Origin of the sequence: Bifidobacterium bohemicum DSM 22767 (assembly GCF_000741525.1) — a bacterium.
Lineage (GTDB): Bacteria > Actinomycetota > Actinomycetes > Actinomycetales > Bifidobacteriaceae > Bifidobacterium > Bifidobacterium bohemicum.
On the sequence record NZ_JGYP01000002.1, the window covers coordinates 57,672 to 173,014 of the forward strand.

At 57.9% G+C, this 115,343-nt stretch carries 76 protein-coding genes, 3 tRNA genes, 1 other RNA gene and 7 pseudogenes (2 of these 87 cut by a window edge); 28 read left to right on the forward strand and 59 right to left on the reverse strand.

Annotation, left to right across the window (positions count from 1 at the left end):
- Positions 1–614, reverse strand: the beginning of a protein-coding gene (locus BBOH_RS02580) for a multicopper oxidase domain-containing protein (protein WP_161786409.1). It extends 2,260 nt beyond the left edge of the window; the window shows 614 of its 2,874 coding nt (coding positions 1–614); the start codon lies at positions 612–614; its stop codon lies off the left edge, out of view.
- A gap of 252 nt (positions 615–866) precedes the next feature.
- On the opposite strand from BBOH_RS02580, the gene BBOH_RS02585 reads away from it, so the two are divergent.
- Both BBOH_RS02585 and BBOH_RS02590 read left to right on the forward strand, forming a co-directional pair.
- Positions 867–1,772 (forward strand): formate/nitrite transporter family protein, encoded by a 906-nt coding sequence (locus tag BBOH_RS02585; protein ID WP_081930292.1) that lies wholly within the window; start codon positions 867–869, stop codon positions 1,770–1,772.
- Positions 1,773–1,899: 127 nt separating this feature from the next.
- Positions 1,900–2,925, forward strand: coding sequence for a threonine aldolase family protein (locus BBOH_RS02590; RefSeq protein ID WP_033521139.1), 1,026 nt, complete (start codon positions 1,900–1,902; stop codon positions 2,923–2,925).
- A gap of 19 nt (positions 2,926–2,944) precedes the next feature.
- Here the strand turns inward: BBOH_RS02590 and BBOH_RS02595 are convergent.
- Positions 2,945–4,197 (reverse strand): annotated as a pseudogene (locus tag BBOH_RS02595) (glycosyltransferase).
- A 96-nt stretch (positions 4,198–4,293) separates the two neighbouring features.
- Here BBOH_RS02595 and purT point away from each other — a divergent pair.
- The 8 genes and pseudogenes from purT to BBOH_RS09630 form a co-directional block, all read left to right on the forward strand.
- On the forward strand, positions 4,294–5,592 hold the full coding sequence (purT, locus tag BBOH_RS02600) for a formate-dependent phosphoribosylglycinamide formyltransferase (protein ID WP_033521137.1): 1,299 nt from the start codon (positions 4,294–4,296) through the stop codon (positions 5,590–5,592).
- Positions 5,593–5,748: 156 nt separating this feature from the next.
- Positions 5,749–6,498 (forward strand): phosphoribosylaminoimidazolesuccinocarboxamide synthase, encoded by a 750-nt coding sequence (purC, locus tag BBOH_RS02605; RefSeq protein WP_033521135.1) that lies wholly within the window; start codon positions 5,749–5,751, stop codon positions 6,496–6,498.
- A 222-nt stretch (positions 6,499–6,720) separates the two neighbouring features.
- A complete protein-coding gene (locus tag BBOH_RS02610; RefSeq protein WP_033521133.1) occupies positions 6,721–10,548 on the forward strand; it encodes a phosphoribosylformylglycinamidine synthase in 3,828 nt (1,275 codons plus the stop codon).
- 114 nt (positions 10,549–10,662) lie between these two features.
- Positions 10,663–12,132: pseudogene (gene purF / locus BBOH_RS02615) on the forward strand (amidophosphoribosyltransferase); the annotation flags it as partial.
- A gap of 317 nt (positions 12,133–12,449) precedes the next feature.
- Complete coding sequence (gene purM, locus BBOH_RS02620) at positions 12,450–13,556, forward strand: phosphoribosylformylglycinamidine cyclo-ligase (protein ID WP_033521131.1); 1,107 nt, start codon at positions 12,450–12,452, stop codon at positions 13,554–13,556.
- Between the two features lie 156 nt (positions 13,557–13,712).
- Complete coding sequence (gene purD / locus BBOH_RS02625) at positions 13,713–15,032, forward strand: phosphoribosylamine--glycine ligase (RefSeq protein ID WP_143242334.1); 1,320 nt, start codon at positions 13,713–13,715, stop codon at positions 15,030–15,032.
- A gap of 298 nt (positions 15,033–15,330) precedes the next feature.
- Positions 15,331–15,618: a hypothetical protein gene (locus BBOH_RS08215; protein WP_052118156.1), complete on the forward strand. Its 288-nt coding sequence runs from the start codon at positions 15,331–15,333 to the stop codon at positions 15,616–15,618.
- Between the two features lie 164 nt (positions 15,619–15,782).
- Positions 15,783–16,263 (forward strand): annotated as a pseudogene (locus BBOH_RS09630) (ABC transporter permease); the annotation flags it as partial.
- Positions 16,264–16,481: 218 nt separating this feature from the next.
- Here the strand turns inward: BBOH_RS09630 and BBOH_RS02635 are convergent.
- Positions 16,482–18,608 carry an LTA synthase family protein gene (locus BBOH_RS02635; protein WP_237743114.1) on the reverse strand — a complete coding sequence of 709 codons (2,127 nt, stop codon included), beginning with the start codon at positions 18,606–18,608 and terminating at the stop codon, positions 16,482–16,484.
- A gap of 365 nt (positions 18,609–18,973) precedes the next feature.
- On the opposite strand from BBOH_RS02635, the gene BBOH_RS02640 reads away from it, so the two are divergent.
- A complete protein-coding gene (locus BBOH_RS02640) occupies positions 18,974–20,353 on the forward strand; it encodes an alpha/beta hydrolase (protein ID WP_033521130.1) in 1,380 nt (459 codons plus the stop codon).
- Positions 20,354–20,394: 41 nt separating this feature from the next.
- Positions 20,395–23,238: a bifunctional lysylphosphatidylglycerol flippase/synthetase MprF gene (locus BBOH_RS02645; RefSeq protein WP_052118154.1), complete on the forward strand. Its 2,844-nt coding sequence runs from the start codon at positions 20,395–20,397 to the stop codon at positions 23,236–23,238.
- A gap of 276 nt (positions 23,239–23,514) precedes the next feature.
- Here BBOH_RS02645 and BBOH_RS02650 read toward each other — a convergent pair whose 3' ends face one another.
- The 4 genes from BBOH_RS02650 to BBOH_RS02665 form a co-directional block, all read right to left on the reverse strand.
- Positions 23,515–23,973 carry a Fur family transcriptional regulator gene (locus tag BBOH_RS02650; protein WP_033521128.1) on the reverse strand — a complete coding sequence of 153 codons (459 nt, stop codon included), beginning with the start codon at positions 23,971–23,973 and terminating at the stop codon, positions 23,515–23,517.
- 146 nt (positions 23,974–24,119) lie between these two features.
- Complete coding sequence (purK, locus tag BBOH_RS02655) at positions 24,120–25,301, reverse strand: 5-(carboxyamino)imidazole ribonucleotide synthase (protein WP_033521126.1); 1,182 nt, start codon at positions 25,299–25,301, stop codon at positions 24,120–24,122.
- Positions 25,285–25,788, reverse strand: a complete 504-nt coding sequence (gene purE, locus BBOH_RS02660) for a 5-(carboxyamino)imidazole ribonucleotide mutase (protein WP_033521124.1) — start codon at positions 25,786–25,788, stop codon at positions 25,285–25,287. The genes purK and purE overlap by 17 nt, the downstream gene beginning before the upstream one ends.
- A gap of 326 nt (positions 25,789–26,114) precedes the next feature.
- Positions 26,115–26,423 (reverse strand): YhbY family RNA-binding protein, encoded by a 309-nt coding sequence (locus BBOH_RS02665; RefSeq protein ID WP_033521122.1) that lies wholly within the window; start codon positions 26,421–26,423, stop codon positions 26,115–26,117.
- A gap of 150 nt (positions 26,424–26,573) precedes the next feature.
- Here BBOH_RS02665 and BBOH_RS02670 point away from each other — a divergent pair.
- Positions 26,574–26,647: transfer RNA gene (locus BBOH_RS02670), tRNA-Arg, on the forward strand.
- 257 nt (positions 26,648–26,904) lie between these two features.
- On the forward strand, positions 26,905–28,284 hold the full coding sequence (locus tag BBOH_RS02675; RefSeq protein WP_052118153.1) for an ATP-binding protein: 1,380 nt from the start codon (positions 26,905–26,907) through the stop codon (positions 28,282–28,284).
- Between the two features lie 31 nt (positions 28,285–28,315).
- Here the strand turns inward: BBOH_RS02675 and BBOH_RS02680 are convergent, their stop codons facing one another.
- The 9 genes from BBOH_RS02680 to BBOH_RS02720 all read right to left on the reverse strand — a co-directional run bounded on the left by BBOH_RS02680 (position 28,316) and on the right by BBOH_RS02720 (position 37,828).
- Positions 28,316–29,518 (reverse strand): SLC13 family permease, encoded by a 1,203-nt coding sequence (locus BBOH_RS02680; RefSeq protein ID WP_033521231.1) that lies wholly within the window; start codon positions 29,516–29,518, stop codon positions 28,316–28,318.
- Between the two features lie 11 nt (positions 29,519–29,529).
- Positions 29,530–29,694: a hypothetical protein gene (locus BBOH_RS08740; protein WP_156097521.1), complete on the reverse strand. Its 165-nt coding sequence runs from the start codon at positions 29,692–29,694 to the stop codon at positions 29,530–29,532.
- A 219-nt stretch (positions 29,695–29,913) separates the two neighbouring features.
- Complete coding sequence (gene dnaG, locus BBOH_RS02690; protein WP_033521120.1) at positions 29,914–32,007, reverse strand: DNA primase; 2,094 nt, start codon at positions 32,005–32,007, stop codon at positions 29,914–29,916.
- A 131-nt stretch (positions 32,008–32,138) separates the two neighbouring features.
- Complete coding sequence (locus BBOH_RS02695; protein ID WP_033521119.1) at positions 32,139–33,416, reverse strand: deoxyguanosinetriphosphate triphosphohydrolase; 1,278 nt, start codon at positions 33,414–33,416, stop codon at positions 32,139–32,141.
- 47 nt (positions 33,417–33,463) lie between these two features.
- Positions 33,464–34,822 carry an alanine racemase gene (alr, locus tag BBOH_RS02700; RefSeq protein WP_033521118.1) on the reverse strand — a complete coding sequence of 453 codons (1,359 nt, stop codon included), beginning with the start codon at positions 34,820–34,822 and terminating at the stop codon, positions 33,464–33,466.
- Positions 34,823–34,921: 99 nt separating this feature from the next.
- Positions 34,922–35,455, reverse strand: coding sequence for a GNAT family N-acetyltransferase (locus BBOH_RS02705; RefSeq protein ID WP_033521117.1), 534 nt, complete (start codon positions 35,453–35,455; stop codon positions 34,922–34,924).
- A gap of 117 nt (positions 35,456–35,572) precedes the next feature.
- Positions 35,573–36,061 carry an S-ribosylhomocysteine lyase gene (locus BBOH_RS02710; protein WP_033521115.1) on the reverse strand — a complete coding sequence of 163 codons (489 nt, stop codon included), beginning with the start codon at positions 36,059–36,061 and terminating at the stop codon, positions 35,573–35,575.
- A 117-nt stretch (positions 36,062–36,178) separates the two neighbouring features.
- Positions 36,179–36,898, reverse strand: coding sequence for a ComF family protein (locus tag BBOH_RS02715; RefSeq protein ID WP_143242333.1), 720 nt, complete (start codon positions 36,896–36,898; stop codon positions 36,179–36,181).
- Between the two features lie 93 nt (positions 36,899–36,991).
- Positions 36,992–37,828 (reverse strand): HAD-IIB family hydrolase, encoded by an 837-nt coding sequence (locus tag BBOH_RS02720; RefSeq protein WP_044098090.1) that lies wholly within the window; start codon positions 37,826–37,828, stop codon positions 36,992–36,994.
- A gap of 60 nt (positions 37,829–37,888) precedes the next feature.
- Between BBOH_RS02720 and BBOH_RS02725 the strand changes: the two genes are divergently transcribed.
- Positions 37,889–38,326, forward strand: coding sequence for a metallopeptidase family protein (locus tag BBOH_RS02725; RefSeq protein ID WP_074428471.1), 438 nt, complete (start codon positions 37,889–37,891; stop codon positions 38,324–38,326).
- Positions 38,327–38,390: 64 nt separating this feature from the next.
- On the opposite strand, the gene BBOH_RS02730 is transcribed toward BBOH_RS02725, so the two are convergent.
- Positions 38,391–39,944 (reverse strand): DUF5719 family protein, encoded by a 1,554-nt coding sequence (locus BBOH_RS02730; RefSeq protein WP_033521114.1) that lies wholly within the window; start codon positions 39,942–39,944, stop codon positions 38,391–38,393.
- Positions 39,941–43,072: a glycosyltransferase family 2 protein gene (locus tag BBOH_RS02735; RefSeq protein WP_033521112.1), complete on the reverse strand. Its 3,132-nt coding sequence runs from the start codon at positions 43,070–43,072 to the stop codon at positions 39,941–39,943. Before BBOH_RS02735 ends, BBOH_RS02730 begins: the two co-directional genes overlap by 4 nt.
- Positions 43,073–43,365: 293 nt before the next feature.
- On the opposite strand from BBOH_RS02735, the gene BBOH_RS02740 reads away from it, so the two are divergent.
- The 3 genes from BBOH_RS02740 to BBOH_RS02750 all read left to right on the forward strand — a co-directional run bounded on the left by BBOH_RS02740 (position 43,366) and on the right by BBOH_RS02750 (position 46,603).
- Positions 43,366–44,790, forward strand: coding sequence for an LCP family protein (locus BBOH_RS02740; protein WP_033521111.1), 1,425 nt, complete (start codon positions 43,366–43,368; stop codon positions 44,788–44,790).
- Positions 44,791–44,857: 67 nt separating this feature from the next.
- A complete protein-coding gene (locus BBOH_RS02745) occupies positions 44,858–46,222 on the forward strand; it encodes an LCP family protein (RefSeq protein ID WP_033521224.1) in 1,365 nt (454 codons plus the stop codon).
- A 102-nt stretch (positions 46,223–46,324) separates the two neighbouring features.
- A complete protein-coding gene (locus BBOH_RS02750) occupies positions 46,325–46,603 on the forward strand; it encodes a WhiB family transcriptional regulator (RefSeq protein ID WP_033521109.1) in 279 nt (92 codons plus the stop codon).
- A 238-nt stretch (positions 46,604–46,841) separates the two neighbouring features.
- On the opposite strand, the gene BBOH_RS02755 is transcribed toward BBOH_RS02750, so the two are convergent.
- Positions 46,842–48,332: a sensor histidine kinase gene (locus BBOH_RS02755; RefSeq protein WP_033521108.1), complete on the reverse strand. Its 1,491-nt coding sequence runs from the start codon at positions 48,330–48,332 to the stop codon at positions 46,842–46,844.
- A gap of 140 nt (positions 48,333–48,472) precedes the next feature.
- Here BBOH_RS02755 and trhA point away from each other — a divergent pair, with 140 nt between their 5' ends.
- On the forward strand, positions 48,473–49,354 hold the full coding sequence (trhA, locus tag BBOH_RS02760) for a PAQR family membrane homeostasis protein TrhA (protein WP_044098092.1): 882 nt from the start codon (positions 48,473–48,475) through the stop codon (positions 49,352–49,354).
- 174 nt (positions 49,355–49,528) lie between these two features.
- Here trhA and BBOH_RS02765 read toward each other — a convergent pair whose 3' ends face one another.
- Together BBOH_RS02765 and BBOH_RS02770 are read right to left on the reverse strand one after the other, a co-directional pair.
- A complete protein-coding gene (locus tag BBOH_RS02765; RefSeq protein ID WP_033521107.1) occupies positions 49,529–50,011 on the reverse strand; it encodes a GreA/GreB family elongation factor in 483 nt (160 codons plus the stop codon).
- Between the two features lie 56 nt (positions 50,012–50,067).
- Entirely contained in the window at positions 50,068–50,475 is a 408-nt protein-coding gene (locus tag BBOH_RS02770; RefSeq protein WP_033521106.1) for an FKBP-type peptidyl-prolyl cis-trans isomerase, read from the reverse strand.
- 550 nt (positions 50,476–51,025) lie between these two features.
- On the opposite strand from BBOH_RS02770, the gene BBOH_RS02780 reads away from it, so the two are divergent.
- Positions 51,026–51,106: transfer RNA gene (locus tag BBOH_RS02780), tRNA-Leu, on the forward strand.
- A 446-nt stretch (positions 51,107–51,552) separates the two neighbouring features.
- Here the strand turns inward: BBOH_RS02780 and BBOH_RS02785 are convergent.
- From BBOH_RS02785 to pth, 6 genes are all read right to left on the reverse strand, one after another.
- On the reverse strand, positions 51,553–52,569 hold the full coding sequence (locus BBOH_RS02785) for a Ppx/GppA phosphatase family protein (RefSeq protein WP_033521103.1): 1,017 nt from the start codon (positions 52,567–52,569) through the stop codon (positions 51,553–51,555).
- 73 nt (positions 52,570–52,642) lie between these two features.
- Entirely contained in the window at positions 52,643–53,224 is a 582-nt protein-coding gene (locus BBOH_RS02790; protein ID WP_420305071.1) for a DUF501 domain-containing protein, read from the reverse strand.
- A 240-nt stretch (positions 53,225–53,464) separates the two neighbouring features.
- A complete protein-coding gene (locus tag BBOH_RS02795; protein ID WP_081930295.1) occupies positions 53,465–54,079 on the reverse strand; it encodes an FtsB family cell division protein in 615 nt (204 codons plus the stop codon).
- 183 nt (positions 54,080–54,262) lie between these two features.
- Entirely contained in the window at positions 54,263–55,558 is a 1,296-nt protein-coding gene (gene eno / locus BBOH_RS02800; RefSeq protein ID WP_033521099.1) for a phosphopyruvate hydratase, read from the reverse strand.
- A gap of 199 nt (positions 55,559–55,757) precedes the next feature.
- A complete protein-coding gene (mfd, locus tag BBOH_RS02805) occupies positions 55,758–59,369 on the reverse strand; it encodes a transcription-repair coupling factor (protein WP_044098093.1) in 3,612 nt (1,203 codons plus the stop codon).
- Positions 59,359–59,958, reverse strand: coding sequence for an aminoacyl-tRNA hydrolase (gene pth / locus BBOH_RS02810; protein WP_033521097.1), 600 nt, complete (start codon positions 59,956–59,958; stop codon positions 59,359–59,361). Before pth ends, mfd begins: the two co-directional genes overlap by 11 nt.
- Positions 59,959–60,430: 472 nt before the next feature.
- Between pth and BBOH_RS02815 the strand changes: the two genes are divergently transcribed.
- The gene (locus BBOH_RS02815; RefSeq protein ID WP_081930296.1) at positions 60,431–61,531 is read left to right on the forward strand and encodes a DsbA family protein; all 1,101 of its coding nucleotides are present in this window, start codon (positions 60,431–60,433) and stop codon (positions 61,529–61,531) included.
- Between the two features lie 21 nt (positions 61,532–61,552).
- Here BBOH_RS02815 and BBOH_RS02820 read toward each other — a convergent pair.
- From BBOH_RS02820 to BBOH_RS02875, 13 genes and pseudogenes are all read right to left on the reverse strand, one after another.
- Positions 61,553–61,626: transfer RNA gene (locus BBOH_RS02820), tRNA-Arg, on the reverse strand.
- Between the two features lie 94 nt (positions 61,627–61,720).
- The gene (clpX, locus tag BBOH_RS02825; RefSeq protein WP_033521093.1) at positions 61,721–63,088 is read right to left on the reverse strand and encodes an ATP-dependent Clp protease ATP-binding subunit ClpX; all 1,368 of its coding nucleotides are present in this window, start codon (positions 63,086–63,088) and stop codon (positions 61,721–61,723) included.
- A gap of 234 nt (positions 63,089–63,322) precedes the next feature.
- The gene (locus tag BBOH_RS02830; protein WP_033521091.1) at positions 63,323–63,994 is read right to left on the reverse strand and encodes an ATP-dependent Clp protease proteolytic subunit; all 672 of its coding nucleotides are present in this window, start codon (positions 63,992–63,994) and stop codon (positions 63,323–63,325) included.
- A gap of 2 nt (positions 63,995–63,996) precedes the next feature.
- Complete coding sequence (locus BBOH_RS02835; RefSeq protein WP_033521218.1) at positions 63,997–64,587, reverse strand: ATP-dependent Clp protease proteolytic subunit; 591 nt, start codon at positions 64,585–64,587, stop codon at positions 63,997–63,999.
- Between the two features lie 83 nt (positions 64,588–64,670).
- Positions 64,671–65,975 carry a chloride channel protein gene (locus BBOH_RS02840; protein ID WP_143242331.1) on the reverse strand — a complete coding sequence of 435 codons (1,305 nt, stop codon included), beginning with the start codon at positions 65,973–65,975 and terminating at the stop codon, positions 64,671–64,673.
- Positions 65,976–66,139: 164 nt separating this feature from the next.
- A complete protein-coding gene (tig, locus tag BBOH_RS02845; RefSeq protein ID WP_033521090.1) occupies positions 66,140–67,513 on the reverse strand; it encodes a trigger factor in 1,374 nt (457 codons plus the stop codon).
- Between the two features lie 47 nt (positions 67,514–67,560).
- On the reverse strand, positions 67,561–68,847 hold the full coding sequence (locus BBOH_RS02850; protein WP_033521215.1) for an HRDC domain-containing protein: 1,287 nt from the start codon (positions 68,845–68,847) through the stop codon (positions 67,561–67,563).
- 437 nt (positions 68,848–69,284) lie between these two features.
- Positions 69,285–70,166: a pyruvate formate-lyase-activating protein gene (pflA, locus tag BBOH_RS02855; RefSeq protein ID WP_033521088.1), complete on the reverse strand. Its 882-nt coding sequence runs from the start codon at positions 70,164–70,166 to the stop codon at positions 69,285–69,287.
- Positions 70,167–70,436: 270 nt separating this feature from the next.
- The gene (pflB, locus tag BBOH_RS02860) at positions 70,437–72,812 is read right to left on the reverse strand and encodes a formate C-acetyltransferase (protein ID WP_033521086.1); all 2,376 of its coding nucleotides are present in this window, start codon (positions 72,810–72,812) and stop codon (positions 70,437–70,439) included.
- A 354-nt stretch (positions 72,813–73,166) separates the two neighbouring features.
- A complete protein-coding gene (locus BBOH_RS02865; RefSeq protein WP_033521084.1) occupies positions 73,167–73,562 on the reverse strand; it encodes an ASCH domain-containing protein in 396 nt (131 codons plus the stop codon).
- Positions 73,505–73,912, reverse strand: coding sequence for a GrpB family protein (locus BBOH_RS09515; protein ID WP_420304851.1), 408 nt, complete (start codon positions 73,910–73,912; stop codon positions 73,505–73,507). Before BBOH_RS09515 ends, BBOH_RS02865 begins: the two co-directional genes overlap by 58 nt.
- Positions 73,860–74,069 (reverse strand): annotated as a pseudogene (locus tag BBOH_RS09520) (GrpB family protein); the annotation flags it as partial. The pseudogene BBOH_RS09520 and the gene BBOH_RS09515, both read right to left, overlap by 53 nt.
- 282 nt (positions 74,070–74,351) lie before the next feature.
- Complete coding sequence (locus BBOH_RS02875) at positions 74,352–76,115, reverse strand: NAD+ synthase (protein ID WP_033521082.1); 1,764 nt, start codon at positions 76,113–76,115, stop codon at positions 74,352–74,354.
- Between the two features lie 450 nt (positions 76,116–76,565).
- On the opposite strand from BBOH_RS02875, the gene BBOH_RS02880 reads away from it, so the two are divergent.
- Positions 76,566–77,102 (forward strand): peptidylprolyl isomerase, encoded by a 537-nt coding sequence (locus BBOH_RS02880; RefSeq protein WP_033521081.1) that lies wholly within the window; start codon positions 76,566–76,568, stop codon positions 77,100–77,102.
- 242 nt (positions 77,103–77,344) lie between these two features.
- On the opposite strand, the gene BBOH_RS02885 is transcribed toward BBOH_RS02880, so the two are convergent.
- From BBOH_RS02885 to BBOH_RS02895, 3 genes are all read right to left on the reverse strand, one after another.
- Positions 77,345–79,681, reverse strand: coding sequence for a RelA/SpoT family protein (locus tag BBOH_RS02885; protein WP_033521079.1), 2,337 nt, complete (start codon positions 79,679–79,681; stop codon positions 77,345–77,347).
- 95 nt (positions 79,682–79,776) lie between these two features.
- Entirely contained in the window at positions 79,777–80,259 is a 483-nt protein-coding gene (dut, locus tag BBOH_RS02890) for a dUTP diphosphatase (protein ID WP_033521078.1), read from the reverse strand.
- Positions 80,259–80,552, reverse strand: coding sequence for a DUF4193 domain-containing protein (locus tag BBOH_RS02895; protein WP_033521077.1), 294 nt, complete (start codon positions 80,550–80,552; stop codon positions 80,259–80,261). Before BBOH_RS02895 ends, dut begins: the two co-directional genes overlap by 1 nt.
- Before the next feature lie 180 nt (positions 80,553–80,732).
- Here BBOH_RS02895 and sepH point away from each other — a divergent pair, with 180 nt between their 5' ends.
- Positions 80,733–81,869, forward strand: coding sequence for a septation protein SepH (gene sepH, locus BBOH_RS02900; RefSeq protein ID WP_033521076.1), 1,137 nt, complete (start codon positions 80,733–80,735; stop codon positions 81,867–81,869).
- 135 nt (positions 81,870–82,004) lie between these two features.
- Here sepH and BBOH_RS02905 read toward each other — a convergent pair whose 3' ends face one another.
- Entirely contained in the window at positions 82,005–83,201 is a 1,197-nt protein-coding gene (locus tag BBOH_RS02905; protein WP_033521075.1) for an alkaline phosphatase family protein, read from the reverse strand.
- A gap of 177 nt (positions 83,202–83,378) precedes the next feature.
- On the opposite strand from BBOH_RS02905, the gene BBOH_RS02910 reads away from it, so the two are divergent.
- Positions 83,379–86,123 carry a DNA gyrase/topoisomerase IV subunit A gene (locus BBOH_RS02910; RefSeq protein ID WP_033521073.1) on the forward strand — a complete coding sequence of 915 codons (2,745 nt, stop codon included), beginning with the start codon at positions 83,379–83,381 and terminating at the stop codon, positions 86,121–86,123.
- A gap of 1,275 nt (positions 86,124–87,398) precedes the next feature.
- Here the strand turns inward: BBOH_RS02910 and BBOH_RS02915 are convergent.
- The 5 genes and pseudogenes from BBOH_RS02915 to BBOH_RS08965 all read right to left on the reverse strand — a co-directional run.
- Positions 87,399–92,084: pseudogene (locus tag BBOH_RS02915) on the reverse strand (DEAD/DEAH box helicase); the annotation flags it as partial.
- A 60-nt stretch (positions 92,085–92,144) separates the two neighbouring features.
- On the reverse strand, positions 92,145–93,383 hold the full coding sequence (locus BBOH_RS02920) for an MFS transporter (protein WP_033521071.1): 1,239 nt from the start codon (positions 93,381–93,383) through the stop codon (positions 92,145–92,147).
- A gap of 216 nt (positions 93,384–93,599) precedes the next feature.
- Positions 93,600–96,038, reverse strand: coding sequence for a DNA gyrase/topoisomerase IV subunit B (locus BBOH_RS02925; protein WP_033521070.1), 2,439 nt, complete (start codon positions 96,036–96,038; stop codon positions 93,600–93,602).
- Between the two features lie 56 nt (positions 96,039–96,094).
- A complete protein-coding gene (locus BBOH_RS02930) occupies positions 96,095–97,537 on the reverse strand; it encodes an RNA polymerase sigma factor (RefSeq protein WP_074428468.1) in 1,443 nt (480 codons plus the stop codon).
- Positions 97,538–97,669: 132 nt separating this feature from the next.
- Positions 97,670–98,632: a hypothetical protein gene (locus BBOH_RS08965; RefSeq protein WP_161786400.1), complete on the reverse strand. Its 963-nt coding sequence runs from the start codon at positions 98,630–98,632 to the stop codon at positions 97,670–97,672.
- Between the two features lie 120 nt (positions 98,633–98,752).
- Here BBOH_RS08965 and BBOH_RS02940 point away from each other — a divergent pair, with 120 nt between their 5' ends.
- On the forward strand, positions 98,753–99,904 hold the full coding sequence (locus BBOH_RS02940) for a polyprenyl synthetase family protein (RefSeq protein ID WP_033521069.1): 1,152 nt from the start codon (positions 98,753–98,755) through the stop codon (positions 99,902–99,904).
- Between the two features lie 105 nt (positions 99,905–100,009).
- Positions 100,010–102,331, forward strand: coding sequence for a protein kinase domain-containing protein (locus BBOH_RS02945; protein WP_033521067.1), 2,322 nt, complete (start codon positions 100,010–100,012; stop codon positions 102,329–102,331).
- A 46-nt stretch (positions 102,332–102,377) separates the two neighbouring features.
- On the opposite strand, the gene BBOH_RS02950 is transcribed toward BBOH_RS02945, so the two are convergent.
- A complete protein-coding gene (locus BBOH_RS02950; protein ID WP_033521065.1) occupies positions 102,378–103,070 on the reverse strand; it encodes a lysophospholipid acyltransferase family protein in 693 nt (230 codons plus the stop codon).
- Positions 103,071–103,165: 95 nt separating this feature from the next.
- Here BBOH_RS02950 and BBOH_RS02955 point away from each other — a divergent pair, with 95 nt between their 5' ends.
- Positions 103,166–103,738 carry a hypothetical protein gene (locus BBOH_RS02955; protein ID WP_033521063.1) on the forward strand — a complete coding sequence of 191 codons (573 nt, stop codon included), beginning with the start codon at positions 103,166–103,168 and terminating at the stop codon, positions 103,736–103,738.
- A 124-nt stretch (positions 103,739–103,862) separates the two neighbouring features.
- On the opposite strand, the gene secA is transcribed toward BBOH_RS02955, so the two are convergent.
- Positions 103,863–106,775 (reverse strand): preprotein translocase subunit SecA, encoded by a 2,913-nt coding sequence (gene secA, locus BBOH_RS02960; RefSeq protein WP_033521061.1) that lies wholly within the window; start codon positions 106,773–106,775, stop codon positions 103,863–103,865.
- A 509-nt stretch (positions 106,776–107,284) separates the two neighbouring features.
- A complete protein-coding gene (hpf, locus tag BBOH_RS02965) occupies positions 107,285–107,983 on the reverse strand; it encodes a ribosome hibernation-promoting factor, HPF/YfiA family (RefSeq protein ID WP_033521059.1) in 699 nt (232 codons plus the stop codon).
- A 178-nt stretch (positions 107,984–108,161) separates the two neighbouring features.
- Between hpf and rnpB the strand changes: the two genes are divergently transcribed.
- Positions 108,162–108,552, forward strand: an RNA gene (gene rnpB / locus BBOH_RS08315) — RNase P RNA component class A.
- A 361-nt stretch (positions 108,553–108,913) separates the two neighbouring features.
- Here rnpB and BBOH_RS09525 read toward each other — a convergent pair.
- The 7 genes and pseudogenes from BBOH_RS09525 to BBOH_RS03000 form a co-directional block, all read right to left on the reverse strand.
- Entirely contained in the window at positions 108,914–109,795 is an 882-nt protein-coding gene (locus BBOH_RS09525; RefSeq protein WP_081930301.1) for a regulatory protein RecX, read from the reverse strand.
- 9 nt (positions 109,796–109,804) lie between these two features.
- Positions 109,805–110,986, reverse strand: a complete 1,182-nt coding sequence (gene recA / locus BBOH_RS02975) for a recombinase RecA (RefSeq protein WP_033521057.1) — start codon at positions 110,984–110,986, stop codon at positions 109,805–109,807.
- A 268-nt stretch (positions 110,987–111,254) separates the two neighbouring features.
- The gene (locus BBOH_RS02980) at positions 111,255–111,488 is read right to left on the reverse strand and encodes a DUF3046 domain-containing protein (protein WP_033521055.1); all 234 of its coding nucleotides are present in this window, start codon (positions 111,486–111,488) and stop codon (positions 111,255–111,257) included.
- A 70-nt stretch (positions 111,489–111,558) separates the two neighbouring features.
- The gene (locus BBOH_RS09210; RefSeq protein ID WP_237743152.1) at positions 111,559–112,053 is read right to left on the reverse strand and encodes a helix-turn-helix domain-containing protein; all 495 of its coding nucleotides are present in this window, start codon (positions 112,051–112,053) and stop codon (positions 111,559–111,561) included.
- Between the two features lie 406 nt (positions 112,054–112,459).
- Positions 112,460–112,867 (reverse strand): annotated as a pseudogene (locus BBOH_RS08745) (CinA family protein); the annotation flags it as partial.
- A gap of 257 nt (positions 112,868–113,124) precedes the next feature.
- Entirely contained in the window at positions 113,125–113,814 is a 690-nt protein-coding gene (gene pgsA / locus BBOH_RS02995) for a CDP-diacylglycerol--glycerol-3-phosphate 3-phosphatidyltransferase (protein WP_033521207.1), read from the reverse strand.
- A gap of 414 nt (positions 113,815–114,228) precedes the next feature.
- A pseudogene (locus tag BBOH_RS03000) lies at positions 114,229–115,343 on the reverse strand (FtsK/SpoIIIE family DNA translocase) (it continues 1,751 nt past the right edge of the window).

Below are 115,343 nucleotides of genomic sequence, written 5' to 3' on the forward strand. Positions count from 1 at the left end.
ATCGGAGCCAAAACAACCGCATCGACATGCCCCGTCCACAACGCCACGCCCACCAGGCCGACGGATGCGGCGAGCATCTGCATCAGCACCTCCTCGGAGGACTGCCGCAGACAGAGCGCGACGTATATGGCGAGCAACACGGCCATGGAAGCGATCCAGAGCGAGCCCGCCAATAGATGTCCCAAGTCGGCAACCTGTTTTGATCCGACCATTGAGGAGACCAGACCGGTGGCAGGCAGCAACACCGTCGCCAAACCACCAAACAACGGGGCGCAGAAACACCAATGGGGACCCTTGTTGCCTCCGCTGCGATAGGCAACGGCACGCTCCAGGCTGATCGCGGTGCCCAAGAAACCGAACACCATCAGCACACCGTGGTCGTCGGGCCCAACGACATTCGGAAGAATGGAGACGACGCCGGCCCGTGCCAAGGCACCGGCAAGGCCGAGCAGCACCGCCAGCCCCGTGAAGAGCAGCATTGAGATTCTGACTTTGGGCAGTGCGGCCAGCCGCCTCACCGAACGCATGGGATGGTCGGAATCGTCCGATGGATGCCTTCCCGCTTTCTTCCGTTCCCCTTCTGGCTCACCCCGCCGGCACCTTATCTCAGACATACCGCACACACACCCATCATTCCTTGTCATCCCACCTGAAGCAGTGCGACGATAAGTCGTTTTTTGCGACAAGTCAATAGTTTTATGTCACGAAGATTCGCCTCATCGAACCATTACGGCCGACGTCGCAACATTGACAACATCGCAATATGACATAGGTCACAAAACGGCCCGTATAGGACAAACGGCAATCACCGCGGGCCGATAATGGTAATCATATGTCATTAAATGTCGACGAAGGGAAAACCAAAGATGCATGATCCAACCCCGCCAAACCCGATCGCCCACCGCCAACCGCAAGACAACGCCGAGCAGACCAACCCCCTGTTCCCCGGACGGGCATTCATCTCGACCGTGCTCGACGCTTTGGAAAGCAAGGAGACCATGACCGGCACGATGACGGGACGCTACATCCAGCGGGCCGTCATGGCGGGTCTGTTCGTCGGCATATTCTTCGCCGCGTTCTGGGTGATCATCGGGCAGGCAAGCATGGGCGGACCAGGACTCAGGCTGGCCGGAAAAGTGATTGCGGGCATCACTTTCGGATGGGCGCTGGTGCTTATCTACTACACGAACTCCGAACTGTTGACCTCGAACATGATGGTGGTGAGCGTGGGCGCCTATCACAAGCGCATCGGATGGGCGCATTCGTTGAAGCTGCTCGGCCTGTGCCTGGTGGGCAATCTGCTCGGGGCGCTGGTCGTGGCCATCATCCTGAGGTTCTCGTCAATCGTGTCGGGCCCCGCTCTGGCGCAGATGCTTGCGGCCTGCAATACCAAGATCGCCTACCTAAACTCTTGGTTCGGCATCGCGGACCTGTTCGTGCGGGCGATTCTGTGCAATTTCTGCATCAACATCGCCATGCTCATGGTCTATAACGGCAAACTTACCAATGATTTCACCAAATGCACGATTATGGTGGTGGCCGTATTCGTCTTCACGTTCTGCGGCTTCGAACATTCGGTGGCCGACTCGGCGATGTTCCTCATTCTTGGAACGCACGGACTGGTCAACGCCTGGAAGGCCGTGCTGGTCATCATCGTCGCGATCCTCGGCAACCTCGTAGGCGGCGGCATCCTGATCGGTCTGAACTTCGCCACGATGAACGACGAACGCGGCATAGGCATTGACAAAACGGGGATCGGTGCCGAAGCATAGGAGTTAGGCATACGGGCTGTTTTAGCGGAGCGAGCGACACACGAGGTTCGTGTAAGCCCCCGGGTACGATCGCATACCATCAACGGATAAGACAGCTTGATGTTCCGATCTCTGCAAGGAGCCTACTATGCTGAATTTCGTCAATGATTACTCGGAAGGCGCCGATCCTTCGATCCTCAAGCGGCTGGCCGAAACCAATATGGACCAGCTTCCCGGCTATGGCGGCGACGAATACACGGCGCACGCCAAGAAGCGCATACGTCAGGCGTGCGGTTGCCCCGAAGCCGACGTATGGTTTCTGGTGGGCGGCACTCAGACCAACCAGACCGTCATCGACACCATCACACCGCGCTGGGCCGGCGTGGTTGCGGCCACCAACGGGCACGTCAATGTGCACGAGGCGGGCGCCATTGAGTCCACCGGACACAAGGTACTGACGGTGCCCGGCCATGAAGGCAAACTCGACCCCGACCGACTGGATCGCTTCTGCGCCGATTTTTATGCGGACGGCAACTACGAACACATGGTCTTCCCAGGGGCGGTCTACATCTCGCACCCCACTGAATACGGCACACTCTATTCAAAGGCCGAACTCGAGGCAATCGCCAAGGTCGCGCACAGATACGACATGCCGCTGTTCTTGGATGGAGCGCGGCTCGGATACGGCCTTGCCGCCGAAGGCACGGACGTGACGCTTGAGGACATCGCACGCATTACCGACGTGTTCTATATCGGCGGCACCAAGGTCGGAGCGTTGTTCGGAGAGGCCGTGGTCTTCACCAAAGGCAATACACCGAAGCACTTCCTCACGCTGATCAAACAGCACGGGGCGCTTCTGGCGAAAGGCTGGCTGCTCGGACTCCAGTTCGACACCCTGTTCACCGACGACCTGTACATCCGGATCGCACGGAATGCCAACAACATGGCGGCGCAGATCCGCACGGCTCTCGACGCGAGGGGCTACCGGCGTGTATACCACTCGACGACCAACCAGACGTTCATCGTCATGAGTCAGCCGACCATCGACCGACTTTCCGAAGGCGTCGGCATGGGCTTTCTCGAAAAGTACGACGATACGCGTTCCGTGATGCGCATCTGCACCAGCTGGGCCACGACACAGGGACACGTCGATCAGCTCATCTCGCTGCTGTGAAGTCGTTCCCCGATACGAATCAGCCGGCAGCATCGCGTATCGCCTCACGTTCCATTGCCACGAAACGACTTACGCATGCGGCAATGGAATAGTTCTCGCGGGCTTCTTCGGCATATTTCGAGGACCAACGGCGACTCTCGGCGGGATGCTCAATCCACCAGTCGATACGTGCTGCGAGCGCCGTTGCATCATGTGCCGGGAATAGCGATTGACCAACCAACGCGAACTGGTCGGCCGCGGACAACGACGAACGAGCAAGCACCGGAACCAGCCCCGAGGTGATGGCCTCCAGAACGCTCAATGATTCGATATCCACAATCGAAGGGTGAACCAGCAAGTCCGCCTGGCGCAAAAGGTTCGGCATTTCATCGTTCGAATGGAAGCCTATATGGACCAGCGAGGAATCCGGCAGCAGGCGGCCGCTCAAACGGTTCAGATACCGTTTGAGCGGTCCGGTTCCGCAGATCGTCAAATCGATCCGTGAGACGTATCTGCTTTGCGCAACGGCACGGATCAAGGTTTCGTAATCTTTTTCGCGGCTGAGACGACCTGATGCAACGATGCGGAACGGGCGGTTCAGACGGAAGGTCCTGCGCGTTTGCAGGTTGGGCGTCTTTGCATGCATCAAGTTCGAGTCATTCGATGGCGCCGAAGGGAACGATTCGTCGCTTTCATGCGATACATCAGACCCCTTGGGCATATCAGGGTTTGGATGGAAACGGTCCGAATAACCGTTCGATATGACGCGCAACTGGGTTGCGATCATACGGCTTGGAGCGTGGATATGGCCGACGTCGCGATACAGCCAGTGATCGAACAGATGGTACAGAGCCGTCGGCAGGCCGGGCACGTAACGCAATGGCCCGGACGAATAGGTGATGTTCTCCGGTTGAAGGTGAAAGCCCGCGGTGACCGGCAACCCCATCGATTTCGCCACGGACAATGCCCGGCGACCGAACCTGAACGGCATATAGACATGAACGACATCCGCCCCCATGAAGGCCCTGCAGAACAAGGCGTCGTTCGGAGCGGCGAACTGCATTTGTTGTTTGGCCGCCAGCCACGACACCAGCGGGATGTCGTGCACCTTGGCCGAATACCGCGGCGTGCCGATGCCGACCAGTCGCACCTTGTGACCCTGTCGCTCAAGCCCTTCGCATACTGCAACGCGGAATTGGAAATGCCATTCCCCTTGTTGCCGATCGTATCGATGACGAACACAATGGTCAACGGCACGTCATCACCGCCTCTGAAGTCCTGCGAATCAGTCATATCAATCATCGTAGCCATGTCGCTTGTCATCATGGGCCGGTTGTTCGCACTGCCCGCCGTTATGATATCGACCGCTCTCCATGCCATAATGTGCATATGACAAGCAAGGCGCACACCTCCGTTCCCCACTCCCCATCGACCGACCGTCCGCTCGGCGCCCCATCAGGTCGCCACCAAACCCGTGTGTTGCTGTTGGGTTCAGGTGAACTGGGGCGCGAAATCGCCATCGAACTGGCACGGTTCGGAGCGAGGGTCATCGCGGCCGACAGTTACGACGACGCGCCGGCGATGCAGGTGGTGCAGGAGCGTCACGTCATCGACATGACCGACCCGATTGCCCTGAATGCACTGATCGCCGAGACGCGGCCTTCTATCATCGTTCCCGAAATCGAGGCCATCGCGACTTCCGCACTCAACGGAGCCGCTTCCGCCGGCATTCAGGTTGTCCCCAGCTCGCGTATAACCTCCATCTGCATGGATCGCGAGGCGTTGAGGAGACTGGCGCACGAGACGCTTGACCTTCCCACCACCCCTTATCGTTTCGCCGGTTCGCTTGAAGAGCTGCGACGCGGTGCCGAAGGCATAGGGTTCCCCTGCGTGGTCAAGCCGGTCATGAGCTCGTCCGGTCACGGGCAAAGCGTCTTGCATTCGGCCGACGACGTTGACGCCGCTTGGTCCGAAGCGCAATTCGGCCGACGTGACGTCGCGGATGGCGGTGTCTCACGAGTCATCGTCGAAGCGTTCGTGCCCTTGGATTACGAACTGACGATGCTTACCGTCAGCTCCAGCGCAGGCATCGTCACCTGCGCCCCCATCGGGCAAAGACAGGAAAACGGCGATTATCGCGAATCCTGGCAACCGGCGGGCGTCGAAGCCTCGACGCTTAAGCGGGCGCAGGATATCGCGACCGCGGTCGTTGAAGGGCTTGCCGACATCGCTCATCACGACGGAGAACGAGGATGGGGCGTCTTCGGCGTCGAACTTTTCGTGCTCAGAGACGGAAGCGTGCTTTTTAACGAGGTCTCCCCCCGTCCCCACGACACCGGCATGGTCACCATGATTTCGCAACGGTTGAACGAATTCGCACTGCATGCTCGCGCCATTCTAGGCATTCCCGTCACCCAAGACGATGTCGCGCTGTCAATGCGCGCAGGCCAAGTCGCGGCAAGCCATGCCATTGTGTCCACCGGCGAAGGCGAGGTCGTCTTCCACAACGTTCCACAGGCGCTTGCCCACGACGACACCGACCTCCGGGTGTTCGGCAAGCCGGCCGTTCATGGTCATCGCCGCATGGCAGTGGCCCTGGCCGTTGGCGAGAACAACCAAAATGCGCGAGATGCTGCCACCGAAATCGTTGATTCATTGTCGATTCAGGTTTGCGACGGTGAAGTCTGACCAAATGGCTTTGCAGCATCCGTCAAATCTTCTGCACTGATTGTTGGCGGGCAGATCCTGACCACTCTGAAATCTATTTGTAATCCGAAATTGTTATGATGTTTCAGTAAGTTCACCTCATTCAAGCAGTCTCGTTTTCTACGGGAAGGGCGAATCATGGAGAAACTGGACATGCTCTATAGGGGCAAGGCCAAAGAGCTCTATTCAACCGACGACCCTGATGTGCTGTGGGTCAAATATATGGATCAGGCGACCGCCGGAGACGGCGCGAAAAAAGCACAGATCCAAGGAAAGGGAATCCTCAACAACCGAATCACCACGGTACTGTTTCGACTGTTGGAAGCCGAAGGCGTCAAAACCCACTTCATCAGGCGCATTTCCGACACTGAGCAGCTCAACGAAAAAATCAGCATGTTTCCGCTGGAAATCATCATGCGCAACACAGCGGCTGGTTCATTCGCCAAACGTTACGGCATAGAGGAAGGAACGGCACTCAAACGCCCGATTCTCGAATTCTGCTATAAATCCGACGAGTTGCATGACCCGTTCATCAACATCGACGGCATAGTGGCGCTCGGACTGGCCACGGAGGAACAGATGGCCGAAGTCTCACGGCAAGCGCGGGACATCAACGACAAACTCACCTCGATTTTCGACCGGATTGGCGTGAAGCTTGTGGACTTCAAGATCGAAGAGGGGGTCAACCCGCAAGGGCAAATCGTTCTGGCCGACGAAATCACACCCGATACGTGCAGACTTTGGGATGCAAACGCGAAGACCGGCACGGTGGGTCATCTCGACAAGGACCTTTTCCGACGAGACCTCGGAGACATCATCCCCGCCTATGAGGAGATCTACGATAGACTGGCCGCTCTGGCCGATCGTGAAGGCATAGCGGTCGAATGACAAGCCGCCCGCATGTCGCGTCTGCGACATGCGGGCGGTTTGACTTGACGTCACCTCACGATCATGTGATACGCGACCCAGGATCAAGAACAATCCTTCAATTTCGGCTCATCCTGTCAAGTACATCAACCGTCCGACGGTCCGCAAGGCAATACCACGGTTCCCGAATTTCCACATCCCATACCGCAGTAACCCACCCAGCAACAACGCAAAGGAACGAAAGTGACACCTTCAGCGGTTTTTCGTGTATACGTAGAGAAAAGACCGGGCTTTGACATCGAAGCCCAAGGACTTGCCGTAGAGCTGCGGGAGGTTCTGGGGTTGACGAATCTAAGCCGGGTGCGTGTAGTCAACCGATACGATGCCGAAGGACTGAACGACGCGCTGTTCGGCCGTGCCGTCCCCACGGTATTCAGCGAGCCATCGGTCGATACGGCCACATCAGAACCGCCCGACTTCGGGGATTCAGCGGTGTTCGCGACCGAATATCTACCGGGCCAGTTCGATCAACGGGCCGAATCGGCAAGCGAGTGCATCCAACTATTGAGCGGCGGCGAACGACCTCAAGTACGTACGGCCAAGGTATACGCACTCTATGGGGATCTCACGGAACAACAAGTCGAAGCGGCCAAACGCTACATCATCAACCCCGTGGACGCGCATGAAACAGGATTCGAACAGCGTGACACTCTTGCGATTCCCACCAAGCAGCCGGTTTCAGTAGAGACACTTGCCGGATTCAACGCACTGAGCGACGCGGGACTGCAACGCCTGATCGACAGCCGCGGATTGGCGATGGACCTTGCAGACGCTCGCCGTTGCCGGGATTATTTCCGTGCCGAACATCGCGAACCCACCATCACGGAGATCAAAGTGATCGACACATATTGGTCCGACCACTGCCGTCATACCACGTTCGGAACCGAGCTGACCGACGTCACCATCGATGACGAGGTGGTTCGGACCGCATTCGACCGTTATCTGGGGATGCGTAAGGAGCTGGGACGCGAGAACCGGCCGACCACTCTGATGGACATGGCCACCATAGGCGCGAAATATCTGCAGCACAACGGCGTTTTGACCGGACTTGACCAATCAGAGGAAATGAACGCCTGCACGGTCAGCATCGTGGTAGACGTGAACGGCGAACCGCAGGATTGGCTCTTCCTGTTCAAGAACGAGACGCACAACCACCCCACCGAAATCGAACCCTTCGGCGGGGCGGCCACCTGCATCGGAGGCTGCATTCGCGACCCGCTTTCCGGTCGAGGATACGTTTATCAGGCGATGCGGGTCACCGGAGCCGCAGACCCGCGTGTGCCGGTGAATCAGACGATGGCCGGCAAGCTTCCCCAGCGCAAGCTCGTCACCACTGCAGCCGAGGGGTATTCCTCCTACGGCAACCAGATCGGGCTGGCCACCGGACAGGTCTGCGAAATATACCACCCCGGATATGCCGCCAAACGGATGGAGGTCGGCGCGGTCGTCGGCGCCGCACCAGCCATGAACGTGCGACGCGAGAGACCTCTGCCCGGAGACAGGATCATTTTGCTCGGCGGACGTACCGGACGCGATGGCATCGGAGGTGCCACGGGAGCCTCAAAGGTGCAGGACACGGACAGCCTTGTTCAGTCCGGCGCCGAAGTCCAGAAAGGCAATGCGCCGGTCGAACGCAAGCTGCAGCGAGTGTTCCGCCGTCGCGAGGCCAGCGTGCTCATCAAACGCTGTAACGATTTTGGTGCGGGCGGCGTGTCGGTGGCGACCGGCGAGATCGCCGACGGACTGACGATCGACCTCGACAAGGTGCCCAGGAAATACGATGGGCTCGACGGCACGGAACTGGCGACATCCGAATCCCAGGAACGCATGGCGGTGGATGTGGCGGCAGACGACGTCGATGAGTTTCTGCGGTACGCCAACGAGGAGAATCTTGAGGCCACCGTCATCGCTACGGTGACCAAGGAACCTCGTATGCGCATGGCGTGGCGCGGCACCACAATCGTAAACCTCTCCCGTGCGTTCCTGGCCTCGAACGGGGCCGCGAAACACCAACAGGTGCAGGTCGAGCGTGGCAGCGGATACTTGACCCCGGAAACCTGGCGAACCGGTTCCTTCAAAGAGCGCATGATCGCCTTGGTAAACGACATCAATGTCGCCAGCAACAAAGGACTGGCGGAACGATTCGATTCGACCATCGGCGCAGGCAGCGTGCTGATGCCTTTCGGCGGACGTAGACAACTGACACCCAGCCAGGCGATGGTGGCCAAACTACCGGTGCCCGGCGGCAAGACCAAGACGGCGAGCGCCATGGCATGGGGGTTCAACCCGTTCATCACCGAACGCAACCAGTTCGTGGGCTCGTACCTTGCCGTGCTTGAATCGCTCGCAAAGCTGGTGGCCACCGGTTTCACCCGCGAACGCGCGTATCTGAGCCTTCAGGAGTATTTCGGCAAACCGCACACTGATCCGAAACGCTGGGGCGAACCGGTTGCGGCGGTTCTCGGAGCCTTAAGCGCGCAGGCCGACCTTCAAGTCGGCGCCATCGGCGGAAAAGACTCGATGAGCGGCAGCTACGAGTACGAAGGGCACGAGCTGGACGTACCGCCGACGTTGATTGCTTTTGCCGTCTCGACAGGGAACCTCAACCGCACGATCAGCCCGGAATTCAAAGGAGGCGGCCATCGCATCGTGCGTATCGCGCCATTGCATTATGGATACGACGCTCAAACCGACAAAACGATTGATCCGCATGATGACTCCAACGCCTATCTTCTGATTCCTCGGCCCGCGGACGCCCTGGCGGCAATCGACGCGGTTGAACGGCTCACTCAGGCAGGAACCGTTCTCGCAGCGTCGACACCCGGTTATGGGGCGAGCGCCGAAGTTCTGTTCAAAATGACACTTGGCAACCGTGTCGGCATCAGGCTCAACGAAGCGATGGGCACGGAGGAGTTGTTCCGGCCCGCCTACGGTTCATTCATTTTGGAACTGGCGGACGTAACGGAACTGCCTGAATCGACAGACCATGTGCGCATTGAACTGATCGGCACGACAACCGACTCCTACACCTTTGCCGTCGGCAACGAAAACGTGGATCTTAACGACTTGCAGAGGCGTTGGGAATCACCGATGCAGGACGTGTTCCCCTACCTGAGCAACGAAGACGAGACGACGATTCCACGGATTGACACGCTCGACTGCCACGCCGGGCATCGTGTGACCCGCTCAGGCCCCAAGCTGAGCCAAGCCCGTCCCCATGTGCTCATTCCCGTGTTTCCGGGCAGCAATTGCGAATACGATGCCGCGGCGGCCTTCGAACAGGCCGGGGCCGAGGTCCACACCCTGATTATCAACAACCTGACCCCCAATGACGTATCGCGATCCTCACGACGTCTGGCAGACGAAATCAACGCCAGCCAGATCGTCATGATTCCCGGCGGCTTTTCCGGAGGTGATGAACCCGACGGCTCGGCCAAGTTCATCACTGCGTTCTTCCGGGCTCCCGCCGTGGCCGATGCGGTCAGAGACCTCCTGAACAACCGGGACGGACTCATGCTCGGAATATGCAATGGATTCCAAGCGTTAATCAAGCTCGGGCTCGTGCCGTACGGCGATATCGTCGAACCGAACGAAAACCGGCCGACCCTGACGTTCAACACCATCGGACGTCACCAAAGCCGCTTGGTCCGCACGCGTGTGACGAGCGATCTGTCACCCTGGATGGCTCAATGCGAAGTGGGCGACGTATACACTATTCCGATCTCACACGGCGAGGGCCGGTTCATCGCAAGTGCCGAGGAGCTCGAACGGCTCGCAGGCAACGGTCAGATCGCAGCGCAATATGTCGACGAACAAGGGCACGCGGTCATGAACCTGGCCAGCAACCCCAACGGGTCACTTTGCGCGGTGGAAGCACTGACAAGCCCGGACGGAAGAGTGATGGGCAAGATGGGGCACTCCGAACGTCGAGGCGACGGCCTGTACCTCAACGTGCCGGGACGCCGGTTCCAGCCGATCTTCGAAGCGGGGGTACGGTACTTTGCAAACTGACGCAGCCAGATCGATCACCGTGGTCGCTTCGCCGGCTTCGGACGCGCTAGATGTCATCCCAGGCACGGCGCGAACCATTCAACCACCAATGAAACCAACAGCAAGGAGCATGACATGTCCGCTGAATTGGAAGGCATCCATGAGGAGTGCGGCATCTTCGGCGTCTGGGGCCACCCCGACGCCTCAAGGCTGACTTATTTCGGACTGCACGCGTTGCAGCACCGTGGCCAGGAGGGCGCGGGCATCGTCTCGAACGACCACGGACGCCTGATCGGACACAGAGGGCTCGGCTTGTTGACGGAGGTGTTTCACGATGAGCACGAGATTGATCTGCTCAAAGGCGACAGGGCCATTGGCCATGTGCGTTATGCGACCAGCGGTTCGGGTGGAGCCAACAACATCCAGCCATTCATCTTTCGTTTCCACGACGGCGACATGGCCTTATGCCATAACGGTAACCTGACCAACTGCGAGACGCTGAAGACCAGCTTGGAAAAGGAGGGCGCCATCTTCCATTCCAACTCGGATACGGAAGTGCTGATGCACCTGATCCGACGGTCCTCCAAGCCAACCTTCATCGACAGACTCAAACAGGCGCTTAACGAAGTGCATGGCGGGTTCGCGTATCTGATGATGACCGAGAATGAGATGATAGGCGCGCTTGATCCCAACGGATTCAGGCCGCTATCCTTGGGAAGGATGGGCAACGGCGCGTATGTGCTGGCCAGCGAGACCTGCGCCCTTGATGTGGTGGGCGCGGAACTGGTACACGATGTGAAACCGGGCGAAATCGTGATCGTCGACGACGGGGGCTATCGCATCGAGACATACACCGACCGCACCCAGCTCGCCGTATGCGCGATGGAGTTCATCTACTTCGCCCGCCCCGACTCGACCATCCATGGGGTCAACGTGCACTCGGCCCGTAAACGCATGGGCGCCAGACTCGCGAAGGAGTCGCCGGTGGACGCGGACATGGTGATCGCCGTCCCGAACTCATCCTTGTCCGCCGCCTCCGGATATGCCGAAGCCGGCAACCTGCCCAACGAAATGGGGCTGATCAAGAACCAGTACGTGGCCCGCACGTTCATCCAACCAACGCAGAAGCTCCGCGAAGACGGGGTGAGGATGAAGCTTTCCGCCGTGCGTGGGGTCGTGAAAGGCAAGAGGGTGGCGGTAATCGATGACTCGATCGTGCGTGGCACCACCTCGCGACGCATCGTACGGCTACTCAAGGAGGCGGGCGCGACCGAAGTGCACATGCGCATCAGTTCGCCACCGTTGAAATATCCCTGTTTCTACGGCATCGACATCGCCAAGACCCGGGAGCTGATCGCCGCCAGGATGAGCGTTGAGGGCATTCGCGAGTATATCGGCGCCGATTCCCTTGGGTTCCTTAGCCTGGATGGCCTGATCGAGTCCATCGGCATGCAGGCGGACGCCCCATACGGTGGTTTATGCGTCGCTTATTTCAACGGCGACTATCCCACCGCGCTCGATGACTACGAACAGGAGTTTCTGGCCTCGATGAGTGCCGACGACCGCGAGCGACTGTCCCGGTTTGTGCAGGACGAAAGCAAATACCGGCACAAGGGACATCAATGTCTCGGCGGATCGAAGGTAAGCGGTCAAACCGGCGAACTGGCATTATGCGATTCGGTCGGCGAGGAAGCGGGAGCTGCCGGACGCGACGCAAATGACGAAGGGAGCGCACAACACGACTTCCGAATGGTGCTGCCATAGGCCATCGCCATGATCGAAGCAATCACGAGTCGATGAAAACGTTCCTGCGGAAAGCATTCGAACTGGGCCTGGCAACAGACCGTTTTCCAACAGCAGATTCACAACAGACACACCGGCGCCCGTTCAGCGAACGGACATAACACACAGAAAGGCATGACATGCCAGAAGCGTACGAACAAGCAGGGGTCAGCGTCGAGGCAGGCTACGAGGTGGTCCACCGGATCAAGTCGGATGTCGAACGTACCAAACGCCCCGGAGTCGTCAGCGGCATTGGCGGGTTCGGCGGCCTGTTTGCTTTGAATGAGCTCAACTACCGCGAACCGGTGCTGGTATCCGGCACGGACGGCGTGGGCACCAAGCTGATGGTCGCCAAGGCCGCGCATCGACACCGCACCATCGGGGTCGATTGCGTGGCGATGTGCGTCAACGACATCATCGCCCAAGGAGCGCAGCCGCTTTTCTTCCTCGATTACGTCGCATGCGGCAAGAACGATCCAGCCCTGCTTGAGCAGGTCGTGGCCGGAGTGGCTGACGGTTGCATTCAGGCCCAATCCGCGCTCATCGGCGGCGAAACGGCGGAGATGCCGGGCATGTATGCGCCGGACGAATACGATCTGGCCGGGTTCGCGGTAGGGGTGGTGGAAAAAGCCGCAATTGTGGACGGCTCTACCGTCCAAGAAGGCGATACCCTGATCGGACTCGAATCCACAGGCGTGCATTCGAACGGTTTTTCGCTCGTACGCCGCGCATTGTTCGACCAAGCCGGTTATACCGTTGACACACCACTGAGCGACCTGGCGGAATTCGATGCCACCGATGCATCGAAGCGCCATGCATCCGTGACCGGAGTCGACGGAAAGGACGGCGGCCCGGCTCTCAAAGACGTGCTCCTGACCCCGACGAAAATCTACGTCAAGGCGCTGCAACCTCTGTTGGCCGAAGGAATCGTCAAGGGGATGGCGCATATCACCGGCGGCGGGTTCATCGAAAACATTCCGCGTATGCTTCCTCATGGCCTTTCCGCGCACATCACATGTGACGCATGGACGATACCTCCCATTTTCAATTTGATCGAGAGGGCCGGCGCAGTCGACCACGCCCAGATGTACAACGTGTTCAACATGGGAATCGGCATGGTCCTGGCCGTTGCACCGGAAAGTACCGAACGCGCGCTCGCCCTGCTTGTCAACCAGCATGAAGCCGCGCATGTCATCGGTTCCGTGGTGAGTCAACCATCGTCGGGTCCGCGAGTCGTTCTCGCATGAGTCTTCCGCGCTGCAGCCGAAGCGCACGGCAACCGGCATCCACGCAGGCATCGGACCTTGATGCGAGGATTCCGGAGTCATAAGGCGGACGTCATGTCGCCACACGATAAGCAGCCTAATTCGTCAACGACGAGTGGGCGGGAAAGGTAGGGGAAAATGGGTATGAAAGTGTTGGTGATCGGTTCGGGGGCGCGCGAACATGCGATCGCGGCGACGTTGCTCAAGGGAGCCAGCGTCACGGAGGTCGCCGTGGCGCCCGGCAATCCCGGCATGGAGCTCGACGGCATTCGCACCGTTGCGATCGATGCTTCGAATCATGCCGGACTCATACGATTCATGCAGGTCAACGACTATGACTGGGCATTGGTCGGCCCCGAAGTGCCGCTGATCGAGGGCGTTGTGGACGATTTCACCGCCGCAGGCGTAAAGGCGTTCGGTCCCACCCGAGCCGCCGCGCGTATCGAAGGCTCCAAGGACTTCGCCAAGCAGCTGATGCAGCGGCACGACATCCCCACTGCTGCGTATCGGACCTTTGATGAATACGACGCCGCCGCGCAATACGTCAGTGAACACGGTGCACCGATCGTAGTAAAGGCCGACGGGCTGGCAGCCGGCAAAGGCGTGACCGTCGCGATGGATGTGCCCACCGCGCTCGACGCTTTGAACGACGTTTTCATAGACCGTCGTTTCGGCCGGGCGGGCGCCCGCGTGGTCATCGAGGACTACTTGCAAGGTCAGGAGTTTTCGCTGATGAGCTTCGTGAACGGCACGAATTTCTGGCCGATGCCCATTGCCCAGGATCACAAGCGCGCTTACGATGGCGACGAAGGCCCGAATACAGGCGGGATGGGTGCCTACAGCCCCGTACCGCAGATCGACAACGACGTGGTCGACACGGCCATCGAGACCATCGTCCGCCCTGCCGTGGAGGGCATGGCCGCCGAAGGATGCCCTTTCACCGGGATTCTGTACGCGGGACTGATCGCCACGGACGACGGTCCCAGGGTCATCGAATTCAACGCGCGTTTCGGGGATCCCGAAACGGAGGCCGTACTCCCCCTGTTGACCAGTGATTTGGGTGCCGCCATTGCCGCGATTCTCGATGGACAACAGCCGGTATTCGCATGGAGTCATGACACCGCATGCCTGAGCGTGGTGTTGGCCGCCGAAGGATACCCCGCAGAACCTGGAACCGGTTCGCCAATACCTGCCATTCCCACCGATCAGGACTGTCACGTGTACTTTGCCGGGGTGAAGGCCGGTTCCGTCGCCGCAACCGATGAACGGCTGATCACACCCACCGGTCTAGTCTCCTCCGCTGGCCGCGTCCTGGCCTATTCCGCAGTAGCTTCGACGCTAGGATCCGCACAACACAAGGCATATGCCACTCTTGACGAACTGGACGTCACCGGGCTGTTCTATCGTCACGACATCGGAGCCAAGGCTTTGCAGGAGCAACCACACACTCAACCATGAGCAAATCCGGGGTAGACAGGGCATCCACATCGTTCACATTCGAATTCGCATGCCCTATACGCCTGCCGATGTAGCCGCGCCCACCGCTATATCGGCAGGAGTTCCTCAGGGACGATTGCCTCCGAGCATGTTTTCCTGTATCCTACCGTATTATCACCGTCACCAAAGGCCGGGAACCCAGCCGTCCCGGCGAAGTGTTGGTCGGGCAGGAAACGGCTTACATGTTCAAAGACAAGTTCCGAAGTCAGAAGGACTGCTTCCGCACGCCTCCCGATCCTACCGGTGTTGAATGGACGATATGGGAGGCAACTGCAAGCCAGTCGAACCGCAGAAGCCGTTCTTCGACCCACTCAAGACTCCGTTCGAAGTCACCAAATCCCTGGAAGGCGAGCCCGATAGCAACCCCGGCCACATGACGATGGGCGGTCAGACCTACTTAATGTCCGATCTGTCCATGAACCCGTCGAAGCGGCCGACGACCGAGGATGCAACGTATCGGTTCGATGGCACTGTCCGTCAAGCCTCAGACGCCTCCGATGCCGGCAAAGGGCAACACTGGTCGAACGGTTCGACGGCATCATGGTGAGCATGGACGATCTGCAGAAAATCAAAAAGACCATGGATCCGGCCACCAATGCTTCTTCCATTCAGAGATACGGCACCGCATTGGTGAAGGTATCGGACATCTCGCAGGTCGAGCAGGTGCAGAGCACCATCAACTCAATGGGATTCCACACCGAGTCAAGCGACGACATGCGCAAGGAAATGGAACAGGCGTCTCGCCTCGTGCAGCTGATTCTCGGAGGCATCGGAGCGGTCGCATTCCTCGTGGCAGCCATCGGCATCGCCAATACGATGATCATGTCCGTCACCGAGCGAACCCGCGAAATCGGAATCCATGAAGGCTCTTGGTTGCACCGTTGCCGACATCCGCGTCATGTTTCTGACGGAGGCGGCGACGATCGGCTTGGTCGGAGGAATTATCGGCGGGCTGATCAGTGCCGCTGCTTCACTTGGCATGAACCTACTAGCCCTCGGCGGTCCGAGCTGGAACAATGTCGGCAAGGCGATTTTCGGCGGCACGGACGTGACCCGAATGTCCATTATTCCATGGTGGCTGTTCATCTGTGCCGTGCTTTTCTCAGTGGTCATCGGTCTGATCTTTGGCTTCGCGCCGGCGAATAAGGCGGTCAGAGTACCCGCTCTCGACGCCATCAAGAATGAGCAGTAAACACGGCCAACGAGCCATAAACAGTGGCCGTGAATCAGGCGCACCATCATTGTTCATGGGGAGAATTCATGGCCATTGGCCTTGGGCCAATGGCCGACCACCCAATGGTGCAAGACCGCTAACCGCCGGCAAATCAGTGCACGAACACGTCAACGCACCGACCGTCCAACAGACAACCTGCGGAGGATCAGTATGAATCCAGGTTTTCCGAATGCCTCTCAGCGCGTCGCAACATCCACATGCAAACCTGCCGGCGCACAGCCACGAGTGCGTCCGACAACGACGGAGCGCGCCATCGAAACGGCGGATCCGGTGGCGCTGGTCGGAGACTTGCGGGAGATGTCCAAGTTGATGGGCGATCCACCCGGAACTGTCATAAACCCTGTGTTCTCGAGGTAATGGCGACCTGCGGTGATGTCGTACTGGATGAGTCGGTAGTCGTGCATCAGCTCTTTGGTCTTTGCGTCGAAGTCGTCTGCGCTCATGGGCTCACCCTTGGCGTTCAGGTAAATGGGCTGGCCCTCCGGAATGCGGTTCCACCCCTGAATCTTGTTGACCACGGGAGGCTCGATTGCGGCGATCCTTTCATGCAGAAGCGTGAGGAACGCCAGATAGGGCGAGACTTTCGCGTCCATATGCTCGGCGGCCTGCGCCATGAAGAAATTGGGTGAGGTATAGGTCGCGTTGGACAATTTCGTACCATGCGAGGCGGCCCTTTTGTTCGACCAGATGAAATAGTCACTCTCATGCAACGCCAAGGAGTTGGCGCTGTCGGAGCCGGCCGTCGAATAGATGCCCGGCAGATGGTCGCCATACCACACCACCGTCACCGGACGATCGAGCTTGTCAAGCTTTTCCAGGAAGGTGGCGGTGGCCTCGTCGGTGATATTGACCCCCTTCGAATACGTGTTGATCGAAACGGTCTCGTCATCGCCCAACCGCTCGGCCCCGGGCGCGGCGGTCGCACTGAAGGCATTGTCGGCATACCAGTTGTGGTATGGCATGTGGTTCTGCATGGTGGCCAATTGCACGAACCTACTGTCTTTGTGCCGTTTCATCCAATCAAGGACACTGGTGTAGGCCGATTCGTCATCGATGTAGGGGCTGTTGTCCTTTTTGACCTGCGGCGATATGACGTCGGGCTCATTGAGGGTGTAGAAATGAGGAAAACCGAATTTTTTATAGTCTGCAGCACGCGAGTACATGGAGGACTGGTAAGGGTGGAACGCCACGGACCGCTCACCTCCGTCCCACGATTGATTGACCGTAGGCGCCCAGGTCAACCCCGGAACCAGCTGTTGGTATGGACTGGTGAGTGACGGATCGAAATTGGCCATCGAAAGACCAGTCAAAGCTTGGTATTCAAGGTTCGCGGTGCCTCCGCCGTAGCCGCTGGAAAGCATCAGGCCGCTGGTCGTACTCTCCTTGACGGCCCGGATCTTGGGCATCGGATCATGGTTGAGTTTGACCCCCGGCACGCGCGTGGGGTCGGAGAATGATTCCGAAAGCACAAAAATGACACTGCTGTCCGTCAGTCTTGCATCTCGCTTCGCGTTGATGGTCTTGGCCTCGCTTTGATAGCGCTTGACCAAGGCATCCATCCCGGCCTCACTGTAGCCTTGCGGCTCGGTCATAACTCGTGGATCGAGCTGACGCGCGAAAGCGAGCAGGGCCCCGTTACGCTGCGAATCGTAGACGGAGTCCCACATCGAAGGCATGTCTCCCATCGTATGGGCCACGGTGTTGGCCCAGGTGTCCACGGTGCCGACCGAAACCGAGAAAGCGACGACCAGCGCCATGGACACCAGGCAGCCACCCAGCCTGCCGGCCACCTTGCCGATGTTCATGTTTCCCCTGATGACCCTGCCGCCCGTGGCATCGAAATGGCTGGCGAGCGCACACAACGCTATGATGACGACCGCCACGACAACGGCGCCGCAGATAAGCCACTGCGATCCGTTGGGCAGGAATGTCGTCAACTCGCCGGCATTGGAACCCGCCAACCTGACATCCGATGGAAGGATGGCCTCATAGCGGGCCATGACTTTGAAACGCTCGACCACGCCGATCACCGTGCAGACAACCAACACGGTGCCGGAGGACAGCCAGAAACGATTGGTGGCCAAAAGCACGAAAGCATAGATCAGCCCCAGAATCAACAGGTTCAGTACGAACACAAAACGACCCAAGGTCCACATCTGTTCCACGAATCCCCAAAAACCAATCAGGGGGCTCGACAGCGAAGCTCGTGAACTGCTGAGCGCCACACCCCATTGCAACATCGCAATGCCCAGCACGTCAACGAGTACAAACAGCAGGACATAACCCCACCAGGGCAATCTCAATCGGTTTTTGCCAAGTTGAAGAACGGATGGATGACCATTATTCTCATCCTTGTTATCCAGAACCGGACGGCCGGCGACTGACCCTTCCGCAATCGTCCCATCCTCAGTCTCATCGTTTATTGCTGTAAATCTCCACACACGGGCATTATCCCATAGCCTTTACGACAAGATCGCAGCAAGCGTATCTCACAGCGCGTAATCTCGAGCGACGCGCCCGGCCGGCCTAATGGCACTATGTTCAACGAACCGCCTCCTTACGCCGAAACTCATTCGCTAGGCCGATTGTCATTCTGGCGCAAATGAGAATAGAATCGTATGAGCAACATTCAGGAAGGCAAACGTCTTCGCACGGCACAAAGGAAACGATGGACTGGCTTTTCAATATTCACTTAATCACCGGTTGGCTGCCCAAAACCATGATTGCGCTCACCGTGGCCGGGATTGTGATGGTAGTGGTACTCAAATCATCGACGGGATGGTTCAAACCGTTGCTTACGCAACTGGCATGGGGCGTGGCAGGACTCGCTGTAGGCGGACTGGTGATCTGGCTGCTTTCAGATGTTTTCAAGGTGTTTGGAGTCAGCCTGGGCTGGAAGGTGATGCTGACCATCGCCGTCGGCATCGCCGTCATCACGGCGCTTGCTGCGGCGGCGGTGCAATCAAGAGGGGCCCGGCGCGTGATGGCCGTCATCACTGTGGTTCTCGCCTTGCTGACCTGTTTGCTTCGCGTTGATTCGATCTACGGCGAATATACGACACTGGGATCGGTGTTCGGACATACGCAGTTCTCGCCTCTCGACCTGAGCAAGGTGCACAAAAACACCACAACCGTCGAAGCATGGAAAGCGGAAGCCGAGAAAGGCGCCCTGCCGATCGTTCCCAAGAAGGGAGAGGTTCATTCAATCACGATTCCCTCTTCCGACAACCGTTTCCGACCGCGCACCGCGAACGTCTACTTGCCGCCGGCCGCATTAAGCGACAACCCTCCCGCTCTTCCGGTAATGATCGTACTGGCCGGGCAACCGGGCAGTCCAGACCGCTATTTCACTGCTGGACAGCTTGGGGTGATGCTCAACAACTATGCCGCCAAGCACCAGGGTCTGGCCCCCATCGCCGTATCCCCCGATCAGAACGGCTCATTGACGCGCAACACATTGTGTGCCGATACGCCTGAATACGGCAATGCGGAAACCTATCTGGTCTCCGATGTGACGCGATGGGTCAAACAACATCTGCCGGTTCAGCACACAGCCGATGCATGGCTGATCGGCGGGTTTTCACAGGGTGGCACCTGTGCCACCCAGCTCGGCCCCGCGTATCCGCATATCTATGGCCATATTTTCTCGGCGGGCGGCGAGATCGAGCCGACGGTCGGATCCCATGAGAAAACCGTCGACGAATACTTCGACAAAGACGAAGCGAAATTCGACAGGCATGTGCCGATTAAGATCATCAAGCGGCACGCACCCTCCACCCAGACATGGTTCTCCATAGCCGGCCAATGGGACCAGAAATCGCAAAAGAACCAGACCGCCATTAGTACGGCTGCAATGGACGCCGGGATGAGGACCACCACGGTCATATCGCAAGGCACCGGTCACGACTGGCACACAGTGCAAAATGGGATGCTGGCCCAAATCGACCTGTTCGGCACTCAGACCGGTTTAGGCAAAACGCATCGTAATATCAAGGGTTATTCTAAAATCAAGGTGGTAACTGCCAACACGAACCAATACACCGACTGATTTTAAAGCCACAGCACACAGAGATGGATGAAAGCATACATATGCAAGACAGTGACAACAACCCGCAGAGCACAGGTGCTCAGAGCCCGGACACAACCCCTGAAGTCAACGCGCCTAAACCGCGGGTCACATCTCCGAGTGAACCGGCAGGCAAGCAGAAAAACGCCACACGGCAGCGCCCAAAGCAGAGTTCACCCAGCAGCTGGTCGATTCTGGGCACCGATCTGACCAGCTGGATGCGCAATCACGCCTTTGCGATCATGGTGACGGCCGTTTTCCTTGTGGCGAATATCGTTCATATGGCATTCCGTGTTGTCAAAAGGCTCAAAGCCCCCGGTTACGGGCGCGACATGAGCCTTACACAGATCCTTCTGGACCAGCATTCACAGAGGCCGCCGTCAGGACGGTCGTTAAGGCCCGAAGAGATCATGCCTTGGCTAGGGCATATCGTACGCTCGGCCTTTGTCGTCCGTTCGCCGTTGATGCTTCTGGTTTATACCTTGCTGATTCTGGTGATTCTGTCGCTGGCGCAGTCCCGGCTCAAGGTGGCAAGGACGATTCTGACCGCCTGCGTCAGTGCGGTGATCGGCTCAGCCCTGGGACTTGCCGTGTGCGTTGGGGTGGATATGGCCATGCGCGACTGGCGATACATGGAAAGTCTGCCCGTGATCCTGTCTCCACTGACACTCGTCATTGGTGCGCTGATGGCTGAAAGCGCTTACGAATCCTTCATGTGGCGCCGTCGCATTGTCCTACTGGTCTACACCATCATAGGAACGATGCTGCTGTTCAGCGGGAACCCCGGTGATTATTGCACGCTCGGGGTCGCTCTGACCGGGCATGTCATGGGACTGGCAATGCATGGACCGGCCAGGGACCATACCAGCTGGCTGCGTGGAACCGATTATGAAACCCGTCGTCTTTTCGCATTCGCGCAATTGGTGTTCGCCTTCGGTCCGATTCTGGCTCTGACATCCACCTCGCACCAGGGCCCATTGACGAATCTGGGACTGTTTATCTCATCAGTCTGGAGCGACCCCGATCTGCTCAGAGCCTGTGGGAAAAGCCATAGGATGGCCAGCTGCGTGTTGCTCTCAGGACAACATAGCACCGCTCTGATCGGTTTGTGGCTCCACATTCTACTGCCGATGGCCGCTCTGATTATCGTGGCGTGGGGGCTGTACCATGGCAGAAGACTGGCCGCTTGGGTCGGTGTGATATTGAACGCGGCTTCGGCGGTGTTCGCGATTCTCTATTATGTGATTTTCCCGTTCATCATCACCCCCCAAAGTCCCATCATGACCCGCAACTACAGCTTTATGCCGGCTTTTGTTGCCACGGCACTGCCTCCGTTGCTGATGGCGATTTTCCTATTGCGCAACATGGAGCATTTCACCGTGACAACGGACGGAAAGCGCGTATTGGCGGGATTGCTTGCAATCGCGGGTACACTGGTCATCACGGTAACCGGATATGTGGCCTTCGCCCTCAGTTTCCCCAACGACTTCCGTCCACGCCCGACATTCAAGCTTCTGCTGCTTGACCTCCTGCGTCGTCTGCTTCCAGCCGGATTCGGTGGCCGCAGGTCGTTGTTGATCACTGCGGGAACACTACCGGCCACCATCGTGAGCGAAGGATTCGCGACCGTTTTCTGGGTGGTTGTGGTCATCGTTTTCATCCTTTGGTTCCGGGATCGTGTGGACGTGGACGAACGCGACCGCAAACGGGCCGAAGAGCTTGTGATGCTTGGCGGGCAGTCCATGAGCTTCATGACCACTTGGGAAGGTAATCATTACTGGTTCAGCCAGTCAGGACGCTGCGGTGTGGCCTACCGTGTCCTGCACGGCATAGCTCTCACAGTCACGGGTCCTTTTGGAGACCCTGCCGAATACCAGCAGGCCCTGAGCGACTTCACAGCCTTCTGCGAAGTGAATGGTTGGACGCCGAGTTTCTATGCCGTGCATGATGAGCAGCGGGCGGAGCTTGAATCCACGGGTTGGTCCTCCGTTCAAGTAGGCACCGAGATGATCATCGATCCGAACCAGTGGCAGACACGCGGCAAAAAGTGGCAGGATATTCGCACGGCCATCAACAAGGCCAAACGCGACGGCATCACTGACGTCATGACCACATACGAGCAGGCCGGTTTCGAGATCCAACAGCAGATCGTCGAGATTTCCGAACAGTGGGCGCAGATGAAGGCACTGCCGGAAATGAAGTTCACATTAGGAGGCATCGAGGAGTTGCAAGATCCGCGCGTGGCGCTCTTGTATGCCGTGGACGCGGAGGGCACCGTACTCGGAGTGACCAGTTGGCTGCCTACTTACCGACAGGGGCGGGTGATCGGCTGGACTCTTGACTTCATGCGTCATCGCACCGACAGCCCGAACGGCATCATGGAATTCCTCATTGCCCGCATGGCCGAACGTCTGCGAGATCAGGGGCAGACCAATCCAGCGAACGCCATCGAGTTCATGAGTCTTTCGGCGGCTCCCCTGGCAGGCATGGGCGAGGGGCGCGAAACGTCCCGGTCCCACGATCCCAAAACCTCCGAAAGCGCGGAAGACACCCATTCTTCTGATGCAGCAGGATCACCGACGACGCAGACAAGTGGAACGGCAATGATTGAGCATGCCTTACAGATCGCCGCAGATGTGTTGGAACCGGCATACGCCTTCAAATCCCTGTTCTTCTTCAAGAAGAAGTTCCAACCGTCCCCCGCACCGATTTACATCTGCTATCCAGACGCAGCCAAACTCGCTCAAATCGGTTTCGCGGTCGTCAACGCATATGTTCCGGGCCTTAAGCCGGCCCAGGTCGTCGACATCCTCAAGACGATGACACCCAGCACCAGGAACGACGACGGAAAAGCCGATAGGGCGTAGACAATACGGGAAGGAACGTAACTGCGTGAATCACGGTTGCCGGCCGACGTCAATTGATGCGGTCGGCAATCGTTTTGTCGGTCGCCAGTGCAGCGTCAATGAACTGGCGGCCGACAAGACGGAACCACTAGTGGTGTAACCTCTCAACCCAGCACCATAACCACATACGTCCACAGTGACAACGGCTGCCTGGTCGCGAACGTCTCGAGGCATGCCAGACAATCTCGCCATCTCACTGACGTGGATGGTGATGTTTCTGAATGCACCTGCTTGGGTTCAATGCCGGGGATTGCAATATGCGGCCTGATCCTCATCGCTCATCGTGGATCGGCATTCAGGACACAGGCCGAAAATCTCGATGGTATGGGTAATGGCGGAATAACCATGCTGTTCGGCGATCTGCCTCAGCCATTGCTCCGGTGGCTCGATTTCGACTGTGTTGCCGCATGCCTCACAGACCAGATGGTGATGATGGCGGCCATCCATGCAGATACGGAAAACCTGCTGCCCACTGAGTTGAATGGCGTCGATGCGCCCGGCGTCCGCCAAGGCGTTGAGCTGCCGGTAAACGGTGGAGAGTCCGATCCCGCTGCCACCTTCGCTCAGCCTTCGATGCAGATCCTGCGCGGATACGAAGTCCTCACATTCGGAAAGTTCCTGCATGATGGTGTCTTGTTGCCAGGTGTTGTGTTGTCTTGTACGACGTACCTTGGTCGGCGCGAATCGCACTGTCATAGGCGCTTTCCTTGTACTTTCAGCCGCCGCGGCCTTACTCTCAGTGCCGTCAGCCCCAGTCATCGACCCTCCCCTCTTCCCCACCGGGAATGCTCAATGTCAAAAACAACATCACATTATATCGACGTAAACCTTTTGTCACAAGCCTATTGCAAATCGTTCCAACAGCCCGTGGCTTCAAGTGAGGCCACCGTTCGGGTCGTGTCATCGGTGAGCACGGTGATATGGCCCATCTTACGGTCCCGTCGCACCTCGGCCTTGCCGTAATCATGCAAGTACCACTCGGGGTGCTCTCCGATAAGGGCACGCGTGGGAGCCACATGCTGACCCAATACATTCACCATCACCGCAGGACTCAGCAGTCGCGGCTGCGGCAGGGGCCAACCGGCGATGCCACGAATATGTGCATCGAACTGGTCGATCGAGCATGCCTCGATCGTATAGTGCCCTGAGTTATGCGGCCGCGGAGCCAGCTCATTGACCACGACGGCGCCCTGTCTGGTGATGAACAGCTCGATTGCCAGAGTGCCCGCCAGCTTAAAACCTTCGGCCAGGCGTAAGGCGAGGGATCGGGCCCGACTGATGATCGTTTCATCGACCTCGGCAGGTGCGACGGTCAGATGCAGGATGTTGTGCCGATGGTCATTACGCACTATGGGAAAGGTCACAAAGTCGCTGCCATTACCGGCAACCAGGATCGATGCCTCGAATGCGAACTCGACAAAACCCTCGATAATCAAGGGAGGAAACATCCCCTCCTGCTCAACCCGAGAGTGCACATCCATCAGATCGGCCGGCCCGCGCAGAACCTTCTGTCCGTGGCCGTCGTAACCCCCGCGACGAGTCTTCAGAACCGCAGGATAGCCGATCTGCACAATTGCCCTGTCGAGATCGGCAAGGTCGTCCACCTGTTGCCACGGAGCCGTTGCGGTGTCGTGATCGTTGACGAAGCGCTTTTCGAAAACCCTGTCCTGGGTCACGCGCAGCAGATCGGTGCCCTGTGGCACCGCAGCACGATCCGCTCCTTGGCCACGCACGGCATCAATGGCTTCCGCATCGACGTTTTCGAACTCATAGGTCAGAACATCGCACTGCCTGGCCAGGCGGGCAATGGCATCTTTGTCCTCATATTGAGCCGTCACTTGGAAATCGGCCACCTGAGCTGCGGGGCAGTCCGGAGTCGGGTCAAGGACGCCCACACGAAAACCGTGATATCGCGCCGAAATCGCCATCATTCGCCCGAGCTGCCCTCCGCCGATGATGCCGATGACCTGATCGGGGTTCAACCGTTGCAAACGTCCGCCGGTTTCTTCAGATAAGCATGGCATTCGAATCCTCAACTTTCGTTTTGAGACTCTCACGGTAGTCATCGAGCGCCTCAGCCAGCGTCCTGTCGGTGATGCTCAAAATGCTGACTGCCAACAGACCGGCGTTTGTGGCACCCGACGCGCCGATGGCCGTCGTTGCCACCGGGATGCCCCCTGGCATCTGAACGATGGACAACAACGAATCGACACCGTGAAGAGCGTGGGACTGAATCGGGACACCAATCACCGGCAACGTGGTCTGCGCAGCCACCATTCCAGGCAAATGCGCCGCTCCCCCGGCTCCGGCGATGATGACCTTGATGCCTTCCGTGCGGGCAGAACGCGCAAAATGAGCCATTTTCTCCGGGGTTCGATGCGCCGATATGACCTCTTTGCCGTACGGTACGCCGAATTGGTCGAGAGCTTCGCACGCATGGCGCATCGTCTCCCAATCACTCGCCGAACCCATGATTACCGCTACCTGTGGTGTGCTTGTGCTCGTTACCATGAATCCTCCGGACTTTTCGATGATAACCAAATGCAAATACCACTATACGCATATTGAGTGATAGAACCCGTACTCCGACCGCCAATCGGGCACGCATGCCGACAAGACCACCGTTCTGTCGTCATTCGTTCGTCCCATCAGGGTTCACTTGCATAACCGGACACCTGTGCGAGCAAACGTGGATGAACCGATTCCGACTCATTTCACTTGCAGACGACCAATTGATACATACGGAACGCAATGACCAGTCCTCAAAACATCGTCTGCTCGCACAACCGAACGGCGGTCAGTACGAGCAGACGATGCAACGGGGTACACCGGTCAAGTCAACGCACCAGCCGAATACGCTCGACCCCCTCCTTGTCCGTCGGGCGGTAAAGAACCAGTCGATGACCAATCACCTGCACGAGTGTGGCTCCGACATTGCCGGCGAGCGTTTCCCCGACTTCACGCTCGTCAACCGGGCAACCATCCTGTACCACGACTTTGAGCAACTCATGCGATTCAAGCGTCTCGGAGGCCTGTTTAATCGCGGCTTCGGTGACACCGTTCCTGCCGATCCACAGCATCGGGTTGATTTTACTCGCCAAAGCCTTCAGCTGTTTGACCTGGCGCTTGTTCAGTTCGACCGTCATACATTCTCCTGTCATTCCGTTTCCTGTCCAGAGCCAGCACTTCGCTCACCGGACCAACTGGACGTTCACCCACAAACATACCCAATCCCATCCTCAAGACGACGCCACGCACGTCGCGGCAGTCAAAGGTGCTGGTATTATAGCAACCGCGGTCCCGTAGCTCAGCTGGATAGAGCAACTGACTTCTAATCTGTAGGTCGCCGGTTCGAATCCGGCCGGGATCACTCAACAAATCCCTTTAGCCACAACAGCTACAAGGGATTTTTTCTAATCCACGCTGGCTCGCCACAAAAAAACTGTGTGCCAACTGTGTGCCATTTTTGTCTTTCGCCGTTGATCCGTGCATGCAGGCCTTTTTATGGATTTCAGTCGGACAAAACGACAATTTTGGCAGCCTACGCGCAGTCCATTGTCCCGATAGATCGCATCAACATCTCTCTGCATTACTGATTCTGTCTGCTCAATTGGCTAAGCTCAAGACATGGCCAACGATATGGGATCGTCTGAACAGGAAGCACCCACCGGTGCCGTGGCATGGGCCGGCATCGAACCAACCGGTCAACCGGATTCATTCGATCATCAACCTTGCAGCGTCGAAAATCTGACCTTTGAATATGCTCAGGCGGCATTTGCCTCGGCTGGTCTGCCTTGGAACAGCGCAACCATGACACGCCTGCATCTGACAACCGCGCACTGCAACCACGGCACGCGCGGAAGCACCAACGATGCGATGAACGATCGGGGCGGCGACAGCGCCGAAACCGCAACCAATCCGGTAGACAAGCATACAGGTTCGAGTTCGGTGCCCAACGCCAAGCTACCCACATACACCAACACCGCCCTGCTGATTTCGGATCAATGCCCGTACCAGATCAAATGCGCAATGTTCCAAGGCACGACCAAAACCGATCTAAAAGAACGTCATGACATCTCGGGGTCGGTCTTGGCGCAAATCGACCGAACGATGGTCTTTCTCAACCAGCACAATTGCGGACACGACGCATTACCCGCCGAAGCCCTGCGTGAAGCGTTGGTCAACGCGATTCTGCACCGCGATTATTCGTTGGACGGCCCGACGCTCGTCAGTCTATTCGCATCACGCGTTGAAATCGTCTCCTTAGGCGGACTGTACGGCGGACTACAGGTCAATGACCTATTGAACGGAGTGAGCCAGACACGCAATACCTGGCTTGCCCAGGTGTTCGAAGCGCTCAAGCTCAGCGTAAATCTCGGCACCGGCATACAGCGTATTCTGGATTTGTACGCCGCAAGTACGGTCAGTCCGCAAGTGCGGGTCGGACCGACCTCAGTGGCGATGGTACTACCCAAACCAGTGTCGCAAGAGGATTGGCTGCAACCGACGATAGCTGAAAACGCCTTCGGCGGGCGACCCGGCGAACTCATGGACGACGACCATACGACCGGCGAGTCGGATGACGATCGGACTCATACCGCAAAACGCTATATCTTCCCTCCCGCCCGTCGTGACCTGACCCATGACCCCTCAGCCGCCCTTGCCGGAGCACGGGTCATCAGCGCCTCACCGTTATCCGAGGCAATCGAGCCGCTCTCCACCCTTATCCTCGCCGGAACGAACCTCGTCGGCAGAATCGGTGGCGACAACAATCGAGCACAGGCGGCAGATCGGATTCACGGCACCAATGGGGACGCGCTTCGCGAAGTGGAGGCATTGGAAGAAGCGACACTGCATCTTCTGGCAGAGCGCGGCACGGTACTGAGCCGAGCCCAGATCGAACAGACGTTGAGCCTCGACCGCGAACAAACGACCGTTGTGCTCAAAGCCCTGGTCGACAAGGGTGCACTCGATGAACACGTTGAATACTCGATTGCACATTCGTAGGACTCGGCCCTGCCCAGATCCAAACGCACAATCAGCCGATAATGAGCGACAGACCAAACAACACCGCCACGAATGCAACATTCACCAAGCTGTAGACAAGCAGGTAATGACCCTTGCGGTCAGGATAGCGCCGCGCAACCTGCTGGTAGGAGACCAATGACGCCATCGAAGCGATGATTGTACCCAACCCGCCGATGTTGGTGCCGATGATCAAAGGCTTCCACAGCCGGCAGAAGCCGGAGAGCAAAATCGAAGTGGGTACGTTGCTGATCAGTTGGCTGGAGACAATGGAAACGGCAAGAGGGTGGGCACCGACCACCGAGGCGGCCAAGGAGGAAAACGCAGGCACACGACGCATGTTGCCGATGAAAACGAAGAACATGATGAACGTCAGCGGCAAGGCCCAGTCAACTTTAAGAAACACGCGCCTATCGCACAGCACAAATCCGACGAAGACCAACGCCACCATCACCCACAGGGGCACGAAACCACTGACGGTCAGCGCACATACCAGGAACAGCACCGCATAAACGACCGCACGCCACACGTTGTTGCCGCCAATGCCGTAACCTCCTATGCGAATCTCGTTAGGCCGCTCCTTTTCCGTGAATGGGGCCAGCGTGGATTGTTCAATGCTGCGTGCATCGAGGGATTCAAAGTCAGCTTGCGTACGCTGCCCGCGGAAGGCCACAATAATGATGGCAAACAACAGAATGGCGGAAAGCAGGGAATACGGGCCCATGATTGACAAAAAACGCAAAGTGCCGAATCCTGAAATGGCCTTGAAATAAAGATTATGGGCGTTGCCGATAGGGGTGAGCATGCTGCCGGTGTTCGCGCCGATGGTCATGAGCGTGACCACAAGAACGACCGTCCTCTCCATCTTCGCCATAACCAGAACCGCCAAGGCGAAAGGCACGAACGTTACCAGCGCCACATCATTGGTGATGAACATCGCGGAAAAGAAGGTCAGGCACACCAAGGTGACCACGAGCCCACTTTCGGTATGAACATAATGCAATAGTCTCGAGCCGATTATCTGAAAGGCGCCGATCCGCTGGAAGCCGCACACCACGATCATCAGACAGACAAGCTGCATGATAGTGTTGACATGGATATAGGAAGCGTACTGGCCATCGGGCGGAACGATGAAGCATGAGACGAAAGCAAGTATGGAGGCGACAACCAGAACAATGTTGTCCTTGACGAATCCCAGTATTTTGTTGCCTACCATCGAAGTACCGATCACTTGCCCTGCCGGCAGGCGTCATGGCCCGTGCCATCCGCGTGAGCCATCGCCATATCAACCGCACCGTCCAACACGCACTCCTTCTCGAACCCCTCATGCCGGCCGCTCATCCCTTCGGACGGGCACATGCCATGTTTGGATAACCGCAGAGACCCAAACATGCCTCCACCCCACACCAATACACCCATAATATGGACTAGATTGGAAAAAGAATAACACGTGAGCAGGTGATTCGGCGACCTTTTGACTGTTCCGGAGGCCTCATGCATCATACCGGCCTTGTAGAACCAAGCCGTTTACAATATTACAAAACGACCGTTTTCGCGACACGAGCCTTGTCGTCCTTTGCCCCACCAGATCAGCTTATTGCCAACCGCCGATTAGCGATCGCCATGGACTTGAGCCTGAATATCCTTACGAGCGGACTCCATGGCGGTTATCTTGCCCAAAAGCGCAATCTTCTCCTCCCCATCCGGCAGCTGGGTCATCCTGCGTCTGGCGGCCCCGATGCGACGCATATAGCCCACATCGACAAGTTTTGCGGTCAATTCCGCCGCATAGCGACGCTCAGCCGCGGTGGCGGGACGCAATTTCGCCGCAGGAGCATCCGATGGATCCACATCGCTCGCGATGTGCGCACCACCGGCCGAACCATCCGACCCATCCGAAGGCAACGGCAAAGGCATGACAGCCAGCTCGTTGACGACCTCATCGAGCATGGGGCCGGCCGCCTTCGTCAGGTTGTGCATCCACAAGCCCTGCGGAGTATCTTCGGCGGGCAGTCCCCCTGCGGCCGCAATCGCCTGGAAAAGCGTACGAAACACGGGAGTCATGAAATCACCAAGCTCAAGCGCATTAAAAGCTTTTCGGTCAATGGCCCGAGGCACTTGAATCAGCACGGCCATGAACTGCTGCTCACAGATGAACACCGCATCATCGATTTTATGATACGCTTGCCCGTTTGCGTCCTGCCGTTCCAAAGCCTTGCGGGCCGCAGGATTCATGTTCCCGCTCTGATTGCGGCCCCCAAAGGCGTCGGAACCTCCAGGGAAACGTGAATGCTTGACCGCATAAGCGTCATCATCGCGCACTTTCAAGGTTCTACGCGCCGCACTGACCTCACGCCGTACGATGTCAAGCTCAAGGCCGATGCGTCGAGTGGCCTTGCGCGTGTAGACATCGAGCAGAGATCGATCACGAATCTGAGCGATAATCGGCGCAACGGCTTTTACGGCCCCCATCTGCCCTGTCGTGTAGCTCAGATCAAACCGTTTCACCACCGCTTCGATCATGAAGTCATAGAGCGGGATGGCGCCGTCGATCAACGACCGCACAGCCTGATCACCCTGCTTGATACGCAGGTCACAGGGATCGAGATTGTCGTCGGCCACCGCGACGAAGGTTTGCGTAAGGAACGCTGAATCAAGGCCGAACGCATGTAGAGCAGCCTTCTGACCGGCCGCATCACCATCGAAGGTGAACACGATTCGGGAACTCAACGACTGTCCCTCCACGGTCAGCGGACCCACCAACTGCACGGCGCCAAGCGAATCGTCGGATATCAGACGTCTTACAATTTTGGCATGCTCGGCACCGAAGGCGGTGCCGCATGTGGCCACAGCCGTATCGACCCCCGCCAGATGGCAGGCCATCACGTCGGTGTACCCTTCGACAATCACGACCTGCCGCTTCTTGACAATGGCGGTTTTGGCCAGATCGATGCCGTAGAGTGCCTGCGTCTTACGGTAGAGCTGCGTGTCGGGGGTATTGATGTATTTGGCGTTGATGGTATCGTCGTCATACAGTTTGCGGGCTCCAAAACCAAGGGTGCGTCCAGTCGAATCACGTATTGGCCAAGTCACCCGACCCCGGAAGTAGTCGTAGACGCCACGCTGGCCGAGTCTGGCCAGACCGGCGTCGAGCATCTCCTGTTGGGTGAACCCCTTTTCAGCCAAGTGACGTACAAGATTATCCCAGCCTTTAGGAGCATATCCGCAGCCGAAACGCTGACAATCCGCCTGGCTGAAATTGCGTCCCCCCAGCAGTTTCCTTGCCGCGAGCGCCTCACGCGTCATAATCTGAGAGACGAAATACTGCTGGGCGACCTCATTGGCCTCGATAAGGCGAGCCCGCTTTGACCCTTTTGCGGCATGCTGATCGCCGCCATGCCGCTCATAGTGCAGTTCGATGTGGTATTTGTCGGCCAGAAGCTCCACGGCTTCACGAAAATCGATGTTCTCTCGCTGCTCAACATAGGCGAATACGTCACCGCCCAATCCGCATCCGAAGCAATGCCAGACTCCCAGCGAGGGACGAACGTTGAAACTCGGCGACTTTTCGTCATGGAACGGGCACAGTCCGACGAACGTGCCGGTACCCGAGGCCCTAAGCGTGACGGTGGACGACACGATATCATAAAGATCCGCCGCCTGACGCACCTTTTCGACGTCTTCCTTCAGAATCATTCCTGCCATAGTGGTTCCACTCTACACAATGCCGTGGTTTTGGAACGACGTACGCGCCGTCCGCTGAACGGCAAGCCTCAATATACATGATAGGGAACATTGGCATTCGAGGCGTGTCACGGACTTTCACGCACCCGGTTCTAGCAGAGAATGGAATGCAACGCCATGGCCGACCCGTCGGTCAGGCTCGCCACCTGATCTACCGCAACCCGCAAGCGCTCATCATCATTGACGCACCGGTTCCAATCCTCAAGAAACACGGTCTCCAGCGCATCCGAAGGACGTGGCGATTCGGCCATGAATACGTCGACCAGATCCTCCACGACCTTCTGCTCCTCGATATGCAACGGTTCGTGCTCACGCGGCTCCATGACGAAATAAACCGCTATGCCTTTAAGGGCGACGATCTCATAATCGGTTTGTTGCGGAATAACCACGCTTGCGCGATATCGGGTCAGGTCCCCATTCCCATATTGTTCGCGGGTCGCGCGTTCCACGGAACCCGCGAAACGTCCTATCAACGAGCTGGTGATGTTCTTCAACTGTGCCAAGGCCCGCCGAGAGCCATTGAAGTGGGCCGGGAACATACCAAGTTCCTTGAGCCGGCCGAGTGCCGCGAGCAGACCGTCCGGGTCCCAACGTTGCCCATACCATTTTCTCGTCGATTCGACCACCCTGTCGATGATGCGCGGATCGGCCAAAGCCAGCGGATGAAAAGCCCCGGTGGCTATGGCGTCCTCGAAATCATGCACGCTATAGGCAATGTCATCCGCCAGATCCATCACTTGGCATTCCATGGGGACCGCATTGTCGAGCGCTCCGGCCTTGAGCCATTCGAACACTTCGACATCGTCCGGATACACACAGAATTTCGGTGTTCGACCGGTTTGCGGACGCTCCTCCGCCTGCGCCAGCGTCCAAGGATATTTGACCGCAGCATCAAGAGAGGCGCGGGTAAGATTCACTCCTGCCGAACGACCATCGGCGCGGAACACCTTGGGCTCCAGACGAGTCAAAAGACGCAGCGTCTGGGCGTTGCCTTCGAACCCTCCGATGGAGGAGGCGATACCGGCCAGGACCCGCTCACCGTTATGTCCGAAAGGAGGGTGTCCCAGATCGTGAGCCAGGCAGGCACAATCGACCACGTCCGGGTCGCAGCCGAGCATGGAGCCGATCTGACGACCGATCTGCGCCACCTCAAGGGTGTGCGTCAACCGGGTGCGCGCAAAATCATCGGTTCCGGCCACCAGAATCTGGCTTTTGGCGCCCAATCGCCGCAATGCCGAAGAATGGATCAGGCGCGCGCGGTCACGTTGGAATTCAGTACGGGACTGCGATTTGGGCGGCTCGACGGCCCAACGCTCCCGATCGGAGGCACTATAGCCCTCGCCCGGCATTTCGGAGTCCGAATCAATCATGCCGCTCCCCTATCCACGCCATAACCATATATCGACATATCATCGCATTACAACAAGGTTCCCGGCTTGAGCATGGCGACATCCCGCGCGTCAAAAACATCAAAGGCATGAAGATACAGCCTTGGAATGCGATTGCGCAAACAGGCGAAGATCTCATAGCTGATCGTGCCGGACGCCCGTCCCCAGTCGTCGGCAGTGGGCTCGCAATACTCCTCACCGCGACCTGGCCCGAAAAGCTCCACCGTATCGCCCTCGCGCACCCCGAGTTGATCGGCACGACCATGCAAATCAAGGATGAACTGATCCATACAGACCCTTCCCGACACCCGCATGATCCGCGGCCCCTCGTCGGTCATCACCCGCACTGGCCCACCAGGTTTATCGACATGTTTGGCACCCCTCGCATCGAAGCCGGAGGCCGAACGATGAATCCCGTCCGCGTAACCCAGAGGAACGATCGCCGTGCTTGTAACATCGTCGGTCAGGTAGGTGCGGCCGTAGGAGATGCCGTGGCCGGCACCGACATCCTTGACGGTGGCGAGCTGGGCCTGCAACGTCATTGCCGGGGTCAGTCCATAGTCGGCCGGACCACCCATCACCGGATCCGCCTCATAGCCGTAAAGTCCAATGCCGGGGCGCACCAGCTCGAACCAGGTGTCGGGGCGGGTCAGCGTCGCCGCGGTGTTGGCGAGATGACGAATGCGGGGCGGGATGCCCGCCCTTTCCATACGGACCGTGAAACGATTGAACGTCTCAAGCTGTCCATTGGTCACCTCCACGAATTCGGGCACGTCGGGAGCGTCGGCCACGGAGAAGTGGCTGAACTGCCCCACCACGTCAATCACGCCTTCCTTGACGAGCGGGACAAGAGCGTCGAGAGCGGCATCGAAACCCTCCTCAGTAAATCCGTTACGCCCGAATCCGGTGTCGACCTTGACGTGCACCCGTGCCGTCTTGTTCGTTTTTCTTGCAGCCGCCGCCAGTGCGTCGATGGCATCGAGGGAGCCCACTGAGATGTCGATGTCACTGGCGATGAGCTCGGCCAATGGTGCATGCGCCCCGTTGTAGACCCACGTCAGAATATGGCAGCGATCAGTGCCGATGCCGGCCATCCGCAACAGCAGCGCCTCGCGCGGCTGGGCGGTGCCTAGCCATGTGGCCCCTCCCGCCAAGGCCGCCAAAGCCGCGGGAATCAAGCCATGCCCGTAGCCGTCGGCCTTGACGACACCCATGACCGCGGTATTGGATTTAGGCCCGCCCACACGGTCCACCAAAAGCCGCATATTGTCGCGCATCGCCTTAAGATCAACGATGGCCTGCCCTGGGTAGCGGCGCAGCGCGGACTGATAATGGGCCTCGCCCAACCGGGAAGAGAACCGCCAAGGTTCCAGTGCACTTAACGTCATAACCCGTATTGTCTCGCGTGCCGCTGACGAAAACGGGTCAAATCGTTTAGAGCAAGCCAATGCCGTTGATTACCTAGGATGCCGAACCCGTCCTGGCGTCTACCGATCGTGGCGCTGATAGACGATGCGGACATGACCCCGATCGCCCATGTCGTTGACGCTTATGGTGCCGCAGCGCGTAAAGCCACAGGTTTCGAAGACATGCTGCATGGCAAGGTTGTCCGGATGCGTGTCGCAACGAACGTTGCCATACTGCCGGACAGCCCACTCAAGACAGGCTCGTGCGCTGTGCGGCCTCAAGCCCGAGGAGGCCAACCGATGCATCGTAGCGTACGGGGCGTCGTCAAGCCAACTGCCCTGCGCCAGATGGGCGTACGTGGGTTCCGCACCTTCGAACATTGCAAATTGAGCCAGTATTCGCTCGACACCACCCTCAGCATCCACCAGAACCATCGCCCGACACTGTCGAATGTCTTGTTCCACCAAATCCGCAGGCGGCCACGACGTGCCCCATTGGTTCGGATTGCCCGTCCGGGCCATGAGATCACGCGCACGCGCGTAGTTGGCCATGATTGTTTCATAATCGGCCGGTACCGCAACCCGTACTCGAGTCGACGAATCCCCCTGAGTCATACATCACCTTCTCTATGAGCGTTCCAACAAATGCCCATCACAACCCACAACAACACAACACAACACAAAAAAGCGGCCAAGCGGAGCACCCGACATGACCGCCGTCAACGAGTTCCCTCAGACGATCTTGCGCTCGAACGGATCGGAGCTGATGCCCTTGGCCAGGATGTCCTTGCACCATTCCTTGGCCGTAAACAGGCTGTGATCACGGTAATTACCGCAGCTCTTGATGTCCGTGGCCGGCACATCGTCCCACGTGGCTTCGTCGGCGATGAACTGCAATGATTCCTTCAGGGCCTTGGCCACTTCCTCGGTGCTGTGCTCACCCCAGGTCAGCAGATGGAAACCGGTGCGGCAACCGAACGGGGAACAGTCGATATAACCTTCGATGCGCTCACGCAGCAGAACGGCCAAAGTGTGCTCAATGGTATGCAGGCCACCGGTGGGGATGGCATTCTCGTTAGGCTGCACCAGTCGCAGATCGTAGTTCGAGATCACATCGCCGTTGGGCCCCTGCTCGGTATCGATGAAACGCACATACGGCGCCTTCACCTTGGTATGGTCGAGTTGGAAACTCTCCGGCTGTGGTTTGTGTTCATCCGCCATGTCTATCACCTTTTCTTTGCTCAATAATCGTTCATGGGTACTATAACGCCGGGCTGCTATATCAATCGCTTTGCGCGAAGACCCTGGGACGTTAAGGTTCCATGACTATAAGGGCGGTTATTGCCGATCCGACCCCCGTGGCGCCGTCATCGCCAGAGCCAGGCCAATCACGCGAGCATGGTAGGCAGATTCAAGAACATGGGCGCACTGCCCCATCGTCGCTCCGGTGGTCATGATGTCGTCAACCACAACAACGACCGTCTCGGATTCAATGCCATCCAGAGCGCCGTCAACCAGTTGAATGTGACCGGCAATGCGGCTGGAACGCGCCAAGGAGCCGGAGGTCTGAACCGACTTGCCGGCAACCCCTTCCAACCTCAGTGCGGCTCTGACCTCGACGTCAAGCCCCGTGCCAGACAGCGTGAATCTCATGCGTCGCACCAAAGGCATCATTTGCCAACGTCCTCGCTTGTGCATGGATGATCGCGAAGAGGGCGCCGGCACCAACACCACTTGCCTGCAATCCGGACAGTCCTCACGCAGCAATGTCAGGGTCAAATCGGACAAAGCCCTCGCGAACGTTCCGTCGCACTCCTGATCACCATGGTCCTTCCAGGACAGAATGGCACGACGCACCGCCCCACGATACCAGCCACAGGCGTAGCCTCGGGATGAGCAACCCGGAAGAACGCACCTGACTGACCATTGTCGGAACAACGCCTGACATTGAGGGCACAACACATCATCAGGCCGCCCGCACCCGGCGCAGCCACGTGGCACCACCAGACCAAAAATGGCTTCAAACCAAGCCTTGAGAATCAGAATCAAATTCGTCATGCCCATGATGCTAAAAGGCACACCCGCGCGCAGTCAACCCAGATGGGATGCTGTGGACGGAGATTCCAAGTTATCCACCGCCGACCGACACCATTACGACATTGCGGCGATCAGCCCGTCGCAGACAGCAAGAGTCCGATCGGGGCCAGTGACCAAAATCGGCCTCGTGCCTGCCATCGCCGCCGGATAGTCATTGCCGTCCGGCTCCATGCGATCACCGATGAAAACCACATCATGTACGTCGATGCCCAGAAAATCAGCCAGCCTGTGTACGGCGTACCCCTTGTCGACGCCACGGGCCGAGATATCCACGCTGGTCGCCCCGGCTGCACGCACCACCAAATCGGGCAGGTCGACGGCTAGGGCATCAGCCAATCGATCCTTCTTCGCATTATCCGGATCCCAACGCTCCTTAGCCCGCACCGGTGCCTTCTGGCCGAGAGCCGAAAAGGTGATTTGCGTACCCCTATCGTCGATGCGCCGGCCCCAGACCCGCTCAGACCACACCCCCTGCTCGCGGGCACGGCGTTCGATAGCCTCAATGGCATGCCTGCGGTCCTCGGCTGGCATGTCCATATGATAGACGCACTCCCATTGGCCGGCCCGCCAACGGTAATACCGACTACCGCTGGTGGGCATGATATTCAGACGGGTGCGATCGGCATCCGTGGAGAGCACATCGAGCACCTGGCTTTTGACCAGTTGAAGACTTCCGCCGGTGATAACCGCAACATCAACCAACCTCGTTAGGTGGCCGAAACGCGAAGACATTTCCGCACTCATCGGTCGCTTGGAGCGAGCAAGCGTGTTATCCAAATCGAAGGCCACTAATTTCGTTCCCCGCACGAAATCGTCCAGACCGGTCAGATCCTCGCCCCGCCGGATAGGCACCGGCGCACCATCACCCTGCCACATAGACTTGCCCTTCATTTTGTTTCAGACTTCCTAAGATACCACAAGAATGCCCGCACCAAGCTCTACAGTGAAGGCATGGTACGCCCACCTTGGCAAAGTCATATCTATCGTAACCGTCACGGACGCGGGACTCGAACCCCGACCTTTGGCGTACGCCTGCCGCGCTACCGCACTTCCAGCGGCATGTTCGACGACATGGTGGCCTCGCAGATACGCCGCCTGGCTCAGGCTTGGCCCAAATTGGTCGAACCTGTGCAATTTGCGGTCGAGGATGTGCCGCCATCCGAACCGGTGCCTTGGGAGAGCAGAAGGGTTGTCATCTCCCACTGTTTTCCCGCCGAACTTGGCATTCCGGCCCGTATCGTGCTCTACCGCATGCCCATTCAGACGCACCACCCAAACTATGCAGAGATGCAGTGGGCAATCCGTGATGCCCTCGTCGCGCGCCTCGCCGATCTATATGGCCGCAGACCTGAGGAAATCGATCCAGATTGGACCGGAATCGATTTCTGAAGCGGCTGCGGCCAGCGAGCCCACCAGGACGGGATTCGATTGGCAATCGCACACGGGAATCGAATCAGTGAACGATGGAGCGGTCGGCACGCACCAATATCTGCGCATTCGACGGTTCCAATGCCGACGACGACACATAGGCAACCCCCGGAATCGAAGCATCGTCAAGATCGTGTTGTGAAAGCCTGGCACTCCACACCACCGATTGATCGCACGAAACGGTGAACGCGACCGCCGATTCGTGCAGCTCGGCGGCTTGCAGACGAACACCACCATGCGCCGGAAGAGTGTATTCCTTGACCCCTGCGGATGCCCCTTGCGCGTCGTAACCGTTGATTTGCACCCTTGTGGCGGCATCAGAGGAATTGAGCATTGTCAGTTCGCCTTCAGTCTTATCCGGTAAGGTCAAGGCGGAGCGCCCAAAAGCCGCGCCCTGGACAGCATAAGCGAAGTCCATCCTCCCGCCATCATCGGAGACGTTGGTCAACGCAGAGGCCGAAATCGGCGATGAGGCTTGGACTTCGATTCCTATGGCATCATCCGGCGCTTTGGAAAGGTTCACGGTCGTCACCTTGCCTGCCTTAAGACCACGACGATCCGCCTCGACGACTCCGTTTGAATTCACCCAGGAGAACGTCGCCTCGGTCGTCTTATCAGCTCGGGCGATCATGGTGACGGCATCACCGGCTTTGACGCCGGGTATGAGAATTCGCCCGGCCGGTTTCGGCAGGGATTCGGAGAAATCCGAACCCAACGCGGTAAGCCCCGAAGCCTTGACACTACGAATTATCGCGGCTACCGGCACCTGCTTGCCGATAACCTCCACATACAACCCATCCTGGTCGGGAGCCGCGGACGACAGCTCCATTGAGGCCTCTCCATAAGCCTTCACGTTCAGCGTGCTGCCCGTGGACAACGGGATTGACTCACCCTGCTTGCTACCCCAGACACGTATGTTCAGGCTGGCGGCCTTGGCCGAAGGATTGGCCACCAACAATTGCTGGGTGTTCCCTTCCGTGGTCGGTCCAGTCAGAAAAATCTGTCTGGCTGACGGAGCCGCACAGGAAGCGGCCGAAAGTCCGGTCAAATCACCCCTTGTGGCCCAGGAAGCCGTGGTTCCCACCGCTCCGGTGCCTGATTTCGCCGCCAGAAGACGCACATCAAAAGCCTTGGAGACATCGGCGGACGTGGACAACATCTTGACCGTGGCCTCCTCGGTCGTGTCATTCCCTTGCAAAGTCTGCGCCCCGGATGCGTTCTCGCCCTGCAGGGGGCCGACAGTCGCCTTGTATACCGACCCAAACGCGGCATATCTGCCCGCAGAGGCTTGATTGCCCTCGGAAGCCCGAAACTCCTTATCGCCGTACTGCCCTTTATCGGACAAAGCCATACGGGAAGGGCAATAATACATCAGCTGAGTTTGGTCGACTCTGCGCCGTGTGGCAGCCGCGTCACCTTTTGGCTTGTCGACAAGTCCGGCAGGCAGAGGCGTCATGCAGATGCCAAGAACAGCAGCAACCAGAACCACACTGGTCACCATGCCGAAGATCAATCGACCCCACGGCGCCCTCCGCCGTGTCTGCTTTTCCGATTCCATATCTGAAGCACCACCGTTCATGCCTGTTCCTCCCCGAACCGACGGAATCTTGGAATGGCGACAAGCACATAGATCACCGCAACCACAGCCAGCATCACCACCCACGCACTACGCCACAGTCCGCTTTGCGCCTGATTGAGCCCCCGCAGATCGACCGCTCGCTTTGCCGCGATAGTCTGCGACAATTGATAATACGTTCCCCCCGAGGTTGTCGCCAAGGATTGCACACCCTCACTTGCGTTGAGATTGCCAACCAATTTACGTCTCGCATCCCTGCCGTTTGCGGCACCGTCGTCAACCACATAAATACCGCCGAAGCCGAGGTTGGCTATCGAAGCGACCGCCTCGTCGTCGCCATGGGACATAAGGCGTGCTCCGGCAGTGGCCAGCACCTGCTGCGAGGCGTCCACCTTACCAAGAGCATCGTTGACCGCAGCGGCCGTGGAGGCGTCCACAAGATCACCTCGCCTGGTACGCATGACCGAGAATTTCACGCGGTCTCCGGGCTCGGCCTTGAGTGCCAAAATCCGGTGCCCTGCGTCACGCTGCAAATAGTCCACCGCAACCGTCGGAAGACCGGCATCACTACTGGTTACGGTGTTGCGATGATATGTCAAACCGAATCCGGCCCAAATCACGGACCCCACCGCCAGAGCCACCGAAAGCACCACTCGCCCGGTACGAGCAGCAGCCTTTCTTATCGTGGACGCATGCACGTCCGCCCCGGCCGATGAGGCTTGGCCATCCGTGAGCCTCAGTGCGGCAAAACGCTTCACGGCGCCACCTGCGACAAGACAGGTACAGGCAATCAAAGCCATCATCACCAGCGCGAACGCCGGCAAAACCGATGCGCCCACAATGCCGTTCTCATTGACGCCCACTGCCGTGCGCACCGCGACGAAAGCGAGCAACACACCGGAAGCCACGGCACCCCACATCAGCCGTGAGACGCGCAATGCCGAAGGCAGGAACAGCGAGACCACGGACAACAATGCCAGAACGAACGACACAGCAACGGCGGCCAACGACCACATTCCCCAGGAGAAAGAACCGTGGGCCGTCAATGAGGGGGGCAGCCCCAGACAGCGAATCAAAACACCCCATAGGTTAAGCGATTGCGGGGCATATGAACCGGAAGACGCGGCCATCACATCGGAAAACAGCTGCCTCCAGGCCCCCTCCTGCGCATGACGGACGGAACCCACCAAAGTGGGCGCCAAGGCGAACACGGCCGGAAGCGGAATAAGCAACAGCATGGTCCTGTGGGAGCGTACGACGACGAAGAACATGATGAACACGACGAACAGCGCGAAAAGCAATTGCGGCTCCGAACACACCACCGGCACAAAGCAGAGCGCCGCACATGCGGCCGCCTGTACCGAGCAATGAGGGCGCACCGGATCTTCGGTGACATACATGCCCACCGCCCGGAACGTGAACGCAAAGCCGGCAGGCAGAAAAACCATCACCATGAGCATGGGGAGATTGGCCGTCTGGAACAGACCGGTCGCCCACCCCAAGCTAAACCATGCAAGGCCAGCAGCCAGCCGCACACCATCAGAACGGGTGAAAATACCGGCCAAAGCCCAAAACGCCAACGCCATAGCCGGTGCAGAGGCGAAGAGAAGCAGCGCCAGTGCAGCCACCGGATGACCCAATGTGACAACGGAAGCCAGCAGCCAGACCACAAGCCAGGCAGTCGGCGGCAGATGCGTCCCAATGCCCACACCGAATGCCCAAGGCGTAGTGGCCGCGACGAACAGATCCCGGAATCCCACCGCACTTGGCAACAGTGCCGACGAGGCAATGCTCGCCCCCGACAATGCCTTGCAGAGCACGTTCCAATCCACATACGCCAAAACCGCAAATGAAAGCAACGCCAGCGCGGCGGCGCCGCTGAACCGACGTATGGCTCGGGATCGTAGATGCGCCTTTGCCAAAGGGCCAAGCAACACGGTGTGCCGTTGGCTGATCAAAGCCGCACGCCTGTGCCGATATTCCGCTATCTGATGTCGGTCGGCCGCAAGTGCGCCGTGCCTGAATGACGATGGCTTCAGCGTGCCATGCACTCTGGGACGGGCCATGAAGGCCATGGGCATCGACACCAGCATCAGCCAGGGCATGCATAGCTTCACCCAGGCCTCATATGGCTGCTTGGCCGCCAGCGACCGCGCGGCCTGCACCAAGGATTCCACGAGGCCGGCAAGCCACACCAATGGCCACAATGGGGCGGCAATGTCAGTGTAGAAGTATCGATCGGCGGCTTCGAAGCGGTGCATTGCAGCATCGGAAGGAGCGCCATCATCCAAAGGTTCGCCGGTCTTTGAACGCACACCTTCAAACCGCGCCCGGCGGTGCGCGATTCCAGCTTTCGGGACCACTGTGACGCGACCGCCCGAAAGGCAGATGCGACGACAGAAATCAGCCTCCTCTCCGAAAGTGCCGAACCAAGGATTGGCACCCCCCGTGATTTTCAGAGTTTCCAGAGGGAGCAGGGCGCCGGACAGGCTCACGGCAAACACATCACCGCGGTTGTCATACTGTTCCTGATCGGGTTCTCCATCAACCACCAGGGTATGCAGACGATGCCTGCCGCAATAGGCGCCGACATCATGCAGCGTCCGGGCATCCCAATCCAACTGCTTGGCCCCGATCAAGGAAATCGTGGGGGTGTTACGCCAAGCCTCGATCAAAGATTCAAGGCAATGCGAATCGGCCGGTCGCGAATCATCATGCAGCAGCCAGAGCGCCTCCACCGCCGTTCCAAGCTGGGCGCGCTTGAGTGCCTTGCTTACCGCATCCATGAAGGATTTGGCGCCACTGACGTGGATGAGTTGCAAATCAACCATACCGTCGGTTCGAAGCCTGGAATCAGAGGAACCCGGCTTGCGGCTCGAATCGTCCCCAACCGAAAAAACCGTACGCGAGGAGGGCGCCGTACCATTCGCGCAATCAATCACAAGAATGACACCCGGCAATACGCTTTGTGCGAATACGGCCCTCAAAGTCGCCGCGAAAAAGCGGATATCCGATTCGACGGCGATAACCGCGGCGACCTGACCGTCCACCAGTTGCCCTGAAGGACGGGGGCGGGAAGCCACTTCATCGCCCACAATCCTCTGAATATCAACTCTGCCATTGGAACCCATGACCTCCAGTGTACGCGAAGGGCTCACAAGTGGCCTTCATCTGACATGCTGCACCACAGGAAAACCACGTGTCACCCGCGCCGTATTCAGTCGTCAGATTACTTACCCATTCTCCACATTTGCATCAAAGGCTTATATTGCAATAGTTCTCATCAACATCCCACACACTTCGGATATATATAAGTCTGAAAAATTCAAAGCCACGTCCTAATATAAGCTTGAACTAATGTCGAATGCAGCCTCCCATGGATTAATGGCCTATTTGGAACGGAAGGCAAGAAAGGCGGCCGAGCGTGGCATCCCACCGCATGAAGGACAAGACGATACCCAACATCAACGGATGGCGTCAGACCACGCCCAAGCATGGCACCGCCTATATAGTGCGTCATCGGGTACGTCGCGTGGTGTCGATGACTCTGGTCGGAGTTCTCGTGACCATCGGCTCCGCGGTTGGCGCCGGTCTGGCTGCTCTGGCAATCGCGCCAAGAGCCATTACGATCATCCAGCAGAACGGCCGCCACAAAAAGCCGGAGATCATCGATCCCAACGCCGGTAAGCCGATCGATCTGCTGGTGCTCGGTCAGGACACGCGATCCGGAGCCGGCAATAGCTCATTGAGCGGCGGCGAAGACAACGACGACGAGCACAACGCCGATACGGCCATGGTCGTGCAGATAGCCGCTGACCGTTCATACATCAACATTGTCTCGATTCCTCGCGACTCGCTTGTCGACGCACCTGCATGTCATACATCCAAAGGAACCGTACCCGCACGATACAATGTGATGTTCAATTCCATCTTCGCCAGCGGGTACGAGACCGGTGGGGATTTGGCCAGTGCGGCAGGCTGCACGGTCAATGCCGTCAACTCGTTGACGGGCTTGGACATTCAGCAATTCGTGATCGTGGACTTCGAGGGACTTAAAAACATGATTGACGACATCGGCGGGGTCGATCTGTGCATTCCCGTGGACACGCACGATGACTATACATGGCTCGACCTTCATAAAGGCATGCAGCACCTGGACGGCACGCAAGCGACAAAATACGCCCGCATGCGCCACGGTACCGGAACCGACGGCACGGACATCATGCGCACCACGCGTCAGCAATATCTGATTAAACAGTTGATGAACAAAGCTCTTTCGCTGAATCTACTGACTGACAGCAGTCAACTGTACCGGCTTTCCAGATCAGCTTTGAATTCTTTGAGTATTTCATCGGGGCTGGCGGACCTATCGGTGCTGGTCGGATTGGCAATGAGCATGAAGAACCTCAAGGTCGATCACATCTATGCACAGACGATCTCCGTGGTTCCGGCACCTGACGATCCAAACCGAAGAGTATGGACCGCCGACGCCGATGAGATTTGGGCAAAGCTGCGCGAAAACAAGCCGTTGAGCCAAGCTCCGGAATCGACTCCGGAGGATTCGAATGCGCAGAACCAGAGTAAGTCGAATGCACAGAACGGCAACGACACAGCACAAAACGGCAATGGCACGCAGAACGGCAATCCCACACCTGAGCCCCAGACCCCCAGCGTCGATCCGGTGACCGGACTGATCAAAAACCACGACGGCACACTGATCGACCCCAATACCGGCGGATACGTCGATCCCGAAAACGGTTCAATACGCGACCCGAAAACAAACGAATACATAGGTATCGCATATCGGTACCTCAACACAACGGTATGTGGGGTTCCTGCACAGAAGTGAACTACGAAACCGTACAGCCCACCCCCAACGAGTAAAAGTGAAGAGGTCCAAACGGAAGGGTGAAAACATGGCTGAACAATCAGGTGGGACTCAAACGCCACAGGTTCCGCCAAGCTTCGTGCCTTCTTCAGCACGCAGGAAGACAAAGCCGAGCGGTGTGCAGTCAAGCGGCGACATGCCTCCGACCTTTTCCACGGTTCGCAAGGCATCAGCTGGAACAAAAGGCGTGCGTCAGCATCAGATTCGCGATTCCCGAAGCCCCTCCACCGGCACGGCACCGGCCTCAATACAGCCGGACCCCCGTCGGGTGAGACGGCGTTCAGCAGGTTCCACCAGCAACGCCGTGGTGTCTGCCCCATCTCAACGTCGTAGTGCGGCACCGTCCGAAGCAGACATATTACATAAACTGAGACCGGTTCAAACAGGACACGACACGGGAAGCCATCATCCACAGAGGGTCAAACACCGTCACCGTGTCTGGCACTGGATGCTGGCCCTGTTCACGTTGCTGATCGTGACGGCAATCGTCACGGTATTCACTGCTTGGAACTGGGCGGACAGCCGTCTGGACAAGGCCAACTGGCTTACTCCCCATCCGAATTCGGGCGGAACCTCCTGGTTAATCGTCGGCTCCGACGAACGCGACAAGTCAGGTTTGGGCGGAACGGCCGAAGACACGCCTGGTTTCAGAACGGACACGATTCTCGTGCTGACCAAACCCATTCACGGCCCGTCCTCCTTGATTTCCATTCCGCGCGACTCCCTTGTCAAGGTCGATGGCGAAGCCATGAAAATCAACGCCGTGGCACAGCTACATAGCAAAAACGCTTTGGTCGGCGAAGTCGAAGACATTACAGGCAAGAAAATCGACCATGTGGCCGAAGTCAAATTCAACGGATTGAAGAGCGTAGTCGACGCATTGGGAGGAGTGAACCTGTGCTACGACCAGAACGTCTCCGACCAGTACTCTGGACTGACTTGGCAGGCCGGCTGCCACATCGCCAACGGCGACACGGCCCTGGCGTTTTCGAGAATGCGTTATTCCGATCAGCAAGGCGATTTCGGTCGAGCGGCTCGGCAACGACAGGTCATCGCGGCCATTACCAAGAAGAGCTTGACACCCGAAATCCTGCATAGCCCCAAAAGGGTGACCGCCTTGGCCGATACAGCATTGCGATCCATTGAAGTGGACAGCAAAACCAACCCGGCCACATTGGTGTCGATGGCGACGGCGTTCAAGTCAGCGACCGGCCCCGGAGCGATTACGGGCTCCGTCTACTGGACGGACCCGGACTATTACCCCGACAACGGAATCGGCTCGTGTGTGCTGCTTGATGACGCCCGCAACGCCGAACTATTCAACGAACTGGCGGCCGGCACACACAGGCCCGGCGTGGTGGGCTCTCTGACCGAGGCGCAGAACGCACAGTAATCCATTAATGAATCCCTTTAAGATATTCGGAAAAAGGTCTTGAAAAAAGCACGGTTTCGTGCTTATCTTGTCTTGAGACAAACAAAGGAAGGCGTAAGTAATATGAGCAGTGCTTTTGACTGGCGAGCCAAGGCTGCATGTCGCGACAAGGATCCGGAACTCTTCTTCCCGGTGGGCAACACGGGAGCGGCATACCAGCAAATCGAGGAGGCCAAGGCCATCTGCCGTACCTGCAAGGTCGTGGACGCATGCCTTAAATGCGCTCTTGACACCAATCAGGACTATGGTGTTTGGGGCGGGATGAGCGAGGACGAACGCCGCGCATTGAAGCGTCGTGCCATGCGCGCTCGCCGCTCACAGAATATGCAGATGCAACTGTAGCAAGGATCTTGGCCATGCCAACATGACCATTCATTGTTCGCGATATGGAAGGGTGCCTGCAATCTTCGACTCTGGATTGCAGGCACCCTTCCATATCGCCGTAGCCCAGTTGCATATCCTCCACCCGACGATATGCAAAGAGGCATCTGCCGAAACGACCGGTCAGACAGGTCATGTTCCGGCGGTCGTATTACGTGCCACGTCGATCGGCCAACGGTCAAGCAAACGAAATCAGTGATTACTCTTCGTCCTGAGCAGCTCTGAGCTTGATGTCGAGCACCACTTTCGTACCACCTCCGGTGCGATCTTCCCAGTGGACGGTTCCCCCGAAATCATTGGTCACGAAGGTGTTGATAATCTGCGTGCCCAGGCCAGAGCCCACGGAACGGGCCATACCGTTGCTCTCCTCGGTGGGACGCCCCGATCCATCGTCTTCGACCACCACATTCAGGTTTCTTCCGTTACGTTGCACGGAAATGGTGATGTTGCCCTCTTTGCGATCCGCAAAGCCATGCTCGACGGCATTGGTAATCAACTCGGTGAGCACCAAGGACAACGGCGTCGCGTCCTGAGCAGGCATCATGCCGAACGTGCCCTCGTAACGAATATGGATATGCTGGTCCTTCATACTGGCCAGATCCACGCTCATCTTCAGAAGGTTCGAGATGACCTGGTCATAGTCCACCTCCTCGTCGACGGTCTGGCTCAAGCCCTCATGGACCGTCGCGATTGTCTGCACGCGGCGCTGGGCCTCCCCGAGCTCCTCCTTGACCTCTTTCGACTTGGTTTTGCGCGCCTGCAGCCTCAATAACGCCGATACGGTCTGCAGATTGTTCTTCACTCTGTGATGAATCTCGGAGATGGTGGCATCCTTGGTCTGCAATTCCTGATCGCGCCGGCGTAGCTCGGTGACATCACGGCACAACACAATCGCACCGTTATGACCGTTGACGTCATAGAACGGCAACGAGCGAATTGAAACCACGGAGTTGTTCGCGTCCAACTCACAATCGGCTGCGGCTTTGCCACTCAGGACCAATGGCAGAGTTTCGGGCACGGGATCGTTCGAATGCAGCAAACCGGCGCCTATCTCACTCAGGTAGTGACCTTCCATCGCACGCATGGTGCCTAGCCGGCGGAAGCAACTGATTGCGTTGGGCGCTGCATACCTTACGATGCCGTCGGCCGTCAGAACGATGAAGCCGTCCGATACCCTCGCGTTGTGGCGTTGGCTCAGAAGGGCGTCATGATATGGGAATTGACCACGAGCTATCATTTCGAACAGCTGTTTGCCGGCATTGATGCTTTCGGACTCGTAGTAACCGTTTGACTCGCGGGTAGCCAGATTGGTTTCTCTTACCACCAATCCCAATGTCTTGTTGCCACATCTGATTGGAGCGTAAACGTTGCAAACCGTGGATTTTCCAATACGACGAAGCACCGTGGAATGATAAACTCCATCCATGCGCATCGCGGCTTGAACCTCGCCCAATGCATCGTCCGGAACCCTGTCTCCCACTGCATCTTCAGTACGTAACGTCATGACCGTGGAAGGACGACACTGTTCCGCCACCACATATCCGCCATCGTCCTGACGGATGAGCAGAAGCAGATCGGCAAAACTCAAGTCTGCGATCACCTGCCAATCCGTGACCAGCAAATGAAGCCATTCGCGGTCGCCTGCATCGAAATCGGATTGTGAAGCGAGTATCTCATCAAAATCAGCCATGCTCCTCATCATACCTGAACCACTGGCAACGCCATTGGAAACCGTCGAGACGTAAACCGTGGACAATGTCACGAATGAAGGTTACGATTTCGTAGGTTACGTAATCGTAGCCTTTCTAGCCGAAAGTCTTGGGAGGACCCATGCCAGACGATGTCGAGACAGGACACGTGCAGGAGACGATCCGGCAGTCAGATCAACGTGCCCAGGAGGCGAAAGCAGCCCTCATCCGCTCGAAGGCAGCCAACCGTGCCGACACTGTTCGCCGGCAGGCCGAAGAACGAGCCAGCCGAATCATTGCACGCGCCGAACGTCGCGCCGCCAAAGCCCAAGGCATCGACCCACCACCGGAGAGCGGCCGAAAAGTCCGTTTGGACGTGCATGGTAGACCCAAGCCTTTACTGCGCGGCTGGATACACGCCGTTGCCGCCCCTTTGGCTCTGGCGGCAGGCATCGTGCTGATATGTCTGGCGCACGGAACCTGTCTGAAATGGGCATGCGCCGTATTCATGGTCTGCTCACTGATCCTGTTCACGAATTCCGCGGCCTATCATCTCGGATCATGGTCACCACATGTGACCGACACGCTTCGCCGCATCGACCACATGAACATTTTCCTTTTGATCGCAGGAACTTACACACCGGTTTCTTTCGCGCTGTCGGTCAAATGGCGCACCATCATCATCTCCGGCATGTGGGTATGCACGACGGCGGCGCTGATCATCCACGTCATCTGGATCGATGCACCACGCTGGCTATACACAATCGTCTACATCATCTTCGGCATCAACGGATTGGCCTACATGGGTCTTTTCTGGCAGTCCCCTGCCGCCGGCCCGACTGTGGTGGTGCTGTTGGTGGCAGGAGGTGCCTGCTATATCGCAGGCGCCGTCGTCTATGGGCTGCGCAAGCCCGATCCTTGGCCCCGCATCTTTGGTTTCCATGAAATCTTCCATCTTGGCACCGTCGCCGGATATGCATGCCATATGGTCGCGATTTACATGGTCATCGTCAGTCTATGGTAGATTGCGGAATCCACGACGCTTCCCAATGCCACGCCCGAATACCGGAGACCGACTAGGCAGACGCAACAAAGGCGGGGCTGCAACGTTGATTGCAACCCCCGCCTGTTCTCTTCTTCTCCATGAGAGCCGCGTCATCAAGAGCATCACCGATTGCTCAAAAAGACAGACCCATCGTTATTGGAGCGGCTGCGCATCCTTGACCGTCACGGAAATCTCACGACCCGTCGGCGCGGTGTAAGAGACGGTCTGACCCTTCTTGGCGCCCATAATGGCGGCCCCAATCGGAGATTCTGGGCTGATGACCTCATAATCGGTGGCCACAGCAATATCGCGCACCCCAACGGCATACACCCTCTCACGACCTGCCAGTTCAAGAGTAACTACCGAACCGTTACCCACGACACCGGCCTGGGGTGCTTTGAGGATTTTCGCATTACGTAATTTGACAATGAGTTCGTTGACTCGCCCTTCGTTCTTGCCTTGTTCCTCTCGGGCGGCCTGATAACCGCCATTCTCGGACAAATCACCCTCAGCGCGCGCGGTTGCGATACGCTGGGTAATCTCATCACGATATTCACCCTCACGCCACGCAAGCTCCTGCTTGAGCTTATCGTATGCGGCCTGCGTCAACAGAACGGTCTTCTCCTCCTCGGCCATAACTCCTCCTTACCCTTCATCGGACGTTACCTATAAACTATAATCCCGAAACGATTTCAGCGGGTCGAAACAATGTCTATGACGAATACGAGCGTGTCGTCGCCTCCGATGCCGGCCTGGGGCATGCCGCGACGTCCGTACCCATATTCCGGAGGAATGGACACCACCAGACGAGAACCGACATTGTGACCCGGAACCGCGCGATCCCAACCTTTGATGACCTGACCGACCCCGATGCCGAAACTGGCGGGCTGATGACGGTTGAAACTCGAATCAAACGGGTCTTGCGAACCCCAGATAACCCCATGATAGTTGACAGCGACGGTATCGCCCTGACGCACCATCGGGCCATCGCCCTCCACAATCTCGATCGCTTTCAAACCCGCCGGAGCAGCGCCCTCCGGAAACTCGATCACCGGCATTGCGCCAAACTCTGCGTTGACCTGCGGCATACCTTCAGCCATGACATGGCCTCCTTTTTCAAGACACGAATGAGCTATAGACTAGCACCAGCGGCAAACCTCACGTGGTGAAGGTCGATTATCGTCGCATTGCAGCGACACGCCTCCAGACAAGCTGACCTCCACTTCGGCTTTTCAGCACTCGACGACATTGACGATCATAAAACGGATGCCACTGGGATGTGGAGCCATCATTTTCCATTGCCACAACACATCTCGCTCATAATCACAAGGAACGGCACGGCCACCATCGACCCGGCCCACAGTGTGCGAAGAACTTGGCCCGACACCGATCATGCACATTTACAAGACACTGGGCATGTCACCCATTCCAACCAAAGGCCTCACCGACATCACGGCATCCCCCGACAGCAAGCAGCACCGGCAAACGAATACGACTGACTGGAAGCACATCGTTGATGGGTGCCCCTGGCAAGAAATGCGTTCGCCGCGGGTCGTTATCACCAAAAGAGGGCATCGTTGATAAGCGCCACCTGGTAAGAAGTAGAGCCGGCATGGCATAATGACTTGTTGTCGGCATGAACACCGGCACGCTCCCGTGGCGGAATTGGTAGACGCAGCTGACTTAAAATCAGCCGGCATTGCCTTGTGGGTTCGAGTCCCACCGGGAGTACAAACACCGGAATACCAACGATTAGGCCGCCCCATCACACATCAAAACGGATACCACAAAACAACACATGTATCCAAAACGCCCCCAACAACAGATACGCACTTATCACTACTCTCGGCTGGGTTTTACCACCATTCACCAATATTGAACATCACTGGAACCACTCGGGACAACCGAAGTATGTGGTCAAGATGCGGTCAAAGCGCGGTCACGTAATGACCTCTGCAGGCATTGAAATCACGAGGCCGACATGATCCCGTCAGAGATGAACAGGTCAGGAAACGAAGAAGGACGACGTCCATGGCCTTGCCAACCAGGTCCAGTCCAGGGCATCATCGAACGGATCGGCATACACATCCAACGACATGCTATCGCCCGCATCAGGTCAGCCTTTCACCACAACAGACGACAACACCACCTACGGTCGCCACGCCAGGCCACAGCAATCAGCGCCGCGCAAGCATCCTCATGCCGTAATCAAGGACGATACCATCCAATAGCCCGTGATCGCTGGAAACGAAGGAGTCAATGATCGGGCCACCCTCAGCCCGTACCTGCTGCGCCACTTTGGCAAGCACTCTGTTCCACACCAAGGCACCGCCGCCAACCACGTCGACACGGCCTGGATGGATGGTCTTGTACGTCGACCGCTCAGCCCGGCTCATGTGCAGGAATCGGTCATCTACGGCGAAGACCTCATCGAACGCCACCCGTACCCCATCGACGCTACGGTGATCATACTGCGTAAGACCAAGCACAAGGGCGGTCATAGTGGTCACCGACCCGGACACTCCGATGATGGTACGAGCGCGCCCTACCGGCACATGAGTAAATGCCTGATCAATATGGCGGTCAATATCGACAATCGCATCGTCGATTTGGGCTTGCGTGGGCGGATCGGACAACAAATGCCGTTCGGTCATACGAACCGATCCGATGTCCATCGAAAACGCCGAGTCCACAGACGTGACGGGGGTCGATTCACCATCACCTCCAAGCACCAGTTCGGTCGAGCCGCCTCCAAGGTCGACAACGATGAACGGTGCGGCCAACGCATTACGAGACACGACACTAGTGGCACCCAGGAAACTTAGCGCAGCCTCCTCCGTGCCCGGTATCACCTCAGGCCGTACGCCCAGAATGTCCTCCATGCGATCTTCGAATACGTCGCGATTCCGTGCATCACGGGTCGCGGAAGTAGCCACGAACCGTATGCCATCGACCGGATGTTCAGACAGAATCCGCGCGAACTCCCGTGCCGCCCCATAAGTCCGATCCAACGCATCCTGTGCGAAACAATGGGTCTTGTCGACATCCTGCCCAAGCCGCACGACTCGCAAGACACGAGGCACCACATCCTGACAGCGTCCGTCGCGATAGACCTTGGAAAGTTTGAGACGAATCGAGTTCGTGCCGCAATCAATACCGGCAACCGTCACCGAATCCCTAACGTCATCCACCATATGCAATACCATCCTTGTATCCCGTCCGGTTCGACCCGTCCACTTAATTATTCCCGACGATAACCCGTCACGGCTACATTACAGGGGCACACCGGCACACCGATGGGCTGAATTCGATGCCGACACGCTCCAACACCATATCACCTATGGGATTGATACCTTCGCCCATCACCAGAGCCTGAGCGGTAAGGGCGTGCAGACATTTGACGCGCGTGGGCAGACCGCCGGCGCTGATGCCCGAAATATGTTCCTCGCTGTCAGACAATCGAACCGCAAGCGCATGACGGAACCCAAGATACCAACGGTGCGCACGCTGATAACCGGCACGAATATCCTCATCGTTCTCGATCAATGCCGTATACTGTTTCATGGAGCCGTCAGCCTCGACATGCGAAACGGCCCTGACGGCTTCAGGACTGGTCAGATAAAAGGTGGTGGGGAACGGGGTTCCATCAGACAGCTGAGGGCGAGTCACGACCGCCAGCGGGCGTCCACACACGCATCTGGCGCCCACCGCGACCATTCCACGCGGATACCGTCCAAGCTGGATCCGAACGATGTCGATATCGTCCGAACGCAACGGTTCGGCAAACAATCTGTCCATCATTGTCTGTATTTCGACGTTCATCTCGTCGTCTGGAAGCTTTTCCAACATGCTAGTCATCATTCCATTTCTCGTCGCGATGGCATCTGACATACTATCCCCCGACATAGTCACCATCACTGCGACATTCGATCCTCACCGATGTCGAACAGTCGCTGACAGCCGAGCATTGATCGAGCATACCCGAATATTGTGTTCGACTGCATGACGCTCCTGGCCGTCGTGAACCATAGGACATTGAACCTTACCACACAGCAACGGCTTCACGCCCACCGACATAATGCCGGTTCCCTATTGCGGCACGTTGAGGTTCTGCTGGCTTGTCGCTCCGTTGTGAGCATCATTGGCTGCATTGTCGCCGTTAGTCCGGTCGCTTTCCGTGGTTCCTCCTTTGTGCACACCATTATCGTTCGAGGCTTTCGGCAGCGGATCGTCCGCCTTCTTGAGTCCGTAAGCCAATTCACTGTACCAAGGTAAAGGCTTTTGGCCTGTATCCGCCATCTTTTTATCATCATCGGTTTTGGGCCGAACGCCGGTTATCGCCTCGGGATGTTCAACATGTATGGACTGTTCTCCCGGAAACACGAAGCCGAGTCGTTCCCTGGCTTGAGCGGTGACGTAGGCCTTGTCATTCCAACGGGAAATGTCGTTTTCAAGATTCTGCTTCTGGACAATCAGCGCAGCCTCCTGACGTTTCAACCCGTTCAGATCGGCCAAATTAAGCGCATAACTGTGGAATGTCGCAATGAGTTGAATGGCGCCAAGCGCTATAACGAACAACGCAACGAAAAAAGGCAACGGGCCGGAACCGCGACGTTTGGAATGTTCGTTTCCGTGCCGTTCCGAAGAGACAGTCGGAGTAGCTTTTTGACGACCATTTCCAGCCCTGCCACGTGATGTACCCATGGATACGAAATTACCCCGCATATACGACTTGAATCAAAACAACTGACGGCGCTCGCCACTTTGCGGCGTGCGTTGGCATACAAGTCGGCCTCGACTGCGAACATATCACAGTCGAGGCCGACTTCAGAATCACCATTCTTAAAGTTGCGAAAACCTCAAGAATTCAGCCAAGTCCTTGCAAGACTACTTCACATACTGTTTGCAAGCCTTGAAGGCGGAGTAACCGGCATATTCAGCGGTGGAGCCAAGCTCCTCCTCGATCTCAAGCAGGCGGTTGTACTTGGCGATACGCTCGCCACGAGCCGGGGCACCGGTCTTGATCTGACGGGTGTTCTTGGCCACGGCCAGGTCGGAGATGGTGGTGTCCGGGGTCTCACCGGAACGGTGCGAAACCATGGAGGTGAAGCCATTGGCCGTCGCCAATTCGATGGCGTCGAGGGTCTCGGTGACGGTGCCAATCTGGTTGAGCTTCACGAGCAGGCTGTTCGCGGCCTTGAGGTCGATGCCCTTCTGCAGACGCTTCGGGTTGGTCACCAGCAGGTCGTCACCGACGAACTGGAGCTTGTCGCCCATAGCAGCGGTGATCTTCTGCCAGGCGCCCCAGTCCTCTTCTGCGAACGGGTCTTCGATGGAGACCAGCGGGTACTTGGAGACGAGATCCTTGTAGTAGTCGAGCATGTAATCGGCATCGCGATCAGCACCGTCGAAGTGGTACTTATCGGTCTCCTTGTTGTAGAACTCGGAGGAAGCCACGTCAAGGCACAGACCGATCTGACGGCCGGGCTCGTAACCGGCGGCCTCAATGGCGCGCATGATGTACTTGAGGGAATCCTCATTGTCCTTCATCTTCGGAGCGAAGCCGCCCTCGTCGCCAAGACCCGTATCGTGGCCGTCCTTCTTGAGGATGCCCTTGAGGGTGTGGTAGACCTCAACACCGGCACGCAGCGCGTCGCTGTAGGTGTCGAAGCCATAAGGGGAAATCATGTATTCCTGAATGTCGGTGGCGAAATCAGCATGCGCACCGCCGTTCATGATGTTCATGTTCGGAACCGGCAGGATGTGTCCGTTGGTGCCGCCGATGTAGCGGTACAGCGGCAACTCGGCGGACTGAGCCGAAGCATAGAGAGCCGCAAGGGACACGCCGAGGATGGCGTTGGCGCCGAGCTTGCCCTTGTTGGGGGTGCCGTCGAGCTCGATCATGGTCTCGTCAAGGGCACGCTGATCGGTTGCGTCCATGCCGATGACCTTGGGGGCGATGACCTCATTCACGGCCTTCACCGCGTCGAGAACACCCTTGCCCTGATAACGGGACTTGTCGCCATCGCGACGCTCCCAAGCCTCGGCCTCACCGGTCGAAGCACCCGAAGGCACCAGACCCAGACCTTCGGCACCGTCTTCGGTGTCAAGAACAACCTTCACGGTCGGGTTGCCACGAGAATCGAGAATTTCGCTAGCGTATACGCTTTCAATTGCTGCCACAATCGCTCCTTACAGCTTTGTGTTATTACCATGTTCAAGAATAGTAGTTCTCAAGGACGGAAGCCAACAAAAGATGTTGGTTTTATGTTAGCGCTCACATACTATGCTCAAGCTCACCGCCGTCGCCAGCGACGGAACTGGCCGTCCGGCCAAGACAGACCTGCAGACCACAGAAGCCCCCCCCCCAGAACAGCACGACCTATCGCGCAGTGACACCGCCTTTCCATGCCAAGTCATCAAGCAGTTGATCGGCCCAAGCCATGATTTCCGAGTTGGTCATCGGAGTGCCGCCCAAAGTCCCAGCGAATGGTGCGGGTATGAGCAAAGTACGGGTCACCGGTCTGTATTGCATGCCCCGGTAAATGCGTGACAGTCGCAACTGCAACGATTCAGGCGGGTCGACCTTCGCCACACGCACGCGGGACCCCTGAGTGACGATTTCGGAGATACCAAGTTCACGGGCCCTGCTCCGAAGACGTGCCACATCGAAAAGAGTGTCGAACTGTTCGGGCAACGAGCCGTAGCGATCGCTCAACTCCTCGCGCAATTCGGCCAGGTCGCCCTCGGTACGAGCCCCGGCCAACTTGCGGTAGACTTCGAGACGCAACTTGTCGGAGTCGATATAGTCCACCGGAATGGAAGCTTCAACCGGCAGGTCGATGGTGACAGCGACCGCTTGTTTGCGCTCCGGCTCTTTGTACCGTTCGACCGCATCGGAAACCATGCGCACGTAGAGGTCGAAGCCGACCCCCTCGATATGACCGCTTTGCTCACCCCCGAGCAGGTTGCCCGTACCCCGCAGCTCAAGGTCCTTCATCGCCACATCGAAGCCCGAACCCAAGGCCGTGTTCTGCGCAATGGTGGCAAGCCGATCGTGTGAATGTTGGGTCATCGGCTTGGCCGGATCGTACAGAAAATAGGCATAGGCGCGTTCTCGCCCTCGACCCACGCGACCACGTAGCTGGTGCAGTTGCGACAGTCCGAAACGATCGGCGTGGTCAACGATCAACGTGTTCGCATTCGAGACGTCGAGCCCGGTCTCGATGATCGTGGTGCAGACCAGCACGTCGATGTCGCGTCGCCAGAAGTCCTGAATGATCTGGTCGAGCTGCTTTTCGCCCATCTTGCCATGTGCGATGCCCAGCCGGGCTTCAGGGACGAGTTCATGGATCGTTGCGGCCACCTTGTCGATGTCGTTGACTCGGTTATGCACATAGAAAACCTGTCCGCCGCGCAGAAGCTCGCGTCGGATCGAAGCGGTGATCTGCTCGTTCTCGTACGGCCCCACATAGGTCAAAACCGGCAGTCGGTCCTCCGGAGGCGTGGACAGCGTGGACATCTCACGGATACCCGTGACGGCCATCTCAAGGGTGCGCGGAATCGGGGTCGCGGAAAGGGACAGCACATCGATATTGGTGCGCAGGGCTTTCAGTGTCTCCTTGTGTTCGACGCCGAAACGCTGCTCCTCGTCGATGATCAACAGTCCCAAATCCTTGAATTTGATTTTGGGGTTCAACAACTTGTGGGTGCCGATGACCACATCGACCTGCCCTGAGGCCAAGCCCGCAAGCGTCTGATCGATCTCCTTTTTCGACTGAAAACGGCTCATGGCCGCCACCGTGACCGGAAAACCGTCATAACGCTGGGTGAATGTCTCGAAATGCTGCTGCACCAACAGCGTGGTCGGAGCGAGCACCGCCACCTGCTTGCCATCCTGCACGGCTTTGAACGCCGCGCGTATCGCAATTTCCGTCTTGCCGAAACCCACGTCACCGCAAATAAGCCGGTCCATCGGCACCGGTTTTTCCATATCGGCCTTCACATCGTCGATCGCCGTAAGCTGGTCGGCGGTCTCCTGATACGGGAACGAATCCTCAAGTTCCTTCTGCCAAGGCGTGTCGGGGCTGAAGGCAAACCCTCTGGCCTGTTGACGCGCGGAATATAGTTTGACCAGATCGTCCGCGATCTCCCGCACATGTTTACGGGCGCGGGCCTTGGTCTGCGACCAGTCCGAACCTCCAAGCTTGTTGAGTTTGGGGACTTCGGCGCCGATGTACTTAGAAACCTGATCGAGCTGGTCAGTGGGGATAAAGAGCTTGTCCGGTGGCGCATTGCGTTTTGGCGGCGCATATTCGATGACCAGATACTCACGTGTCGCCCGGTTGCCGCCCGCACCGACGGTACGCTGCTGCATTTTCACAAAACGACCGACGCCATGCTGCTCGTGGACGATATAGTCGCCCTCTTTGAGCTCCATGAGGTCGAGGGCCTTGTGTCGACGACGTGGGGTCTTGACCCGTGTCGCCGCGCTCGTGTGACCGGTAAGGTCACGTTCGGTCAAAACGGCGAGTTTCGAAGCCTCATCGACAAAACCATTGACGGCATCAGAACGCACCTGCGTGAATCCCGAGACACCGGTGGCACCGAGGGCCCGTCGCAAACGAGCAAGTGTGGTATCAGAAGCCGCAGTAAGCACCACGTCGAAGCCTGAGTCAATCAGCCCCTCGACGCCTTTCGATGCACGATCCTCCTGCCCACGATATTCCTGTGGTGCCGTGGCATTGAGGTCCACGCGGCCGGGCACGGAACCATCGACACCGAACGAGGTCAGGCGGTAAACCTCGTGATTGGAATATTCAAGTCCCGAAATGGTTTCATCGAAGTCAGCAAAACCTGCGGTTTCGAAGCTTATCGGAGCGCCGGCACCGTGACCGCTCGCAGCAACATGCCAGCTGGCGGCAAGAAACTCGTTGGCCGTCTTGGAAAGGTCTTCGGCGGCGCGACGCAGCTTCTCCGGATCAGACAGCAGAATCACCGCGTCATCAGGCAGCATGGAGGCGACCGGCTCCATGTGGTCGATCAAGGCGGGGATAAGCGATTCCATGCCTCCGACCCCTATGCCGTCGGCAATGGATTTGAGCATGTCGTCAGCGTTGGGAATCTGTCCGATCAGCGACTCAGCCCGTGTCCGCACCTCATCGGTCAGCTGCAGCTCACGGCATGCGGTGGCCCATACCATGTCGATCGGCTCACCATATGTGCGTTGATCGGAAGCGTGGAACTGACGAATGGAGTCAATTTGGTCACCGAAGAACTCGATGCGCACAGGATGAGGCAACGTAGGTGGAAACACGTCGAGGATGCCGCCGCGCACAGCGAATTCACCACGGTTGACAACCAGATCGACGCGGCTGTATGCGTTCTCGACCAGGCAAGCCGAGGCTACATCCAACGCCATCTCATGGCCTGCGACGAAGACCAGCGGCTCGACATCCGCCAGTCCTTCGACCACCGGTTGAATCAGCGAACGCACAGGCATGACCAACACACGAACCGGGCCGAACATGGCGCTACCCTCTTGCGGATGCTTCAGCCTGCGGAAGACTGCCATGCGGCTTGCGACGGTGTCCGCGCGCGGGGAAAGCCGCTCATGCGGCAATGTTTCCCATGCCTCAAGCTCGGCCACTTCGCTGGCGGCGCCCGAGTACCACGAACGTATCGAGTTGACGGTCTCCTTGGCTTCACGACTCGAAGAGACGATCATGACCACAGGCGCATATTGTGCCTTGGCGGCCGCCAACGCCGGGCGAATACCAGCCGGGGCACCAACGATGATTGCCCGATCACCCTTGCCTTCAGGCGGCTGGACATCGCCGGTCATCAGATCACGAAACGCCTCGTCATCCTCCAACCGTGTCAACAAATCGGACAGGGATCCCACCCGATTTGATTCCGAATTTGCACGAATCCGTGCAGACGCGCCAGAATTCGCGTCGTCACTGCCCTGCGATGATACTTCCTCACCGACCATTAAACCGCTCCTGCGCCTTGTTCAGACCATCGAACATCACCGTCTCCACCGCATCGGCCCCATCGGCCAGAAAATCGGGCATGGCCTTGCGCTGCGCCGGAGCAAAACCGCCCAGCACCCAATTGACGGTGTTCTCGTGTGCGTGCGCACCGCGCTCGGCATGACCCGTCCCCATACGCACTCGGGCATACGCATTGGTTCCGAGCGACTTGTCGATGGAGCGAATACCGTTGTGCCCGCCAGCGGAACCGCCGGCCTTCACTTTGATGCGTCGGAAATCGAGATCCATGTCATCGTGGATGACAACGATATGGTCCGGAGCGATATCGTAGTATGCGCTGATGGATGAGACCGCATCGCCCGAATCGTTCATGTAGGTCAGAGGCTTGGCCAGGAAGAACTTGACGAACCGGCCTTCAAGGTTCATCACGCCTTTGCCGAAATCGGCCAACCCCTTGTGATCATGAAAGGCCACCGACCAGCGCTCGGCCAGCGCGTCCGCGACCATGAAACCCATGTTATGCCGTGTGCCTTCATATTTTTTGCCGGGATTGCCCAATCCTGCGACCAACCAAAATTCCGATGCCATCTCCCAAGTCCCTTTGTATGCGTCCACGTTCCGTGTCATGCCATGTTGTCGCCGCTTAATCGGAATCTCAGGCATGCAAAACCCGCCGAACCATGCCGACGGCACCATGATAACGACCGCAACCGACTCGCGGCACGCCCGGCTAGGTTCTCGCCATTCAACAAAGCCCCTGCGCGGATGGAGACCGCAAAGACCGTGATCGCCTCTTCCGACAACACGACATAACTCGATTCACGACCTTTCCATACCGAAAATCGAGCGAAAGTGTCTGTGCGGCCGCCACGAACAAGGTCAGAAGTGATTTTTGGCGAAATACCGAAGTTAACTGCTCAGAACCAAATCTGCATGACAAAATACAAGCCTCTCACCATACCCCTTGACATATGGGCGCTATCGAACCTTATCGATATAATGCAATAACAAATTATATTGCAACATTACAACATGCCAGAGGCGTTGTTAAAGGAGAGTCATGCCACATCCCGCACCCAGGCAGAACAGTATGCACAAAATGAATGTACCCGACCAGAACTTAGATGGCATCACGCCGAACAGCGATCCAATGAACCAACCAACCCGTAGGCTTGGCATACGTCGCATAAGCAAAACCGTTCTCGCCACGATATCGATCCTGCTGGTATTCCTGCTGGTGATCGCCGCAAGCGTATACGTCTGGGGACGGGAGTCAAGCGAACCATTCGCATACCACGCCTTGCAACGTGTCACGGTCAGGCCGTCCAGAGCTTCGACGCAAGGTGGATTACCGGCCGAAAAAGACGCGAACCACAACCCGAAAGCCCCCACAGTCGAGTTCTTTATCGACTTCGCATGCCCCGATTGCGCCGAACTTGACGAGATTCTGGTACCCACCCTGCGCACGCTGCAACGAGACCGACAGATTAACGTCCAAGTGCATCCTATCGACTTTTTGGACTCCTCCGAAAACGATCATTATTCAAAACGAACCGCCAGCGCCGCAATGTACATCGCGGAGCATGAGCCAAATAGACTGTTGGATTTCACAAGTGCAATGCTCGACCAAAAATTCCAGTCAACCCACGCCAACGGCACCCATCTGAGCAACTCGGTGATCCAACAGCAGGCGATCAGGGCGGGCGTCAGTCCATCGGTCGCAAAGCACGCCACAGATGGCACCTACGACCTGTATGTCGCGAAAGCAACCAAATACACAACCAGCCGCAGGGATCTTTTCGTCGACGTTGACGGTCATCGCCGTTTTTCGACACCGACGATAGCCATCAACGGCAAGCTGTGGCAATATCGACAATTATCCGACATACACGATGTTCCCGATGCGTTGGTGTCAAGCATCGGGCTGACGAAGGAACAGGCGGGGACAACCGCCCTCCCTTCGATTGGAGCTCACGGATCGGCTTTGCCGATCGGGAACCGGGCATCGGGCTGGAAGACCGGGTTCCGAAAACCGGGTGACTTCCCGACCGAACCGGTTAGCGCTGATGAATCAGAAGAAGGCAATCACACTGCACCAGACGCGGTTGAGCCTATGAAATCCGATTCGGAATATCAAACAGAAATACATTTCTTAGGATAATGCACAATGCGACAATGAAAGTGCGCCCGGCAGGATTCGAACCTGTAACCTGCTGATCCGTAGTCAGCTGCTCTAATCCATTGGGCTACGGGCGCAACGTTGTCGTCATTCCGACAACTCAACTAGGATAACTCAAAACCTCGATAAAGCCAACATGGCGTGTCGTCGCATACCGCCATTTTTGACGTGTCATTTGAGCAGCAGACGTCCCTTCGTCTTCGGCAGAAGCTTCGGCATCCCCTGTCCGTTGACCGCATCCGCATCCACAATGACCTCACCGATGCCGTTCATCTCCGGCAGACGGAACATCGTGTCCTCGAGCGTGTGTTCGATAATCGAGCGCAGACCTCTGGCACCAGTGCCATTGGCATCCGCGGTCTTGGCAATGGCTTCGATGGCTCCATCGGTAAAGGAAAGGGTCACGCCGTCCACTGCGAAAAGTTTGCCGTATTGCTTCGTCAACGCATTGACCGGCTTGGTCAGAATGTCCGCGAGATCATCACAAGTCAGTTCATCCAACACGCTGACCACCGGAAGGCGACCAATGAATTCCGGCAACAGACCGAACTTTTCAAGATCATCGGCGGCAACATGACGCAACAGCCGCTGACCCTTTACGGTCATCTCATCAGATGAACCCGCTACGCCTGACGCTGCCTTGAAACCGCTGTGGCGCACGCCCAGGCGCTCGGCGACAATACCGTCAAGCCCAACGAAAGCGCCTCCGCAAATGAAAAGGATGTCGCGTGTGTCGACCTTGACCGTTTGCTGTTCACGGTGTTTGCGGGTGCCCTCCCCCGCAAGGGGAACCGAGGCCACGCTGCCTTCCAGGATCTTCAGGAGCGCCTGTTGCACACCTTCACCACTCACATCGCGCGTCAGAGAGTTGTTTTCACAGCTTTTACGTGCAATCTTGTCAATCTCGTCGATATAGACGATTCCGCGCTCTGCGCGAGCCACGTCGCCATCGGCCGCTTCCAACAGACGCTGCAACACGCTTTCCACATCGTCGCCTATGTATCCGGCCTCGGTGAGCGTGGTGGCATCGACAATGACGAAAGGCACGTTCATGACTTTGGCAAGGGTCTGGGCGAGATACGTTTTGCCTACTCCCGTGGGTCCTAGAAGTAGAATATTGGATTTAGCGACTTCCACCCCGGCATATGGGTTACTCGCGCGCGTCGCGGTGCTTCTTTTGCCATCCGCCGGTTGATCGGGCGAAAAGGACTGAGCCGGGGGACCGGCATAATCAACAGCCTGCATATTCACACGTTTGTAATGGTTATATACAGCAACGGAAAGCGTCCGCTTGGCTTGGGGCTGCCCGATGACATAACGATTAAGAAAAGCATCGATTTCAGACGGCTTAGGCAGTTTGAGCGCATTGAAATCAACATCAGCCTCATGCTCGTCGGAGATCATGTCGGCGCATAAGGCGATGCACGCGTCGCAAATCGCCGCACCCTGCCCGGTGACAAGCTTGTGGACCTGTCTTTCGGTCTTGCCACAGAACGAACAGCGCGGCACGCTGTTCTTGTAGCTCACCACGTCACCCATGCCGCCTCTTTTCCCGATTGCGTTCCGGCATTGGTTGCGGTGCACCTAACCCCGTCCGCAATGCGTATTGCCAAATGCCGAAATTCAAATTCATCGGGCTCCACTCTACCGCACCACGCAGTCAACCAGCACAACATGGAAGAACCCGGAAAACGTACTGCGCCGTCTCCCCACCTGTACCCAGACGGAGCAACGGCGCAGTATCACTCGACTTGACGGAACGCACTGACCTGATTACTTGCGGTTAGCCAACACCTCGTCCACCATCCCGTACTCCTTGGCTTCCTGAGCCGTCAGGAACGTGTCGACCTCGATATCCTTACGGACGCGTTCGACCGGTTGACCCGTGTGCTTGGAAAGCGTCTGCTCAAGCCATTCACGCATACGCAGCATCTCTTTGGCCTGGATTTCGATTTCCGTGGCCTTGCCCTGCCCCTGGTCAATGGCCGGCTGATGAATCAGCACGCGCGCATTCGGCAGCATCAGGCGTTTGCCGTGGGTACCGGCGGCCAGCAATACTGCGGCAGCGGATGCGGCCTGACCCAGGCACACCGTCTGCACATCGGGCTTGATGTACTGCATGGTGTCGTAGATGGCCGTCATGGCCGTCATCGAACCACCTGGAGAATTGATGTACATCATCACATCACGGTTCGCATCCTGGCTTTCAAGCACAAGTAGCTGCGCCATGACGTCATCTGCGGACGAATCGTCAACCTGCACACCCAGGAAAATAATCCGATCCTCAAACAGACGACTGTAGGCATCCTGCGTCTTCATGCCATACGGCGTCTTCTCGCTGAACTGGGGCATGACGTAACGGCTTTCCGGCCGGAACCCGGCCACGCCACGCGAACCCGCCATGCGCTCGGCGCGCGCTACGAACTTCGCTTCCTCACTTGCCATGTTCACTCCCCATCCTTGACCGCGTTCATCGTGCCGGGCGTCGTCACGATCTTGTCGAAGAATCCGTAATCCAAAGCCTGCTGGGCAGTGAACCAGTGATCGTATTCATTGTCCCGGTAAATCTCCTCAATCGTGTGCCCGGTCTGCTCGGCGGTCAATTGAGACATGGTCTTCTTCATGTCCATAATCAGCTCCGCATTGATACGGACATCGGTTGCGGTGCCACCGATGCCGCCGGAAGGCTGATGCATCAGAATACGAGCGTGCGAAGTGGCGAAACGCTTGCCCTTCGTGCCGCTGGAGAGCAGGAACTGCCCCATGGAGGCGGCCATGCCGATGGCGACCGTGGCCACGTCCGGCTCAATGAGCTGCATGGTGTCGTAAATGGCCATACCGGCGGTCACCGAACCACCGGGGGAATTGATATACAGCCAGATATCTTTCTTCGGATCTTCCGCCGCGAGCATAAGCATCTGAGCGCAAATGACATTCGCATTGGAGTCCTTGACTTCATCACCGAGCCAGATGATGCGCTCTTTCAAGAGTCTGTTGAAAATGGGATCCGTGACGGACGGGGAACCACCCTCGTCCATCGACGGCGTAGACGTCAGCAATCCTGCCACCGTATCTCCTTTTATATTCATCATTGGGTTTCTTCTTAGAATACTACCCTGCCTCATACGACAGTCCGATCCGTTTTGCGCACAGCACGACGACGCCATTGTGAAAACCCAATTTGCACTATCTTCGAAACCATCATAGAAAGAGCCACCGCCAGCCCCACCGGCACGAAGTACGCCATGGGCGCCTGGGTCAGCTCCATGACGAGGCACATCGCCATCAGAGGAGCCTGCTGCGAAGCTGCAAGCAAGGCAGCAGCACCGACCAAGGCGCAGGCCGTCACGCTGGAGCCCGGCACCATAAACGCCCAGGCCAAGCCCAGGATGGCGCCCAACGTCGCCCCGATCGAGATACCGGGTTGCAACACGCCTCCAGAGGCACCGGAACGAATCGTAGCTAATGTCAGTACGATTTTAGCCACCAGAAGCCCGACCAGCATCAGCAAGGCCGCGACGGATGCATGGCCTGGCACCGAAAAGGCGTGTTGGGCCACGGAACGTCCATTGCCCATCACCTCAGGCAGCCATATCGCCACAACACCCGTGGCAAGCGCGGCAAGCGGCAACATCCACACAATTGAAACACCTTGTGGCTGATGTGAACCGGCCCACTGTGATCCGGCTCTGAAAGCGGTGCCCATCAGCCCGGCAAACACCCCGCAGGCCACCGCAAACACGGAGAGGCTCAGTGGAGGCAGTCCAGCGCGCCCCAAGCCAGACATGTCGTAGAAGACACCCCTTCCACCGATCAGACCAGCCGACCAAGCCGAAACGGCGGAGGTTCCAAGGGCCAAGGCCACCGTCTGACCAGTCACGTCGGTGAGCAATATCTCAACGGCGAAGAACGTGCCGGCGAGAGGGGCCGCATATACCCCAGCAAGCCCCGCGGCGGCCGCGACCGCGACTATCAGCCGGCGATCATGGTCGGTCAGTCGAAACACCTTGGCGAAGCGTTGCCCAAGCATGGCGCCGAATTCGCGCGGCGCCACCTCGCGTCCTATCGATGCGCCCGATCCCACAATGAAAATCTGCAACAGAACATGCACGGTGGTCTGCCAGCCTGGCATCGTCCGCCCATCCACCGCCTGCGCCACCGAAGGCACCTTCTTCGTACGAGTTCGCAACAGCCACCAAACGGCGGCAGCAACGGTGCATCCGACGGAAACCGAGACCACGCGCCGCAACGGCGGAACGACGAGCGGACCAGACGCCGAGGGACTTTCGGCGTATCCCATCATGAAGCGCTCAACCAATACGAGCAACAGGCGCAACAGACCGGAGCTGACCCCGACGACCGCGCCAAGCACCATGACGGCCAGAGCCATGAATCCCAGCCGCCTCACCCGGCTATATTGGCACATACCTCTCCCCATGCTTCGTTGTCCGTTCAGAATCACTCAGGGCCTTACCGTGGCCGGACCTCGGATATGGTACGGGACGGGAATCCAGAAAATGCTGGACCCCGTCCCGTCGCCCTTTTATGACTCAACACACCGCCTCTTGCGCCGTACCGGGTCCGGCGGACCTACTCCTGGGCAGGTTCGTCGTGAGAGGAAAGCTCATTCGCGACCTCTGCAGCCGCGGATGCCGCTTCAACGCTTTCGTTCTCTTCGCCCTCGTCCTCACCGAGGAACGGGCTCAGGTCAAGCTCCTCCCCATCGCAAGTGAACTTCACGGCGCGCATACCGGCCAGAAGCCCCTTGGAACGGCCGACTTCCTGCACCGCACTGCCAAGCTGGCCATTGTTGACGATCGCATTGATGAAAGCACCGGGATCCATGCCATACTGCTGAGCGATGGAAGCGAGGAAGTTGGTCACGTCCATCTGGGAGACCTTGATCTCCAGCTGCTCGGCCAAGGTGTCAAGCACGATCTGGTCGCGCAGTTCCTTTTCGGCAGACTCCTGGGCTTCCTTCTTTTGCTCGTCGGTAGCCTTGTCGGAATCGGCGGTCACTTGTTGCAGACGCTCGGAAACCGTCTGTTCAAGCACGCCCTTGGGCAGAGGAATCTCAATGTCCTTCTCAAGGGCGTCGATGAACGCGTCACGAGCCTCATTGGCCTGCTTGCCTTGGTTGTCGTTCTCGCATGCCTTGCGGATATCGGCCTTCAGGTCGTCGAGCGTATCGAATTCGGACGCTTCCTGAGCGAAGTCGTCATCGAGTTCCGGGAGCTCTTCGGACTTGACGGAGTTGACCTTCACGTTGATCTGCGCCTTCTGTCCTTCGTGCTCGCCGCTTTCGAGCGTACCTTCGAAGGTGGTGTCCTCGCCGGCAGAAAGGCCGTCAAGGGCCTCGTCGATACCGTCGAGCAGGGTGCCGCTGCCCAGTTCGTAGCTGACGCCCTCCTGGGAGTCGACTTCCTCGCCATCAATGGTGGCCTTGAGGTCGATGTTGGCGTAATCGCCCTTCTTGGCGGGGCGGTCGACACCCACCAGCGTGCCGAAACGCTGACGCAGATTGTCAAGGCGCTTGTCGACGTCCTCATCCGTGACTTCGGCCTTGGCAACGTCCAGAGTCATGCCTTCAAGCGAAGGCAGCTCGATTTCGGGGCGGCGCTCGACGGTCGCGGTGAACTGCAACTTGGTGTCATCCTTGGCGCTGGTCGGCAGCTGCTTGACATCAAGTTGGGGCTGAGCCATCGGACGGATCTTCTTCTCTTCCAAGGCCTTGGAGTAAAGCTCAGGCACGCCGTTATTCGCAGCCTCACCCGCGACCGCACCAAAGCCGACGCGCTGATCGACGATCGGACCGGGCACATGCCCCTTGCGGAAGCCTGGAATATTGATCTGCTTGGCAATTTCCTTACGGGCCTGATCAAGGTAAGGCTCGAAATCCTCCGCGTCGGCGGTGACGGTGAGTTTCACCTTCGTGGGTTCGAGGTTTCTGACGCTGATTTTCACGCTGGTCTCCTGACGATATGCGACTACTTCTGCCCTTGGGGCAACCGTTATATGATAACTCGACTTACGGACGCTGCTATCAGGCTAATCTGCCACTCTCGAGCCCCTTGTTCTCGTAAAAAGGCGGCCACATCGAGCCCGGCGGCGTTGTCACGCCAGCATAGATTACGTAGGATTTGGGGCTTAATGACGATTTCGCTCGGTGTGTGGGTATCCTCGGCGATGGTCCCAACCACGGATTGCACAGCCTTGAGGCGCCTGTAACGGTCGGGATGTTGCGCCTTCCAGTATTTCATGGACTTGGGGGCGTTCGCATTCGGATCGTCCTTTCGCGGACGCGGGAGGGTCGGCCAATCCTTCGGCCCAAGCTCCAAGGCCTGCTCGATGACATGCTTCCAGACATTGGGTTTCACAGATCGTTGGATGGGGGCATACCGCTCGAACATCTTGTCCTGCTCGCTGCCGGTGTGCATACGCACGCGCTCGTTGAGACTGCGTATCTGACGGAACTCCTTGCCGTTATGCGGTTTACGTCGCGCGGCCTCAATAATGGCCGCATCGGACAACAGCAGGCCGGGTTCAATATCGTACTGCCGTGCCAACTCGTCGCGTTTGGTCCACAACGCCTTGGCAACCGCCTGCCCCTGACGGTCACGACTCAACACGGTGAAATGCGAGATGTGCATCCATGGTACCGGATGAACCGGCTGCGGCCCCATGCCTTGCTCCAGCGCATAGGCGAACTCCTCCTCGGCCCACTGCATTTTCCCGGATTTTTCCAAATCCTCACGCATCGCGGTTTCAAGCTCGATAAGCAGCTCCACATCCAAGGCCGCATAATCGCGCCAATCACGCGGTAACGGCCGATAGGACCAGTCCGCCGCCGAATGCTCCTTGGCTAAGGTCACTCCCAGGTATCGTTCCGTGACTGCAGCCAGACCGAAATGCCTGACACCTAGAATCCGCGCGGCGATCTCGGTATCGAACAACGCCTTGGGTCTCAAACCGATATCCGCGAAACCGGGCAGATCCATCAAGGCATCGTGCAGAATCCATGTAGTCTCTCCCACAGCCTGATTGAACCGATTCCAGTCGGCGCCCATTTTCGTCAACATCACGGGGTCCAGAAGCCAAATACCCGATCCGGTCCGTTTGAACTGAACCAACCAATCCTCGTGACTATAACGATAACCGGACGCGCGTTCGGCATCAGCAGCCAACGACCCGGTACCGGCCGCCAGAGCCGCGCAGGCTCTGTCGAAACCTTCCAGGTCATCCGTAACTTCCGGCACCCCTCCTCTAGGCTCCGCCAACAACCTCGGCTCAGTGATCAACCGCAATCCCCCCGTTATACCCGAGCAACGATTCAACGACAATCTGTCACATATGATACACATCACGGCCGCAACGGTATCCCGACCGTCCTCGCATACGCACAGGACGGTCGCTGCTCACCATACCTTGAACCTTGGGCATGGTTGACTTCGACCCGAATTTTGCCCGAATATGGCCGAAACGCTCTTCAAACTTGTGGCACCCCAATCAGACTGATCATATGGCGATTCACCCGAAACGCTCAAATGGGAACCGAAAAACTCACTGCCGCCTCGATGCCGAACCTAAAAGGTACTCGGTTCTACCGGCATGCAACCAAGGATCCCACACCTGGCGCAGGTGCTTCCCGGCACACAACCACGCCCTTGGACGTCGCTGCAACAGCGCGCGTAAAAAAGCGACTGAACATCGCAAGCATGAACAGCGATGCATCTACTTAATAGACGACGAAGCCGTGCGATTCGAATTGATCCTTGACTCGCGCTTTAAGCTCTTTGCTGGGTCCCTCGCAAGTTTCAAGCGGATAATCGATGCCCATCTCATGCCACTTCGGGCGGCCGAGCTGATGGAAGGGAAGCACGTCGATATGCTCGACGGCATCACCGAAGCTTTCGCAGATTTTCGCCACATTCTCTACGTTTTCCTCGCTATCGGTCAATCCCGGCACAAGCACGAAACGCACCCAAATCTTCTTGCCGAGCCTGTTGAGCCGTCGCCCGAAATCAATGGTGGGCTGCAACGCGCCTCCGGTAACGGTGTGGTACGTTTTCTCATCACCGGATTTGACATCCAGCAGGCACAGATCGACGTCATCGAGCATCTCATCGGTGAAATTCCTGTTGAGGAACCCTGCGGTATCGAGACAGGTGCTTACGCCCTCCTTGCGCACCTCATGAAAAACACGCGAGACGAAGGCAGGCTGCATCATCGACTCGCCACCGGAGAAGGTCACCCCTCCACCGGTATTTTGGAAAACATCCTTGTACCGCACGATCCGCTTGATCATCTCCTCGATGTAGACCGGTTGTCCGTCACGCATCTTCCATGTGTCCGGATTCTGGCAGAACTGGCAACGCAGTGGGCACCCACTCATAAAGACCGTCATGCGCGTGCCCGGCCCATCCACGGAGGTGTTGATGTCCCATGAGTGCACGAAACCGATGTCACCGGTGCGCAACGCATTGATGCGGTCGTGACGGTCGAGGCCTATCGGCGACTCGAAACCAGCCAAACCACCCATCAGCGTGTGACTTGCATACACCTTGGATTCCTTGAGCATATGCTGGGTCGTCGTACGGAATTGAGTGGTATCAGACATCTTTGCCTCCCCTTGTCAAGTTACTGTTTCCATTCTAGCGGTTCCGAACCGACCGCATCGTCCCACCGAGGAAACGGCCTATATAATGTGAGCAATGACACAATACAACGGAACCGACAATCTGGCCGACCCTGCGATTCGTAAAGTCATTGTCGGGCCGAGCCGTTCGGAGTCATCAGACCTACGACCTTCCGACAACAAGGAAGGGGACGGAATTCACACTCCGTCCCCTTCGGATCGTTTCACCGCATCACACAGTGTGCCTGATCATCACTCGCTGACAGCGCCTTGGTGGAATGTACGGGAAATCACATCGAGCTGCTGTTCACGGGTGAGCTTCACGAAGTTCACGGCGTAGCCCGAGACACGCACGGTGAGGTGCGGGTACTTTTCGGGGTGAGCCACGGCGTCCTCGAGCTGTTCCTTGCGCAACACATTGATGTTGGCGTGGTACAGACCATGGCCGTTGCCTGCGTCAAGGATGCCCACCAAGTTGCCGATACGCTCGTCCTCGTCACGACCCAAGCCGTCAGGGGTGATCGTATTGGTCAACGAGATGCCATCGAGCGCATCGTTGTAGTCGATCTTGCCGACCGAGAACATCGAAGGCAGCATGCCATGGGAATCCATGCCGTTCTCCGGGTTGGCGCCAGGAGCATACGGGGTGCCCTTCTTGTGACCGCTGGGGAAGGCGCCGGTATTCTTGCCATACTCCACGTTGGAGGTGATGGTCAGCACGGACTGGGTCGGCACCGCGTTGCGGTAGACCGGCAGCTTCTTGATCTGACCCATGACGGTGGACACAGTCCACTTGGCCAGGTCATCGGCGCGGTCATCGTCGTTGCCGTACAGCGGGAAGTCGCCCACGGTGCGATATCCGACGATCAGATCGTCATCCGCACCTTCGACGTACTCGGCCTCGTGGCCTTCGGTCGTCCTGGCATCCTTGTTGTACACCGGATAGACCTTGGCGTACTTCAAGGCGGACAGGGAGTCGGCCGCAATCGACAGGCCGGACATGCCGCAGCCAAGTGTGCGGTAGACTTCCTTGTCATGCAGAGCCATCTCGATGGACTCGTACGCATACTTATCATGCATGTAGTGGATGATGTTGAGCGCTTCGACGTAGGTCTCCGAGAGCCACTCGAGTGCCTTCTCGTAATTGTCCTTGACCTTCTGGTAGTCCAAAGAGCCGTCGGCTTCAGGAGTGACAGGGTCGATGACGCCCTTGTCGATGACCTGCATGCCAGTCATCTCATCGCGGCCGCCGTTGATCGCGTAGAGCAAAGCCTTTGCGGAGTTGACGCGGGCGCCGAAGAACTGCATCTGCTTGCCAACGCGCATCGGGGAAACGCAGCAAGCGATGGCCGCGTCGTCGCCCCAGTGGTTACGAATGTCGCGATCGGACTCATACTGGATGGCCGAGGTGTCGATGGAGATACGGGCGCAGAAACGCTTATAGGCTTCAGGCAGCTTGGCATCCCAGAAGATGGTGATGTTCGGCTCAGGCCCGGGCCCAAGATGATCGAGGGTCAGGGTCGCCAGCAGGCGGAACGAGGTCTTGGTGACCATGTGACGGCCGTCGTCGCCGAAGCCCGCATCGGACCAAGTGGCCCAGTACGGATCGCCGGAGAAAATCTGGTCGTAATCCTCGGTACGCAGAAAGCGCACGATGCGCAGCTTCATGACGATCTGGTCGATGATCTCCTGCGCGTCGGTCTCGGTGATCTTGCCGTTCTTCAGGTCACGCTCGAAGTAGCAATCGAAGAAGGCGGAGTTACGGCCGAAGCTCATCGCCGCGCCATCCTGGCTCTTGACGGAGGCGAGGTAGCCCATGTAGGTCCACTGGACCGCTTCCTGCGCGGTCTGCGCCGGACGGGACAGATCAAGACCGTACTCGTTGCCGAGCTGCTGAAGCTCCTGCAGAGCCTTGATCTGATCCGCATGCTCCTCACGGAAGCGAATCCAGTGCTCGATCTCCGGCTCGGTGAAATCGTTGCGATAAGGAATCGAATCCTTGTCTTCCTTCTTCTTGGCGATCAGGTAATTGATGCCGTACAGAGCCACACGACGGTAATCGCCGATGATGCGGCCACGTCCGTAGGCGTCGGGCAGACCGGTGAGGATCTTGTTGTGGCGAGCGAGCTTGATGCGACGGGTGTATACGCCGAACACACCGTCGTTGTGGGTCTTGCGATACTTGGTGAAGATCGTCTTGATTTCGGGGTCGGGCTCCTTGCCGGCCTCACGGATGGCCTGCTCGACCATCCGCCAGCCGCCGTTCGGCATCATGGCGCGCTTGCACGGTTCATCGGTCTGGATGCCGACGATGACGTTGTCATGTTCCTTGTCCATGATGTAGCCAGGACCGAAGTTGGTGATGCCGGCCGGGACGTGCGTATCCACGTCATAGACGCGGTGATCACGCTCGGCGGCGAGCTGGTGCTCGTCGAGGTACTCCCACATCTGCTTCGTCTTCTCCGTGGCGCCGGCCAGGAAGGACTCGTCCCCATCGTACGGCGTGTAGTTCTTCTGGATGAAGTCACGGACGTCGATGTCTTTCTGCCAGTTCCCTCCGACGAACCCGTCCCAGGCCTTCGCCTGAAGCTCTTCGGCGGACAGAGCGGTCTCTTGAACTGCTGTCATATCTTACTCCTTGATGGTGGAGCAACGCATCATCTACGTTGCGTTCATCACAATTGTAGAAGCTTTTTTGTTATTACATGCCGGAAAAAGTGTGAGCTAGGTCACTTTTGGAACTCCGAAACAATAGAGGCCAACAGAGCCGAAAATGGGTCGCCACTTGTCCGTTACAACCCGGAAGAGAACACCCGGTTCATCGGCCGATGCTCTTCCCTCTCAACGATCGACAAGCCGTGTGCGAATAATTGCAATATATTGATCTAGACGACATGTCCTCCTCACACCTGAGCGGTCCAAACGAACAAAACGACTAAACAATATATTCCATAACCTTTGAGCAGCGGCACAAAACCCACCTTATAGCGTGCAGACCAGCCTGAAACGCTCACAAACGACCTTGGTGTCGTCGTTGAGCTGAAAATCGTGGTCGGTCAGACCGTTTCGGAACTCCGGAGCAGACCAAAATCGTTCATGGGCCGCACGCCATTGCGCCACGTTTTGATACCCCTCACCCTCAGCAAGAGCATGTTCGAGCGAAATTTCACCCAAAGGCAGGACACGCGGCTTCGCATAACGGATGACCGCAACCAGACGATCTTCCGAATCGGAAACGGCTCGCAGCTCACCAGACGCTGTCAACGCTTCCCCGGGTCCATATTCCGCAAGCAGGATACTCGTGCCCGTTTTCGAACCATTCAGAATGGCGGCGACCAAACGGTCACGCAGAGGCAGGGAAAGGCGAACTCGTCGCACGGCAAGGTATTTGGATCGATCAGCCCCGAGGCGATGAACGCGCGGGAATATATCAACCGAACGGTCTCCTGCTTGCGCTCATTGTACCGCGAAACCAGCTCCCGCCGACCGTCGGTCGAAACCGATCCGCATTTGACGGCGGCATAAAGCTCACGGTTGGCCTCGTTTCCCCGCAACCAATCTCGAAATATACGATGTCGCGTGGCCTCGGGCGCACCAAGCGACCATACATGCAGATTGCACGCAGGCTCCTCCAGACGTAGCATGCGGTGGCCGTACCACCAAGGCTCGCGAATATCAAGCACGAACCCCCTCCGCAGTGAGGGCCGGCACGTATGACGGCTCATCATTGGAATCCACAACGGTCAAGTCGATATCGATCACCGGCTTGGCCGTAAGACCGGGCACCGCGGTCGAACCTACATGCTCAATGGACAACGCTTTAAACCCAAGCGCACGGCGAATACGGTCTCGCAGCCCACGATAGGCGTCGGGCCAAGTGCCGTCGTAGTCGACGACTCACACCTCGCGCTGAACCTCACGCCCCCCAACAAAAGGCGAGCGCCCATCGGGAGCCGGAGCGTCGTCAAATGTCACGATGGACCGACGCAAACGTTCCGAATCTCGGTTCGACATCTCAGCTCCAAACTTCCCGGTGGTTTCGTTTGATGAGGGTGAGGAGTTGCAATCGTCACGCCGATCGTTCATATTTGCATCCCCCCTACATCTTGTCGCTGAGCGTCAATCGGTTGCGCTCGCGTCGCTCGACGGCACGATATCGCTCAACCGTCACTCCCGGAACGCGCTGGTGATGGGAAGGCGGCGGTCGCGACCGAACGCCAAAGCGGTCACCTTGGGACCCAGCGGATACTGGCGACGCTTCCATTCGGCCCGATCCACCAGACGCATCACCGTGTCAACTGTCTTCTCGTCAAAGCCGTCACGCAGCAAATCGGCCCGACCGTGCGCCTTTTCGATATACGCCTCCAGCACCTTGTCGAGCAGAGCGTATTCAGGCAGAGAATCCGAATCCTTCTGACCGGGCCGCAACTCGGCGCTCGGAGCCTTTTCGATGCTGGCGACCGGGATCATAACCCCAGCCTTGAGCGGCACGCCCGTCGACCCGTTCTCGTTGCCGACGATTTGAAGACCTCCGATGCCGACCCCGGCGGCAGCCGCGCGGTTACGCCAGCGGGAAAGCTCCCAAACGCGGGTTTTCAGCAGATCCTTGATCGGGGCGTACCCGCCGACCGCATCCCCGTAAATCGTCGAATAGCCGCAGGCCAGCTCGGACTTGTTGCCGGTGGCCAGCGCCAGAAGATTCTTCAAATTGGAATAGGCCATCACGATCACGCCGCGAATGCGGGCCTGAAGGTTTTCGGCCGCCACCCCGTCAAGTTTGAGCCGGGTCTGGAAGGCCTTGAACAACGGTTCAATGGGCTGGATATCATAGTGGGCGCCGATATTTCTTGCCAAATCGGCGGCGTCGTCCTTTGACCCGTCGGACGAGTACATGCTCGGCATAGACACGCCGTACACGTTTGCACCGCCGACCGCATCCGCCGCCATCGCCGCGACCAGGGCCGAGTCGATACCGCCCGAAAGCCCCAGTACCACTCCGGTGAAACGGTTCTTGGCCATATAGTCCTTCAGTCCCAGCACGCAGGCGGTGTAGATCTCCTCGTCCGGGTCGCGAAGCGGCGCGACCGTGCCCACTGGTTGACGGGTGGATGACGAATCGAAATCGAAGTAGCTCAGGTCCTCCATGAACATCGGAGAACGCTCGATGAGGGTGCCATCACGATCCACGACGAAACTGCCGCCGTCGAAAACGAGGTCGTCCTGCCCGCCGACTTGATTGAGGTAGATCAATGGGGCATTGACCTCTTTGGCTCGACGCCGAGCCAATTCAAAGCGCGTATGGGTCTTGCCTTCCTCATACGGCGAACCGTTGATGGTCAGCAGCACGTCGATGCCACGGTCGGCCAGCCGAGCCACCGGGCCTCCATCCTGCCAGATGTCCTCGCAGATCGCCACTCCGATTTTCACACCCTCGATGTCCAACACCGCGCTGTGGTCGCCGGCCGCGAAGATGCGGAACTCGTCGAATACGCCATAGTTGGGCAGAAAATGCTTGTCGTAATCAGCAACGACTTTGCCGTCGTGCAGCACTACGAGGCGATTGGTGGGCTTATCGGAATCCCCCGAGCCGCCAACGACGCCAAGACGCTCAACGGCATCTGCTTGTTCGGCCCCATTCCCGCCGCCATTGACGCTTCCGACGGTACCGACGATCACATATAATCCACCCAGGCCTTCACTATCGAGGGTCTGCGCAAGTTGTTCGGCCTTGTCGGCCGCGGCCTTGCGGAAGGTGGCACGGAACGCCAGGTCCTCAATCGGGTAACCGGTCAGCGTCATCTCAGGAAAAACAACCACCTGCGAATGCCGCTGTGCCGCAACACGCGCGAATTCCAGTACGCTTGAGGCGTTTTTCGCGAGGTCCCCCACGCAAGTGTCGATCTGAGCCAAGGCAAAACGAATTCGAGTCATGGCTCCATTCTACCCCGACCTCATTTACCCGGTTGTCCGCATATTCGGCGACGGCCACACCCCGAGTACAGGTCAGTCATTGAACCACTCGCGCCGCCACGATGTCGGCATTGGTGAGCCATATCACCACACATCTTTCTCACTGATGGCTGAACCCTTGTTGCGTTCCATCTGCACCAACCGCAACCACCTACGAGCCAGACGCAATATCCCTCGCCCAAACACCGTTTCAGGCGTACAACCCGCATTTCACAATGAACAAAACCGCAATAAGTCGAGCCCAAAGATCGGTTTGGATGCATACCGCCGCCCTTGGTGCGAGCGGAACCCGACACTGTATGGGCAAACCCCTAATTAACGCTTGCCGCCACCACCGACAACCAACGCACTTGCAACCGGCACCAACAAGTGGGCGCATAACCGTCCCACGCGCATGGAACACTGGTATCCATGACTACTATCATCATGCACACCTCGGAAGGTGACATCAAACTCAACCTGTTCGACGACAAGGCCCCCAAAACCGTAAGGAACTTCGTCGACCTCGCCACCGGCGCCAAGGAATGGACCGATCCGACCACCGGCCAGACTTCAAACAACCCGTTCTACGACGGCCTGACCTTCCACCGGATCATCAAGGACTTCATGATTCAGGGCGGATGCCCGCTGGGCAATGGCACAGGCGGCCCCGGCTACGAGTTCGACGACGAAATCGTCGACGGTCTGACGTTCGACGAGCCCTACAAGCTCGCCATGGCCAACGCAGGTCTGCGTCGCGGCCAGGACGGAAAGATCCACGGCACCAACGGCTCACAGTTCTTCATCACCACTGTGCCCACTCCGTGGCTCAACGGCCACCACACGATTTTCGGTGAGGTCGCAGACGATGAAAGCCGCGCGGTGGTGGACAAGCTCGAGGCTCTGCCGACGGGCGCGCAGGACATGCCACTGGAACCGGCCGGCATCATCTCGGTTGAGGTTCAGTGAACTTCACCTTGCTCGACAGGTTTCAGCAAGCCCCCTTGATGCACTAATGCGCGCCAAGGGGGCTTTCCCATGGACGCGTACGTACGGGTCGTGGATACAAAGGGAGAATTCATCCCTAGGAGTCGGCACCGTTCCCATGAAACTCGACGGATATGCTCAGTTCGATGCGCCCATCCACAAGGCATGTAGCACGAACGATGCGGATCGCGATGCACACCCCTCCGACCGGCGAAAGTCCCGCGCTACATTTTGCGCATGTGAGGCATGGACGAATCCTTGGCACCGGTGATGCGGTAGACATCGAAGACACCATCAATCTTTCGTACGGCGGAAAGCAACGTGTTCATATGCTGCGGATCGGCCATCTCGAACGAGAACTGACTGATGGCCACTCGATCAGAACCCGTTGACACGGAGGCACTGATGATATTGACGCCGTGATCGGAAAGCTCACGTGTCACGTCGGACAAGAGGTGCGGCCGATCCAGCGCCTCGATCTGAATCTTGACCATGAACAGGCCCTTGGCGCTGGTCCACTCGACAGGCACCACACGTTCAGGCTGATGCTTCTCGAGGTTGAGCATGTTCTGGCAGTCCGCACGGTGGACCGACACACCATCGTTACGGGTGATGAAGCCTTCGATCTTGTCGCCGGGCACCGGGGTGCAGCATCGTGCAAGCTTGACCCATACGTCATCCACGCCCTTGACCGAAACGCCGAGTTTACTGGCTTTGGGCTGGCGCTCCACCCGTTTGAGCGGCAGTGCCTCCTGCTCGACCTCCTCCTCCACCTCGTCCGTGCCCGCATCTTTGACCAAGCGTGCGATGACGTTCTGAGTCGAGATCTGGCCGTCCCCGATCGCGGCGAAAACAGTGTCGACATCGTTGTAGTTGAGTTCATCGGCAATGCCGACCATCGCCTGCGGAGTCAACAGGGATGAGACGGGAAGGCTGCGCTTGCGCATAGCACGGGTCAACTCGTCGCGACCCTCATCAATGGCCTCGCTACGCCGTTCCTTGCTGAACCATTGACGAATCTTGTTGCGGGCCTTCGGGCTCTTGACAAAACTCAGCCAGTCTCGCGAGGGGCCGGCGGTCTCCGACTTTGAGGTGAGGATCTCGACCGTGTCACCGCTTTCGAGCACCGTATCGAGCGGCACCAAACGTCCGTTGACTCGGGCACCCATCGTACGATGGCCGACTTCGGTGTGGACGGCGTAGGCGAAGTCGACCGGGGTGGCCTTAGCCGGCAGTGAGACGATTTTGCCTTTCGGAGTGAAGACATAAACTTCCGCTCCGCCAAGGTCCTCCTTCAACGAACCGAGAAACTCGTCCGAATCCGGGGTTTCACTGGACCAGTCGGCCAACTGCTGAATCCACTTCAGGTTGTCCTCTTCGGCGAGTTCCTGATTATCGGACTTCCCGGCTTCCGTCTCTCGTTTTCTGTCGTCCCTGTCGGGAGCGCTCAACTTACGCCCGGCCTGCCCGTTTTCCTTGTATTTCCAATGTGCGGCTATACCGAACTCACTGCGCCGGTGCATGTCCCATGTGCGGATCTGAATCTCGACCGGCTTGCCACCGGGCCCCACGACTGTGGTATGCAGACTCTGATACATGTTCATCTTCGGCATGGCGATATAGTCCTTGAACCTGCCGGGTATAGGGCTCCAACGGGCATGGACGGCGCCAAGGGCGGCGTAGCAATCCTGAATCGTGTCGACGATTATACGCACGCCCACCAGGTCATAGATATTCGAAAAATCATGACCGCGTACAATCATTTTCTGGTAAATCGAAAAATAGTCCTTCGGACGGCCGGTGACGGTGGCATTGACGTGCTGTGCAGCCAGATCCTGTTTGATTTCCTCAAGGATCTGCTTCAAGTAGACATCGCGCTGTCCGGCACGACGGTTCACCAGAACCACGATCTCGTTATAGATTTTAGGATACAGAACCTTGAAGCTCAGCTCCTCAAGCTCCGTCTTGATGGCGTTCATGCCGAGCCTATTGGCCAACGGAGCATACACATCGAGCGTCTCACGGGCTTTTTTCTGGGCATTGGACGGTTTGACGTAACGCCACGTTCGGGCATTGTGCACACGGTCGGCCAGTTTGACGACCAGCACGCGCACATCCCGGCTCATGGCCACGACCATCTTGCGGATCGTCTCGGCCTGCGCCGAATCACCGACCTCCATATTGGTCAGTTTGGTGACCCCGTCAACCAGGCCGGCCACCGTATCGCCAAACTCCTCACGACACTGGTCGAGCGTATAGTCCGTGTCTTCCACCGTATCATGCAACAGCCCCGCAGCCACCACGACAGGCCCCATACCCAGATCAGCGAGGATCTGCGCGACGGCAAGAGGGTGGATAATGTATGGTTCGCCAGAACGACGGCGTTGTGCGTGATGCTGCCATACGGCGCGGCGATATGCGTGTTCGAGGATATCGAAGTCCGCATCCGGATGGTGCGACCGACACGCCATAACGATGGGCGCCAAAGGGTCGAGGCAATCCACGCTGATCTCTCCGCCTAGGATTCGGGACGACAACGCCTCGGATTCGCTCTGAGCCAAATCGACACCCCTTTTCAGTCTCTCGTCTCACCATACAAAACGGCATTCACGACACATGGCCGTCACCCCGGCACACGGACACGGTACGCGACATTCTACCGCGCACCGGACACTCCCGTCGAACCGAAGCCACGTTCCGAACGATCCGAACCGGGAAGAACCTGTGCCGGCACGAATCTGGCCTCAACATAACGCTGGATGACCAATTGCGCGATGCGATCCCCGGTGTGGAAGACGGCGGTACGTCGCGGATCGAGGTTAATCAACGGCACCTTGATCTCACCTCGATACCCGGCATCAATGGTACCCGGACCGTTAAGGACGGTGACACCCTGCTTGACGGCGAGCCCGGATCGCGGGTGCACAAGCCCCACATAGCCATTAGGAAGCGCGATACGCACCCCCGTAGGAACCAAAGCCCGCTCGAAAGGCTTCAGGCTGAACTCGATCGTGGTCATCAGATCAGCGCCAGCGTCCCCCGCATGGGAATACGTAGGCACCTTGATCCCCTGACCCTCGACCGCAGCGATAAGAACCTCGATGTTCTCCGGTTCGTCATAACGCTCGTCGTATGCCATCAGGCGGCACACTCCCTGCACACCGGGCCGTCGGGGCCCATGTGATCGAGCTGGCTGCGATGCTTGACCAGGAAGCATTCCGAACAGATGAACTCATCACCTTGCATCGGAATGACCGTGACCGACGAATCCTCGTTGCTCAAATCCGCGCCGGGCAGCTCATAGTCCTCCGCGATGGCGTTTTCGTCGTCGTCCTCCATTTCGGACTCCGCAGTCCTGCTGGACTTACCAAGCTCCTGCAACGATTCCTCGTCTTCATCCTTATTGCGTGGTGAATCATAATCCTGAGCCATCCATCTTCCTTCCTCAACATACCGAAGTCACGGAAAGGAACCGTAACCTCCATACCATACAAACAGTTTTACGGGCATAAAGAATACACGATTTGTTCCACAGGTAAAACACGACACAGGGACACCTTGGAATAAACTTATTCTTCAGGCAAACAAATGGTTAAGGAAAGTGGTGTTCGCATGCCGTTACATTCACTTGAGCAGGCGCAGTTCGACCACGTCGACGAGCACGGCGATCTCGTATTCTCCACCAACGGTCGTGACTTCATCGTCAAGGTGGATGACGAGCTTGAGCGAGCTCTGCTCGAAGCACGGCAGATACGTAGCGAAGCGGGGCTGAACTCGACGTCCAATACACCACAAACCCTGCCGATATCAAGCATTCAGGCGCTGATTCGTGCCGGAGTGGAGCCACATGCAGTCGCCGAAAAATATGGGCTGAGCGATGCCTTGGTCCGAAGGTTTTCAACTCCCGTGCAGACCGAGAAGCAATACGCGATCGAACAGTTCCTTATGGTCGCGGCCCCCAAGGAAAGCCGAGCACACTCGCTTGAGGACCTCATCAAGGATATGCTGTCCAAAGCCCGCATCAGCTTCGAAACAGTAACCTGGAGCGCGACACGCCGAGGACGCGACCCATGGACCATCACCGCCTCATTCGACACCGCCCGACATCGCGTTTGCGCCGAATGGTCATGGAACATGCATGACAATACCGTGGAAAGTCTGAACAAGGCGGCCCAGATTTTATTGAACGAAGCGCACCCGAATACCCGGACCCTGAAGAACGGTTCGGAGTTGCTGGACTCCAACGTAGCCACGCGGGACGAATTCGAACCAACGACGCCTGCGGCGCCGGATCGACTTCCAGCCGACACTCGCCATTCTTCGCGAACCACGGACAGGGACGGCACAGAACGAAACGATTCTCCGGACCCCGACACGCCGACCGGCCCAGACACAGGGACCCAAGGCAGGTCCAATCCCCCGATTCCGGCTTATCAAAGCATGACCGGGCGGTTCGATGGGCGCGACCTCCCGCAAAAGAACCAGGACGCACCCTCAACCACATCCGAGATTCCGATAGACGTGTTATCGTCCCTGCCGTTGCCCGGCCATCTGAACCCCAACGACCGGCCTTCATCCGATGGCACCCGGGATGAAGATGGGCTCGACGGCAGTGTTTCCGAGCCGAAGCCGGTCACGCAGAAGCAATCCAGCAGCGGCAACGACGACGGACCCGCCGGCAAAAAGACCACAAAGCACAAGTCCAAACGCTCGGCGGTGCCCAGCTGGGATGAAATACTGTTCGGTTAGCATGACGAGGATCAGCGCCGGCATAATGTGGCCATCAATGACGAACACCCGGGTCGACCTGCATGCGAATCGAAGCATCCATCGTTAGCGCACGGCGCCCATGGAATGCGTCGAACCAATAACAACGGCATTGGCTCACGCCACATCAATCAAACATGGAATTTCTCTCTCCAAACGCGTCAGCGAACCATGCATGCCCGGCAAGGACATGGATTCCTCGCTTTGAATACGCGAGTCCACAATGAATCCCAAACCGGCAGCGCACACCACCACGTCACCGATCAACGGCTCGACACGATTCTCGACTTGCCCGTAGAACCCACGCTCGATGGCCTCATACCGCGTGAGCACGAGCGCACGCTCCCCAAGCCTATCGCGCCAACGGGCGGCCAGTTGGTCGGCCTGCGTTCCCCGCTGCGCGTACAGCATCACGATGCGAGGCTCACCGCCCACCAATGCGACTCCATCGGCGAGCGCCGGATCACGGGCGATGTCAATGCGCTCCGAAGAATTTGGGGCGACCATGCCGTGATCCGCAGTGATTACGAGCAAAGTCCCTGAAGGCAGCGAGCGATGCAAGGCCTTCAGCTGAGCATCCGCGTTTTCCAGAGCCATCGCCCACTGATCGCTGGCCGGACCGAAACGATGCCCGGCTTTGTCGACATCCTCGATATAGTAATACGTTATCCCCGGAGTCCTCGCGGCCTGACACGCCGCCTCGACACGCCGTTCGACACGAAGGGAACCCCGGTACTCCCCACCACGCAGCGCGGCCCGGGTCAAGGAGGAATGAGCGAACTTCGGCAGGCCCACCGACGTGACACGCACGCCGTCATCGATCAACCGTTCGAAAATCGTCTGTTGACACTGCAGCCGGGCCGGATCGGGAGCTCCGGCGAACGAAATGAGCTGGCCTATGCCACCGGTGGCCTCATTGAGCTGGGTGAATCCCACCATACCGGTCATTCCGGGACAGGTACCCGTGCCGAACGTGCCCAGAACAATGGGGGTCGTGCTGGGCACCGTAGTGACGATGGGCTCATCATTGCCCTGACGTTCCATCAGTTTGCGCAAATAAGGCGCATGCCCGACCCGTAGCACCAGGTTCCAAAACCCAAGACCATCAACCAAAGCCACCACGACGGAGTCGACACGCGGCAGCCCCAACGCCGAGCGGTCCGCCTCCGGATCAGGATGCATCACAGTGGGCAGGCAATGTCCTATGGCCGCACTCAACGCCGGAAGCAAAGCGGAGATATGACGTGAGGCACCATACGAATCGACTGCACGAAAACGAAGCAAATCCTGTACGGAAGGGATATCTAAGGTCATGGCTCCATTCTTTCACCGGGCGTCGGCAACCGCCGATGCCGGCGATGTTTCCTCCAGGAACGCACTCCGACCGCTATATGGATAACGGCGTCATCCCAACGTCCACGTCCGAAACGACAGGACGGAGTATGATAGAATCTGATTTTCGTCGTTTTCCTTCAAGGAGTTCACAACAGCATGGTGCAGCGTCACAAACCGACCAAACCGGCCTTCGATCCACGTATGGTCAAGGAGAACATCGTAGAGACGCCACTGAACGAAGAGATGAGCAAATCCTTCCTTGAGTACGCCTATTCGGTGATTTACGCCCGCGCGTTGCCCGACGCACGAGACGGCATGAAACCGGTACAACGACGCATCATCTATCAGATGGGGCAGATGAATCTCAACCCCGACAAGCCGTATATGAAGTCCGCGCGTGCCGTGGGCGAAGTGATGGGCAAACTGCATCCGCACGGGGACTCCTCAATTTACGAGGCCATGGTTCGCCTGGCGCAACCGTTCGCGATGCGCTTGCCATTGGTGGACGGGCATGGCAATTTCGGTTCACTGGACGACGGTCCGGCCGCCTCGCGATACACGGAAGCCAGGCTTGCCCCCGCGGCCTTGGGGATGAACGCGAATATCGACGAAGACACCGTGGACTTCTCCCCCAACTATGACAACAAGCTCAAGGAACCCGACGTATTACCGGCGTCCATTCCGAATCTGTTGGTGAACGGGGCCTCGGGCATCGCCGTGGGCATGGCCACCAACATGGCAACACACAATCTCGGCGAAGTCGTCAACGCCGCGAAATACCTGATGAAGCACCCCGATGCCAGCCTCGACGAACTGATGGATTACGTCCCCGGCCCCGATTGGCCCAGCGGCGGCATCATCATCGGACGCGACGGCATCCGTGAAGCCTACGAGACCGGACGCGGAACCCTGACCACACGTTCCGCCACGCATATCGAGAACGTGACCGCACGCAAAAAGGCCATCGTCGTCACGGAACTGCCCTATATGGTCGGCCCCGAACGAGTGCTCGAACGCATCTCGGAGGGGGTGAAGAACCACCACATCGAGGGCGTCTCGGGTGCCATCGATCTGACCGACCGGCACAATGGCACACGTATCGTCATCGAGATCAAAACGGGCTTCGACCCCAACGCCGTGCTGGCGCAGCTTTTCAAATACACCCCGCTCGAAGACAATTTCACCATGAACAACGTGGCACTGGTGCACGGCCGGCCGCACACGATGGGTCTGAAAGAAATGCTCGAGGTATGGGTCGAACACCGTCGCACCGTGATTCACCGGCGTAGCGTGTTCAGGCGCAAAAAGGCCCAGGAGCGCCTGCATCTGGTCGAAGGCCTGCTGCTGGCCATGGTCGACATCGACGAGGTGATTCAGGTCATCCGCACCTCCGAGAACGCCGACACCGCCAAGACACGGCTGATGGCCGTATTCGACCTGGACGAGATTCAGGCGCAGTACATCCTGGATCTAAGACTGCGACGCCTGACCAAGATGAGCCGTATCGAGCTCGAAACCGAACAGGACGAACTGAAGAAACAAATCCAAGAACTGGACGCGATCCTGGCTTCGACCGAACGACTGGATGCCGTGGTGGTCGAAGAAATGGACGAAGCCGTCGGAAAGTGGGGCGATCCGCGACGCACGGTGCTGCTCGACATAGGCGAAGACGGTGCCTTGAGTCCTGTAAGCGTCAAAGGAACGCATGGAACCGGCACGAATGCGGATGTCACGTCCTTGAACCCAGACACAACGGCCAGCGCCGCCATACGCATGGCCAACACGGTTTCTTCGGCGGCCTCTGGACTTGAGGCCGCAGCCAAGGCCAAAAAGGCCGGTCGGGAGCAGGCCGCGGTTCAGGCTCTGAAACTCGATGACGAGCCGTGTGTCGTGCTTTTCAGCGCAACAGGCCTTATTGCGCGAACCTCGATGAGCGCCTTGGACGTGTGGCGCGGTCGTGGGGCCGGCGAGCCTCGCGAGCAGGACGATCAGATCGTTTCGATCTTCGCCACGACCACACTCGCCAACTACGGTCTGATTACTTCGGCAGGACGCTTGGTGCTGGCGCATACGGCCGATCTGCCGAAACTGCCCGCGATGACGCACCTCAGCGTCTCGGGCGGGGTCAAGGCTGACGAACTGATCGCAGCAACGGAAAGCACCGATCCGGTCCCGGGCGAACGCGTCGTCGCGGCAATGGCATTGAATGCGACCGCCTCAACATCGGGCTCAACCAATACGACCGACGATCGCAATCCCGCCGCCAGGACGTCCCCTCTGGCGATGGGCACACGCAACGGCATGGTGAAACGTTGGAATCTCGAAGGACCAAGCACCATGGACTCATGGCCGATCATCGACCTCAAAGATGGCGACAGAGTGCTTTTCGCAGCTCCGGCAGCCGACGACGACCGAATCGTCTTCATCTCCTCGGATTCCTCGTTGCTGACGTTCGGAGCCGATGTCGTGCGTCCGCAAGGACGAACAGCAGGTGGCATGAATGGTATCAGGCTCGGCGAAAATCAGCAGGTCGTAGCCTTCAACGTGGTGCCGGCCGGCAAGATCGCATGGACGTACGAAGAGGGTGAAAACAGCCTGTATTCGGCCTCGGGAGCCGTCGTGCTCACCGTCGCCGGCGATGACGCGGCACTGCCCGGCACCGAAACCGGAGCAGCCAAGGTGACCCCGCTGGAGATGTATCCGACCAAGGGACGCGGCACCGGCGGCGTGCGCTCGCAGCGTTTCCTTAAGGGCCAGAGCACCCTGACCTGTGCGGCCATCGGCACCTACCCCCTTTACGCGAGCACTTCCGGCGGATCGCCCGTCGAGCTGCCCAAGCCGGACATGCGCCGCGATGCCTCCGGCGTCGACCTCTCCGCACCGATCGAATATGTTGCATAAACTCTGATGCCTCAACATAGTCGTCGTTGAGGTATCAGGATTTCGGTTCTGAAAGAACATGCAGATGCAGAACGATCGAAGAACGCCGTCTAAGCACCATCATCGTATTTTTACCATGAATCGCAATGACGGCTCTGTTGGTGACGCCACCAACAATCCGCCAACAATATCGTGACGCCGGTCTGGACCACGACGGAATTACCACAGTGCATGCCTCCTCTCTGCTTTCGGTCAACAACGTGGATGCCTTTTCGACCACCGCAATACCAATGCCACCGCTATCTCACCGGTCGTATATCGAAACATAGCCTTCCCGGCAAACGCTCGCAGCTCCCCCACCTTTTACGCGCAAAGCATGCGACTTCACCCTTATCCGACTCGGCCATCACATCATGGGACGAGGCCAACAGCGACCGATGTCAATCCCTCGGTGTCTTCAGCCCAATCACCAATCCGCATCCCATCTGGCAGTTCGTTAACACCCCCCACTGCAACCCGTTTGCACGATGAAACTAACAGAATGACAGTCAAAGGGACCGTAAAAAATGGTCGGCAGAACGGATTCCATCAGTGCCTATGCCAAGCTATAATCGCTCGGCCCCGCACAAATACGGTTTCAAGATTGAAAAGCAATGCAAAACTCGCTTGTTTCCGTTACCGATAGAGTTTCATACCCTGCGGGGATGGGGTAAAACCCGCCGTACGCAATAGTTGCGCGTAGCGACTCGACGCCGTGAGCGGTTCACCGTTGGCATCGCGGAAGGTGACGCTACCGTATTTCTTGCCGGTTCGTCCTCCTGGTTCATATCGAGAACGCAAGGTATCGGCCAACCGGGTGATGGCGCGCTGCAGTTCGAAATCGGTGGCTTCGAAAAACAGCAGGTGGTGACTGGACGGAATGGCGTACAGTATCGGCCTGCCCTCGATGAGAATAACCACGGAACCGACCTTGCGCATAGGCTGGACCGACTTCACATGCTTATGCCTGACCCCGGCCCCGGTTGCGACGGGCAGACTATCGTTTAACCGAACCGACGACTTGATCGAACCGATGCCTTCGCTGCCCTCTTGCGAAATGTCAATCGGTTCAACGGCGGAGGAACCGGAAGACCGTATAGTAGCCGAACCGTTCTCCTGATTGGCTTCGGCACTGCCGTTTTTAACTATAGGTTCACAGCCGTCGGCGGGGTTCGACGATGGCCATGGAACGGCCCCGCCAGCAAGACTGGCCGGGTCGGCGGCATCCAGCGCCACTGCGAGCGCAGAGTTCTGCATACGCCACTGACGTAATCGGTCGATGGTCGTGCGTTCGGCGAACTGCACGGCCGAAAGACCACGAACGAACATGCCGCGAACCAACGTACCGGCGGCCTCCATCTGTTTCAACACCGGATAGATATCGGAAAAACCTGAGGCTCCCGGATCCATGTCCATCAGCGGCGGCGCGATGATGCCGTAACGGTCAAGCAACGTTTCCACCTGAGCAATGGCGCGCCGCTCCGGCCACACACCTTCAGGTTGCGGCACCGCCGACCACAAACCGGCCAATGTGCCCGGCAATTGCGGCCGTCGTTCGACCCGTACGCGGCCATACAGGCGGTGACGGCTCAGCGGCCTTCCTGCATTCGAACGACCGGCGGATCGTGCGCCATTCCCGTTTTGCAACAGGGCACGAACCGGAGCGAAGGACGAATTGGTCACCTTGCCTTGCCATACCAACGACCAAAGCTCTCGTTCGAAGCCCGAATCTCCCAATGAAGACACACTGATCTCGCCGGTTAGCGGATCCACTACTTCGCGCGGACCGCCTCCGCCGTAAAGTCGCCATTGCCGCTGTAGCTGCTCGGCGCGATAGGAGCCGCCAGAAGCCAACAACGACATGATCCCACCGCCGGCAGACTCATCGACCGCCCCGGAACGAGAAACGGATTGCGGCCGATAATCGTCGACATGATTGTTTGCCGGAATCGGTGGACGATGCGTACTTTCTGATCGAGATGGAATGTCCTGCCCGTCGGACACGTTCAAAGCCTTTGGATCCTCTTCGGGTTGCTGATCGTCATGTTCCCCGGCAGCATTCGATTCACCGCCGTTTGCAAGCAGGGGCGAATCAGCGAGATAAAATGCGATTTTGCCGGGTTTCATGGCCTGTTGCGGACCCAAAGCGGCGCCTTCGTCTTTGAAACCCATCCAAATCGCCTCACCCGCTGAAAGCAACTCGTCGAGCATCGCCGGCGTAAAGTCCGGAACCCTTGCGGAGAACACCGAGGATTCCCACATCGCTGCCGGCAAGGGCATGCCTTCCAACTGCTCGATGACGCGCAGCAGACCATCCGCTCCGACGAAACCCGGCCCGGCAGCTTGAGAACTTTCCGGAGCATCTTGCATTCGATCGTTTTCCATCGAATCGTCAACACCGACTGAATAGCGATTGCCGCCGGGCGCATGCGAATAAGCATTGCTGCCGAATTCCGCGCCGATCCCCTGCATCACCAACAACCAGGACTGGTACGTTTCGAAGCTTACGGGTTTCAGGGATTTGCGCGTCAGCGTCTGCGAGCGTGAACGGATACGGCGGAACACTTCACGGTGCAAATATTGCGGACCGGGCAGATTCTTGACGAACTCGCCGGACATGAGCACGCCGCAGGCCTTGAGATCATCGAGCTCATGAACCGCTGTGGCGGCATCCAAACCAAGTTCCTCCACGGCCTGGTCGGCAGTGAACGGCCCGTGCGTCTTGGCGAACCGCAGCATTCGGCCGGCCACATCATCAGGTTCCAGCTCGTTCCAGAATCGTTGACGGCTCAACTCATCTTCAACCTGGGCGATGGCCTTGGGATCAAGGACATCGGCGATATGACCGCTGCCCAGAAGTTCTTCCAAGACCTCCGGGTCCATCGCCAACAGCGAGGCGCGACGTTCGGCCTGCGGCGAGTCATATTCATACATCACCGAGCCCACGAAGCCGAAGAGCAGGTTCTGCGCGAACGGAGATGGACTTTGCGTCTCGACATCAACAACCTCGATTGCGCCGTCATCGATACCGGTCATCAGCCGTTTCAAAGCCGGCAAATCATAGACATCCTGCAGACACTCGCGGGCGGTCTCCAGGACCAGCGGGAAATTGTGCCTGGTCTTGGCCGCAGCCAAAAGCTCCGAAGCCCGCAGACGCTGTTGCCACAACGGCACGCGTTTGCCGGGATTCATCCTTGGCATGTAGAGCGAACGGGCGGCACATTCGCGGAACCGGGTGGCGAACAGCACCGAGTCGCCGATCTCCTCCTCCACATCCCGAAGCAGTTCATCGGCATCGAACCGGAAGAGTCCGAAGGCGCCGACATGGCCGTCCTGTTCAGGCAAGCGCACCACAATGCCGTCGTCGGTGGCATATGTCTGCCCGTCGAAGCCATACTTGCGCTTGAGCCGGTTGGTGACCGCGAGCGCCCACGGCTCGTGGACACGGCGACCAAACGGTGAATGCAGCATGATCCTCCAGTCGCCTTCCTCGTCCTGGCAACGTTCGACGACAATGGTTTTGTCGGTCGGCAGCGAACCGGTTGCGGCCTTCTGCTCGGACAGCAGACAGGCGAGGTTGGCCCTGCCGTTGTCATCCAAACCGTCGTCTTTGAGCCGCTGTTCAGTGGATGGGTCGAAATACGGCTCGGCACGGTCATTATCGGATTGAGATATATGTGCAGCATCCGACGTGGATGCCGGTATCAAACCATCGCCGATCTGTCGAACAAACGCACCCAGCAACGCGCCGAAACCGGCGTCGCGTCCGGGGCCTTCTCCGTGCCAGAACGGCAGTCGCGCGGTGCGCCCGGGGGCCGGGGTGACCACGACACGGTCGTTGGTGATCTCATCGATCTGCCAGGTCGAGGTGCCGAGCGTGATGACGTCGCCCACGCGGGATTCGTAGACCATCTCTTCGTCGAGCTCCCCCACTTTCTTGCGGCCCGAACCGGCGTCGGCTTCAGGCAGCACGACAGTGTAGGTGCCGCGGTCGGGGATGGTGCCGCCGCTGGTGACGGCCAGACGCTGGGCCCCCGGACGGGCGGAAACGATGCCCAGCTCGGCATTGAGTTGCAGCGGTGGCCGGAAAGCGGAGAATTCCTCGGAATTGTAAGCGCCGGTAAGCATCCCGATGACATTGTCGAACATGTCGCGAGAAAGTGTGGCGAACGGTGCGGTACGACGCACAGCCGCATACCATTCATCGGTTTTCAGATCTTCCATCGCCGCCGCTGCGACCGTCTGCTGGGCCAGAATATCCAAGGGATTACGACGGACGGACAGCGGCTCGATTCCGCTGCGCCGCATGCTCTCCACTGTCGCAGTGGAAGTAATGAGCTCCTGACGGGTCAGCGGATAGAACAGCGCGTGCGAAATTCCGCCGACACGATGGTCGGCCCTGCCGACACGCTGCAGACCCGACGAAACGGACAGGGGCGGCGCGACCTGAATGACCATGTCGACCGAACCCATATCGATGCCCAGCTCAAGGCTGCTCGTGGCAATCACGCAACGCAGGCGTCCGTGCTTCAAATCATCTTCTATGACCTTGCGCCGCTCCTTGGATACGGAACCGTGGTGAGCCATGGCGATGGTCTCGCTTCCCCGGTGCGAACCGACCAAGGCGGTGGAGGAACCGACGATGGAATCGTAGTGTCTGCCGTCGCCGTAGGAACGGTCATCGACTTCGATGCCGCATTCCGTCTCGGCGTAGAGGTCGTTTATGCGTGCGGTCAATCGCTCGGCCAGTCCGCGCGAATTGACGAACACCAAAGTGCTGTGATGGCTGAGAATCTCATCGAGAATACTGCGCTCGACCGCCGGCCAGACGGAGTGCGAGGCCGAAGCGTTCGGCGAGGAATAGTCGCCGTGTTTGGCCGACGAGGCGGAATAATTGACGGTATCGTCAATATTCGGGGTATCGAAATTCGAAGACGAAACCGGCGTTGTGTCCGCAAGGCCCTGTGATTTGCCAAAACCACCTGTATTCGACCCCGAGCCGTCGTACCGGCGTTCTGGCGCATTTGAAAAGTCATCAACGACGTTTTTGCGGGCTTCGGCCAACGCCTGCATGGCTGGACTGACACCGCTTAGATGGCGAGAATCATGGCGTTTGGCGTTATGGTTCGATTTCCCTTGTCCTGTATCCGCGCCACCGACATGAAATCCGCCTTCGTCATCGGAGGCGGTCCCCAACGCCCCCATATCCGCGACAGGTTCGACGATTTTCAGATCCATATGCACCGGATCGGCTGCGTCGACAATCGCGACCGGCTGGTCCCCGCCCAGGAAGAACGCGGCTTCCTTCGACGGATTGACCGTCGCGGAAAGCCCTATGCGCTGCATGTTCCGTCCTGTCAGCAAATCAAGCCGTTCCAAGCTCAACGCAAGGTGAGCACCGCGTTTGGTGGCGGCGAGCGCATGCACCTCGTCGACGATGACGGTCTCGACACCTTTCAGGATGCGCCGGGCTTTCGAGGTCAGGAGCAAATACAATGATTCGGGCGTGGTGATCAGAATATCCGGCGGATGCGAGACGATGCGCCGGCGCTCCTTGGCCGTGGTATCCCCCGAACGAATGGCCACGTCGATGTCAGGCGGTTCCATACCTTCCGAAACGCACTGCGCTGCTATGCCTTCCAGCGGAACCCGTAGATTGCGTTCGACGTCGGCCCCAAGCGCCTTGAGCGGAGAAATATAGAGTACTTTGACACCGGATTTAGTGGATTTAATTGAATTGGCCGATTGCCCGCCAATCAACCCGTCGATGGCTGAAAGAAACGCAGCCAGGGTCTTGCCGGAACCTGTGGGCGCGACGACCAAGACGTTCTCTCCGGCCTTGATATGCGGCCAGGCCTCTTGCTGAGCATCCGTAGGCGCACCGAAGGCATGTCTGAACCATGCCGCGGTGGGAGGCGAAAACAGATCCAGACATTCGTACATATGTTCTATTATTGCAATACCTCACGACGTTGGCGACCGACGCTCAAAAACCATCGGATATCAGTCCCGACGACCCACCCTGCGCCGCAGCATCTCGTGCATCGCTACCATGAGCACCAGCAACACCAGCAGATACCACGGATACAAGGTTATCGTGGCGTGTTGGGCAATCAGACCGAAGACGGGGGGCATGAGCATGGAACCGGCGTAAGCGCAGGCCATCTGCACGCCGACAATCGCCTGTGAACGTTCCACACCGAAATAGGCGGGGGTGGAATGGATGACGCACGGGTAAATCGGCGCACAGCCCAGGCCGATCAGCACGAGTCCGACGACGGTGGCGACATGCCCGGGCAACGGGACAAGCATGACGACGATACCCAAACCAAGAACAGCCTGACCGATGCGGATCATCGTGGGATCGTCGAACTTCATGGTCATGAATCCGCTCAACGCACGACCCGCGGTGATGCCCAGGTAAAACAGGCTTGCCAGGCTCGCCGCGGTGACCTTGCCGATGCCGTCATGCCGAACCATATAGCTTGAGGCCCAAAGCCCCGAGGTGGTCTCGATGGCGCAATAGCAGAAGAACATCACAAGAATCTCTTTGGCGCCACGGATGGCCAGCACCCCGCGCACCCCCAGCGGTTTGACGGGCTTGGGTTCCGCTTCGGCTCCTGCGACGGCTTCGGTTCCATCGACGGGAGTCTCGCCTTCACTCAGGTCCGAACCGGCCACCGCCGAAGCCTCGTCACGATTCTTCCAAAGCGGCAGCGAAAAGACGATAATCACCGTCAGCACGATCTGAATGATGGAAATGTAGCGATATCCCCACTGCCAGCCTTGTCCGCCGGAAAGCGCGAATCCCATCACGTAGGGGCCAGCCGAAGCGCCAACACCCCACATGCAGTGCAGCCAGCTCATATGACGACTGGCGTAGTGGATGGCGACGTAATTGTTCAGGGCGGCATCCACGCCTCCGGCACCGAGACCGTAAGGAATCGCAATCAGGGCGAGCACCCAGTAATCGGGCGCCACCGAGAAACCGAACAGTGCCACCGCCGTCATGCCCACCGACACGGCCGTAAGCCTGCCGGCGCCGAAGCGTAGCGAGAACCGATCGGACAGCAAGGCCGAGATAATCGTACCGCCCGAAATGATCATTGATATGCCGCCCACCCAAGACAGTGGCACCTTCATCTGCGGTTGCATACTAGGCCAAGCGGCGCCAAGCAACGAATCAGGCAGACCCAGCGAAACGAACGCCAGGTAAATCACACCAAGCAGCAGACTAGTCAACTCGAGCACTCCTTTGTCAACAATGGCACACGCCGCACGTGGAATCGACCGTTACGACGGAATCTCGTAGGATGCACCCTATGCAACAGCTCGCAATCAGGGCTTCCAATAGGACACGGCCATATTCTGTCATATAGGGGCAGACCAGTCCGCAAACGTCGTCACCCGCGTGTCGTCTTTGGCTGAGGAGATCCTCGGCCAAAGAAGGACATGGTATCAGGTGTCGATCTTGGAGCGGTCGAAGTCATCGGCGTTCTCAACGATGAAATCACGACGCGGAGGCACCTCGTCGCCCATCAGCAGCGTGAAGGTGGCGCTGGCGTCCTCTGCCTCCTTCATCGTGATGCGACGAAGCATGCGGCTACGCGGATCCATGGTGGTGTCGGCGAGCTGATCGGCATCCATCTCGCCCAAACCCTTGTACCGCTGCACATCCGGGTTGTAGGCGATACCTTTGTCGTCCAGATCGGCCAGTTTGCCCGCCAATTCATCATCGGAATACGTATAGATGAACTCGCCTTTGCGGCTTCCGGCGAGCGCTATGCGGTGCAATGGCGGCACTGCCGCGTAGACGTGGCCGTGTGAAATCAGCGGTCGCATGAACCGATAGAACAGTGTCAGCAGGAGAATCCGGATGTGGGCGCCGTCCACGTCGGCATCCGTCATCATGATGACCTTGTCATAGCGCGTCTGCGTCACGTCGAAACTGGCACCGGAACCGGCCCCGATGACCTGAATGATCGCGGAGCATTCCTTGTTGGCCAGTATCTGATTCATGCTGGCCTTCTGCACATTGAGAATCTTGCCACGAATCGGCAGCAGAGCCTGGAACCCTGAGTTACGGGCCGCCTTGGCGGTGCCAAGAGCCGAATCACCCTCGACGATGAACAGTTCCGCGACGTCGTCGTTGCCAGGCTGGCAGTCGGAGAGCTTGGCGGGCATGGACGCGGATTCCAGTGCGTTCTTACGACGCGTGACCTCTTTGGTTTTGCGCGCCTGCACACGGGCGTGCATCTCGCCCACGATCTTCTCCAGTACGCGCACGGACTGGTCTTTGAAACCACGTTTCGATCCCGAAATCATCTCGCCGAACTGCTCGTCCGTCATACGAGCGACAATCGGGCGCACTGGAGCCGTGCCGAGCACATCCTTGGTCTGACCTTGGAACTGGGGTTCCGCGATGCGCACCGTGACCACTGCGACGAGCCCGGTCAGGATATCGTCGCGCTCAACCTTGGTTTTGGAATCCTTGAGGTTGACCTTGAGCTTACGCGCATTGTCCTCGACGGCCTTGCGCACCTGCCTGGTCAGCCCCTGCAGGAATCCGTCGACGTGCATGCCGCCGCCCGGTGTCTCCACGACGTTGACGAAGCTGCGGATCGTCGTGTCGTAGCCGTTGACCCAACGCAACGCGATATCGACTTTGCAGTCGCGCTTGGTCTTTTGTGCATGCAAATCCCCATTGTCGTCCACGGCCTGCGTCTCCTCGGTATAGGTCTGCTCACCGCTGATGGACCAGATGCCGGAGACCGGTTCGCCCTGCGAAAGGAAGTCCACGAAATCCTTGACGCCTCCGGTATGCAGGAACTCCTCGACACGCCTATGCGCACGAGGGTTCCGAATGGGCGTGAGAGCGGAATCGACGGCGGCATCCGCCTGACCGTCGGCAACGTCTTGATCCGACGGTGCCCCCTGACCGTCCTGATCGTCGCCGGCACTGGAACGGGCCTTGCCGGCGTCCGATACGTCCAGACCTTCGAAGGCGCCGTCATCATCGGAACCCTCTTCCGAATCGAAAAGGCCATCGCCTTCATCGTATGTACCGTCTTGTGCGGTATGTTCGTCATCGTCCCGGCCACCGGTGACCTCATCCTGAGCGTTTTGGACCCCAGGGGTCGGGAGCGCGTCAACTTCGAACATGTCGTCAATGGCGGCATCACCGGTCCGGGCGATGTTCTCGTCGATGATGGTGATTTTCAGACCCGGCACCAAGAAGCTCGTCTGACGAACCCGATCGACCAGCTGCTCATAGTTGAATTTCGCTGTTTCGTTGAAAATCTCCGGATCGGCCCAGTACCGAATACGCGTGCCTGTGGTCTTACGTGAGACCTTACCGATCACCTCCAGCTCGGTGGGCTGGTTCTTGCGCGTCTTTTTGAACGGATTATCCGGCGAGCGATGTTCCGCGTCAGGATCATCGTACGTTCCTGCGTGCCCCTGATGGAAGGCCATATGATAGGTCTTACCGTTACGATTGACCTCGACGTCAAGCCTCGAGCTTAATGCGTTCACCACCGACGAGCCCACGCCGTGCAGGCCACCTGAGGCACCATAGGAGGAATTACCGAATTTCGCCCCGGCGTGCAACTTGGTCAGCACGACCTCGACACCCGTAAGTTTCGTCTTCTGTTCGACGTCGACGGGAATGCCGCGGCCGTTGTCGGCCACCTCCACCGAACCGTCGGTATGCAAGGTGACGACGATATGGTCGCAGGCACCGGCTAACGCCTCATCGACCGAATTGTCAATAATCTCCCACAGACAGTGCATCAACCCATCGCTGTCGGTGGTACCGATGTACATTCCGGGGCGCTTGCGTACCGCGTCAAGCCCCTCGAGCACCGACAGGTCTTTGGCGCTGTATTCCTCAACCATTAAGCTTCGTCCCCTACTTCAACGAACCCATACAAAGTATCGCGCTAATGACGGCATCACTGATCCAGGAAGTCACGCAAGGCCTGTGAACGCGAAGGATGGCGCAGCTTCGACATGGTCTTCGACTCGATCTGTCGAATGCGCTCACGCGTGACACCGTAGACGCGCCCGATATCATCGAGGGTCTTCGGCTGTCCGTCCTCAAGGCCATAACGCATCTTGATCACACCGGCCTCACGAGGCGAAAGCGTCTCAAGTACCTGACGGAACTGCTCCTGCAACAGTGAAAAGGCCACGGCTTCGGAAGGCGCGATGGCATCGGTGTCTTCAATGAGATCACCGAACTCGGAATCACCGTCCTCGCCGAGCGGAGTATGCAGGGAAATAGGCTCACGCCCGTACTTCTGCACTTCCTGGACTTTCTCGACCGGCATGTCGAGCTCACGTGCCAACTCATCAGGCGTAGGCTCACGACCCAAATCCTGAAGCATCTGACGCTGAACCCGCGAAAGCTTGTTGATGACCTCAACCATGTGCACCGGCACTCGAATGGTACGCGCCTGATCGGCCATCGCGCGCGTGATGGCCTGACGGATCCACCATGTGGCATACGTGGAGAATTTGAATCCCTTCTTCCAATCGAACTTCTCCACAGCGCGAATAAGGCCAAGGTTGCCCTCCTGGATCAAGTCCAGGAAGAGCATGCCGCGACCCGTATAACGCTTGGCCAGCGACACCACAAGACGAAGGTTGGCCTCCAGCAAATGATCCTTGGCCTTTTTGCCATCGTTTGCGGCCCATTTGAGCTCACGCTTACGCTTGAAGTCCATGTCTTCGGACTCGGTGTCCAGAAGATGCTGCGCGTACAGACCGGCCTCGATACGTTCGGACAGGTCGACCTCCTGTTCGGCGTTCAACAGGCTCACGCGACCGATCTGCTTGAGGTAGTCCTTGACAGGATCCGCGGTGGCGCCAGCGGCCACGACACGACGTTTGGGATTGCCGGAAGGAGTCAGATTGTCGTCGTCGTCGGTGTTGCTGACAACGAACGCGCCCTTGGCCTTCGGCAGTTCAGGCGCGATCCGATGGTCTACCGCTCCCTCGTCGATCTCGTCATCATCTTCCCCGTCGTCAAGATCATCTTCCGGTTCCTCATCAGTCTCGTCATCATCGGACAAGGACGAAGAATCATCCTCAAGATCATCAAAATCCTCGTCATCGTCGAGGCCATCAAAATCCTTGTCCTCGTCATCAAGATCGACGTCGTCATCGAGTGCAATGTCGTTATCAGATGCGTTGGCGTCACCGTTCTTCTCATTGTCCACGGACTTGCTCGCGGTCTTTGCGCGAGATTTGCGGGAGGTCGAACGTGAGCCTGCCTTGCGGCGGGGCGAAGACCCTGACGATGAGTCCAAAGCCTCCGGCTCTTCCACGGGCTCCGTCTTGTCGGTATCGTCAATCCGCACCGGCGTCTTGTGCTGCTTCCTGGCCAAACTCATCCCTCCTGCACGGTTCTATGTCTACACACGGTAAAACCCACTAGAACTCGAGTTACGCTTATAGGTCTTCTTATAGGAGTTAACCATCTTGCGGGGACGATTATTCCCACACGCCTATGGTCCGTCATCCGATCAGATGCCCACCGCGGCTTGCGCCCATGCCGGTCGGGTCCCCTTGACGATCGCCGACAAAAGAACCCTTGCCAGCACGCACTGCTCGTCATGCTTTAACGCCCGGAGGACATAGGCACGAGCCGAAGGTTCATCGAGCCACCACAAGGCGTATGCGGTCACGCAGCAGGGCTGCACGCAGAAACGTTCCAGTCCGTTTTCCGTCATGGGCTTCAACATCGCCACACCATGCATGCATCGTTCGAAATCAGGACGTGTGGTGCCGTCATTGAACGCCGCGGCGAGGGTACGGTAGAGCAGCCGCACATTGGCCGCATCGTGTGGTTTGGCGATAAAATCGCACATCGTTCTTCTGCCGTGTTCGCCATAAAAATCACCCACCAGCGAAAGAATCAGAGCGTCACGCACAGGCAGTGATTGAGCCATGGCTACCGACAATGCCTGCTGACTGGAAACCGACAACAACGACATCCGGTCCAGACCGTGTTGAGGCATATTCTCCTGGACGCCCACGGTTGACGGCAACAGCCCTTCGTCGGCGCGCAAGCGCTTAACCGGACCTGTTTCAGCTTTCAATCTCCTTTCGTCACTGGTTCTCACCCCGTTCTCAAGATTGGCGCACCATTGTTCAAGTGGATGTTCGAGCCATCCCCCGTCAGCGACCTCGCAACCTTCGCGCATCCGCCGTCGCTGCAACACCCGCGCGGCCTTTTCCAACCTTTCGATGCTCAAGACCGGCGAACTCGTCAAACCCGGCGCATCATACGAACGAACCTTGTGATGCCTCTGTCCTTCTGCTTTGGGGTCTCGCGGCGCCGTGGCACTTCGTTGTCGCGATTGCTCGCGGGCAGAGGCTTCCCCGCGTTTCCTGCTCTGTATGGTGACGCCGACGGCATCCATCATCGCTCTCCTTTTCGCCATGTTCGCTATCAATTGGGCATTGCCGGTGCAAATCGCTTGCATGCAACTATGGCACCTCAAAAGCCGGGTTCAAAGAAAAACCGAGGTATGTGGATAAACGTTCATATCGTTGGAATAGAGCCGATCTGTAATAAATCTTGCGATGTGGATAACCTTGCAACCATGCAGAGCATTGTGGACAACCCAACCATCGATCAACGCATCGATCAGCTTACCGCCGAATGGATAAGCGATATCGACAACAGCAATATCCCAGATTCCTTGCGACAGGTAATTGAAACAATGGCGGCTCAGGCGCTTTCCAGCAACGCGAAAGGCAAACGGCTACGGGCTCGTCTGGCTCTTGCGGCATTCCAAACCGGACTGACCCGGCAAGGCGGCGACGACAATCCACCGATCGGAAATAATCGGAATTCAAACGTGGGTTTCGACCCTTCGTCTTGCGAAGGCACCGGGATGCTCGACCTGGCCTGCGCCATCGAGATATATCAGACCAGTGCCCTGATTCACGACGATTTGATAGATGACTCGCCAATGCGTCGGGGACGGCCCAGCGCCCATGCCGCGTTGGGACAATCCCTCGAAGATCGCACCGTGGGGAAAGAATTGGGGCTGATGCTGGGCAACATGCTTGCCACCGCCAGTGTCGGAATCGCCCAGAATGCTCTGCGCCAGCACGGTATGCACCACAGCCGAGAATGTCTCGAAATGTTCCTCGATATGCAACGAGCCGTAGAAATCGGTCAAAGTCTCGATATCGACGCACAGACACTGGATCCCGGAAAACCGAAAGCCATCGAGCAAGCCGCGTTAAGCGTTTACGAGTGGAAAACGGCAAGCTATACCACCATCGCTCCGATCGAGCTGGGTCTGGCCGCAGCCGGCATGAATGCCGAAAAGGCGCACGACACGGCGTATGCCATAGGTTTGCCCCTCGGTATCGCTTTTCAACTGGCCGACGATCTGATTGACGTCATCGCCGATCCGCGCCAAACGGGAAAACCGCAAGGCGGAGACATACGGGAAGGCAAACGCACCGTACTGCTGTCCGACGCGATTTCCAAGGCGGAAACGCCCGACGGGGAGGCACTGATCGCCATGTACCGAGCGCCGGCCAGAACGAATGATGACGTGGCGTTGGCACTGCGGCTTTTTACCCGGACCGGAGCGACTGCAATCAGTGTCAGGCGTATCAGAACCCAATGGGAACAAGCTCGGAAAGCCGTCACGAAGTTCGCGACGGATTCCTCCGTTTGCACAGACCCACTGCTCGAGGCATGCCGTCGCCTGATACCATCCTTCATAACGCAGTGACACTTTACCTGCAGACACGCCACCGCTGCACTACACTGGTACCTCGCCGCATGTACGATAGTACTGAGATATCTGCACCGATTCCAGAAAGAACCAGACGAAGCGATGAGTCAACCCGACACCGTCCCCCAATCCCCTCTGATCGAGGGACGATACCGCCTTCTTGGCAAAATCGCCGAAGGTGGCATGGCCACGGTTTACAAGGCCTTGGACGAAAGACTCGACCGTACCGTGGCCATCAAGGTGATGCATACCCAACTCGCGCAGGGACCACATCGTGCCGAGTTCGTCGAACGCTTCCATCGCGAGGCACGCAGTGCGGCAGCAATCAGCAACCCGCATATCGTCCAGGTCTATGACACCGGAACCGCAAACGGACTCGACTTTCTGGTGATGGAGTACGTGCACGGAGTCAACCTGCGTCATGAGATGGATACGCAAGGCACTTTCGATGTGCGGGAGACGGTGCGCATCGTCTCGCAGACGCTTGACGGACTGGCCTCGGCGCATCGCGCGCAGGTCGTGCACCGCGACATCAAACCGGAAAACATTCTTCTGAACGACCGTGGGCGTGTGCAGATCACGGATTTCGGACTGGCGAAGGCCGTTTCGGAAGCGACCCTGTCATCCACGGGAATGCTGTTGGGCACAGCCGCCTATCTTGCGCCGGAAATGATCGAGAACAACGAGGCCACCCCTCAGGGCGATTTGTATTCCGTGGGCATCATGGCATGGGAGATGCTGGCTGGCAGGGTGCCGTTCGTCTCCGACAACCCGGTGACCCTCATCTTCAAACATGTTCATGAGGACGTTCCCTCAATCACAACCGCATGTTCCGGCATCAATCCACAAGTCGCGGCCTTTATCGCGCGCCTGACCTCGCGCAGCGTCGCAGGACGACCTGACGACGCCACGATGGCACTTGCCGAACTTAAGAGCCTATGTGCGGGCTTGGGGGCCCAGGATTGGATATATCGCCTACCCAGCCCAGCCAAACCAACCCGGAATTCTTCACCAGGTCGTAACGGCGCAGGAACACCCTCCTCTTCCACCCCGGCGGCCACGAACGTTGCCTCACGGCCGGCGGACCGGTTCTCAATGAGCCCGAATGCCCCGACCGCCATCCCGACGCCGAACGACGTTTCGACGCCGACCGGCCCGCTACACGCGGAATCCACCGCGAATCTCACGCTTTCCAACGCCAGTGGACAACAGGCCGCCACTGGTCGGACGCGTTCATTCGGGCCCCGTGTGCACGCCAACAACGGCTCGAGCGCATTGCATGAGCCGACGACCGTCATCAACCCGATCACGGCTTCACCGACTGTCAATACAAACAAGCCCGCATACGGCAATGTCGACCGTGCAGGAAGTTCCGCCGCAACGGTTCCCGCATATAAGTCCACGGCAATGGCCCCGCAGATGCCGCCAAATGCAATCGCTTCACGACCGCATCGGCACCGAGGCCTCATCGTGGCCTGTGTGGTCGGTCTTGTCCTGCTCGCGGGAGGTTCGGCCTCGTGGTGGTATTTTTGGGGGCCGGGCAGCTACTGGAGCCTGCCGAAGCCGGACGACCTATCGTGCGGAGAGGACACTCCGTGTGTCATCAAAGACATCTCGTGGAATGATTACGAGCGCACGCTTAAGGTGACGGGCATCCCCTATACGACCTCGCTCAAGTACAGCGATTCGGTCGCGAAGGGCGATGTCATTTCCACCGACCCCGCAACCGTTTCGTCACACATAAGCAAGCGTCAAAGTGCCAAACTCACCGTGACGGTTTCAAGAGGGGTGCGACGGTCCACCATTCCGCAGGATATCCTCGACCCCGGCACTCCTAGCGGCAAAAGACCGCTGGATGCCTTGAGCCAAGCCGGATTCACCGTCGTAGAGCACGACAAGTCCAAAGACGCCTATTCCCTGGAACATCCAGAAGGCAGCATACTATCAATCGACCCCAAGCCCGGCACGACGATGGCGCACAACAGCAAAGTGACGGTGATTCTGTCAAAGGGGCCGATGCCGGTAAGCATGCCGAATCTGGTCGGACGCCCTAAAGATGAAGCGGTCACGGCCTTTGCGCAGGCAAAACTCAAGGCAAGTTTCACTGAGGAATTCAGCGATACGGCTCCGCGCGGAACAGTGATTTCGACTTCGGTCAAGCCCGGCACACAGTTGCATTGGGGCGATTCCGTTGATGCCGTGGTTTCGAAGGGACCGGAAACGGTGACCATACCCGATGTCCGCGGCAAGAAAAGCGACGAAGCGAAGAAGGAACTTGAAGCCCTCGGGCTGAAGGTTCAGATCTCCTCCCCTGCCGGCGACTGGTTCCATCAGGTTCGTTTCCAAGACCCCGCCCCAGGCCAGCAGGTCCGGGTGCACGACGAGAAGGGCACCGCCACCGTGGTGACCATCACCGTGGTCTGATCGCAGCAAGTTGCGATGGTTCGGCGGCAAGAGGTTTTGCCGCAAATCACACGGATTGGGGGCCCGCCTTCATTCTCGCCTTGACGGTCTGCGCGTATTCGTCAACGTATTCCTGCCCGCTGAGCTGCGCGATTCGCGTAACCAGTTCATCGGTCAGGTCGCGTAGTTGTTCGCGCGTAAGGGTATCGGGGTCCTGTTTCCTGACCATGATGGGCTTGCCGTAAATGACCTTGGTGCGTCCTTTGCCGGGAATCACCTGACCCGGCATCTGTACTTCCCTACTGCCGATCACGGCTGTGGGTACAATCGGACAGCCGCTTTCGAATGCCAGTTTCGCAGCCCCCGTATGTCCGCGATACAACCGTCCGTCCGGACTGCGCGTTCCCTCGACATGGATGCCGAAAAGATGTCCTTCCTGCAAGATCTCAAGCGCATGGGCGATGGCGCCCAGCGATTTCGAACCTCCTGAGCGATCCACAGGAAACACGCCCACGGAAGTGAACCACCATTTGATGAACCGTCCTTTGATGCCTTTGCCCTCGAAATACTCGGCTTTGCCCATGAAATGAATCATGCGTGGACTGGTGAGGGGAATAAGGGCATCATCGACCACGGCCAAGTGGTTGGATGCGATGATTGCGCCACCGGTCTTAGGAATGTTCTCCACCCCATAACCGGTCGGATGCATTCTCCATCGGGCAATCGGACCTAACGCCTTCACGAAAAACCAATACAGCATAAGAATCCTTCCTTTGTGTCGCACCACGCGCGACCGGATAAACGATCAAACCCGATAGCCGGCAATTGGCCTGCCGAACGATTACAGTAGCTTTTATGACTAGCCTCAAGGATACCCAGGACGCGGACGATGATTCGGACGACGCCCAGAAGAGCGGCTTATCGGATCCGTCAAAGGCAGACGCGTGGGACCGGTTCGCCAAGGAGCACGCCGACGACCTCGAAGGAATCGAAAACTCGCGGAACGCCAAGAAGTTCGAAAGGCATGTTCGTCGTCAAGAGAAGAAGGCCCTCATGTCCGTCGAAGACCTTTCGCCGGATTCCTTTGTTGCCGAGAACGGCAGACGTCACGCTTTCGGCACCCGTGGCCCCCGCGATTTCGAACGTTCCAGTTGGCTTGATGCCGATACCACGATCGATGACATCGACGATTTCACGCCGCCAAACCCCGATCTTGGTCTCATCAACGTGGTAACGGCCGTGTTCATAGCCATGTTGGCGGCGGGCATTGCACTTGTGATCATTGCGGCGTTTCTGCCCAAACTTGCCGGCGTACTAGGACTTCTCGGAGGACTTGGAATCGTGATCGGATCCGTCGGACTGATTACCAGGCATCATGACATCACCGGTCAACACCCGGGCTGGTTTGATGACGGGTCGCGGGTCTGACGAATCACACTGTTGCGTGAAAGCTGGATTACCAGCGAATCAAGGCATGAAAAGGCTGGGATTCAAGAGCGAATAACCCTTGAATCCCAGCCTTTTAGAATCGTGACTCAATCCGATTTATCCGTCACTGCTCGTTCTGGCCGTGGCACATCTTATATTTGCGTCCGGATCCGCACGGACACGGGGCGTTCCTGCCGGTTCCGGGGAACGTACGGCCATCGGACCACGGCGTCCTGAGCTCCTCTGACTTCGGGTGCTTCGACGAAACTTTGCCTTCGGCATGGCTCAGAGGGGCCGGGCCGACAATGCCGGCAGCTGGACGATCCTGCTCGTCCTGACCGATCACTTCATCTGCATCAGCCACCTCGTCCTCGTCGGCGTCCTCATCGACCGTATCGGGATCGGAGGGAGCCGACGTGACCACAGCCCGTTCATCCGCCTGAGCATTTTCGTCCAGCACTCCTGCGGCCTGCGCGGCTTGATCGACCGCCTGATCGGTTTCCGGCATATCCTCATCATTGGCCTCATCAGCGGCGACCTGCTCGATGTCGACATGGAAAAGCAACTGAATGCTTTCCTCCTTGATGGCCTCGATCATGGAGTTGAACATCTGGTAGCCCTCGCGCTGGTACTCGACCAACGGATCACGCTGACCCATGCCTCGCAGGCCAATGCCATCCTTGAGATAGTCCATTTCGTAGAGGTGCTCACGCCACTTCTTGTCGAGCACGGCCAGAACGACACGACGCTCCAGGGTACGCAAGCCTTCCGCGCCAAGCTGCTGTTCAAAGCCTTCGTACTGTTCCTTTGCGTCGGTTTCCAGCAGCGTCTGCAATGCAACTACGGCTTTTTGTCCCTTAAGGCCTTTTACCTGCTCCTTGGCCTCGTCGACTTCGACATTGACCGGGAACACGGTGTTAAGCGCCTTGAACAGGCCGTCCCAATCCCAATCCTCAGGCTTGTCACTGCCATTATTGGCGCCCTTGATGTAGCTGGCGATGGTCTCACCAATAAAACGCAGCACGTCTTGATGGATATCGACGCCTCTGAGCACGGCCTGCCGCTCCGAGTAGACGACCTGACGCTGCTTGTTCATCACGTCATCGTACTTAAGGACGTTCTTACGCATCTCGTAGTTGCGCGACTCGACGGACTTCTGCGCCGTACGCACACCTTTGGAAACGCTCTTCGCCTCGATTGGCTCGCCTTCCGGCAGACCCTTGGACATGACACGCGCCACAAGCTGCGTATTGAACAGTCGCATAAGGTCATCCTCAAGGCTGAGGTAGAAGCGGGATTCGCCCGGATCTCCCTGACGGCCGGAACGACCGCGCAGCTGGTTGTCGATGCGCCGCGATTCATGACGCTCGGTACCCAGAACGTACAGACCACCAAGCTCGCTGACCTCGTCGTGCTCGTCCTTGGCCTGCTCCTTCATCTCGGCCAGAGTGCCAGGCCAACGCTTCTCGTACTCTTCAGGGGTGTCATCAGCGGAATAGCCTTCGGCCTTGAGCTTCTGGTCGGCGAGGAACTCGACGTTGCCGCCCAGCATGATATCGGTACCACGACCGGCCATGTTGGTGGCCACGGTGATCGCGCCCTTGCGACCAGCAACGGCAACGACCGCCGCCTCCTGCTCGTGATGCTTCGCGTTAAGCACTTGGTGAGGAATCTTCGCTACATCCAGCAACGACGAAATGATTTCAGAGGACTCGACCGAAGCCGTGCCGAGCAACACCGGCTGACCCTTCTTATAACGCCGCGCCACATCCTTGATGATGGCGGTGAGCTTCTCCTTTTTGGTGCGATAGATCAGGTCATCCTTATCTTCGCGGATCATCGGCTTGTTGGTCGGAATCGGAAGCACACCCAGCTTGTAGGTGTTCATGAACTCGGCGGCCTCGGTCTCAGCGGTGCCGGTCATACCCGAAAGCTTGTCGTACATACGGAAGTAGTTCTGCAGCGTGATGGTTGCGAAGGTCTGGTTCTCGGCCTTGACTTCTACGCCCTCCTTGGCTTCGATGGCCTGGTGCAGACCCTCGTTGTAGCGGCGTCCGGGCAGTACACGGCCGGTGTGTTCGTCTACGATAAGAACCTCGCCGTGCGTCACGACGTAGTCCTTGTCGCGCAGGAACAGTTCCTTGGCCTTGATGGCGTTGTTGAGGTAACCGATCAGAGCGGTGTTGTTCGGTTCATACAGGTTGTCGATGCCAAGGAAGTCCTCGACCTTGGTGATACCGGGATCGAGGATGCCAACGACCTTCTTCTTCTCATCGACTTCGTAATCCTCGTCACGCGTGAGCTTCAGCACCAGCTTGGCGAACTGACGGTACCAACGCGTTACCCCGCCTTCGGCAGGGCCGGAAATGATCAGCGGCGTACGGGCTTCATCAATCAGAATGGAATCGACCTCATCGACGATGGCGTAATGGTGGCCGCGCTGCACCAGTTCACCCTTGTCCCAAGCCATGTTGTCGCGAAGGTAATCGAAACCGAACTCGTTGTTCGTCCCATAGGTGATGTCCGCATTGTACTGTTTGCGGCGCACGGCGGGCTGCTGGTCGGTGATGATGCAACCGACATCCATCTTGAGGAAGCGGAAGATGCGCCCCATCAGCTCACTCTGGTAGCTGGCAAGGTAATCATTGACGGTGACGACGTGCACGCCCTTGCCCTCAAGCGCGTTGAGATAGGCGGGAAGGGTCGCCACGAGGGTTTTGCCCTCACCGGTCTTCATCTCCGCGATATTGCCCCAGTGCAACGCGGCTCCACCCATGAGCTGCACGTCGAAATGCCGCTGACCGAGCGTCCTTTTCGAGGTCTCACGCACCGTGGCGAACGCCTCGGGCATCAACTTGTCAAGGTTCTCACCGTTATCAAGACGTTCCTTGAACTTTGCCGTCTGACCGGAAAGCTCTTCGTCACTCAAAGAGGCGATGTCGTCTTCGAGGGCATTGACGGCCTTCGCAACGTTTTCGAGCTTCTTGATCTGATGGCCTTCACCTATACGTAGAGCCTTATCGACGATATCTACCACTTTTGCTCCTTGAAGTTCGTTTCCCGTAAACGAGCAAGACCAAGCCGGTCAAGGCTCGGCACAGACTATTACACATAGTACGCGACGGCGACGATTTTCAAGCAACCCAGAGTTCGACGATCCATTTCGCCAATCGGTTTCCAAGAGAAACGCCATGGCGTTGCACGATATTGGGGCTGAAACGATGTCGGGGTTTACTTGAACCTCGATCACAGGAATCATCGCGCAGCATCGTTCAAACCCTCCAATGGGATGGCGATCCGGCGGATTCGAACAATGCCCGTCGACCAAGTCATCACCGACGAAGCGACCTAGGCACCTGAATCGGCGGGAACGACACCCGCATCACCATGAGATACCCCGACTCCGACCACCAGAAGAAAAGCCACCGGACACGCCTTCTGGCCCGTAAGCGAAATTACGCGAGACGTTAAGGCACGGCAAAGGCCCGTCGGAAACCGACGAGCCTTATTCAGGATTCAAACTGGACGCCAGTCGACGCCGTGCAATCACTGCTTCTTAGCTTTGGCCGTCTCACGGGCTTTGGCGATGTTCTCTGGGGTGTCGATCTCGAACACGCCATAACTCCACCCATGACGACGGTACACAACCGACGGACGGCCGCTCTGCTTGTTAACGAACAGGAAGAAATCGTGACCAATGAGCTCCATTTCATACAGTGCCTCATCGATGGACATCGGTTCGGCGGCATGAAGCTTACGGCGGATGACGATCGGAGTGTCACCTACCTGAACCTCCACGGACTCCCCCGGACCCAGATCAGAAGCAAGCGGATGCTCCATTTCCTCCTCAGGTTCCTGAAGCTCAGTGGACTCTGTGTTCACGGGCTCATCAAGAGGCACCACGCCCAAATCCACCGGCTTCTGGGACTGATAACCGCGACGGTGATCCTTGCGACGATCACGGCTACGCCGCAAACGCAGGGTGAGTTTGTCCAAAGCGATATCGAGGGCGCTGTATTCGTCAGCGCTTGAGGCTTCGGCACGAATCACGGTAGACCCGGCGGCGACGGTAATCTCCACGCGCTTGGCGGTGTCCGCCTGTCTTGGATTGCCTTCTCGTGTCACTACGATCTGAACACGTTGAGCGTCGGGCGCGATCGCCGTGACACGGTTCAATTTGCCATCCACAACATCGCGGAACTTTTGGCTTACTTGCATATGACGCCCGGTTACGATGATGTCCATCGTCGTACCTCCTCATTGACGGGCGACCCTGAAGGGCCGCTTCCATACCGGCTGTGACTGTGCCGGCGTATGTGAACCAGTCTAGTCGTCAACCTTACAAAGCCCTGAAAGCACCCGATAATACGCTGTTCGCTTGTAAGCGGCGTGCCCAAGATATCATTTGATATAATCGGATGGCTGAGACCTCTTGATGACCGCGGCCGACTAGCGACATCGTCAGTCGGCTGAGGAACTTCCGGGCTCCATAGAGCACGATGGCGGATAACGTCCGCCCAGGGCGACCTGAGAGCAAGCGCAACAGAGAACAGACCGCCCGGCTTCGGCCGGGTAAGGGTGAAACGGCGGTGCAAGAGACCACCGGGCAGCTGGTGACAGCGGTCGCATGGCAAGCCTCATCGGGAGCAAGGCCAAGCAGAGGGCACGCTACGTATCGATTACGTCGGCACGGGTTGCTCGCCCGGCCTTCGGGTAGGCTGCTGGAGCCTGGCGGCAACGCCAGGTCGAGATGGATGGTCATCCGTGTGGGAGTTCCCATACGACAGAACCCGGGGTATAAGAGGTCTCACCATACTTTTGAGGGGCGAAAGCCCAACTTCCCGATTTTTTCCCGCATAGACGTCATGCCGGATGCAAAGCCATTATCCAACTGCTCCTACATGACGTTTTCTGATATGCAAGACGTACTTTAACCGTACATCAGGCAGTGCGCCATCCTTCAGGTCGCCTCGGCCCCGGACACACATAACCTGCTGTTGTCATTAAAATCGGCTGGAGGACAGCGACGGCGCACGCCCAGCACCGTATAGTGATTCACGATAGGCAAGTATCCGCACCCCCTCATTCAGTCCATCCATCGAACAAGGCAGACACTGACACACAATGCATACCGGTCCTGCTGCGAGGCTGAGCGCACGTACGACATGCAGGCAATTACTGCTCGTCGGCATCGGCAAACAGCTGCTGGGCGATCTCACGCAAGATTGAAGGGTCATGCCCTTTGCGGCCTCCTGCCGCCCAAAAGCGACGACGACGCACTTGCAGATCAAGGCCGCACGTCTTGGAAGCGACGGTACGCCCCAACTCCCATGCGGCGTCCTCGAATACGCCCTGCTCACGAGCCTGACGTACCATGCTCTGGGCCAAGGCAGCCTCGACCCCTTTGCGTTTCAGCTCCATCACCGTGCCACGCTCGCCCATCATGCGCCCGGCACAGCCACGCACTAATTCCCGTGCATAATCCTCGTCGTCAATCAGGTGAACCTCGGCCAGACGAGCGACCACATCCCGCGACACCGTCTCATCGTAGCCCTTTTCGACAAGCCGTTTAACCAGTGCGCCCGAAGACTTCGCAGAGGCGTCGAGCAACGTCAGCGCCGCTTCGCGACAGGCCTCGACATCTGCCGGATCGTCCGGTACCCGTTTGACCGGGCCTGCCTGCCGATATGGCCTATAGCCATTTCGGCGACGGCCGTAGCGCCCGTGCAAGCCCTTGCCTCGCGTGGGCGAGCCAGAGCGGCTGCGCCCAGTGACACCACCTGAAAAGTCATCACTGCCCGACCCACCAAAGCGTGCGATACCACCGGTACCGCCATTACGTGAATCCGACTGTGGGTCCTCACGCCCGTGTCCCAACCCAAAGCCGCCGGTATAGCTGCTCTCGATAGGTACAGTGTGGGTGCGCGTCCTAACCTCATAACGGCTTCGCCGCTTGCCGGAACCGTGACCTTCGGACTTTTCGACGGAATCCTCGACCTCCGCGTCCTCGGCAACGGTCCGAGGATGGGAGGCGAGAAACTCTTCAACGTCAATCATTCTGGGAAATCAGTCTTTTACCACTTCTCCGGCGACGTCAGAGCTCTCGGACGCGGCCGCCGCATTCGACGAGCCACCCTTATCACCGTCTTGGGACTCGTCGCCTTCCGGTTGCGAGTCATCGGGGAGGATGCCGAACTTAACCTTGACCTTATGCTCAATTTCCTCAGTGACGACAGGATTGTCCTTGAGGAACTGGCGCACGTTCTCACGTCCCTGGCCCAACTGATCGCCCTCATAGGTGAACCACGAACCTGACTTCTTCACCACATCGCACTGCAGAGCCATGTCCAGAACCGATCCTTCGGTGGAAATGCCCTCACCATAGAGAATGTCGAACTCAGCCAGTTTAAAGGGAGGAGCCATCTTGTTCTTGACCACTTTGACCTTGGTGCGGTTGCCAATAGCCTCTTCACCGTTCTTGATGGTCTGAATCCGCCGGATGTCAAGCCGCACCGAAGAGTAGAACTTCAGCGCCTTGCCACCCGTAGTGGTTTCCGGATTGCCGAAGAACACACCGATTTTCTCACGCAACTGGTTGATGAATATCGCAGTGGTTCCGGATTGGGCCAGCACACCCGTCATCTTGCGCAAAGCCTGGCTCATCAGTCTTGCCTGCAAACCGACATGGCTGTCGCCCATGTCCCCGTCAATTTCCGCCTTCGGCACCAATGCGGCGACTGAATCAATCACCACGATGTCCAATGCGCCCGAGCGCACCAGCATATCGGCAATTTCCAATGCCTGTTCACCGTTATCCGGTTGAGAAATGATGAGTTGATCGGTGTCGACCCCAAGTTTCTTTGCATAAACCGGATCGAGCGCGTGCTCGGCATCTATATAAGCTGCCACCCCACCGGCTTTTTGGGCGTTGGCGACCGCATGCAACGCCAAAGTCGTCTTACCGGAGGACTCAGGTCCGAAAATCTCCACGATGCGGCCACGCGGCAAACCACCAATGCCCAGCGCCAAATCGAGAGCCAACGAGCCTGTCGGAATCACTTCAACATCCTGTGGGGGCTTGTCTCCCAGACGCATCGCCGCGCCTTTGCCAAAGTCCTTCTCAACGGCTTTCAGCGCAGTGTCAAGCGCGGCTTTCCGACGCGGGTCAATGCCCCCGTCGTTGCCTTCAGCCCCCGTCTTAAGGTTCTTGACCTTATCGCCCTTCGACGAACTTTTCTGCTGTGCCATTCGTTCTCCTTATGTCGGCCTAACAGCTCCCTTATTTCAACGATACGGAAACGACCACCGCCCACGCAAGCCGAACGGGACAGTGTGGATAACTTCGGGACGTTTTCGACACGCCTTGGCTTCCAAGCTTTTAGAGATATTTCCGGTACCTCGAACGCAAAACTCTCAAACGATTTTCTTTTTTCTTGATTGCGTACCCATCATACTGCACAATACGAACAAATGTTCGAAGGGCGTGTTTGGCAACGACTTCGTAAAGCTCTACCGGTCAGCGCGCAGGCATCGGAGGAGCGTTATGCTCTTTGCCCCAACGTCGCTCATCGGGAATCTCAAGCTGGTCACACAGTACGTTCCAAACGGTTCGCGGCTCGACACCCTGTTCGAGCGCCTCGACCACGGTCATGTTGCCAAGCCCCACAAGCACTTGATCCCGCGCCAGCGCTCGCCCATAGGCGCGACCCAGTACCTCATCAAGCAACTGCCAAAATTCACGTTCCCTCATACCGCCACACTAACCGAAAGATACGAAAAGACCCACCGCAGCAAAGCGATGGGTCCGGTAGAATCAATAATCACGCCTCATCAGAGTCGAGATAGTCGGCCACCATACGCAACATCTGCGCCGTGTTGAAGCCGAGAGACTCGGCAATAGAGGCCAACAGCTCGCTTGAAGCCTCCTTTTGCCCACGTTCCACTTCCGACAGATAGCCCAGCGAAACGCCGGCCTTTTCGGAAACCTCACGCAAAGTCTTGTGATCACGCGTACGCAGGTCGCGCAGAACATGACCTATGGCTTCACGCAAAGAGACATCACGGCCTTCAGAGCCTTCTTCACGACGGTGGGCGACCGAACGCGTCTTGCTCTGCTCGGCGTCCTCCTCCTGCCACATACGGTTGAGAGCTGCCTGACGATCGTCCTTCGCCTTCTTGGCGGCCCGCGCCTTCAATACCTGCTGTTGGGCGAAAGCAACCGCACGCTGCTGCGCCGGGGTCAAATCCTTATTCCTCGCATTGTTCGCGAATTCCCGCTGAACGTTCTGAGCGTTCATGACCATCTGCTCTTCCATCTGCCTTGTATTCGTAATCATATCCACCATCCCCCCTTAATCCTTGGCATCTTCAACAACAATGCTCGTTTTCGTATTCACCCCATACAACAGCCGATAGCGAAAATTATTCCTCTACCGGCACTGTGATACGCGTCACATTTTCCAATACAGCCAACACCGTAAGACGGCGAACCCGTTGTCTGGAGCCTGGAAGACGGTATTCGAAGGCAGTGGTAAAACGTCCCTTGTCCAAGTGTCGGGCACCATGACGAGCAGCGGGTTGACCGACGGACGGCATGACCTTCGTTTCCTCGCTGCAACGATCCGACCCGCATTCAGAGCAGCCGAATTCATCCGAAGACACATCCCGCTGTTCACCGCGTGCGCCGAAGTCACAGTCAGAACCCCGATCGGCGGGCCAATCCGGCAACGACACACCCGCATACACCAGACCTGCAGGCTTATCGCCATCCGGCCCCGGCCCGGCCACACCGGTGGTGGAAAGCCCGACAATACGCCCGCCATACTTCGGCTGATCATATAAACGTGCGGTGAACCGAGCCATCTGACGTGCCACTTCGGGATGCACTGCCCCCTCACGCTCAAGCAGCGACGCATCGACCCCGAGAACGGAGGCCTTGGCATTGATGTCGTACGTGACGGCCGAACCCAGAAACACCGTGGAGGCACCCGGGATGCGAACGAACGCGTCAGCCAGAAGACCACCGGTGAGCGATTCCGCCGTTGCGATCTTCCAATCGCGGACACGGCAGGAATCCAACAGACGACCCGCCAGAACGTCGCAACGTCGTGCGATATCCGCGTCGGTCAGATCGGCAAACTCAGAACAGCGGGCATTGAGCAAATCAGACGGCGAACCGAGCCGGCCCGGGCCGCGCTCAGGGAACTTCGCGGTCGAAGATTCACCGCTGTGTCCTGGCCCCCGGACGTCACAGCCATCGGAACCACCCGAATCGGAAAGCCCGTGACTCAACCGACCGTCGTCTTCGTTGTCCATATGAATCGTCAGCCTTTCTGCCGAGAATCCGTCAGGATTCCCTGAGACCTTTTATCATGATGTCCTACCGTTCAGGATGACCTACGCGCCTGCACCACCCCGTGCACATATACGTAACCTGAATACAGGCACAGCACCAAAGCCACCATGATAATAAGACTCGCCAAAGCATAATAACCGAACCACCAGTTCGGCGCCCCCGTGCCCAGATGCGCAAGCGTGGGTCCACCCCCGGGCAAGGAGACCAGACCCGGATCCTTGACGGCATTCGACAGGGCCCACACCGGCATCAACAACATGCCAAGACCCACACACTCCGTGAGCGTCTTGAGCTTGCCCGCCGTAGCTGCGGCGATGACCGTACCGCCGGTATCGATGACAAAGAATCGCATTACAGTGATGCCGATTTCACGAATCAGGAACAAAGCGGTAATCCACCAAGGCACCTCACCGAATACAGAGGCCACCACGAGCGCGGAGCAAATCAGAAGCTTATCCGCAATCGGATCCATGAGTTTGCCGAGTTCGGTCACTTGATTGTATTTGCGGGCCATCCAGCCATCGAGCTTATCGGTCGAGGCGGCCACGATGAACAGAATCGCAGCCGCGAAACGCAACCACGGGCTCTTGACGCCCCAAGGACCGGACGCTATGTCGGCCCACAGAAAAATGAGAACCAAAACAATACGCGAATACGTGACAAGATTAGGCGGCGCATTCCAGCCGTCCAGCAGTGATCCATGCTCTTCTCGTTGTTGCATGCCCATCACTCTACCGCAGGCACCTCACATCAGCCTCTTGCCAAAACCCCGCACAACAAGCCGCATCGCGCCGATTCACGCGGAAACCCGCAACGCCGGCACAGACGGGAACAATCCGAATTCGGTACGAACCGAACGAAACAAAGCGGTGAATCATGAATACCGAAGGCCAGACAACCGAAGGACAATTTGATCACACTGGACGATAATTGTAATGTGTCGCAATTATCGACATTACGACAGAGGTTTTTACTGCTCACACGCGGTCTGACGCCCCAAAACGCCTTGAAATCCGACCTTCACGTATGATTAGCGACCATCGAACGCAATGGGCAGGGACGAACAAAAACCCGACGAACCAACGCCCACGACCCGAGAGCCGGTTTGGACGCCGCATTTGGTGCCTCTGATCAATCAGGTCTCGTCCGCCGGATCCGCCTGTTCGGCGACCGCATCGGACGGGACGATCGAGCTCGTCTTACCTTGAATAAAATCAAGGGTCTGCGTCAGATCCTGCGGCTGTACAAGCACTTCACGGGCCTTCGACCCCTCGGAGGGACCGACCACGCCACGCGATTCCAACAGATCCATCATGCGCCCGGCTTTGGCGAAGCCGATGCGCAGCTTACGCTGCAACATCGAAGTGGAGCCGAATTGTGTGGTCACCACGAGTTTGGCCGCCTCGAGCAACGTATCCATGTCGTCGCCGATTTCCTCGTCCGGGTGCGCCTGATTCTGCTCGGCCTGTTCGGCCATCTGAGCGATATCGTCGCGGTAATGCGGCTTGCGTTGCGTACGCGCGAAACGAACGGCCTGACGAATCTCCGACTCCCCGACCCACGAACCTTGCACACGAATCGGCTTGGCGGAACCCATCGGCAGGAACAAGGCGTCGCCCTGCCCGATCAGCGATTCGGCACCGGTGGTATCGAGGATGACGCGGGAATCGGTGGCCGAAGACGTGGCGAATGCCAGCCGCGAGGGGATGTTGGCCTTGATAAGGCCCGTGATGACATCGACGGACGGGCGTTGGGTGGCCAGAACCAGATGCACACCGGCGGCACGCGCCAACTGGGTGATGCGTTGGATGGAGCTTTCCACATCGTTCTTGGCCAACATCATCAGGTCCGCCATCTCGTCGACCACGACGAGGATGTAAGGATACGGAGCCACCTTGCGCTTGGAACCCAGCGGCGGGTGCACCTTCCCCTCGCGCACGGCCTTGTTGAAATCCTTGATATGCCGGAAACCGAAGTATTGCAGGTCGTCATAGCGGGCATCCATCTCCTTTACGACCCACTCCAAAGCCTGTGCCGCCTTCTTCGGATCGGTTATGATCGGTGTGAGCAAATGAGGAATACCGGCGTACGCGGACAATTCCACACGTTTCGGGTCCACCATAATCAAACGCACCTGCTCCGGGGTCGCTCGCATGATGATCGAAGTGAGCATCGAGTTGATGAAGCTCGACTTGCCCGATCCGGTGGCGCCGGCAACCAGAAGATGCGGCATCTTGGTCAAATCCGCGG

Excerpts from the sequence above, each read along its gene's own strand:
- BBOH_RS02840 (WP_143242331.1), bottom strand. The coding sequence starts at position 65,975 with ATGTGCCAATATAGCCGGGTGAGGCGGCTGGGATTCATGGCTCTGGCC.
- BBOH_RS02765 (WP_033521107.1), bottom strand. The coding sequence starts at position 50,011 with ATGGCCGAGGAGGAGAAGACCGTTCTGTTGACGCAGGCCGCATACGAT.
- recA (WP_033521057.1), bottom strand. The coding sequence starts at position 110,986 with ATGGCACAGCAGAAAAGTTCGTCGAAGGGCGATAAGGTCAAGAACCTT.
- BBOH_RS02790 (WP_420305071.1), bottom strand. The coding sequence starts at position 53,224 with ATGTTGGAAAAGCTTCCAGACGACGAGATGAACGTCGAAATACAGACA.
- pflA (WP_033521088.1), bottom strand. The coding sequence starts at position 70,166 with ATGTCTGATACCACTCAATTCCGTACGACGACCCAGCATATGCTCAAG.
- purE (WP_033521124.1), bottom strand. The coding sequence starts at position 25,788 with ATGGTAACGAGCACAAGCACACCACAGGTAGCGGTAATCATGGGTTCG.
- pgsA (WP_033521207.1), bottom strand. The coding sequence starts at position 113,814 with ATGCAACAACGAGAAGAGCATGGATCACTGCTGGACGGCTGGAATGCG.
- BBOH_RS02795 (WP_081930295.1), bottom strand. The coding sequence starts at position 54,079 with ATGGGTACATCACGTGGCAGGGCTGGAAATGGTCGTCAAAAAGCTACT.
- BBOH_RS02815 (WP_081930296.1), top strand. The coding sequence starts at position 60,431 with ATGCCACATCCCGCACCCAGGCAGAACAGTATGCACAAAATGAATGTA.
- hpf (WP_033521059.1), bottom strand. The coding sequence starts at position 107,983 with ATGGACATCATCGTAACCGGGCGTCATATGCAAGTAAGCCAAAAGTTC.
- BBOH_RS02835 (WP_033521218.1), bottom strand. The coding sequence starts at position 64,587 with ATGGACGAGGGTGGTTCCCCGTCCGTCACGGATCCCATTTTCAACAGA.
- BBOH_RS02755 (WP_033521108.1), bottom strand. The coding sequence starts at position 48,332 with ATGGCTGATTTTGATGAGATACTCGCTTCACAATCCGATTTCGATGCA.
- BBOH_RS02910 (WP_033521073.1), top strand. The coding sequence starts at position 83,379 with ATGGTGCAGCGTCACAAACCGACCAAACCGGCCTTCGATCCACGTATG.
- BBOH_RS02680 (WP_033521231.1), bottom strand. The coding sequence starts at position 29,518 with ATGGTAGGCAACAAAATACTGGGATTCGTCAAGGACAACATTGTTCTG.
- BBOH_RS02735 (WP_033521112.1), bottom strand. The coding sequence starts at position 43,072 with ATGGGTTCCAATGGCAGAGTTGATATTCAGAGGATTGTGGGCGATGAA.
- BBOH_RS02650 (WP_033521128.1), bottom strand. The coding sequence starts at position 23,973 with ATGACAGTGCGATTCGCGCCGACCAAGGTACGTCGTACAAGACAACAC.
- clpX (WP_033521093.1), bottom strand. The coding sequence starts at position 63,088 with ATGGGTGACGTGGTGAGCTACAAGAACAGCGTGCCGCGCTGTTCGTTC.
- pflB (WP_033521086.1), bottom strand. The coding sequence starts at position 72,812 with ATGACAGCAGTTCAAGAGACCGCTCTGTCCGCCGAAGAGCTTCAGGCG.
- purC (WP_033521135.1), top strand. The coding sequence starts at position 5,749 with ATGGAGAAACTGGACATGCTCTATAGGGGCAAGGCCAAAGAGCTCTAT.
- BBOH_RS02640 (WP_033521130.1), top strand. The coding sequence starts at position 18,974 with ATGGACTGGCTTTTCAATATTCACTTAATCACCGGTTGGCTGCCCAAA.
- BBOH_RS09210 (WP_237743152.1), bottom strand. The coding sequence starts at position 112,053 with ATGGAAGAGCAGATGGTCATGAACGCTCAGAACGTTCAGCGGGAATTC.
- BBOH_RS02675 (WP_052118153.1), top strand. The coding sequence starts at position 26,905 with ATGGCCAACGATATGGGATCGTCTGAACAGGAAGCACCCACCGGTGCC.
- BBOH_RS08215 (WP_052118156.1), top strand. The coding sequence starts at position 15,331 with ATGGGAGGCAACTGCAAGCCAGTCGAACCGCAGAAGCCGTTCTTCGAC.
- BBOH_RS02665 (WP_033521122.1), bottom strand. The coding sequence starts at position 26,423 with ATGACGGTCGAACTGAACAAGCGCCAGGTCAAACAGCTGAAGGCTTTG.
- purT (WP_033521137.1), top strand. The coding sequence starts at position 4,294 with ATGACAAGCAAGGCGCACACCTCCGTTCCCCACTCCCCATCGACCGAC.
- sepH (WP_033521076.1), top strand. The coding sequence starts at position 80,733 with ATGCCGTTACATTCACTTGAGCAGGCGCAGTTCGACCACGTCGACGAG.
- mfd (WP_044098093.1), bottom strand. The coding sequence starts at position 59,369 with ATGGTCGGTGAGGAAGTATCATCGCAGGGCAGTGACGACGCGAATTCT.
- BBOH_RS02925 (WP_033521070.1), bottom strand. The coding sequence starts at position 96,038 with ATGGTTGAGGAATACAGCGCCAAAGACCTGTCGGTGCTCGAGGGGCTT.
- purM (WP_033521131.1), top strand. The coding sequence starts at position 12,450 with ATGCCAGAAGCGTACGAACAAGCAGGGGTCAGCGTCGAGGCAGGCTAC.
- purD (WP_143242334.1), top strand. The coding sequence starts at position 13,713 with ATGGGTATGAAAGTGTTGGTGATCGGTTCGGGGGCGCGCGAACATGCG.
- BBOH_RS02955 (WP_033521063.1), top strand. The coding sequence starts at position 103,166 with ATGACTAGCCTCAAGGATACCCAGGACGCGGACGATGATTCGGACGAC.
- alr (WP_033521118.1), bottom strand. The coding sequence starts at position 34,822 with ATGACGTTAAGTGCACTGGAACCTTGGCGGTTCTCTTCCCGGTTGGGC.
- BBOH_RS02895 (WP_033521077.1), bottom strand. The coding sequence starts at position 80,552 with ATGGCTCAGGATTATGATTCACCACGCAATAAGGATGAAGACGAGGAA.
- BBOH_RS02980 (WP_033521055.1), bottom strand. The coding sequence starts at position 111,488 with ATGAGGGAACGTGAATTTTGGCAGTTGCTTGATGAGGTACTGGGTCGC.
- BBOH_RS02645 (WP_052118154.1), top strand. The coding sequence starts at position 20,395 with ATGCAAGACAGTGACAACAACCCGCAGAGCACAGGTGCTCAGAGCCCG.
- BBOH_RS02880 (WP_033521081.1), top strand. The coding sequence starts at position 76,566 with ATGACTACTATCATCATGCACACCTCGGAAGGTGACATCAAACTCAAC.
- dut (WP_033521078.1), bottom strand. The coding sequence starts at position 80,259 with ATGGCATACGACGAGCGTTATGACGAACCGGAGAACATCGAGGTTCTT.
- BBOH_RS08740 (WP_156097521.1), bottom strand. The coding sequence starts at position 29,694 with ATGTTTGGGTCTCTGCGGTTATCCAAACATGGCATGTGCCCGTCCGAA.
- dnaG (WP_033521120.1), bottom strand. The coding sequence starts at position 32,007 with ATGGCAGGAATGATTCTGAAGGAAGACGTCGAAAAGGTGCGTCAGGCG.
- BBOH_RS02905 (WP_033521075.1), bottom strand. The coding sequence starts at position 83,201 with ATGACCTTAGATATCCCTTCCGTACAGGATTTGCTTCGTTTTCGTGCA.
- BBOH_RS02750 (WP_033521109.1), top strand. The coding sequence starts at position 46,325 with ATGAGCAGTGCTTTTGACTGGCGAGCCAAGGCTGCATGTCGCGACAAG.
- purK (WP_033521126.1), bottom strand. The coding sequence starts at position 25,301 with ATGCCATGCTTATCTGAAGAAACCGGCGGACGTTTGCAACGGTTGAAC.
- BBOH_RS02585 (WP_081930292.1), top strand. The coding sequence starts at position 867 with ATGCATGATCCAACCCCGCCAAACCCGATCGCCCACCGCCAACCGCAA.
- BBOH_RS02785 (WP_033521103.1), bottom strand. The coding sequence starts at position 52,569 with ATGGTGGATGACGTTAGGGATTCGGTGACGGTTGCCGGTATTGATTGC.
- BBOH_RS08965 (WP_161786400.1), bottom strand. The coding sequence starts at position 98,632 with ATGCAAGCGATTTGCACCGGCAATGCCCAATTGATAGCGAACATGGCG.
- BBOH_RS09515 (WP_420304851.1), bottom strand. The coding sequence starts at position 73,912 with ATGATGAGCCGTCATACGTGCCGGCCCTCACTGCGGAGGGGGTTCGTG.
- BBOH_RS02950 (WP_033521065.1), bottom strand. The coding sequence starts at position 103,070 with ATGCTGTATTGGTTTTTCGTGAAGGCGTTAGGTCCGATTGCCCGATGG.
- BBOH_RS02770 (WP_033521106.1), bottom strand. The coding sequence starts at position 50,475 with ATGGCTGAAGGTATGCCGCAGGTCAACGCAGAGTTTGGCGCAATGCCG.
- BBOH_RS09525 (WP_081930301.1), bottom strand. The coding sequence starts at position 109,795 with ATGATTGACGTTGAAGAGTTTCTCGCCTCCCATCCTCGGACCGTTGCC.
- BBOH_RS02745 (WP_033521224.1), top strand. The coding sequence starts at position 44,858 with ATGGCTGAACAATCAGGTGGGACTCAAACGCCACAGGTTCCGCCAAGC.
- BBOH_RS02725 (WP_074428471.1), top strand. The coding sequence starts at position 37,889 with ATGGTACGCCCACCTTGGCAAAGTCATATCTATCGTAACCGTCACGGA.
- BBOH_RS02730 (WP_033521114.1), bottom strand. The coding sequence starts at position 39,944 with ATGAACGGTGGTGCTTCAGATATGGAATCGGAAAAGCAGACACGGCGG.
- BBOH_RS02590 (WP_033521139.1), top strand. The coding sequence starts at position 1,900 with ATGCTGAATTTCGTCAATGATTACTCGGAAGGCGCCGATCCTTCGATC.
- BBOH_RS02945 (WP_033521067.1), top strand. The coding sequence starts at position 100,010 with ATGAGTCAACCCGACACCGTCCCCCAATCCCCTCTGATCGAGGGACGA.
- BBOH_RS02940 (WP_033521069.1), top strand. The coding sequence starts at position 98,753 with ATGCAGAGCATTGTGGACAACCCAACCATCGATCAACGCATCGATCAG.
- BBOH_RS02710 (WP_033521115.1), bottom strand. The coding sequence starts at position 36,061 with ATGGCGGATGAACACAAACCACAGCCGGAGAGTTTCCAACTCGACCAT.
- BBOH_RS02875 (WP_033521082.1), bottom strand. The coding sequence starts at position 76,115 with ATGACTCGAATTCGTTTTGCCTTGGCTCAGATCGACACTTGCGTGGGG.
- trhA (WP_044098092.1), top strand. The coding sequence starts at position 48,473 with ATGCCAGACGATGTCGAGACAGGACACGTGCAGGAGACGATCCGGCAG.
- BBOH_RS02715 (WP_143242333.1), bottom strand. The coding sequence starts at position 36,898 with ATGACGAATTTGATTCTGATTCTCAAGGCTTGGTTTGAAGCCATTTTT.
- BBOH_RS02705 (WP_033521117.1), bottom strand. The coding sequence starts at position 35,455 with ATGACTCAGGGGGATTCGTCGACTCGAGTACGGGTTGCGGTACCGGCC.
- pth (WP_033521097.1), bottom strand. The coding sequence starts at position 59,958 with ATGGCATCGGAATTTTGGTTGGTCGCAGGATTGGGCAATCCCGGCAAA.
- BBOH_RS02830 (WP_033521091.1), bottom strand. The coding sequence starts at position 63,994 with ATGGCAAGTGAGGAAGCGAAGTTCGTAGCGCGCGCCGAGCGCATGGCG.
- BBOH_RS02720 (WP_044098090.1), bottom strand. The coding sequence starts at position 37,828 with ATGAAGGGCAAGTCTATGTGGCAGGGTGATGGTGCGCCGGTGCCTATC.
- BBOH_RS02695 (WP_033521119.1), bottom strand. The coding sequence starts at position 33,416 with ATGATTGATTCGGACTCCGAAATGCCGGGCGAGGGCTATAGTGCCTCC.
- BBOH_RS02930 (WP_074428468.1), bottom strand. The coding sequence starts at position 97,537 with ATGAGTTTGGCCAGGAAGCAGCACAAGACGCCGGTGCGGATTGACGAT.